The organism is Streptomyces vietnamensis, assembly GCF_000830005.1.
Lineage (GTDB): Bacteria > Actinomycetota > Actinomycetes > Streptomycetales > Streptomycetaceae > Streptomyces > Streptomyces vietnamensis.
In genome coordinates this window covers 1627531-1739573 of sequence record NZ_CP010407.1, presented here as the reverse complement: position 1 = coordinate 1739573, position 112043 = coordinate 1627531, and the positions used below count along the sequence as shown (strand labels likewise).

At 73.3% G+C, this 112043-nt stretch carries 104 protein-coding genes, 8 tRNA genes and 1 pseudogene (2 of these 113 only partly in view); 71 read left to right on the top strand and 42 right to left on the bottom strand.

What is annotated here, in order from left to right; genetic code table 11:
* The 3 genes from SVTN_RS07585 to SVTN_RS07575 form a co-directional block, all read left to right on the top strand.
* Window positions 1-2569, top strand: partial view of a DEAD/DEAH box helicase gene (locus SVTN_RS07585; protein ID WP_041128366.1) — the 3' portion only. The gene continues 263 nt to the left of window position 1, outside the view; 2569 of the gene's 2832 nt are visible here — the last part of the coding sequence; the start codon falls outside the window, past its left edge; the stop codon is at window positions 2567-2569.
* Between the two features lie 168 nt (window positions 2570-2737).
* Window positions 2738-4144 carry a cytochrome P450 gene (locus SVTN_RS07580; RefSeq protein ID WP_041128365.1) on the top strand — a complete coding sequence of 469 codons (1407 nt, stop codon included), beginning with the start codon at window positions 2738-2740 and terminating at the stop codon, window positions 4142-4144.
* A gap of 30 nt (window positions 4145-4174) precedes the next feature.
* A complete protein-coding gene (locus SVTN_RS07575) occupies window positions 4175-4396 on the top strand; it encodes a hypothetical protein (RefSeq protein WP_041128364.1) in 222 nt (73 codons plus the stop codon).
* A gap of 29 nt (window positions 4397-4425) precedes the next feature.
* Here the strand turns inward: SVTN_RS07575 and SVTN_RS45390 are convergent.
* From SVTN_RS45390 to SVTN_RS07560, 3 genes and pseudogenes are all read right to left on the bottom strand, one after another.
* Window positions 4426-5361, bottom strand: a pseudogene (locus SVTN_RS45390) (ADP-ribosylglycohydrolase family protein).
* A 17-nt stretch (window positions 5362-5378) separates the two neighbouring features.
* Window positions 5379-5828 (bottom strand): ABA4-like family protein, encoded by a 450-nt coding sequence (locus SVTN_RS07565; RefSeq protein WP_041128363.1) that lies wholly within the window; start codon window positions 5826-5828, stop codon window positions 5379-5381.
* The gene (locus SVTN_RS07560; protein WP_052499014.1) at window positions 5825-6790 is read right to left on the bottom strand and encodes a hypothetical protein; all 966 of its coding nucleotides are present in this window, start codon (window positions 6788-6790) and stop codon (window positions 5825-5827) included. Before SVTN_RS07560 ends, SVTN_RS07565 begins: the two co-directional genes overlap by 4 nt.
* A 120-nt stretch (window positions 6791-6910) precedes the next feature.
* Between SVTN_RS07560 and SVTN_RS07555 the strand changes: the two genes are divergently transcribed.
* On the top strand, window positions 6911-7561 hold the full coding sequence (locus tag SVTN_RS07555; RefSeq protein ID WP_041128362.1) for a MerR family transcriptional regulator: 651 nt from the start codon (window positions 6911-6913) through the stop codon (window positions 7559-7561).
* A gap of 354 nt (window positions 7562-7915) precedes the next feature.
* Here the strand turns inward: SVTN_RS07555 and SVTN_RS07550 are convergent, their stop codons facing one another.
* The gene (locus SVTN_RS07550) at window positions 7916-8752 is read right to left on the bottom strand and encodes a siderophore-interacting protein (protein WP_041128361.1); all 837 of its coding nucleotides are present in this window, start codon (window positions 8750-8752) and stop codon (window positions 7916-7918) included.
* 90 nt (window positions 8753-8842) lie between these two features.
* Window positions 8843-9748, bottom strand: coding sequence for a 5'-3' exonuclease (locus tag SVTN_RS07545; RefSeq protein ID WP_041128360.1), 906 nt, complete (start codon window positions 9746-9748; stop codon window positions 8843-8845).
* 340 nt (window positions 9749-10088) lie between these two features.
* Between SVTN_RS07545 and SVTN_RS07540 the strand changes: the two genes are divergently transcribed.
* The 4 genes from SVTN_RS07540 to SVTN_RS07525 all read left to right on the top strand — a co-directional run bounded on the left by SVTN_RS07540 (window position 10089) and on the right by SVTN_RS07525 (window position 14390).
* A complete protein-coding gene (locus tag SVTN_RS07540; protein ID WP_041128359.1) occupies window positions 10089-11162 on the top strand; it encodes a quaternary amine ABC transporter ATP-binding protein in 1074 nt (357 codons plus the stop codon).
* Window positions 11155-12966, top strand: coding sequence for an ABC transporter permease/substrate binding protein (locus tag SVTN_RS07535; RefSeq protein ID WP_041128358.1), 1812 nt, complete (start codon window positions 11155-11157; stop codon window positions 12964-12966). The genes SVTN_RS07540 and SVTN_RS07535 overlap by 8 nt, the downstream gene beginning before the upstream one ends.
* A gap of 142 nt (window positions 12967-13108) precedes the next feature.
* On the top strand, window positions 13109-13660 hold the full coding sequence (locus SVTN_RS07530; protein WP_041128357.1) for a helix-turn-helix domain-containing protein: 552 nt from the start codon (window positions 13109-13111) through the stop codon (window positions 13658-13660).
* A gap of 10 nt (window positions 13661-13670) precedes the next feature.
* A complete protein-coding gene (locus SVTN_RS07525; RefSeq protein WP_041133681.1) occupies window positions 13671-14390 on the top strand; it encodes a helical backbone metal receptor in 720 nt (239 codons plus the stop codon).
* Here the strand turns inward: SVTN_RS07525 and SVTN_RS07520 are convergent.
* The gene (locus SVTN_RS07520) at window positions 14317-15495 is read right to left on the bottom strand and encodes a TDT family transporter (RefSeq protein ID WP_041128356.1); all 1179 of its coding nucleotides are present in this window, start codon (window positions 15493-15495) and stop codon (window positions 14317-14319) included. The genes SVTN_RS07525 and SVTN_RS07520 overlap by 74 nt on opposite strands.
* Before the next feature lie 71 nt (window positions 15496-15566).
* On the opposite strand from SVTN_RS07520, the gene SVTN_RS07515 reads away from it, so the two are divergent.
* Window positions 15567-16493, top strand: coding sequence for a LysR family transcriptional regulator (locus tag SVTN_RS07515; RefSeq protein ID WP_041128355.1), 927 nt, complete (start codon window positions 15567-15569; stop codon window positions 16491-16493).
* A 546-nt stretch (window positions 16494-17039) separates the two neighbouring features.
* On the opposite strand, the gene SVTN_RS07510 is transcribed toward SVTN_RS07515, so the two are convergent.
* Window positions 17040-18668 carry an amidohydrolase gene (locus SVTN_RS07510; RefSeq protein WP_041128354.1) on the bottom strand — a complete coding sequence of 543 codons (1629 nt, stop codon included), beginning with the start codon at window positions 18666-18668 and terminating at the stop codon, window positions 17040-17042.
* Window positions 18669-18899: 231 nt separating this feature from the next.
* The gene (locus tag SVTN_RS07505) at window positions 18900-19559 is read right to left on the bottom strand and encodes a TetR/AcrR family transcriptional regulator (RefSeq protein ID WP_041128353.1); all 660 of its coding nucleotides are present in this window, start codon (window positions 19557-19559) and stop codon (window positions 18900-18902) included.
* A 69-nt stretch (window positions 19560-19628) separates the two neighbouring features.
* Here SVTN_RS07505 and SVTN_RS07500 point away from each other — a divergent pair, with 69 nt between their 5' ends.
* Window positions 19629-21065 (top strand): purine-cytosine permease family protein, encoded by a 1437-nt coding sequence (locus SVTN_RS07500; protein WP_041128352.1) that lies wholly within the window; start codon window positions 19629-19631, stop codon window positions 21063-21065.
* A gap of 190 nt (window positions 21066-21255) precedes the next feature.
* On the opposite strand, the gene SVTN_RS07495 is transcribed toward SVTN_RS07500, so the two are convergent.
* The 3 genes from SVTN_RS07495 to SVTN_RS07485 all read right to left on the bottom strand — a co-directional run bounded on the left by SVTN_RS07495 (window position 21256) and on the right by SVTN_RS07485 (window position 24253).
* On the bottom strand, window positions 21256-21936 hold the full coding sequence (locus tag SVTN_RS07495) for a gamma-glutamyl-gamma-aminobutyrate hydrolase family protein (RefSeq protein WP_041128351.1): 681 nt from the start codon (window positions 21934-21936) through the stop codon (window positions 21256-21258).
* A gap of 35 nt (window positions 21937-21971) precedes the next feature.
* Complete coding sequence (gene eat / locus SVTN_RS07490) at window positions 21972-23405, bottom strand: ethanolamine permease (RefSeq protein ID WP_041128350.1); 1434 nt, start codon at window positions 23403-23405, stop codon at window positions 21972-21974.
* Between the two features lie 119 nt (window positions 23406-23524).
* Window positions 23525-24253, bottom strand: coding sequence for a FadR/GntR family transcriptional regulator (locus tag SVTN_RS07485; protein WP_041128349.1), 729 nt, complete (start codon window positions 24251-24253; stop codon window positions 23525-23527).
* 89 nt (window positions 24254-24342) lie between these two features.
* Here SVTN_RS07485 and SVTN_RS07480 point away from each other — a divergent pair, with 89 nt between their 5' ends.
* From SVTN_RS07480 to SVTN_RS07465, 4 genes are all read left to right on the top strand, one after another.
* The gene (locus SVTN_RS07480; RefSeq protein WP_041128348.1) at window positions 24343-25707 is read left to right on the top strand and encodes a glutamine synthetase family protein; all 1365 of its coding nucleotides are present in this window, start codon (window positions 24343-24345) and stop codon (window positions 25705-25707) included.
* A 17-nt stretch (window positions 25708-25724) separates the two neighbouring features.
* Window positions 25725-27080 carry an aldehyde dehydrogenase family protein gene (locus SVTN_RS07475; RefSeq protein ID WP_174518242.1) on the top strand — a complete coding sequence of 452 codons (1356 nt, stop codon included), beginning with the start codon at window positions 25725-25727 and terminating at the stop codon, window positions 27078-27080.
* A gap of 5 nt (window positions 27081-27085) precedes the next feature.
* Complete coding sequence (locus tag SVTN_RS07470) at window positions 27086-27871, top strand: 3-oxoacyl-ACP reductase (RefSeq protein WP_041128346.1); 786 nt, start codon at window positions 27086-27088, stop codon at window positions 27869-27871.
* A gap of 115 nt (window positions 27872-27986) precedes the next feature.
* Window positions 27987-29240 carry a haloacid dehalogenase-like hydrolase gene (locus tag SVTN_RS07465; RefSeq protein WP_041128345.1) on the top strand — a complete coding sequence of 418 codons (1254 nt, stop codon included), beginning with the start codon at window positions 27987-27989 and terminating at the stop codon, window positions 29238-29240.
* Between the two features lie 6 nt (window positions 29241-29246).
* On the opposite strand, the gene SVTN_RS07460 is transcribed toward SVTN_RS07465, so the two are convergent.
* Complete coding sequence (locus tag SVTN_RS07460; protein ID WP_041128344.1) at window positions 29247-30449, bottom strand: amino acid deaminase/aldolase; 1203 nt, start codon at window positions 30447-30449, stop codon at window positions 29247-29249.
* A 109-nt stretch (window positions 30450-30558) separates the two neighbouring features.
* On the opposite strand from SVTN_RS07460, the gene SVTN_RS45385 reads away from it, so the two are divergent.
* From SVTN_RS45385 to SVTN_RS07445, 3 genes are all read left to right on the top strand, one after another.
* On the top strand, window positions 30559-31965 hold the full coding sequence (locus SVTN_RS45385; RefSeq protein WP_245727467.1) for a hypothetical protein: 1407 nt from the start codon (window positions 30559-30561) through the stop codon (window positions 31963-31965).
* On the top strand, window positions 31965-33143 hold the full coding sequence (gene mycP / locus SVTN_RS07450; protein WP_063782327.1) for a type VII secretion-associated serine protease mycosin: 1179 nt from the start codon (window positions 31965-31967) through the stop codon (window positions 33141-33143). Before SVTN_RS45385 ends, mycP begins: the two co-directional genes overlap by 1 nt.
* Before the next feature lie 79 nt (window positions 33144-33222).
* Window positions 33223-33957 carry an SseB family protein gene (locus SVTN_RS07445; RefSeq protein ID WP_041128342.1) on the top strand — a complete coding sequence of 245 codons (735 nt, stop codon included), beginning with the start codon at window positions 33223-33225 and terminating at the stop codon, window positions 33955-33957.
* A gap of 89 nt (window positions 33958-34046) precedes the next feature.
* On the opposite strand, the gene SVTN_RS07440 is transcribed toward SVTN_RS07445, so the two are convergent.
* Window positions 34047-34415, bottom strand: a complete 369-nt coding sequence (locus SVTN_RS07440; protein WP_041128341.1) for a DUF1844 domain-containing protein — start codon at window positions 34413-34415, stop codon at window positions 34047-34049.
* Between the two features lie 270 nt (window positions 34416-34685).
* Here SVTN_RS07440 and infC point away from each other — a divergent pair, with 270 nt between their 5' ends.
* From infC to SVTN_RS07375, 13 genes are all read left to right on the top strand, one after another.
* A complete protein-coding gene (gene infC / locus SVTN_RS07435; RefSeq protein WP_373412947.1) occupies window positions 34686-35417 on the top strand; it encodes a translation initiation factor IF-3 in 732 nt (243 codons plus the stop codon).
* Window positions 35418-35542: 125 nt separating this feature from the next.
* Complete coding sequence (rpmI, locus tag SVTN_RS07430) at window positions 35543-35737, top strand: 50S ribosomal protein L35 (protein WP_041128339.1); 195 nt, start codon at window positions 35543-35545, stop codon at window positions 35735-35737.
* 106 nt (window positions 35738-35843) lie between these two features.
* A complete protein-coding gene (gene rplT, locus SVTN_RS07425) occupies window positions 35844-36230 on the top strand; it encodes a 50S ribosomal protein L20 (RefSeq protein ID WP_030493496.1) in 387 nt (128 codons plus the stop codon).
* A 137-nt stretch (window positions 36231-36367) separates the two neighbouring features.
* Window positions 36368-37207: a TrmH family RNA methyltransferase gene (locus SVTN_RS07420; protein ID WP_041128338.1), complete on the top strand. Its 840-nt coding sequence runs from the start codon at window positions 36368-36370 to the stop codon at window positions 37205-37207.
* A gap of 81 nt (window positions 37208-37288) precedes the next feature.
* Window positions 37289-38452, top strand: coding sequence for a sensor histidine kinase (locus tag SVTN_RS07415; protein WP_041128337.1), 1164 nt, complete (start codon window positions 37289-37291; stop codon window positions 38450-38452).
* Between the two features lie 156 nt (window positions 38453-38608).
* Entirely contained in the window at window positions 38609-39736 is a 1128-nt protein-coding gene (gene pheS / locus SVTN_RS07410; RefSeq protein WP_041128336.1) for a phenylalanine--tRNA ligase subunit alpha, read from the top strand.
* Window positions 39736-42267, top strand: a complete 2532-nt coding sequence (gene pheT, locus SVTN_RS07405) for a phenylalanine--tRNA ligase subunit beta (RefSeq protein WP_041128335.1) — start codon at window positions 39736-39738, stop codon at window positions 42265-42267. The genes pheS and pheT overlap by 1 nt, the downstream gene beginning before the upstream one ends.
* A 157-nt stretch (window positions 42268-42424) precedes the next feature.
* Window positions 42425-44068, top strand: a complete 1644-nt coding sequence (locus SVTN_RS07400; RefSeq protein ID WP_041133679.1) for a helix-turn-helix transcriptional regulator — start codon at window positions 42425-42427, stop codon at window positions 44066-44068.
* Window positions 44069-44190: 122 nt separating this feature from the next.
* Window positions 44191-45357, top strand: a complete 1167-nt coding sequence (locus SVTN_RS07395) for a flavin-containing monooxygenase (protein ID WP_041128334.1) — start codon at window positions 44191-44193, stop codon at window positions 45355-45357.
* An 18-nt stretch (window positions 45358-45375) separates the two neighbouring features.
* The gene (locus SVTN_RS07390) at window positions 45376-45894 is read left to right on the top strand and encodes a tetratricopeptide repeat protein (RefSeq protein WP_041128333.1); all 519 of its coding nucleotides are present in this window, start codon (window positions 45376-45378) and stop codon (window positions 45892-45894) included.
* 118 nt (window positions 45895-46012) lie between these two features.
* Window positions 46013-47080, top strand: a complete 1068-nt coding sequence (locus tag SVTN_RS07385) for a PP2C family protein-serine/threonine phosphatase (protein ID WP_041128332.1) — start codon at window positions 46013-46015, stop codon at window positions 47078-47080.
* 362 nt (window positions 47081-47442) lie between these two features.
* Entirely contained in the window at window positions 47443-48783 is a 1341-nt protein-coding gene (locus SVTN_RS07380) for an NsdA family TPR-like regulatory protein (RefSeq protein WP_041128331.1), read from the top strand.
* Between the two features lie 62 nt (window positions 48784-48845).
* Window positions 48846-49376 (top strand): NUDIX hydrolase, encoded by a 531-nt coding sequence (locus tag SVTN_RS07375; RefSeq protein ID WP_041128330.1) that lies wholly within the window; start codon window positions 48846-48848, stop codon window positions 49374-49376.
* Window positions 49377-49528: 152 nt separating this feature from the next.
* On the opposite strand, the gene SVTN_RS07370 is transcribed toward SVTN_RS07375, so the two are convergent.
* Entirely contained in the window at window positions 49529-50389 is an 861-nt protein-coding gene (locus SVTN_RS07370) for a 3-hydroxybutyryl-CoA dehydrogenase (RefSeq protein ID WP_041133678.1), read from the bottom strand.
* 200 nt (window positions 50390-50589) lie between these two features.
* Here SVTN_RS07370 and SVTN_RS07365 point away from each other — a divergent pair, with 200 nt between their 5' ends.
* On the top strand, window positions 50590-51825 hold the full coding sequence (locus SVTN_RS07365; RefSeq protein ID WP_245727466.1) for a glycoside hydrolase family 10-like protein: 1236 nt from the start codon (window positions 50590-50592) through the stop codon (window positions 51823-51825).
* Window positions 51826-51847: 22 nt separating this feature from the next.
* Here SVTN_RS07365 and SVTN_RS07360 read toward each other — a convergent pair whose 3' ends face one another.
* Together SVTN_RS07360 and SVTN_RS07355 are read right to left on the bottom strand one after the other, a co-directional pair.
* The gene (locus tag SVTN_RS07360) at window positions 51848-52051 is read right to left on the bottom strand and encodes a DUF1918 domain-containing protein (RefSeq protein ID WP_041128328.1); all 204 of its coding nucleotides are present in this window, start codon (window positions 52049-52051) and stop codon (window positions 51848-51850) included.
* Window positions 52052-52144: 93 nt separating this feature from the next.
* On the bottom strand, window positions 52145-53143 hold the full coding sequence (locus tag SVTN_RS07355; RefSeq protein WP_078908244.1) for a DMT family transporter: 999 nt from the start codon (window positions 53141-53143) through the stop codon (window positions 52145-52147).
* Here SVTN_RS07355 and SVTN_RS07350 point away from each other — a divergent pair.
* The 4 genes from SVTN_RS07350 (at window position 53142) to SVTN_RS07335 (ending at window position 56983) form a co-directional block, all read left to right on the top strand.
* Window positions 53142-54578, top strand: coding sequence for an aminotransferase-like domain-containing protein (locus SVTN_RS07350; protein ID WP_041128327.1), 1437 nt, complete (start codon window positions 53142-53144; stop codon window positions 54576-54578). The two genes, SVTN_RS07355 and SVTN_RS07350, sit on opposite strands and share 2 nt — an antisense overlap.
* Before the next feature lie 103 nt (window positions 54579-54681).
* A complete protein-coding gene (locus SVTN_RS07345; RefSeq protein ID WP_041128326.1) occupies window positions 54682-55143 on the top strand; it encodes a GNAT family N-acetyltransferase in 462 nt (153 codons plus the stop codon).
* A gap of 69 nt (window positions 55144-55212) precedes the next feature.
* On the top strand, window positions 55213-55788 hold the full coding sequence (locus tag SVTN_RS07340) for a histidine phosphatase family protein (protein ID WP_041133676.1): 576 nt from the start codon (window positions 55213-55215) through the stop codon (window positions 55786-55788).
* Window positions 55789-55819: 31 nt separating this feature from the next.
* Entirely contained in the window at window positions 55820-56983 is a 1164-nt protein-coding gene (locus SVTN_RS07335; RefSeq protein WP_041128325.1) for a methyltransferase, read from the top strand.
* A 71-nt stretch (window positions 56984-57054) separates the two neighbouring features.
* Here the strand turns inward: SVTN_RS07335 and SVTN_RS07330 are convergent, their stop codons facing one another.
* Window positions 57055-57459 (bottom strand): VOC family protein, encoded by a 405-nt coding sequence (locus SVTN_RS07330; protein ID WP_041128324.1) that lies wholly within the window; start codon window positions 57457-57459, stop codon window positions 57055-57057.
* A gap of 140 nt (window positions 57460-57599) precedes the next feature.
* On the opposite strand from SVTN_RS07330, the gene SVTN_RS07325 reads away from it, so the two are divergent.
* Window positions 57600-58619: an MDR family NADP-dependent oxidoreductase gene (locus SVTN_RS07325; protein WP_041128323.1), complete on the top strand. Its 1020-nt coding sequence runs from the start codon at window positions 57600-57602 to the stop codon at window positions 58617-58619.
* 172 nt (window positions 58620-58791) lie between these two features.
* Entirely contained in the window at window positions 58792-59196 is a 405-nt protein-coding gene (locus SVTN_RS07320; RefSeq protein WP_052499013.1) for a MerR family transcriptional regulator, read from the top strand.
* A 7-nt stretch (window positions 59197-59203) separates the two neighbouring features.
* On the opposite strand, the gene SVTN_RS07315 is transcribed toward SVTN_RS07320, so the two are convergent.
* The 6 genes from SVTN_RS07315 to SVTN_RS07290 all read right to left on the bottom strand — a co-directional run bounded on the left by SVTN_RS07315 (window position 59204) and on the right by SVTN_RS07290 (window position 66468).
* Window positions 59204-60802, bottom strand: a complete 1599-nt coding sequence (locus SVTN_RS07315; RefSeq protein WP_174518241.1) for an ABC-F family ATP-binding cassette domain-containing protein — start codon at window positions 60800-60802, stop codon at window positions 59204-59206.
* A 141-nt stretch (window positions 60803-60943) separates the two neighbouring features.
* A complete protein-coding gene (locus SVTN_RS07310) occupies window positions 60944-61759 on the bottom strand; it encodes a sigma factor-like helix-turn-helix DNA-binding protein (RefSeq protein ID WP_041128322.1) in 816 nt (271 codons plus the stop codon).
* An 87-nt stretch (window positions 61760-61846) separates the two neighbouring features.
* Window positions 61847-63166, bottom strand: coding sequence for a M48 family metalloprotease (locus SVTN_RS07305; protein ID WP_041128321.1), 1320 nt, complete (start codon window positions 63164-63166; stop codon window positions 61847-61849).
* Between the two features lie 161 nt (window positions 63167-63327).
* On the bottom strand, window positions 63328-64782 hold the full coding sequence (gene argG / locus SVTN_RS07300; protein ID WP_041128320.1) for an argininosuccinate synthase: 1455 nt from the start codon (window positions 64780-64782) through the stop codon (window positions 63328-63330).
* A 132-nt stretch (window positions 64783-64914) separates the two neighbouring features.
* Window positions 64915-65487, bottom strand: coding sequence for a hypothetical protein (locus SVTN_RS07295; protein ID WP_052499012.1), 573 nt, complete (start codon window positions 65485-65487; stop codon window positions 64915-64917).
* Window positions 65488-65868: 381 nt separating this feature from the next.
* A complete protein-coding gene (locus SVTN_RS07290) occupies window positions 65869-66468 on the bottom strand; it encodes a hypothetical protein (RefSeq protein ID WP_041128319.1) in 600 nt (199 codons plus the stop codon).
* 167 nt (window positions 66469-66635) lie between these two features.
* On the opposite strand from SVTN_RS07290, the gene argC reads away from it, so the two are divergent.
* The 5 genes from argC to SVTN_RS07265 are packed head-to-tail and all read left to right on the top strand — an operon-like array spanning window position 66636 to window position 71511.
* Window positions 66636-67664: an N-acetyl-gamma-glutamyl-phosphate reductase gene (gene argC / locus SVTN_RS07285; RefSeq protein WP_041128318.1), complete on the top strand. Its 1029-nt coding sequence runs from the start codon at window positions 66636-66638 to the stop codon at window positions 67662-67664.
* Window positions 67661-68812: a bifunctional glutamate N-acetyltransferase/amino-acid acetyltransferase ArgJ gene (gene argJ / locus SVTN_RS07280; RefSeq protein ID WP_041128317.1), complete on the top strand. Its 1152-nt coding sequence runs from the start codon at window positions 67661-67663 to the stop codon at window positions 68810-68812. Before argC ends, argJ begins: the two co-directional genes overlap by 4 nt.
* Entirely contained in the window at window positions 68809-69777 is a 969-nt protein-coding gene (argB, locus tag SVTN_RS07275) for an acetylglutamate kinase (RefSeq protein ID WP_052499011.1), read from the top strand. Before argJ ends, argB begins: the two co-directional genes overlap by 4 nt.
* On the top strand, window positions 69774-70973 hold the full coding sequence (locus tag SVTN_RS07270) for an acetylornithine transaminase (protein ID WP_041128316.1): 1200 nt from the start codon (window positions 69774-69776) through the stop codon (window positions 70971-70973). Before argB ends, SVTN_RS07270 begins: the two co-directional genes overlap by 4 nt.
* Before the next feature lie 7 nt (window positions 70974-70980).
* On the top strand, window positions 70981-71511 hold the full coding sequence (locus SVTN_RS07265) for an arginine repressor (RefSeq protein ID WP_030214728.1): 531 nt from the start codon (window positions 70981-70983) through the stop codon (window positions 71509-71511).
* A 9-nt stretch (window positions 71512-71520) separates the two neighbouring features.
* On the opposite strand, the gene SVTN_RS07260 is transcribed toward SVTN_RS07265, so the two are convergent.
* The 3 genes from SVTN_RS07260 to SVTN_RS07250 are packed head-to-tail and all read right to left on the bottom strand — an operon-like array spanning window position 71521 to window position 74267.
* Window positions 71521-72210 (bottom strand): L,D-transpeptidase family protein, encoded by a 690-nt coding sequence (locus SVTN_RS07260; RefSeq protein ID WP_041128315.1) that lies wholly within the window; start codon window positions 72208-72210, stop codon window positions 71521-71523.
* Between the two features lie 58 nt (window positions 72211-72268).
* Window positions 72269-72868, bottom strand: a complete 600-nt coding sequence (locus tag SVTN_RS07255) for a pyridoxamine 5'-phosphate oxidase family protein (protein WP_041128314.1) — start codon at window positions 72866-72868, stop codon at window positions 72269-72271.
* 58 nt (window positions 72869-72926) lie between these two features.
* Complete coding sequence (locus SVTN_RS07250) at window positions 72927-74267, bottom strand: hypothetical protein (protein WP_041128313.1); 1341 nt, start codon at window positions 74265-74267, stop codon at window positions 72927-72929.
* A gap of 148 nt (window positions 74268-74415) precedes the next feature.
* Here SVTN_RS07250 and argH point away from each other — a divergent pair, with 148 nt between their 5' ends.
* Window positions 74416-75846, top strand: a complete 1431-nt coding sequence (gene argH, locus SVTN_RS07245) for an argininosuccinate lyase (RefSeq protein WP_041128312.1) — start codon at window positions 74416-74418, stop codon at window positions 75844-75846.
* A gap of 11 nt (window positions 75847-75857) precedes the next feature.
* Here argH and SVTN_RS07240 read toward each other — a convergent pair whose 3' ends face one another.
* Window positions 75858-76367, bottom strand: coding sequence for an HAD domain-containing protein (locus SVTN_RS07240; protein WP_041128311.1), 510 nt, complete (start codon window positions 76365-76367; stop codon window positions 75858-75860).
* Between the two features lie 85 nt (window positions 76368-76452).
* Here SVTN_RS07240 and SVTN_RS07235 point away from each other — a divergent pair, with 85 nt between their 5' ends.
* Complete coding sequence (locus tag SVTN_RS07235) at window positions 76453-77004, top strand: TetR/AcrR family transcriptional regulator (protein ID WP_041128310.1); 552 nt, start codon at window positions 76453-76455, stop codon at window positions 77002-77004.
* Window positions 77001-78545, top strand: a complete 1545-nt coding sequence (locus SVTN_RS07230; protein WP_041128309.1) for an MFS transporter — start codon at window positions 77001-77003, stop codon at window positions 78543-78545. The genes SVTN_RS07235 and SVTN_RS07230 overlap by 4 nt, the downstream gene beginning before the upstream one ends.
* 73 nt (window positions 78546-78618) lie before the next feature.
* Here SVTN_RS07230 and SVTN_RS07225 read toward each other — a convergent pair whose 3' ends face one another.
* Window positions 78619-79290, bottom strand: coding sequence for a lysophospholipid acyltransferase family protein (locus SVTN_RS07225; protein WP_041128308.1), 672 nt, complete (start codon window positions 79288-79290; stop codon window positions 78619-78621).
* 241 nt (window positions 79291-79531) lie between these two features.
* On the opposite strand from SVTN_RS07225, the gene SVTN_RS07220 reads away from it, so the two are divergent.
* The 3 genes from SVTN_RS07220 (at window position 79532) to SVTN_RS07210 (ending at window position 81925) form a co-directional block, all read left to right on the top strand.
* The gene (locus tag SVTN_RS07220; RefSeq protein WP_041128307.1) at window positions 79532-80716 is read left to right on the top strand and encodes a glycerophosphodiester phosphodiesterase; all 1185 of its coding nucleotides are present in this window, start codon (window positions 79532-79534) and stop codon (window positions 80714-80716) included.
* 110 nt (window positions 80717-80826) lie between these two features.
* On the top strand, window positions 80827-81399 hold the full coding sequence (locus tag SVTN_RS07215) for a sigma-70 RNA polymerase sigma factor region 4 domain-containing protein (RefSeq protein ID WP_041128306.1): 573 nt from the start codon (window positions 80827-80829) through the stop codon (window positions 81397-81399).
* Window positions 81400-81436: 37 nt separating this feature from the next.
* Window positions 81437-81925: a GNAT family N-acetyltransferase gene (locus tag SVTN_RS07210; RefSeq protein ID WP_041128305.1), complete on the top strand. Its 489-nt coding sequence runs from the start codon at window positions 81437-81439 to the stop codon at window positions 81923-81925.
* A 60-nt stretch (window positions 81926-81985) separates the two neighbouring features.
* Here the strand turns inward: SVTN_RS07210 and SVTN_RS07205 are convergent, their stop codons facing one another.
* Together SVTN_RS07205 and SVTN_RS07200 are read right to left on the bottom strand one after the other, a co-directional pair.
* Entirely contained in the window at window positions 81986-82417 is a 432-nt protein-coding gene (locus tag SVTN_RS07205) for a hypothetical protein (RefSeq protein WP_041128304.1), read from the bottom strand.
* 2 nt (window positions 82418-82419) lie between these two features.
* The gene (locus SVTN_RS07200) at window positions 82420-82782 is read right to left on the bottom strand and encodes a hypothetical protein (protein WP_041128303.1); all 363 of its coding nucleotides are present in this window, start codon (window positions 82780-82782) and stop codon (window positions 82420-82422) included.
* A 736-nt stretch (window positions 82783-83518) separates the two neighbouring features.
* On the opposite strand from SVTN_RS07200, the gene SVTN_RS07195 reads away from it, so the two are divergent.
* The 8 genes from SVTN_RS07195 (at window position 83519) to SVTN_RS07155 (ending at window position 94559) form a co-directional block, all read left to right on the top strand.
* Window positions 83519-84574, top strand: coding sequence for a methionine ABC transporter ATP-binding protein (locus tag SVTN_RS07195; RefSeq protein WP_041128302.1), 1056 nt, complete (start codon window positions 83519-83521; stop codon window positions 84572-84574).
* Window positions 84571-85239: a methionine ABC transporter permease gene (locus SVTN_RS07190; protein WP_041128301.1), complete on the top strand. Its 669-nt coding sequence runs from the start codon at window positions 84571-84573 to the stop codon at window positions 85237-85239. Before SVTN_RS07195 ends, SVTN_RS07190 begins: the two co-directional genes overlap by 4 nt.
* A 92-nt stretch (window positions 85240-85331) precedes the next feature.
* On the top strand, window positions 85332-86186 hold the full coding sequence (locus tag SVTN_RS07185; protein WP_041128300.1) for a MetQ/NlpA family ABC transporter substrate-binding protein: 855 nt from the start codon (window positions 85332-85334) through the stop codon (window positions 86184-86186).
* A gap of 219 nt (window positions 86187-86405) precedes the next feature.
* The gene (locus SVTN_RS07180) at window positions 86406-87041 is read left to right on the top strand and encodes a GNAT family N-acetyltransferase (protein ID WP_041133671.1); all 636 of its coding nucleotides are present in this window, start codon (window positions 86406-86408) and stop codon (window positions 87039-87041) included.
* A gap of 73 nt (window positions 87042-87114) precedes the next feature.
* Window positions 87115-88359, top strand: a complete 1245-nt coding sequence (gene cbiE / locus SVTN_RS07175; protein WP_041128299.1) for a precorrin-6y C5,15-methyltransferase (decarboxylating) subunit CbiE — start codon at window positions 87115-87117, stop codon at window positions 88357-88359.
* A 304-nt stretch (window positions 88360-88663) separates the two neighbouring features.
* Entirely contained in the window at window positions 88664-92086 is a 3423-nt protein-coding gene (gene cobT, locus SVTN_RS07170) for a nicotinate-nucleotide--dimethylbenzimidazole phosphoribosyltransferase (RefSeq protein ID WP_041128298.1), read from the top strand.
* A gap of 335 nt (window positions 92087-92421) precedes the next feature.
* The gene (gene cobA, locus SVTN_RS07160; RefSeq protein WP_041128296.1) at window positions 92422-93678 is read left to right on the top strand and encodes a uroporphyrinogen-III C-methyltransferase; all 1257 of its coding nucleotides are present in this window, start codon (window positions 92422-92424) and stop codon (window positions 93676-93678) included.
* A gap of 62 nt (window positions 93679-93740) precedes the next feature.
* Window positions 93741-94559, top strand: a complete 819-nt coding sequence (locus SVTN_RS07155; RefSeq protein WP_041128295.1) for a TrmH family RNA methyltransferase — start codon at window positions 93741-93743, stop codon at window positions 94557-94559.
* Window positions 94560-94571: 12 nt separating this feature from the next.
* Here the strand turns inward: SVTN_RS07155 and SVTN_RS07150 are convergent, their stop codons facing one another.
* Complete coding sequence (locus SVTN_RS07150; RefSeq protein ID WP_041128294.1) at window positions 94572-95786, bottom strand: serine/threonine-protein kinase; 1215 nt, start codon at window positions 95784-95786, stop codon at window positions 94572-94574.
* A 501-nt stretch (window positions 95787-96287) separates the two neighbouring features.
* Between SVTN_RS07150 and SVTN_RS44735 the strand changes: the two genes are divergently transcribed.
* The 3 genes from SVTN_RS44735 to SVTN_RS07135 all read left to right on the top strand — a co-directional run bounded on the left by SVTN_RS44735 (window position 96288) and on the right by SVTN_RS07135 (window position 97965).
* Window positions 96288-96455, top strand: coding sequence for a hypothetical protein (locus SVTN_RS44735; RefSeq protein WP_041128293.1), 168 nt, complete (start codon window positions 96288-96290; stop codon window positions 96453-96455).
* A 202-nt stretch (window positions 96456-96657) separates the two neighbouring features.
* Window positions 96658-97611, top strand: coding sequence for a phosphotransferase family protein (locus SVTN_RS07140; protein ID WP_174518240.1), 954 nt, complete (start codon window positions 96658-96660; stop codon window positions 97609-97611).
* Window positions 97612-97677: 66 nt separating this feature from the next.
* Window positions 97678-97965 carry a TFIIB-type zinc ribbon-containing protein gene (locus SVTN_RS07135; protein WP_041128292.1) on the top strand — a complete coding sequence of 96 codons (288 nt, stop codon included), beginning with the start codon at window positions 97678-97680 and terminating at the stop codon, window positions 97963-97965.
* A 51-nt stretch (window positions 97966-98016) separates the two neighbouring features.
* Here SVTN_RS07135 and SVTN_RS07130 read toward each other — a convergent pair.
* The 6 genes from SVTN_RS07130 to SVTN_RS07105 form a co-directional block, all read right to left on the bottom strand.
* Window positions 98017-98091, bottom strand: a tRNA-Val gene (locus SVTN_RS07130).
* A 29-nt stretch (window positions 98092-98120) separates the two neighbouring features.
* Window positions 98121-98192, bottom strand: a tRNA-Val gene (locus tag SVTN_RS07125).
* 27 nt (window positions 98193-98219) lie between these two features.
* Window positions 98220-98294, bottom strand: a tRNA-Val gene (locus tag SVTN_RS07120).
* Between the two features lie 34 nt (window positions 98295-98328).
* A tRNA-Val gene (locus SVTN_RS07115) sits at window positions 98329-98400 on the bottom strand.
* 1 nt (window position 98401) lies between these two features.
* Window positions 98402-98475 (bottom strand) — tRNA-Cys (locus tag SVTN_RS07110).
* Window positions 98476-98514: 39 nt separating this feature from the next.
* A tRNA-Gly gene (locus tag SVTN_RS07105) sits at window positions 98515-98587 on the bottom strand.
* 279 nt (window positions 98588-98866) lie between these two features.
* Between SVTN_RS07105 and SVTN_RS07100 the strand changes: the two genes are divergently transcribed.
* From SVTN_RS07100 to SVTN_RS07090, 3 genes are read left to right on the top strand one after another with little or no spacing between them, the layout of a single operon-like run.
* The gene (locus tag SVTN_RS07100) at window positions 98867-99952 is read left to right on the top strand and encodes a chorismate-binding protein (RefSeq protein WP_041128291.1); all 1086 of its coding nucleotides are present in this window, start codon (window positions 98867-98869) and stop codon (window positions 99950-99952) included.
* A complete protein-coding gene (locus tag SVTN_RS07095; protein ID WP_041128290.1) occupies window positions 99949-100779 on the top strand; it encodes an aminotransferase class IV in 831 nt (276 codons plus the stop codon). Before SVTN_RS07100 ends, SVTN_RS07095 begins: the two co-directional genes overlap by 4 nt.
* Before the next feature lie 42 nt (window positions 100780-100821).
* The gene (locus SVTN_RS07090) at window positions 100822-101661 is read left to right on the top strand and encodes a GNAT family N-acetyltransferase (RefSeq protein WP_041128289.1); all 840 of its coding nucleotides are present in this window, start codon (window positions 100822-100824) and stop codon (window positions 101659-101661) included.
* Between the two features lie 3 nt (window positions 101662-101664).
* On the opposite strand, the gene SVTN_RS07085 is transcribed toward SVTN_RS07090, so the two are convergent.
* The gene (locus tag SVTN_RS07085) at window positions 101665-102183 is read right to left on the bottom strand and encodes a DsbA family protein (RefSeq protein ID WP_041128288.1); all 519 of its coding nucleotides are present in this window, start codon (window positions 102181-102183) and stop codon (window positions 101665-101667) included.
* Between the two features lie 160 nt (window positions 102184-102343).
* Here SVTN_RS07085 and SVTN_RS07080 point away from each other — a divergent pair, with 160 nt between their 5' ends.
* Both SVTN_RS07080 and SVTN_RS44730 read left to right on the top strand, forming a co-directional pair.
* On the top strand, window positions 102344-102757 hold the full coding sequence (locus SVTN_RS07080; protein ID WP_041128287.1) for a hypothetical protein: 414 nt from the start codon (window positions 102344-102346) through the stop codon (window positions 102755-102757).
* A gap of 121 nt (window positions 102758-102878) precedes the next feature.
* Window positions 102879-103052 (top strand): hypothetical protein, encoded by a 174-nt coding sequence (locus SVTN_RS44730; protein ID WP_167352196.1) that lies wholly within the window; start codon window positions 102879-102881, stop codon window positions 103050-103052.
* Window positions 103053-103070: 18 nt separating this feature from the next.
* Here the strand turns inward: SVTN_RS44730 and SVTN_RS07075 are convergent, their stop codons facing one another.
* The gene (locus SVTN_RS07075) at window positions 103071-103628 is read right to left on the bottom strand and encodes a CGNR zinc finger domain-containing protein (protein ID WP_041128286.1); all 558 of its coding nucleotides are present in this window, start codon (window positions 103626-103628) and stop codon (window positions 103071-103073) included.
* A gap of 191 nt (window positions 103629-103819) precedes the next feature.
* Window positions 103820-104233 carry an SsgA family sporulation/cell division regulator gene (locus SVTN_RS07070; protein ID WP_015032345.1) on the bottom strand — a complete coding sequence of 138 codons (414 nt, stop codon included), beginning with the start codon at window positions 104231-104233 and terminating at the stop codon, window positions 103820-103822.
* Between the two features lie 190 nt (window positions 104234-104423).
* Here SVTN_RS07070 and SVTN_RS07065 point away from each other — a divergent pair, with 190 nt between their 5' ends.
* Together SVTN_RS07065 and SVTN_RS07060 are read left to right on the top strand one after the other, a co-directional pair.
* Window positions 104424-104846 carry a TIGR02611 family protein gene (locus SVTN_RS07065; RefSeq protein ID WP_041128285.1) on the top strand — a complete coding sequence of 141 codons (423 nt, stop codon included), beginning with the start codon at window positions 104424-104426 and terminating at the stop codon, window positions 104844-104846.
* 54 nt (window positions 104847-104900) lie between these two features.
* A tRNA-Val gene (locus SVTN_RS07060) sits at window positions 104901-104975 on the top strand.
* Between the two features lie 50 nt (window positions 104976-105025).
* On the opposite strand, the gene SVTN_RS07055 is transcribed toward SVTN_RS07060, so the two are convergent.
* The gene (locus SVTN_RS07055) at window positions 105026-107800 is read right to left on the bottom strand and encodes an SCO7613 C-terminal domain-containing membrane protein (protein ID WP_041128284.1); all 2775 of its coding nucleotides are present in this window, start codon (window positions 107798-107800) and stop codon (window positions 105026-105028) included.
* An 83-nt stretch (window positions 107801-107883) separates the two neighbouring features.
* Here SVTN_RS07055 and SVTN_RS07050 point away from each other — a divergent pair, with 83 nt between their 5' ends.
* Both SVTN_RS07050 and SVTN_RS07045 read left to right on the top strand, forming a co-directional pair.
* Window positions 107884-108381 carry an SRPBCC family protein gene (locus tag SVTN_RS07050; protein WP_041128283.1) on the top strand — a complete coding sequence of 166 codons (498 nt, stop codon included), beginning with the start codon at window positions 107884-107886 and terminating at the stop codon, window positions 108379-108381.
* Window positions 108382-108420: 39 nt separating this feature from the next.
* Window positions 108421-108492 (top strand) — tRNA-Val (locus tag SVTN_RS07045).
* Window positions 108493-108548: 56 nt separating this feature from the next.
* On the opposite strand, the gene SVTN_RS07040 is transcribed toward SVTN_RS07045, so the two are convergent.
* Window positions 108549-109277 (bottom strand): 3'-5' exonuclease, encoded by a 729-nt coding sequence (locus SVTN_RS07040; RefSeq protein WP_174518239.1) that lies wholly within the window; start codon window positions 109275-109277, stop codon window positions 108549-108551.
* Window positions 109278-109398: 121 nt separating this feature from the next.
* On the opposite strand from SVTN_RS07040, the gene SVTN_RS07035 reads away from it, so the two are divergent.
* The 3 genes from SVTN_RS07035 to thrS form a co-directional block, all read left to right on the top strand.
* Window positions 109399-109965 carry a DUF4365 domain-containing protein gene (locus SVTN_RS07035; RefSeq protein ID WP_041128282.1) on the top strand — a complete coding sequence of 189 codons (567 nt, stop codon included), beginning with the start codon at window positions 109399-109401 and terminating at the stop codon, window positions 109963-109965.
* Window positions 109965-111287, top strand: a complete 1323-nt coding sequence (locus SVTN_RS07030) for a hypothetical protein (RefSeq protein ID WP_041128281.1) — start codon at window positions 109965-109967, stop codon at window positions 111285-111287. The genes SVTN_RS07035 and SVTN_RS07030 overlap by 1 nt, the downstream gene beginning before the upstream one ends.
* A 139-nt stretch (window positions 111288-111426) precedes the next feature.
* A protein-coding gene (gene thrS / locus SVTN_RS07025; RefSeq protein ID WP_041128280.1) for a threonine--tRNA ligase crosses the window boundary here: on the top strand, window positions 111427-112043 show its 5' end (the start). It continues 1360 nt past the right edge of the window; 617 of the gene's 1977 nt are visible here — the first part of the coding sequence; the start codon lies at window positions 111427-111429; the stop codon falls past the right edge of the window.

The following is a 112043-nucleotide window of genomic DNA, read 5'->3' as shown; positions in this document are numbered from 1 at the left end:
GGCGCTGTCGAACCAGAAGTACGCCGACCTCGTCAAGCGGTACGGCGCCGACAAGGTCGGCCTGCTCACCGGTGACAACAGCGTGAACGGCGACGCCCCGATCGTCGTCATGACCACCGAAGTCCTCCGCAACATGCTCTACGCGGGGTCCCAGGCCCTCTCCGGCCTCGGGTACGTCGTGATGGACGAGGTCCACTACCTCTCCGACCGCTTCCGCGGCGCCGTCTGGGAGGAAGTGATCATCCACCTCCCCGAATCCGTCACCCTCGTCTCACTCTCCGCGACCGTGTCCAACGCCGAGGAGTTCGGCGACTGGCTGGACACCGTCCGCGGCGACACCGAGGTCATCGTCTCGGAGAGCCGCCCCGTCCCCCTCTGGCAGCACGTCCTCGCCGGACGCCGGATGTACGACCTCTTCGAGGAGGAGACCGACCACGGCGGCCGCGGCGCGTCCCGGCGCGAGGTCAACCCCGACCTCCTCCGCCTCGCCCGCACCGAGAACACGCGCACGTACAACCCGCGCGAGCGGCGGCGCGGCAAGATGGTCCGCGAGGCCGACCGCGAGCGCGAGCGCCGCCAGCGCTCCCGGATCTGGACCCCCGGCCGCCCCGAGGTCATCGAGCGCCTCGACGCCGAAGGGCTGCTGCCCGCCATCACCTTCATCTTCAGCCGCGCCGGCTGCGAGGCCGCCGTCCAGCAGTGCCTCTACGCCGGGCTCCGGCTCAACGACGACGAGGCGCGGCTGCGCGTCCGCGAGATCGTCGAGGAGCGCACGGCCGCCATCCCCACCGAGGACCTCCACGTCCTCGGCTACTACGAGTGGCTCGAAGCCCTGGAGCGGGGCATCGCCGCCCACCACGCCGGCATGCTCCCGACCTTCAAGGAGGTCGTCGAGGAGCTCTTCGTCCGCGGCCTCGTCAAGGCCGTCTTCGCCACCGAGACCCTCGCCCTCGGCATCAACATGCCCGCGCGCACCGTCATCCTCGAGAAGCTCGTCAAGTGGAACGGCGAGCAGCACGCGGACATCACCCCCGGCGAGTACACCCAGCTCACCGGCCGTGCGGGCCGCCGCGGCATCGACGTCGAGGGCCACGCCGTGGTGCTCTGGCAGCGCGGACTCGACCCCGGCCACCTCGCCGGACTCGCCGGCACGCGCACGTACCCGCTGCGCTCCAGCTTCAAGCCCTCGTACAACATGGCGGTCAACCTCGTCGACCAGTTCGGCCGGCACCGCTCCCGCGAGCTGCTGGAGACCTCCTTCGCCCAGTTCCAGGCCGACCGCTCCGTCGTGGGCATCTCGCGCCAGGTCCAGCGGAACGAGGAGGGGCTCCAGGGCTACCGCGAGGGCATGACCTGCCACCTCGGGGACTTCGAGGAGTACGCGCGGCTCCGCCGCGACCTCAAGGACCGCGAGACCGAACTGGCCCGGCAGGGCGCCGCGCAGCGCCGCGCCCAGGCCGCGAGCTCCCTGGAGAAGCTCAAGCCCGGCGACGTCATCCACGTCCCCACCGGCAAGTTCGCGGGGCTCGCCCTCGTCCTCGACCCCGGCATTCCGGCCGGCCGCACCAACGGCCACCGCGGCTTCGAGCACCACGACGGGCCGCGCCCTCTCGTCCTCACCGCCGAGCGGCAGGTCAAGAGGCTCGCCTCCATCGACTTCCCGGTGCCGGTCGAGGCACTGGAGCGCATGAGGATCCCCAAGTCCTTCAACCCGCGCTCCCCGCAGTCCCGCCGCGACCTCGCCTCCGCCCTGCGGAGCAAGGCCGGGCACATCAACCCCGAGCGCCACCGGCGGCAGCGCGCCGCCGCGGCCGACGACCGCGAGATCGCCCGGCTGCGTACCGAGATCCGTGCGCACCCCTGCCACGGCTGCGACGAGCGCGAGGACCACGCCCGCTGGGCCGAGCGCTACCACCGCCTCCAGCGCGACACCCAGCAGCTGGAACGGCGCATCGAGGGCCGTACGAACACCATCGCCCGCACCTTCGACCGGATCGTCGCGCTCCTCACCGAACTCGACTACCTGCGCGGCGACGAGGTCACCGACAACGGCAAGCGGCTCGCCCGGCTCTACGGCGAACTCGACCTGCTGGCGAGCGAGTGCCTCCGGGACCGCGTCTGGGAAGGCCTCAACCCGGCCGAACTCGCCGCCTGCGTCTCGGCGTTGGTCTTCGAGGCGCGACAGGCCGACGACGCCGTCGCGCCCAAGCTGCCCACGGGCAACGCCAAGGCGGCGCTCGGCGAGATGGTCCGGATCTGGGGCCGCCTGGACGCCCTCGAAGAGGAGTTCAGGATCAACCAGGCGGAGGGCGGCGTCGGCCAGCGCGAGCCCGACCTCGGCTTCGCCTGGGCCGCCTACCAGTGGGCCTCCGAGAAGAGCCTCGACGAGGTGCTCCGCGAGGCGGAGATGCCCGCGGGCGACTTCGTCCGCTGGTGCAAGCAGGTGATCGACGTCCTCGGACAGATCGCCGCGGCGGCGCCCAAGGAGAACAGCACGGTCGCCAAGAACGCCCGCAAGGCCGTGGACGCGCTGCTGCGCGGCGTCGTCGCCTACAGCTCGGTCGGCTGACGGACCGGTAGTCCGGGAAGGGGCCCGTGGCGGGTGCGCCACGGGCCCCTTGTCATGCCGTTGGGGGCGGTTGTCCACAGGTCGTTGTCCACAGGGGTGGCGCGGGGGCCCGGGCTTCCGCTTGCATGGACTCGCAAGCAGGGGAAGCCGGTTGGGGAGGGGACGCGCATGGCCACGCAGGCAGGTCCGGACGCAGGGACGCGAGACGAGGGGAAGCCGGCGGGCCGGGCGCCCGCTCCGGTCTTCGCCGACGGACCGCGAGGTGTGCCCCTCCTCGGCAACCTCCCCGCCTTCGGCAAGGACCCCCTCGCCTTCTTCGAACTGCTCCGGGGGCGCGGTGACTTCGTGCGCTGGCGCTTCGGAGGCAAACGGTCCCTCTTCATCGCCCACCCCGACACCGTCGGCGAACTCCTCACGGAGATCGAGCGCAGCTTCGACCAGCCGGACCTCGGCATCGCCTTCCGCACCCTCCTCGGCAACGGCGTCATCGTCTCCAAGGGAGCCGACTGGCGACGCAAGCGCTCCCTCGTCCAGCCCTCCGTCCGCCCCAAGCAGGTCCGCTCCTACGCGGCGACGATGACCGAGTGCGCCGTGGACCTCGCCGACCGCTGGGCCGACGGACAGCAGGTCGACATCAAGAAGGAGATGGCCGCCCTCACCCAACTCATCGCCGTCCGCACCATCTTCGGCGTCGACACCGCCGCCGACGCCGAAGCCATCGGGCAGGCGATGGACATCGCGCAGAAGGAGATCGGCGCCGAGTTCAGCGGCATCGGAGCGGTGCTGCCCGACTGGGTGCCCACCCCGGGACGCGCCCGCATCAAGCGCGCGACGGCCGTCATCGACGCGGAGGTCTCCCGCGTCGTCTCCCGCCACCGCGACGGCGACACGGAACGCCCCGACCTCCTCAGCCGACTGCTCGCCGCCCGGGACGAGTCGGGTGCGCCCCTCTCGGACCAGGAGATCCGCGACGAGACCGTCACCCTCTACATCGGCGGCCACGAGACCACCAGCTCCACCCTCGTCTGGGCCTGGTACCTGCTGTCCCGCAACCCCCGGGTCCGCGAAGCCCTCACCGGGGAACTCGACCGGGTCCTCGCCGACCACGAGCCCGGGTACGACGACTACGCCTCGCTCACGTACACCCAGGCCGTCATCAAGGAGACCCTCCGGCTCTACCCGACGATCTGGCTCCTCACCGGCACAGCCAAGGAGGGCGCCACCCTCGGCGGCGCCCCCGTCCCCGCCGGGACCCGCGTCTGGTCCAGCCAGTGGGCCACGCACCGGGACCCCCGCTGGTACGGGGACGCCGAGGCCTTCCGCCCCGAGCGCTGGCTCACGGGAGACGACGGCGAACCGGCCGAGCAGATACCGGAGTACGCCTGGTACCCCTTCGGCGGCGGCCCCCGCGTCTGCCTGGGCACCCGCTTCGCCCTCGTCGAGGCGGTCCTCGTCCTCGCGGTCCTCGCCCGCCGCTACCACCTGGACCTCACGGCCGAGGAGATACGCCCGGTCCCCAGCCTCACGCTCCAGCCGGACCGGGACGTCCTGGCCACGGTCCACGCCCGCAGCTGAGCCTCGGTGGGGTGCGGCTATCGTCGCGGAATGGCTCAAGATCCCGAGAAGTTCGACACCGCGATGGCCACCTGGCAGGAATGGCAGGAAGCCCCCTGGGGCCGCCTCCGCTACACGCTCGCCGAGGCGAACCTGCTGCGCCACCTCGACGAGGGGCCCGGGGGCGGGGAGGGCCCCGGGGACGGGCCGCTGCGGATCCTCGACCTCGCGGGCGGCGACGGCGGCGACGCTCTTCCAGCTCACGGCCCGTAAGCGGGCGGCCGCCTGACGGTTCGGCGGGTTCAGTGCCCCGTGGCCAGAGCCTTGGCCAGGTCCCGCAGGTCCTCGGCGCGTAGGACCCGGCCGGCGAAGCCGGGGAGGGGGACGTGGAGGAGGGACGTCCATCGGGCGGGGATGGCGTCGGGGCCGTACACCGTGCCCGCGAGGGTGCCGGTCACTGCGGCGACGGTGTCGGTGTCGCCGCCCCCGTTGTGGGCAGTCGTTCCGCTGGGGCGGAACGGGTGGGCACAACGGACCCGCGCCCTGCCGGCGCCCGAGGCTTCCGTGCCCGAACCCGCACCCGCAGGTACGGCACGGTCGTGGTGCGGGTCCAGGCTCGGTACGCGGAGGCGCCGCTAGGGGCGCCGTCCCGTGTGCCCACCCGCCCCGCCCTGCGGGACGATTGCCCACACGGCGGGCGGCCGAGGGCGCCGCCCAGCCGGGCGCGGGCGCCGCGCGGGCACCGTCAGGCGCAGGCCCTACACGGGCGCGGGGCGGAGGCCCGCACCGGTCGTGGTCACCGTCTCCGTACGGCCCCGCGTTGCGACGTACACGGACGAGGTCGAGGCGCGCATCAGTGAACCGTTGCCGGCTGCACGTCCGTTGACCTGGAAGTGCAGCGCGGCGGCGACGTCCCAGGCGCCGCCGCCAAGGAGGACCTGCTCGGTCTGGAGCCCGATGTCCTTGGGGTCGGCCGCCGCCCAGCGCCGGAAGCGGTCGAAGACGTCCGGCAGGTCGAGGCCGCCCCGTTCGAGGAGCGACTCCCCGAGCAGGACGGCCATCTGGGTGTCGTCCGTAGCCTCGCCCGGATCCCAGCCGCCACCCCCGCACAACTCCCCGACGCCGTCCGGGAACCGCTGCCGGAACACGCCGGGCAGCCCGAACTCGAAGGGGGCGCCCAGCGCGTCGCCGACGGCGGAACCAAGTACTGCGCCCACGGCGCGGTCGATGTCCGGCATCCGGTCAGGGTAGGCCGTCACGCCGGGGCGGGGACCGGGTGTTGCTTCTTCCCGGTCGCCCAGGTCGCTCGGACCGCCAGGAACAGGGACAGGCCCACGGGGGAGAGGAGGATGGTCAGGAGGAGGAGCGGGGCCATCAGGAGTGGGGGGATCGAGAGGCGGCGGGCCTCGCGGTACATCCACTGGCCGAGGAGGAGGTCCCAGGCGATGACCTGCGCCCAGAGGGCGGCGGCCCCGTTCGCGAGGGTGGTGAGGTCGCGGAAGGTGTCGATGTCGGGGCTGCTGACCGCCGCCCACAGCTCGGGCAGGACGGGGACGGCGAACACCGCCCAGAGGACCAGGATCGGCAGGACGGTCAGTGGTGAGGCCGCGAGCCGTTCCGTACCCCGCCAGCGCGGCGCGAAGATCATGAGCAGCCATACCGGCGCCGCGAGGAAGAACGTCAGCTCGAACAGGATGCCGGTCATGCCGTGAGCTCCTCGGCGCGGGCGGTGGTGGCGGTGGCGGAAGTGCGGAGGGACAGTGCCGCGGCCGCTCCGCCGAGCAGCACGATCGCTCCCGCGGCGGCGAGCGTCGTGCCGTCCGGTGCGAAGAGCGCCTGGCCGCGCAGGGCCTGCCAGGCCAGAAGGAGGAAGGTGGCCGCGTACGCCGCCGAGGCCGTGAGCGTGAGGCGCAGGCGTATTCGGTCGTCGGACAGGCGGGTGAGGGTCGGGAAGCGGGTGGCCAGGGCGGTCAGGGCGATGAGGAGGAGGGGGAGCAACTGGAGCGCGTGCATGCCGAAGAAGTGGGCTATGCGGAGGTCGCCGCCCGTGGTCGCCCAGCCGGTGACCGGCAGCGACGGGCCGCCGTCCGGCACGCCGACGCTGTGCGCGCCGATGACCGGTGGGTTCTCGACGGCCAGCTGCTCCGGCGTCGGACGGACCATCAGGAAGCCCACGGCGGCGCCCGCGAGGGCTATCAGGGAGGACAGCCGGACGGCCCAGGCCATGGCCCGGTCGAGGATCCGGGCGCGGAGCAGGAGCACGGCGATGACCAGGGCGCTCAGCCAGAGCACGACGACGGTGGCGCCCATGATCGCGAAGACGGTGCTGTCGAAGGGCGTCGCCTGGTTGAAGTGGCTCCGGGTGCCGCGGATCACCTGGAGGACGATCAGCGCCATCTCGATGGTGCTGGTGACGGTGAGCACCGTCCCGGCCCACCAGCCGGCCCGTCGGCCGCGGGGGAGCAGCGAGAGCATCCAGGCCATGGTGAGTCCGTAGGCGACGAACGAGACCGAGAACTTGAACGGCTTGGTCCAGATCGGGACGCCGACCAGGATCCGGTCGTCGACGAAGATGCCGACGGCCGAGACGAGGGCGAGGACGCCCATCGAGGCGGAGAACCAGACCAGCGGGCGGTGCAGCCTGGCCGGTGGAGTCGGTGAAGACATACGGATCCCCCCGTTGGGAAAGTATGGATAGTGGCACTCGCCGCTATCTGATAGCGCCACTATCTATGATGGGGGTGCCGGTCGGCAAGACCGGAGAGGGAACTGGAAGGTGAACGCGCTGTGCGCATCGGAGAGTTGAGTCGCAGGACCGGGGTGTCGGTGCCGACGATCAAGTTCTACGTACGGGAAGGGCTGCTGCCCGCCGGGGAGTTGACGAGCCCGAACCAGGCCTCGTACGGAGAGGCCCACGTGCAGCGGCTCCGTCTGATCCGGGCGCTCCTCGACGTGGGCGGCCTGTCGGTGGCGGCGATCCGGGGCGTGGTGGTCGCGGTCGACGATCCCGAGCAGCCGGTGCACGAGGTGCTCGGCGCGGCGACCAAGCCTCTGGTGCCGCGCTACGACCGCGACCTCGGCGACGGCGTCGAGGAGGCGCGGAAGACGGTCGCCGGGCTGATCGCGGCGCGAGGCTGGCACACCGACCCGTCCGGCCCGGCGGCGGAGGCCCTCGCGGCGGCCCTCGTGACGCTCGGCGAACTCGGGCACAGCCGGTTCGTCGAGGTCCTGGACACGTACGCGGACGCGGCGGAGAAGGTCGCGCGGGCCGATCTGGAGTACGTGGCGCAGTACGTGGCGCGGGAGGAGCTCGTCGAGAGCGCGGTCGTCGGCACGGTCCTCGGCGACGCGATCTTCTCCGCGCTGCGCCGCCTCGCCCACATGGACGCCTCGAACCAGGTCTTCGGCCAGGCGCTGCGGGGCGGGGGAGCGGGCTGACGGAGGGGCCGGGCCCGAGGGGTACGGGGGACGGAGCGGCCCGGGGGGCGAAGGGGCCCGTAGGGACGGAGCGGCCCGGGAGCGAAGGGGAACGGGGGGGGAAGCGGCCTGGGGGTGAAGGGACCCGGGGGGGCGGGGCGGCCCGGGGGTGAAGGGACCCGGGGGGCGGAGCGGCCCGGGGGTGAAGGGACCCGGGGGGCGGAGCGGCCCGGGGGTGAAGAGGCCCGGTGGGGCGGAGCGGCCCGGAGGTGAAGGGGCTCGGAGGGGCGAAGGGTCTGGGGCCTTCGCGGTCCCGGGCCCGGGCCGGGCAGGTGGCCGGAGGGGCGGGGCCCTCGCGTGGCCCCGCCCCTCGGCTCAGTTCTCCTGCTCGCGCTCCACCTGGTCGTTCCACTCGCGCTTCATCGCGCGCCAGCCCTCGTCCGACTTGCCCAGGCGCCAGTAGCCCGAGATCGACAGGCGCTCGCGCGCCACGCCCCGGTCGAGCCGCAGGTGCCGGCGCAGCTCCTTCACGAAGCCCGCCTCGCCGTGGACGAAGGCGTGCACGTCGCCCGCCGGGAAGTCCAGGGCCGTGACCGCCTCGACCAGCGCCTCGCCCACCGGGCGGTCGCCCCGGTGCAGCCAGGTGACCTCGATGCCCGTCGCCGTCGCCAGCTTCTGCTCCTCGGCCGTGTCCGCGATCTCGATGAAGGCGTGCGCCTTCGCCCCCTCGGGCAGCTGCTCCAGGGCCACCGCGATCGCCGGAAGGGCGCTCTCGTCGCCCGCGAGCAGGTGCCAGTCCGCCGCCGGGTCCGGCGCGTAGCCGCCGCCGGGGCCGAGGAAGCGCACCGTCTCGCCCGCCTGGGCGCGCGCCGCCCACGGGCCCGCCAGGCCCTCGTCGCCGTGGACCACGAAGTCGATGGTCAGCTCGCGGTGGACCGGGTCCCAGGCCCGCACCGTGTACGTCCGCGTCGTCGGCCACTGGTCCCGGGGGAACTCCGCCCGGATCCGCTCCACGTCGAACGGCTCCGGGTAGGCGACGCCCTCCGGGGCGAAGAGGAGCTTCACGTAGTGGTCGGTGTACGTGTCCGCCGCGAAGCCGTCGAGCCCGGGGCCGCCCAGCACGACCCGCACCATGTGCGGAGTGATCCGCTCGGTGTGCACCACACGCGCTTCGGTGGCCTTCGGTGCCTTGCGGGTCGGCTGCTCTGCCACGAGGGATTCTCCTGACTCTGCGTACTTAGGTATGCCTAAGCTACCATCCCGTGGCAAGAGGGGCCCGGTGCGGCCGGTGTGATCCCGCGCTCAGCGCTCCAGGACCGGCAGCAGGCGTCCCACCGCGCCGCCCAGGTTCCAGCGCTTCACCAGCGCCTCCAGGGCGGCCGGGTCGCGGGGGGCGGTCGGCAGGGCCGGGTCGAACTCCGGGAGCGGCACGTCGGCGGCGACCCGCACCACCGTCGGTGCCACGTCCAGGTACGCCGCCGCCTCCACGATCCCGCGCCGCTTCGCCGGCGTCAGTTTCGACGCCGGGTCCTCCGCCGCCGCCCGGACGCCCGCCAGGTCCCCGTACTCCGTGATCAGCTGCGCCGCCGTCTTCTCGCCGATGCCCTTCACGCCGGGCAGTCCGTCGCTCGTGTCCCCGCGCAGCGCCGCGAAGTCCGCGTACTGGTCGGGCCGCACCCCGTACTTCGTACGGATCAGCTCCGCGTCCACCAGGTCGCAGTCGCCGACGCCCTTGCGCGGGTAGAGGACGCGGACGCCCCGGGCGTCGTCGACGAGCTGGAACAGGTCGCGGTCGCCGGTGACGATGTCCACGGGCCCTCCGGCGCGGCCCGCCAGCGTCCCGATCACGTCGTCCGCCTCGTACCCCGCCGCCCCGACCCGCGCGATGCCGAGCGCCGCCAGGACCTCCTCGATCACCGGCACCTGCGGCGACAGCGTGTCCGGGATCTCCTCCTCGTCCGGGCCCGTCTCCGTCTCCACGGCCACCCGGTGCGCCTTGTACGAGGGGATCAGGTCCACCCGCCACTGCGGCCGCCAGTCCTCGTCCCAGCAGGCCACCAGATCGTCGGGGTGGTGGTCCTGGACGAGCCGGGTGATGAAGTCGAGCAGCCCGCGCACGGCGTTCACCGGGGTGCCGTCCGGCGCCCGGACGGAGTCCGGCACGCCGAAGTATGCGCGGAAGTAGAGGCTGGCGGTGTCGAGGAGCATCAGGCGTCGCGTCACCCCCTGATCATGCCGCACCCCACTGACAGTGCCCCTGGATCAGGCCGCACTCCACCGAGACTGCCCCCCGGCCAGGCCGCACCCCCACCGACAGCGCCCTCCGCTCCGCGTGCCCGGCCCTCCCGGATGCGCTCGCGTGACCCCCGTCACCTTTGCGTTTGCACCTGGTGGAGCAGGGCATGCGCGAGCCCGGAGCGGAACCCGGTACGGGATTCAACGAAAAGGATCCCCGTACGCGACGGGCCCGCGGGCCGATCCCGCCCGCTCCACGGCCGGCCACGCGGGGGTGGTGAGGCCGTTCTTCGTTCCTACCCGTGAGGTGTATGTGTCCAGGCTCCAGGCCGACCATCTGTACAAGGTGTTCGGCAGACGACCCGACGAAGCCGTCCGCAGGCTCGCCGCCGGCGCCGACCGCGACGAACTGCGGGCCGACGGGACGACCGCCGCCGTCGTCGACGCCGGCTTCACCGTCGACCCCGGTCAGATCTTCGTCGTGATGGGTCTGTCCGGCTCCGGGAAGTCCACCCTCCTGCGCATGCTCAACGGCCTGCTCGAACCGACCGCCGGCCGGGTCCTCTACGACGGCCACGACCTCACCGCGCTCTCCCCCCGCGAGCTGCGCGAGGTCCGCTCCAAGAAGATCAGCATGGTCTTCCAGCACTTCGCGCTCTTCCCGCACCGAAACGTCCTGGAGAACGCCGCCTACGGCCTCGAGGTCCAGGGCGTGCCCCGCGCCGAGCGCGAGACCCGCGCCGCCGAGGCCCTCGAACTGTGCGGCCTCGCCGGCTGGGAGAAGTCCTGGCCCGACGAGCTCTCCGGCGGCATGCAGCAGCGCGTCGGCCTGGCCCGCGCCCTCGCCACCGACGCCGAACTGCTCCTGATGGACGAGTCCTTCAGTGCGCTCGACCCGCTGATCCGCCGCGACATGCAGGACCAGCTCCTCGTGCTCCAGCAGCGCCTGAAGAAGACCATCGTCTTCATCACCCACGACCTCAACGAGGCCATGCGCCTCGGCGACAAGATCGCCGTCATGCGCGACGGCAGGATCGTCCAGCTCGGCACCGCCGAGGACATCCTCGTCCGCCCCGCCGACGACTACGTCGCCTCCTTCATCCAGGACGTCGACCGCTCCCGGGTGCTCACCGCCGCCGCCGTCATGACGGACGCCGTTCCGGCCGACTGCCCCGAGGACTGCGCCTGCCGGGCCGTCGGCCCCGACATGCTCGTCGCCGACCTGTGCGCCGTGGCCGCCCTGGCCCCGCACCCCGTGACCGTCGAGGACACCGACGGCTCCGTCCTCGGAGTCGTACCGACCGAACGCCTCCTCGCCGTCATGGGCGGTGTCGCCGCGACGAATGCCCCGCTCGCCGAGGTCCAGGAGGTGACCGCCCGTGCCTAGGCTTCCCCTCGGCCAGTGGGTCGACAGCTCCGTCGACTGGCTCCAGGCCCAGTTCTCCTGGCTCTTCGACGCCGTCAGCACCGGCGTCACCGGCCTCTACGACGGCATCGACGCCGTCCTGTCCGCACCTCAGCCGCTGCTCTTCGCCGGCGTCCTCGCCGTCGTCGCCTGGTGGCTGCGCGGCCTCGCCGCCGGTGTCCTCGCCTTCGCGGGCTTCGCGCTCGTCGACTCGGTCCAGCTGTGGGACGAGGCCATGGCGACGCTCTCCCTCGTCCTCGTCGCCACCCTCGTCACCCTGGTGATCGCCGTCCCGCTCGGCATCTGGGCGGCCCGCTCGAAGACCGTCAGCACCGTCCTGCGGCCCGTCCTCGACTTCATGCAGACCATGCCGGCGATGGTCTACCTCATCCCCGGCATCATCTTCTTCGGCGTCGGCGTCGTCCCCGGCATCATCGCCACCATCGTCTTCGCGCTGCCCCCGGGCGTGCGCATGACCGAACTCGGCATCCGCCAGGTCGACGGCGAACTCGTCGAGGCCGCCGAGGCGTTCGGCACCACCCCGCGCAACACGCTGCTGCGCGTGCAGCTCCCGCTCGCCCTGCCGACGATCATGGCCGGTGTCAACCAGGTCATCATGCTCGGCCTCTCCATGGTCGTCATCGCCGGCATGGTCGGCGGCGGCGGACTCGGCGGCGCTGTCTACCGCGCCATCGGCAACGTCGACATCGGCCTCGGCTTCGAGGCCGGCGTCTCCATCGTCGTCCTCGCCATGTACCTGGACCGGATGACCGGCGCCCTCGGCCGCCAGGTCTCCCCGCTGGGCCGCCGCGCCGCCGCCAAGGCCCGCGCCGCGCTCGGCGCCAAGCGGGCCGGGGCGAAGCTCTGGGCCCACCGGCCGCAGCCCGTCACCGCCCTCGTCGGCGTCGTCGTCCTCGCCCTCGCCGCCGGAGGCATGGGCTTCCTCGGCGGCACCGGCGCGACCTCCGCCGCCGCCTCCGGCCCGAACGGCGGCCACGGCAAGAAGGTCAGCATCGGCTACATCCCCTGGGACGAGGGCATCGCCTCCACGTACCTGTGGAAGGAGCTCCTGGAGCGCCGCGGCTACGAGGTCGAGACCAAGCAGCTGGAGGCCGGCGCCCTCTACACCGGCCTCGCGGGCGGACAGGTCGACTTCCAGACCGACGCCTGGCTCCCCGTCACCCACGCCCAGTACTGGAAGAAGTACCGGAACAAGCTGGAGGACCTCGGCTCCTGGTACGGCCCCACCTCCCTGGAGCTCTCCGTCCCCTCGTACGTGAAGGGCGTCGACTCCCTCGCCGACCTCAAGGGGAAGGCCGGACAGTTCAAGGGCCGGATCGTCGGCATCGAGCCCAGCGCCGGAATGATGGGCATCCTCAAGGACAAGGTCCTCAAGGACTACGGCCTGGAGGGCGAGTACAAGGTCGTCGACGGCTCCACGCCCGGCATGCTCGCCGAGCTGAAGCGCGCGTACGACCGCAAGGAACCCGTCGTCGTCACCCTCTGGTCCCCGCACTGGGCCTACTCCGCCCACGACCTGAAGAAGCTCAAGGACCCCAAGGGCTCCTGGGGCAAGGGCGACGGCGTCCACACCCTCGCCCGCAAGGGCTTCGCCGCCGAGAACCCCGAGGTCGGCGCCTGGCTGAAGAACTTCTCGCTGACCGAGAAGCAGCTCACGGACCTCGAGGCCGTCATCCAGGAGACAGGCAAGGGCAAGGAGCAGCAGGCCGTCCGCACCTGGCTGGACCGGAACCCCGGCCTCGCGGAGAAGCTCGCCCCGCAGTAACCGCCCCTTCTTCACTGGCTGAAAAGGGGTGGTCGCCGAACGTGTTCGGCGGCCACCCCTTTTCGTCACGACGCGAAACCCCGCCCCAAAGCTGCGTAAGGTTCAGGTAACCGACCGGTACGAGCAGAGGGAGGGAGCCGACATGGACGAGAAGGAAGCACCCCGCGTGGGCGCGGCCGTCAAGAGGCGCCGCAGAGCGCTCCAGCTGACCCTGGCCGTCGTCGCCTCCCGCAGCGGCCTCTCCGTGCCCTTCCTCAGCCAGGTCGAGAACGAGCGCGCCCGGCCCAGCCGCCGCTCCCTCGAACTCGTCGCCGAGGCCCTGGAGACCACGGTCGGCGACCTCCTCGCCGCCGCCGAGGCCTCCCGCACCGTCGACGTCGTACGGTCAGGGGAGCGCTCCCCGGGCATGCCCGCCGGAGTACGGGCGCTGGTCCGCGGCCGCCACCAGCTGCACGCCCTGGAGTTCACCGGCGAGCAGGACGCGGGCCGCGAGTTCCAGCACCGGAACGACGAACTCCTCTACGTGGCCGACGGCGCCGCCGAGGTCGAGGCCGAGGGCCGCGCGTACCGCCTCGACCGCGGCGACACGCTCTACCTCTCCGGCGGCGTACGGCACCGCTGGCGCGCCACCGAGCCCGGCACCCGGCTCCTCGTCGTGGCGGTCGGCGACCACGTCGAGGCCGAGGAGCAGTGAGTACGTGGTGATGCCGAGGGTCGTGTCGCTCGTCCCCTCCCTCACCGAGGCCGTCGCCGTCACCGCGCCCGGCGCCCTCGTCGGCGCCACCGACTGGTGTTCCCACCCCGCCGGGCTCGACGTCGTCCGCATCGGCGGCACCAAGAACCCCGACGTCGCCGCGATCGCCGCGCTCCGGCCCGACCTCGTCCTCGCCAACGAGGAGGAGAACCGCGCCCCCGACCTCGCCGCCCTGCGCGCCGCCGGGCTCGACGTCCTCGTCACCGAGATCCGCACCCTCGACCAGGGACTGCGGGAGCTGGAGCGGGTCCTCGCCGCCTGCGGCGCGCCCCGGCGGCCCCGCTGGCTGGTGGAGGCCGAGGCCGCCTGGGAGGCCGTGACCCCGGTGGAGCCGCGCACCGCCGTCGTACCGATCTGGCGGCGGCCCTGGATGGTCCTCGGCCGCGACACCTTCGCCGGCGACCTGCTCGCCCGCCTCGGCGTCCGGAACGTCTACGCGGACCATCCCGACCGCTATCCGAGGATTCCTCCGGACGAACTCCGCGCGGCCGCGCCCGACCTCGTCGTCCTGCCCGACGAGCCCTACCGCTTCACGCGCGACGACGGCCCCGAGGCCTTCCCCGGGACCGCCGCCGCCCTCGTCGACGGGCGCATGCTCACCTGGTACGGACCGTCACTGGCCGAGGCCCCGCGGGCACTCGCCCGGGCCCTGCGAGCAGCGCACCGCTGAACAGCCCCCGCGCGGTGTGGAAACCGGCCACCAGCCAGGCCGCCACGAGGAACACGTACAGGCCGATCGCGAGCCACCGGAAGACGTCCAGCCCGGTGTGCAGGGCCAGGCCCTCGGCGCCGGTCACACAGGTACCGACCGGGAAGGTGAACGCCCAGAAGGTCATCGCGAAGCCCATGCCCCGCCGCCGCGCCCGCAGCACCATCGCCCCGGCGAGCGCCAGCCACAGCAGCGCGAAGCCCGTCACGGGGACCCCGTAGAGGACGGCGAAGGCGGCGAAACCGTGGGCGTACGGGGCGGGCAGCACGCCCGCGGCCGTGTCGGCGAACTTGTTCGCGGCGGTCGTCGACTGGCCGAGCGGGCCGAGGACCAGGAAGAGGGTGGGGGTCAGCGCGAGCGGCAGCGGGCCGCCGGTGACGAGCCGTCCGAAGACCAGCGGCAGCATGACCAGGGTGGCGAGCAGACTGACGCCGAACAGCGCGTAGCAGCCGATCAGGAGCGTCTGTCGGGCCTGCCCGGCGGGCAGATGGGGCACGAGCAGCGGGCCGAGCGCGGCGGAGACCATGGGGGCGACGACCGGGAGCAGCCACACCGGTGACGCGCCCTCGATCCGGTGGTGCACGACCATGAGGTACGGGACGGCCACCGCGGCCACCAGGCCGATCACCGTGCCGGCGGTGAACAGGACGGTGTCGAGGGCGACGGCCGCCGGGAGCCCGATCCAGTCCCGGCCCACGATCATCGCGCCGCCGCCGACCGCGAGCAGCGCCATCGACAGACAGCCGTAGAACGGCGCCATCGCCGGGTCCATGAGATGGGCCCTGGCCTGGTCCCGGTGGCGGGCCCAGTGCGCGGCCCGGGCCGCGACCAGGGCGAGCAGCATCGCGAGCGACAGGACCCAGACGGCGGCGCAGGCGATACGGAGGCCGGGGACGTCCGCCGGCAGGGCGGCGCCCGCGTTGGCGACGATGGCCGTGCCCATGACGGAGGCGTACCAGTTGGGTCCGAGGTGGCGGACGGAACGGGTCGCCCGGGCGCCGGGGGTGGTGGCGCCTGCGCCCGCGCTTGCGCGGAGGGCGGGGAGAGAAGGTGCGTGGCTTGCCATGTGTCGATCGTTTCGCGCAGGAACCCGCCCCCACCAGGGACGTTGCGGCTATGAGGCCATAAGCTGACTTTATGAGCAGTGAGCCGGGCGAGCCCCCGAACCCCCTCTCCCACCGGGTCCCCGACCTCGGCGCGCTCGAACTGCTCCTCGCCGTCGCCCGGCACGGCAGCCTTGGCGCGGCCGCCCGCGAGGTCGGCATCACCCAGCCCGCCGCCAGCAGCCGCATCCGCTCCATGGAACGCCAGCTCGGCGTCGCCCTCCTCGACCGCTCGCCGCGCGGCTCCCGGCTCACCGACGCGGGCGCCCTCGTCACCGACTGGGCGCGGCGGATCGTGGAGGCCGCGGAAGCCTTCGACGCGGGCGCGCAGGCCCTGCGCGGGCGACGGGACTCGCGGCTGCGGGTGGCCGCGTCCATGACGATCGCCGAGTACCTGCTGCCGGGCTGGCTCATCGCGCTGCGCGCCGAGCGGCCCGACACCGCCGTGTCGCTCCAGGCCGGGAACTCGGCGGCCGTCGCGGAACGCCTCTTCGCGGGCGAGGCCGACGTCGGCTTCGTCGAAGGGCTCGCCGTGCCGGACGGCCTCGACGGGGTCGTCGTCGCGCACGACCGGCTCGCGCTCGTCGCCGCGCCCTCGCATCCGTGGGCCCGGCGACGGCGCCCGCTCGACCCGGCGGAGCTGGCCGCGACCCCGCTGGTCCTGCGGGAACGCGGCTCGGGCACCCGGCAGGTCCTGGACGCGGCGCTCTCCGCGCACGGCGGCCTCGCGCAGCCGCTCCTCGAACTCGCCTCCACGACCGCGGTGAAGGCGGCGGCGGTGAGCGGGGCTGGGCCGGCCGTCCTCAGCGAGCTGGCGATCACGGAGGAACTGGCGTCGCGCCGCCTGGTCGCCATCCCGGTGGAGGGGGTCCTCCTCCGGCGCGACCTCCGCGCGGTCTGGCCGGCGGGGCACCGGCCTACGGGCCCGGCGCGTGACCTGCTGTCACTGACCCGAGGCTGACCGGCCCGCACCCGGCAGACCGGCGCCCCCCGCCGTGCGGGCCCGCGGCCGTGCGCCCCGCGCCCTGCTGGGCCTTCGCCCCGCGCCCGCGTGGTGCCCGCACCCGGCTGGGCGTTGCCCACCGCCGTGTGGGCCCGCACCCGCTGCCGTGTGGGGCCCGCGCCCGTGCTGGGCGGTGCCCTTCGACGCCTGCCGTGTGGCCCCGCGCTCGGGCGGGCGTCGCCCACCCGCCGTGTGGGCAATCGTCCCGCTGGGGCGGGACGGGTGGGCACACGGGACGGCGCCCTTCAGCGGCGCCTCCGCGTTCCGAGCCTGGACCCGCACCACCGCCGCGGCGCGCTGCCGGTGCGGGTTCAGGCGCGGAAGCCTCGGGCGCCGGCAGGGCGCGGGTCCGTTGTGCCCACCCGTTCCGCCCCAGCGGAACGATTGCCCACAACGGGGGCGGCACCGTCCGTGCGGGTGGGCACTGCCCCAGCGGAACGATTGCCCACAACGGGGGCGGCGGGGGCACCGCCCCGAGCGGCCGCCCACGACGGGCGGGGCCCGTCAGAGGTCCGTCGCGCGGAACGTCACCCGGCCCGCCACCGTCGTCAGGCGCACCGGAACCTCCGGGAGCTCCGTCGACGGCGTCGTCAGCGGATCCGCCGCCAGCACCGTCAGATCGCCGCGGTGGCCGACGGCCAGGCGACCCGCCACACGCTCCTCGCCCGCCGCGTACGCCGGCACCGTCGTCATGCCCCGCAGCGCCTCCAGCGGCGTGAGTGCCTGCTCCGGGCCGTGCGGCGCCTGGCCGAGGTCACGGGTCGGGCGCCGGTGCCGGGCCCCGGCCATCACGCCGAGCGGCGGGAACGGCGCGATCGGCCAGTCGGAGCCGAGGACCACGGCGGCACCCGAGTCCGACAGGTCCCGGCAGCGCCACGCGCGCGCGGCGCGCTCCTCGCCGAGCCGCCGCGACCAGTTGTCCGTGTGGTCGGCGCGCGTGAAGTCGCAGCAGTGCGTGGGCTGCATGGACGCCAGGACGCCCAGCTCCGCGAAACGGCGCAGCGTGTCGTCCGGCACCGTCTCGATGTGCTCGACCCGGTGCCGCACCTCGGCGTTCCCGTCGGTCCGTGCCTTCTCGACGGAGTCGAGCACGTGCCGTACCGCCGCGTCGCCGATCGCGTGCGTCGCGGTGGCCACGCCCGCCCGGTGCAGCTCCCCGATGATCCGGGTGTACGCCTCGGGGTCCGGCCAGAACGCGTGCGTGGACTCGCCGTGACAGTCCGGGCGTTCCAGCCACGCCGTGCCGTTGTCGATCGTCCCGTCCATGAACAGCTTCACGCCCGCGACCTGCCACAGCTCGCCGCCCGTGCCCTGGAGGTCGATCAGTTCCCGTACCCCGGCCTCGTCGGTCCCCGGCTGGCACCAGGGCGCGACCCGGAGCCGCAGCGGCAGCTCACCGGCCCCGTCGAGCTCCCCGTACAGGGCGAGGCTGTCGCCGTTGGCGTCCATGGCGTGCCCGCCGGTGAGGCCCGCCGCCGCCATCGACCGCAGCGCCGCCGCGAGCCGCTCCCGGCTCTCCTCGCGCGTCGGCCTGGGCGCGACCCGCTCGACCAGCTCGCAGGCGGCGTCCTCCTGGAGCAGCCCTGTCGGGCGCCCGTCGGCGTCGCAGACGACCTCGGCCGAGGCCTGGTCGAAGGTGCGGGGGCCGTCGACCCCGGCGAGCTCGAGGGCCCGGCGGCTGGCCAGCGCCGAGTGGGCGTCGAAGAGCAGCAGGAAGGCCGGCACGCCGTCGAGCACGGCGTCGAACGGCGCGGTGCCGACGGGCCGGTCGCCGAAGACGTTCGGGTCCAGACCCCAGCCGAACAGCCACTGGCCGCGGTCGAGGGTCCGCACCTCGCGTGCCAGGGCCTCCCGTACGTCGTCGAGGTCGGCGCAGTACGACAGGTCGAGTCCGTGCGTGAGTTCGGCGCCGGACACCGGGTGCAGGTGGCCGTCGACGAGGCCGGGGGTGACGACGGCCCCCTTGAGGTCGACGACGGTGGTCGCCGGACCGGCCAGCGTCCGGATCTCGCGGTCGTCGCCCAGGGCGGAGATCCGGCCGTCGTCGGAGACGGCGAGCGCGGTCTCCGACAGGAACGCCCCCGTGCCGGGGTCGAGCAGACGGGCGGAGAGCAGGAGGAGTCGGGTGCGCACGGTGGCTCCAGGAGAAGTGCGAGAGGTGGTCGAGGGGCGGAGGGTGGGGGCGAGGCCGGTGGGCGGGTGACGGGTGACGGGTCGGTGGCGTGAGGCCGGTGGGCGGGTGACCGGTGGCGTGAGGCCGGTGGGCGGCGTGGCCGGCGGCGGCAGACACCGCTCACCGACGGAGGCAGCCCGGCGTCGGCCGACGGCATCGTTCGCCTACGAGACCGCGGTGGTCTCCGTTCGTCAGCGTGGCTCGGTCGGTTCCCCCGGCAGCCGTACGTCGGTCAAGGCTCCGTGCGGTAGGCCGAGTTCCCGTTCCGCCGTCGTCACCGCCATCCGCGTCACCGCCTCCGGGCGGTTGCTCCGGTCGGTGTTGGCGTGGGCGCCGAGGCCGTCGAGGACCACCAGGATCTGGATGGCCGCCGCGCGCGGGTCCTCCGTCCGGAACTCGCCCCGCTCGACGCCCTCGCGGATGAGTCCTTCGAGGCGGTCGTCGGAGGCGAGCTCCTGTTCGGCGACCCGCTCGCGGAGCACGGGCCGGTAGCGGCTGAGGTGCCGGGCGTTGATCCACAGGCGGCTGATGTCGTCGTACGCCTCTCCGGCCGAGAGGGCGAAGTAGCGCGCGAGGTACTGCGTGGGGGTCCCGTCGGGGCGGTCGGCGGGCAGCAGGGCGTCGAGCTCGCCGGTGGCGGCGACGCTGAACGCCTCGGCCACCAGGTCCTCCGCCGACGGGAAGTAGTGGCTGATCAGACCGGGGCGTACGGCGAGTTCGTCGGCGATGCGCCGGAGCGTGACGCACTCCAGGCCCTCGGTCAGGGCGACCCGGGCCGCGGTCTCCACGATCTCCGCCCTACGGGCTTCGGGAGTTTTCCGAATTCTCTTGCGCTGGACGCTTGACGGCATACCGGCGATGCTATTGAGTGTGCGACCAATAAGCAACCAGGTGGGCACGACACGCATCCGGAGGGCCGCATGGCTTCCACGATTCCCGACCACGGCGCCGCCCGCGCCGAGGTCACGCCGCCGGTCTCCGACCGCCCGGGACGCATCGAGGCGCACGGCATCGACCACATTCCCGACACCGAGCGCCACGGGCATCCCCGTGAGCTGTTCTCCGTCTGGGCCGCCGCGAACGTCAACTACCTGAGCCTCGTCATCGGCGGCGCCCTCGTTCTGATGGGCCTGAGCCTCTGGCAGGCCGTCGGCGTGATCGTGGTGGGCAATCTCTTCTGGGTGCTGACCGGGCTCCTCGCCGTCTCGGGGCCGGCCGCGGGCGCGCCGAGCGAGGTGATCACCCGCGCGCTGTACGGCGTCATGGGCAACCGGGTGAACAACGCGATCGGCGGCTGGCTGGTCTCCGTCTGCTACTTCGCGCTCAACCTCGCCGCCGCCGCGACCGCCGCCTTCGCGCTCGTCGAGAAGGCCGGCATCACCGCGAACGTCCCCGTCAAGGTGGCGGTCGTCGTCGTCATCGCCGCGCTCACCCTCGCGATCAGCGTCTACGGCCACGCCCTGATCATCAAGCTGTACCTGCCGATCACCCTGGCCCTGGCGGGTGCCTTCACCGTCGTCGCCCTCGCGGTCTTCCGCCACGCCGACTTCTCGTACGCGCCCGCCGAGCCGGCCAGTGGCGCCGAGCTCTGGGCCCTGCTGATCGCGGGCACCACGATGATCGCTTCGGGCCCGCTCTCGTACACCACGAGCGCCGACTTCTCCCGCTACCTGCCCCGTACGGCCTCGAAGAGGGCGATCGTCGGCTGGACCGCGCTCGGCGCCTTCGTGCCCAGCGTCGTCGTCTGTTCGCTCGGCGCCTTCGCGGCCACGGCCGTCGACATGACCGACCCCCAGAACGCGCTCCAGGGGATCCTGCCGGGTTGGTTCGTGCCGATCTTCCTGCTCGCCCTGGTCCTCGGCACGATCTCCATCAACGCCCTGACCGCGTACAGCGCCGGACTCGCCCTCCAGGCCGTCGGCATGCGCATCCGGCGCACCGTCAGCGTCCTCTTCGACGGCACCGTCGCGGTCGCGCTCACCCTCTACGGCCTGCTCGTGTCCAACTTCCTGGACACCGTCAGCAACGCCCTCCAGGTGATCACCGTCCTGATCGGCCCCCTCATGGCCGTGTACGCCGCCGACATCGTCCTGCGCCGGAACCGGTACGACGGCCGCACGCTCTCGGACGAGACCCCCGGCAGCCCTTTCTGGTTCACCGGCGGCGTCAACTGGGCGGGCGCCCTCTCCCTGCTCGTGGGCGTGGCCGCGGCCGCCCTCTGCGTCAACACCGTCTACACCGGCCCGGTCGCCACGGCGCTCGGCGGCGTCGACCTCTCCCTGCCGGTCGGCATGATCGTCGCCGCGGGCCTGTACGCGATCACCGGCCGCCGCGCGGTGGCGGCGACGAGCAGCTGATCGGCGGGGCGGCGGTCACCGCCCCTGCCCCCTGAGCCGTGAGGGCGGTGCGGTCCCCCCTCACGCCCCGAGCTCGGAGGAGGCGGTGATCAGCGCCTCCTCCGAGCTCAGCCCCCGAACCGCGGGGCGGCCGGATGCCCACCCCGGCCGCCCCGCACCCTTTCCCTTTCCCCTTCCCCTTCGCCCGGGGCTATCGGGCCGCCGCCTCCACCAGGCCCCGCATCACGCGCAGGTCCTCGCCCATCTCCGGGTGCCACTGCACCCCGAGGACCCATCCCGGGCCGTCCGTCTCCACCGCCTCCACCGTGCCGTCCTCCGCGTGGGCCGAGGCCGTGAGCCCCGTGCCCAGGCGGTCCACGGCCTGGTGGTGGTAGGTCGGGACCTCGGTGAGCTCGGGCACGAGCGAGGCGTACCGCGTTCCCGGCACCGGCTTCACCGCGTGCCGGCCGATCACCCCGACCGCCTCGACGTGCCCGTCCAGGTGCTGGATCAGCGTGCCGCCGAGCGCCACGTTCAGGAGCTGCATGCCCCGGCAGATGCCGAGCAGCGGGGTGCCGGAGGCCAGGGCCGCGTCGACCAGGGCCAGCTCCCAGGAGTCCCGGGCGCGGGCCGGCGGGCCGGTACGGGGGTCGGGCTCGGCCCCGTACCGTACGGGCTCGACGTCCGCCCCACCGGCGACGACGAGACCGTCGAGCCGGGCCACGACCGCCGCCGCGGCCTCGGGCCCGTCCGGCGGGAGCATGACGGCGAGGCCTCCGCTCTCCCGGACGAGCCGCGGGTACCGGGCGGGGAGCAGGGCGGCGGTCATGTCCCACACCCCCCAGCGGGCCTGGTCCAGGTAGGTGGTCACGCCGATCAGCGGCTTGGTCACGGAACTTCCTCCAGAGGTGCGGAGAGTCGGGTGGGTCAGTCGCGTGCGAGTTCGGCCTCGGCCGCGGCGAGCGCCGCGAACTCCTCCTCGGGCGCCTTGGCCACCAGATGGTGCCGACTGTAGAACGCGAAGTAGGCGAGGGCGATCACGTACACCCCGAGCGCCATGAACGCCGCCGTCCGGTCCACCAGGAAGGTCGCGACGAGGGCCGAGAGGGCCAGGACGAAGGCCACCGAGGAGGTCGCGATCCCGCCGGGCGTGCGGTACGGCCGGTGCAGGCCCGGCTCGCGGCGGCGAAGGACGATGTGGGAGAGCGCCATCAGGGCGTACGAGATGGTGGCGCCGAAGACCGCGATGTTCAGCATCCGCGCCCCGTTCCCGGTCCCGGCGGCGAGCGCGAAGCCGATGGCGCCCGGGATGAGGAGTCCCAGGTAGGGCGACTTGCGGCGGCTCGTGAGGGAGAGGAAGCGGGGCAGGTAGCCGGCCCGGGAGAGGGCGAACAGCTGGCGCGAGCCGGCGAAGATGAGGGAGAAGAAGGAGGCGACCAGGCCCGCGAGGCCCGCGTAGTTCACGAAGCGGCTGAGCGCGGTCGGCTCCCCGTCGCCCTGGAGCGCCACGACCAGCGGATTGCCGGCCTCCTGGACGGCGGCCGCACCGCGCGCCCCGGTGGTCGCGAAGAAGGTCATGACGGCGAGCAGCACCAGGATCCCCATGGAGATCGAGAGCGCCCTCGGCATCGACCGCACCGGGTCCTTCGCCTCCTCGGCGGCGAGCGGCACGCCCTCGACGCCGAGGAAGAACCACATGCCGAAGGGGAACGCGGCCCAGATCCCGAGGAGGCCGAACGGCAGCCAGGAGTTCGAGCCGAAGGCCTCCCCGTCGACCGGGATGTCGTTCAGGCCGTCCACGTGGAAGTCGGTGAACGCACCGAGCGCGAAGACGATCAGGGCCGCGACCGCGATCGCCGTCACGATCAGGCTGAAACGCAGCGCCTCGCCCACGCCCCACAGGTGGATGCCGATGAAGAGCGCGAAGCAGACCAGGTAGACCGGCCAGCCCGACTCCAGGCCGAAGAGCCCGAGCGACTCCACGTAGTCGCCGATGAAGATCGAGATCGCCGCCGGGGCGAGGATGTACTCGATGAGGATCGCGGTGCCGGTGAGGAAGCCGCCCCAGGTGCCGAGCGCCCGGCGGGCGAAGCCGTAGCCGCCGCCCGCGGTGGGCAGGATGGCGGAGAGCTCGGCCAGCGCGAAGACCAGACAGGCGTACATCGCGCCCATCAGGACGGTGGCGACGGCGAGTCCGCCGAAACCGCCCTTCGACAGGCCGATGTTCCAGCCGGAGAAGTCCCCGGACACGACGTACGCCACGCCGAGGCCGGTCAGCAGCAGCCAGCCGGCGCTGCCGCGGCGCAGGGCCCGGCGTTCCAGGTAATCGTCCTTCGGCGGCGTGATGTCTTCCAGCGTCATGGCAGCGTCAGCTCCCCGCAACGGGCCCAATGGATTGGATCCATACCTTTGCGGTGGCCGGCGGGGGAGCGCAACCCCCCTGCGTTACTTTCGGGTTACGCACCCCTGGTGCGCGGGCCTCACGTCAGGAAGCCCCGCAGCAGCGCCGCCGTGCCCGCGCAGTGCTCCCGCATCACCTCGCGCGCCGCGTCCGCGTCCCCGTCCAGGACCGCCTCCACCAGGGCGGTGTGCTGGTGCTGGGAGTGCTCCAGATTGCGTACGAGCAGGGGGATGCAGTCCAGCAGGTCGTTCACCGTCGCGCGCACCGCGGCGTACTGGGCCGTCAGCGTCGGCGAGCCGGAGAGCTCCGCGAGCGTGAGGTGGAGCAGGGTGTCCTGGCGGCGGTAATCGGCCAGCGGGGCGTCATGGGTCGCCGCCACGGCCGTCCGCAGCCGCTCGGCGCCCGCCGCGTCGAGGCCGTGGGCCGCGCAGAGTCCGGCGGCCCCCACCTCGAGGACCTCACGGAAGCGCAGGGTGTCCTCCATGTCGACCGTGGCGATCCGGCGGCGCAGCTCGTCCTCGTCGGCCGTCTGCGTCCGGGGCAGCACGAACGTGCCGCCGTACCTGCCCCGCCGGCTCTCCACGAGCCCCTGCTCCTGGAGGACCTTGAGGACCTCGCGCAGGGTCACCCGGCTGATCCCCATCCGGTCGGCGAGCTCCCGCTCGGCGGGCAGCCGTTCCCCGCCGGGCACCAGACCGAGCCGTACCACCTGGAGGATCTGCTCCAGGGCCTCCTCGAATCCGTTGCCCGCCCGCACCGGCCGCAGCACGGGCGTCAGCCGGTCCGCCGGTTCACTCGTACTGGCCACGTTCTCGTTTCCCTCTCTCCAGGACTTCCCAAGCAATGGTCTATCGCAATACCTTATGGCTCCCGGCAGGCCGAAGGAGGAGCAATCCCGTGGCAGACCGCACACCCCCGCTCACCGTCGAGGAGCTCCGCGCCCTCGTGGCGAGCGGCGAGATCGACACCGTCGTCCTGGCCTTCCCCGACATGCAGGGACGGCTCCAGGGCAAGAGGTTCGCCGCACCGTTCTTCCTGGACGAAGTCCTCGGTCACGGCACCGAGGGCTGCAACTACCTCCTCGCCGTCGACACCGAGATGAACACCGTCGACGGCTACGAGATGTCCTCCTGGGACCGCGGCTACGGCGACTTCGCCATGCATCCCGACCTCAGCACCCTCCGCCGCCTCCCCTGGAACGACGCCACCGCCATGGTGACGGCCGACCTCGCCTGGGCCGACGGCACCCCGGTCGTCGCCGCGCCCCGCCAGATCCTCCGCCGCCAGCTGGAGCGTCTCGCGGAGCTCGGCCTCACGGCACACGTCGGCACCGAGCTCGAGTTCATCGTCTTCAAGGACAGCTACGAGCAGGCCTGGGACGCCAACTACCGCGGCCTCACCCCCGCCAACCAGTACAACATCGACTACTCCGTCCTCGGTACCGGACGCATCGAACCGCTCCTGCGCCGCATCCGCAACGAGATGACCGGCGCCGGACTCACCGTCGAGTCCGCCAAGGGCGAGTGCAACCCCGGCCAGCACGAGATCGCCTTCAAGTACGACGAGGCCCTCGTCACCTGCGACCAGCACGCCGTCTACAAGACGGGCGCCAAGGAGATCGCCGCCCAGGAGGGCTACTCGCTCACCTTCATGGCGAAGTACAACGAGCGCGAGGGCAACTCCTGTCACATCCACCTCTCCCTCCAGGACGCCGAGGGACACAACGTGATGGCCGGGGACGACCAGCACGGCATGTCCGAGACCATGCGGCACTTCCTCGCCGGACAGCTCGCCGCCCTCCGCGACTTCTCCCTCCTCTACGCCCCCAACATCAACTCCTACAAGCGGTTCCAGCCCGGCTCCTTCGCGCCCACCGCTGTCGCCTGGGGCCACGACAATCGCACCTGCTCGCTCCGGGTCGTCGGCCACGGCCGCTCCACCCGCTTCGAGAACCGCCTCCCCGGCGGCGACGTCAACCCGTACCTCGCCGTCGCGGGCCTGGTCGCCGCAGGCCTGTACGGCATCGAGCAGCGCCTCGAACTGCCCCCGCCCTGCACCGGGAACGCGTACACCGCCGAGTACGCGCACGTCCCCACCACCCTGCGCGAGGCCGCCGAACTCTGGGAGACCAGCGAGATCGCCAAGGCGGCCTTCGGCGCCGAGGTCGTCGCCCACTACCGCAACATGGCCCGCGTCGAACTCGACGCCTTCGACGCGGCGGTGACCGACTGGGAGCTGCGCCGCTCCTTCGAACGCCTGTGACAGAAGAGAGAAGAGAGTTGCTCCAGGTACTGAACCCGGCGACAGAGGAACTCGTCGCCACCGTCCCCGCCGCCACCCCCGCCGACGTCGACGCCGCCGTCGCCCGCGCCGGCGCCGCCCAGCGCGGCTGGGCCGCCGCCGCGCCCGCCGACAGGGCCCGGCTGCTCCGCCGCTTCGCCGCCGTCGTCGACGACCACATCGAGGAACTGGCCCGCCTGGAGGTCACCGAGGCCGGCCACACCATCGGCAACGCCCGCTGGGAGGCCGGCAACGTCCGCGACCTGCTCGACTTCGCCGCCGGGGGAGTGGAGCGCCTCAACGGCCGCCAGATCCCGGTGGCCGGCGGCCTCGACATCACGATCCTCGAACCGCTCGGGGTCGTCGGCGTCATCGCCCCCTGGAACTTCCCCATGCCGATCGCCGCCTGGGCCACCGCACCCGCCCTCGCCGCCGGCAACGCCGTGATCCTCAAGCCCGCCGAGACGACCCCGCTCACCGCGCTCCGCCTCGCCGAACTCGCCCTGGAGGCAGGCCTCCCCGAAGGCCTCTTCCAGGTCCTCCCCGGCACCGGACCCGTCGCCGGGAACGCCCTCGTCGAACACCCCGGCATCGCCAAGATCGTCTTCACCGGCTCCACCCGGGTGGGGAAGAGCATCATGGCGAAGTGCGCCGGCCAGGTGAAGCGGGTCACCCTCGAACTCGGCGGCAAGAGCCCCAACATCGTCTTCGCCGACGCGGACCTGGAGGCCGCGGCGGCAGCGGCTCCCATGTCCTTCCTCGACAACAGCGGCCAGGACTGCTGCGCCCGCACCCGCATCCTCGTCCAGCGGAGCGCGTACGACCGCTTCCTGGAGCTCCTCGCCCCCGCCATCGAGGAGATCGTCGTCGGCGACCCGACCGACGAGCGCACCCAGATGGGCCCGCTCATCTCCCGCGCCCAGCTCGACCGGGTCCGCTCCTACGTCACCGACGACCTCGAAGGTATCCGCGGCAAGGCGCCCGAGGGCCCCGGCTTCTGGTTCCCGCCGACCGTCCTCACCGGCGTCGCCGAGAACGCCCCCTGCGCCGTCGAGGAGATCTTCGGCCCCGTCGCCGTCGTCCTTCCCTTCGAGGACGAGGCCGACGCGATCCGCCTCGCCAACGCCACCGAGTACGGCCTGTCCGGCTCGATCTGGACCCGTGACGTCGGCCGCGCCCTGCGCGCCTCCCGCGCAGTCCGGGCCGGCAACCTCTCCGTCAACTCCCACTCCAGCGTCCGCTACTGGACCCCGTTCGGCGGCTACCAGCAGTCCGGCCTCGGCCGCGAACTCGGCCCCGACGCCCTGACCGCCTTCACCGAAACCAAGAACGTCTTCCTCAGCACGGAGGCCTGAACCGCATGACCAACGAAGAGATCGTCTGCCGCCGCCTCGTCGGCCGTACCGCCGTCATCACCGGAGCCGGCAGCGGCATCGGCCTCGCCACCGCCCGCCGCCTCGCCTCCGAGGGCGCCAACGTCGTCTGCGCCGACATCGACGAGACCGCCGGCAAGGCCGCCGCGGAGGAGGTCGGCGGCACCTTCGTCCAGGTCGACGTCACCGACCCCGAGCAGGTCGAGGCGCTGTTCAAGACCGCCTTCGACACGTACGGCTCCGTCGACATCGCCTTCAACAACGCCGGCATCTCGCCCCCCGACGACGACTCCATCCTGGAGACCGGCCTGGAGGCCTGGAAGCGCGTCCAGGACGTCAACCTCACCTCCGTCTACCTCTGCTGCAAGGCCGCGCTGCCCTACATGCGCCGCCAGGGCAAGGGCTCCATCATCAACACCGCCTCCTTCGTCGCCATCATGGGCGCGGCCACCAGCCAGATCTCGTACACCGCGTCCAAGGGCGGCGTCCTCGCCATGTCCCGCGAGCTGGGCGTCCAGTTCGCCCGCGAGGGCATCCGCGTCAACGCCCTCTGCCCCGGGCCGGTCAACACCCCGCTGCTCCAGGAGCTGTTCGCCAAGGACCCCGAGCGGGCCGCGCGCCGCCTCGTCCACATCCCCGTCGGCCGCTTCGCCGAGGCCGAGGAGATCGCCGCCGCCGTCGCCTTCCTCGCGAGCGACGACTCCTCCTTCGTCAACGCCAGCGACTTCCTCGTCGACGGCGGCATCTCCGGGGCGTACGTGACCCCGCTCTAGGCCCTCGCCGCCGCCACCCCTCCCCACCCCCACCCGACAGCCGGGCGTCGCAAGGCGCCCGGCTGTCGTGCGTACCGACGCGCCGACGTACCGACGTACCGACAGGAGAACGCCCGTGAAGCTCCGCACCTCCGCCGCGGCGGCCGCCCTCGCCCTCGCCGCCACCGGTCTCCTCCCCACGGCTTCCGCCGAGGCCGGGCCCGCCGCATGCCCCACCCTGAAGGTCTCCGAGGGCTGGTACGGCGACAACAAGGCCCGCATCGACGCCCTGATCGCCGACCACTGCACCGACAAGGGGCGGCCTCGTGGGGAGAAGCCCGTCGCGGTCTTCGACTGGGACAACACCGTCATCAAGAACGACGTCGGCGACGCCACCTTCTACTGGCTCCTGCGCAACGACCGCGTCCGGCCCCCGAAGGACGGCGACTGGTCCACCACCAGCCGCTACCTCACCCCCGAGGCCGCGACCGCCCTCGCAGAGGTCTGCCCCACCGGCGTCGGCACCCTCCCCACATCCACCGACACGGCCTGCGCCGACGAACTGCTCGCGGTGTACGGGAACGGCGCCACGACCACGGGCCGCACGGCCTTCACCGGCTACGACCACCGCCGCATGGAGCCCCAGTACGCCTGGCTCGCCCAGCTCCTGCACGGCTGGACCACCCGCCAGGCCGCCTCCTTCGCGGCCGCCGCCCGCGCCGAGAACCTCGCCGCCCCGCAGGGCGCCACCCAGCAGGTCGGCACCGCGAAGGTCACCGGCTGGGTCCGTTACTACGACCAGCAGCGGGACCTGATCCGCACCCTCCAGGACGGCGGCTTCGACGTCTGGATCGTCTCCGCCTCGCCCGAGCCCGTCGTCGACGTCTGGGCAAAGGGCGTCGGCGTCGACCCCTCCCACGCCGTCGGCATCCGCAACACCACCGACCACGGCCGCCTCACCAGCCACCTCAAGGGCTGCGGTGGCGTCCGGGACGGCGAGGACGCGATGATCACCTACATCGACGGCAAGCGCTGCTTCGTCAACCAGGAGATCTTCGGCGTCCGCGGCCCCGCCGCCGAGCGCGTCCAGCCCGCCGCCCGCCGCCAGGTCTTCGCCGCCGGCGACTCCGACACCGACATCTCCTTCCTGCGGGACGCCACCGGGCTGCGCCTCGTCCTCAACCGCAACAAGAACGAGCTCATGTGCCGGGCGTACGAGAACGGCGACGGCCGCTGGCTCGTGAACCCCATGTTCATCGAGCCGAAGAAGCAGAGGACGAGCGCGTACCCCTGCTCGACCACCGGCTACACGGCGAGCGACGGCACGGCCCAGCCGGTCCGGCGCGCCGACGGCAGCATCGTCCCGGACCAGCTGGACACGGTCTTCTGACGGTTCCTAGAGGAAGGTCATGCCCTCGCCCCGATACGTGGGCACGGTGGCGGTGACGCGGTCCCCCTCGACCAGGTGCAGGTTCTCGAACCGCTCGCACAGCTCCCCGGCCTTCGCGTGCCGGAACCAGACCTTGTCGCCGATCCGCAGATCGTCGGCGGGGGAGCCGAGCAGCGGGGTCTGCACCTCGCCGGGACCCTCCTGCGGGTCGTAGCGGAGCCCCTCCGGCAGGTACGGGACGGGCAGCCGGTCCGGGCCCGCGGCACCCGACGCCGGGTAACCGCCGCCGAGCACCGTCACCACGCCCACGCCCGGGCGGCGGACCACCGGCTGCGCGAAGAGCGCGGCGGGGCGGCCGCTGAAGGACGTGTAGTTGTCGAAGAGACGCGGCACGAAGAGGCCCGAACCCGCCGCGATCTCGGTCACCGCGTCCTCGGCGGCCGTGTGCTGCACGCTCCCGGTGCCGCCGCCGTTCACGAACTCCAGATCCGGCGCGACCGCCCGGACGGCCCGCACCACGGCGGCGCGGCGCTCCGCGAGCTCCTTGCGGGCGGCGGACTGCATCAGCCGGATCGCCCGCGACCTGAGCGGCCGACCGGCGACCGAGTCCCCGACGCCGGCGACGTGCCCCTCGTACGCCATGATCCCGACGAGCCGGAAACCGGGGCGCCGCACGACGGAACGGGCCAGCTCGGCCAGCTGGGCGGGCTCCCTCAGCGGGGAGCGCCGCGCCCCGACCCGTACCCGCCCGCCGAACAGATGGAGCGCGGTGTCCAGCTCCAGACAGACCCGCACCTCCTCCGTGCCGCCCGCGCGGGCGGCGTCGATCAGATCGAGCTGCGCCACGTCGTCGACCATCACGGTGACGGCGGCGGCGAGCTTCGGATCGCGCACGAGCTCCCCGAACCCGACACGGTCGGCGGAGGGGTACGCGAGCAGCACGTCCTCGAACCCGGCCCGCGCCAGCCACAGCGACTCGTCGAGCGTGAACGACATGATCCCGGCGAACCCGTCCCGCGCGAGGACCCGTTCGAGCAGCGCCCGGCACCGCACGGACTTGCTCGCCACCCGGATCGGCTTGCCTCCGGCCCGGCGCACGAGGTCCGCCGCGTTGGCGTCGAAGGCCTCCAGGTCGACGATCGCCACGGGCGCGTCGAGGTGAGCGGTGGCCCGGTCGTAGCGGGCCCGGTCGGCGGCACGGGGAGTCATGGCCCGAGCTTGCCAGACAGGTTTACGGGTGGGTAGCCCCTGGGTTCCCGCGGGTGGGGGAACAGCCCGTAGAGTGGCGGGCATTGTCGACACGAGCGGGGAGACGGGGATGACCGGCGAGCATCGCCCCACGGCCTCCCGCATCACGGACGCCCTGCTGCCGGCGGACACCCCCGCAGTGGAGACGACGACCCGCCTCCGCCCGATCACCCCGACGACCCCACCGCCGACGCGGCCCGGCCCGCCGACCACACGCTCCACTCCGGCGGCCACGACGTCCACCCCGGTCCGGCCTGCGGCCGCACCCCCCGTCCCGGCCGCCCTCGTGCCGCCTGGGTCGACGGCCGTGCCGTCCACCCCGGCCCGGCCCACGACGGCCCCCGCCGGGGCGATGGTCGTTCCCGCCCGGCCGACGGCCCCCGCAGGGCCCACGGACGCCCCCACACGACCCGCGGCTGCCCCCGCCTGGCCCGCGGCCGCCCATGACGAGCCGACGGGCGGCTCCCTCAGGCCGGCGGCCGGACCTGCCGGACGACCGGACGCCGGCGGCAGGCCCGAAGCTGCCCCTGCCCGGCCGACGGGTGGCCCTGCCCGGCCCGCAGCTGCCGCCGCAGGGCGTTCCGCCGTACCCGCCCGGCCCGTACCCGCCCCCGCGTCCTCGCAGCCGCCGCACCTCCCCCCGTACGGCCACTCCTCCGGTCCCGGCGCGCTGCCGCCCGAGGCGCCCGTCGAGGTCACCACGCGGCTGCGGCCCGTGCGGGAGCGGCGTACCGGGCGGACCGTCGCCGTCGCCGTCTGTGCCGTGCTCGGGTTCGGGCTCATCGGCGGGGCCCTCGCCGGGGTGTGGCTGGCCGCCGCCGAGCCCGGGAAGCCCGCCGAACCCGTCGGGTACGCGGAGGCGAAGGACCTCTGGCACAACGCTCCCGTCGACGCCCTCTTCCCCCGCACCCTCGCCGGCCCCGGCGCCGGCCCCGGCGGCGCCGACCGCACCTGGACCCGGATCGTCGTCGCCCCGGACGCCGCCTGCACCCCCGCCGTCCTCGCCAAGGGCCTCCTCGCCACCGTCCAGCCGCTCGGCTGCGAACGCGTCCTGCGCGCCACCTACACCGACGCCACCACCAGCAGCGTCCTCACCGTCGGCCTCGTCTTCACCCAGGCCGATGCGGCCACTCAGCGCACCCTCGGTCAGGGCCTCACCACCCGCCTCGGCGCCGACGTCCCCCCGGCCCTCGCCGGACCCGGCACCGTCGCCGCCCGCTTCGGCGCCCCGCAGCGCGCCGCCTGGTGGCTGAACGCCCCCGCCGACCTCCCCGTCGTCGTCACCGCCGTCTCCGGCTTCGCCGACGGCCGGACCGTCGACGGCGGCCCCGTCCCCGCCGACCGGGCCATGGCCGCGAACCGTACCGACGCCACCGCCCAGTCCGGCCTCGGCCACGAGGCCAAGGGCATCACCGAACGCCTCGTACGACTGCTGCGCACGGCCGCCACGACGGCCGCCAAGGAGAACGCCCGGTGATCCGACCCACCCACCGCCGGACCCGCGGCGGCGCGGTCGCGCTGCTCGCCGCCGCCTTCTCCGTCCTCCCCGCCACCACCGCCCCCGCGCACGCCGACACCATCCGGGCCCGCCAGTGGGGCCTCGAAGCCCTCCACACCACGGAGGCCTGGCGTACGACGAAGGGGCACGGCATCACCGTCGCCGTCCTCGACACCGGCGTCGACGCCGACCACCCGGACCTCGCGGGTTCGGTCCTCGCCGGACGCGACCTCGTCGGCTTCGGAGCCTCGAAGGGCGACCGCGCCTGGGCCCGGCACGGCACCGCCATGGCCGGCATCATCGCCGGGCACGGCCACGGCCCCGGCGGCGAGGACGGCGTCCTCGGCGTCGCCCCCGACGTCCGGATCCTCCCCGTACGGGTCATCCTGGAATCCACCGACAAGGCCCGCGACAAGGCCCGCAAGACCCGCGGCACCGCCCTCGCCGAGGGCATCCGCTGGGCCGCCGACCACGGCGCCGACGTCATCAACCTCTCCCTCGGAGACGACTCCAAGTCCGCCCACCCCGACGCGGGCGAGGACGCCGCCGTCCAGTACGCCCTCGCCAAGGGCGTCTCCGTCGTCGCCTCCGCCGGCAACGGCGGCGAGAAGGGCGACCACATCTCGTACCCCGCGGCCTACCCCGGCGTCATCGCCGTCGCCGCCGTCGACCGCTACGGCACCCACGCCGCCTTCTCCACCCGCCGCTGGTACGCCACCGTCAGCGCCCCCGGCGACGACATCGTCATCGCCGACCCCGACCACCGCTACTACGAGGGCTGGGGCACCAGCGCCGCCTCCGCGTTCGTCTCCGGCGCCGTCGCCCTCGTCCGCGCCGCGCACCCCGACCTCACCCCCGCCCAGGTCAAGCGGCTCCTCATCGACACCGCCCGCAACCGGCCGAAGGGCGGACGCAGCGACGCCAAGGGGTACGGGATCGTCGACCCGGCCGCCGCGATCGCCGCCGGGGGCCGGGTGAAGGGCGGCGACCTCAAGAGCGCCGCCACCGGCTACCAGGGCCGGTACTTCGGGCCCGGTCCCGTCCCCGCTGCCGAGGAGAGCCGCCCGCTCGGCCTGCTCGCCCCCGCCGCCGGCGGACTCGGCGCCCTGCTGCTCCTCACCGCCGTGATACTCCGACGCGCCCACCGGACGCACTAGGGCCTGTCCGACCCTGATCCGCCGGACAGGCCCCAGGGCCGTTGTCCGGCGGCTCCGGCCCGGCCGTTAGGCTCGGTGCGTGGCGCTCAAGAACATCCCGGACCCCGGTTTCTCCGAAGACGACGGCACCGCCGACCCGCGGCTCGCCGCGGCCCTCGCGGCCTGGGCGGAGGACCGGACCGCCCACGGACCCGTCCTCGAAGCCCTGAAGGGGGCCCGGCTGCTCGTCCCCGTCGTCGCCGTCCTCGGCGAGGTCGAGATCGACCCCGAGACGGGCCTCAAGCAGGAGAAGACGAGCGACATGGCCGTCCCCACCCTCACGGCCGGCGACCGGCGGGCCCTGCCGGCCTTCACCTCGATCGCCTCGCTCGCCCTCTGGGACCCGCAGGCCCGTCCCGTGGCCGTTCCCCTCCAGCAGGCGCTCGCCGCGCTCGTCCACGAGAAGGCCGACACCCTGGTCCTGGACCTGGCGGGACCCGTGCCGTACCAGGTGGCCGGCTCCGCGCTGCTCGCCCTCGCCGAGGGCCGCTCCAGCGCCGACCCGCTCGACGACCCGGCCGTACGGGACGCCGTGCGCGCCGTCGTCGCCGCCGAGCCCGCGGTGCTCCGCGCCCACCTGGGGCCCGGCACCGCCGACGGCACCGTCGCCCTGGTCCTCGACGCCGACGCCGCTCCGGCGGAGGCCGCCCAGCGCGTGGCCCGCGCCCTGGCCGCCGACGAAACACTGAGGGCCCGCCTGGTGCGGGGCCTCGACCTGGCACTCCTGCCGGCCTCGGCCACGCCTCCGGGCGAGCCCTTCTACGTAAAGCAGTAACCACTTCTAGCCGTACACCGGTCCGGTGGCTGTTCTCTTCCGGGGGGCGACCCCCGTACCCCCGCGGCCCTGGCGGGCCCGATCGGCTCCTAGCCGTACACCGGCCCCGTGTACTTCTCGCCCGGTCCCTGGCCCGGCTCGTCCGGGATCAGGGACGCCTCGCGGAAGGCGAGCTGGAGGGACTTCAGGCCGTCCCGCAGGGGAGCCGCGTGGAAGGAGGAGACCTCCGTCGCGCCGGCGTCCAGGAGGCCCGCGAGCGCGTGGATCAGCTTGCGCGCCTCGTCGAGGTCCTTGTGCTTCTCGCCCTCCTCGGTGAGCCCGAGCTTCACCGCGGCGGCGCTCATCAGGTTGACGGCGACCGTCACGATCACCTCGACCGCCGGGACCTCCGCGATGTCGCGGGTCATGGATTCGAAGTCGGGGGTGTCCGTGGACTCGTTCTGGGGCGTCTCGCTCATGCCCACACGATAAGCGGACGTACGGTTCGCGCCGACCGCCGGGTCCTGCTAACCTTGTGTAACGACCGGCTGGACACCTCTGTGTCCGGCCCACAAGTGGAGGCTCCGTACTCCCACCTGACCACCCTCGCGGGTGGCGGGTCACCGGTCAGGTGGCGCCCATCGTTCCGTACGGACGATGGAGCCGCCCGATGCGCGCCCCGCGGTTCACCGTGGTGGTGCTCCGGTTTTCCGTGGAGCCCCGCCTGTGTACCGTCCGGGGCATTTTTCATGTACCGGCCCGGTTGGTCTCAACTGTTTCACGTGACGTGTCCGTCCGCCAAGGCGGTCGCGTGGTGCTACCGAGGAGGATCCATCAGCGCCGAGCCCCGCATCAACGAGCGGATTCGCGTTCCCGAGGTGCGTCTTGTCGGCCCCAGCGGCGAGCAGGTGGGCATCGTCCCCCTTGCCAAGGCCCTGGAGCTCGCGCAGGAGTACGACCTCGACCTGGTCGAGGTCGCGGCGAACGCCCGCCCGCCCGTGTGCAAGCTCATGGACTACGGGAAGTTCAAGTACGAGTCGGCCATGAAGGCCCGTGAGGCGCGCAAGAACCAGGCGCACACGGTCATCAAGGAGATGAAGCTCCGGCCGAAGATCGACCCGCACGACTATGACACCAAGAAGGGTCACGTCGTCCGGTTCCTCAAGCAGGGCGACAAGGTCAAGATCACGATCATGTTCCGTGGTCGTGAGCAGTCCCGCCCGGAGCTCGGTTACCGACTTCTGCAGCGCCTCGCCGAGGACGTCCAGGAGCTTGGATTCATCGAGTCCAACCCGAAGCAGGACGGCCGGAACATGATCATGGTTCTCGGTCCGCACAAGAAGAAGACCGAGGCCATGGCCGAGGCTCGCGAGGCCCAGGCCGCGCGCAAGGCGGAGCGCCAGGGCGGTTCGTCCGAGGCCCCCGCCGCCGCTGCCGAGGAGACCTCGACCGAGACCCCGGCCGAGAACGCCGAGGCGTGATCCTCGGGGGCTGCCTCCCGGCAGCCCCCGGATTCCGTCCGGTCCCACCCAATCGAAGAATGACGCTCCCGGTCGACCGGTGCCCGCACCGGGGGGAGCGCCACTGACGAGGAGAGAACGGCGCTATGCCGAAGAACAAGACGCACTCCGGTGCCAAGAAGCGCTTCAAGGTCACCGGCTCCGGCAAGATCCTGCGCGAGCGCGCCGGTAAGCGCCACCTGCTCGAGCACAAGTCGTCCAAGCTGACGCGTCGCCTCACCGGCAACGCCGAGATGGCCCCGGGTGACTCCGCCAAGATCAAGAAGATGCTGGGCATCTGATCTGATCTCCCGCCCTCGGCGACGAGGGCATCCGGCACCGTCCGGGACCCATCCGTTTTTCGGGTCGTGTGAGGACCACCACGACCCCGCTACAAGGAGTTAAGAAGTGGCACGCGTCAAGCGGGCAGTCAACGCCCACAAGAAGCGCCGGGCGATCCTCGAGCAGGCCTCCGGCTACCGCGGTCAGCGTTCGCGCCTGTACCGCAAGGCCAAGGAGCAGGTCACCCACTCGCTGGTCTACAACTACAACGACCGCAAGAAGCGCAAGGGCGACTTCCGTCAGCTGTGGATCCAGCGCATCAACGCCGCTGCCCGCCAGAACGGCATGACGTACAACCGCCTCATCCAGGGTCTGAAGGCCGCCAACATCGAGGTGGACCGCAAGATCCTCGCCGAGCTGGCCGTCAACGACATCAACGCGTTCGCCGCGCTGGTCGAGGTTGCGCAGAAGGCCCTCCCGGCCGACGTCAACGCCCCGAAGGCCGCCGCCTGATCTTCCAGGCCCGCAGTACTTCCGCCCGGACCCGCAGCGCGCTCGCGCCTGCGGGTCCGGGTGCGTCGGCCCCCGAAAACCCGTAGCACCCGGCCCCTCCGCGTCCCCCGGCCCCGAAGAGAGAACCGCCGCACCCCATGGTCACCCCCGAGCTGATCTCCCCGCGTTCCCCGCGCGTCGTCGCCGCCCGGCGGCTCGCCAAGCGCAACTTCCGGGGCAAGGACCGCCTCTTCATCGCCGAGGGCCCGCAGGCCGTCCGCGAGGCCGTCGAGCACCGGGGCGCCGGCGGAGAGCCCACCCTCGTCGAGCTGTTCACCACCGTCGAGGCCGCCGAGCGCTACGACGCGATCGTCGACGCCGCCCGCGCCGCCGGCGCCCGCGTCCACTTCGCCTCCGACGCCGTCCTCGCCGAGGTCTCCCAGACCGTCACCCCGCAGGGCCTCGTCGGCGTCTGCCGCTTCCTCGACTCGCCGTTCGAGGACATCATCGCCGCCCGGCCCAAGCTGGTCGCCGTCCTCGCGCACGTCCGCGACCCCGGGAACGCCGGCACCGTGCTGCGCTGCGCCGACGCGGCCGGCGCCGACGCCGTCGTCCTCACCGACGCCTCCGTCGACCTCTACAACCCCAAGTCCGTCCGCGCCTCCGTCGGTTCCCTCTTCCACCTGCCGGTGGCCGTCGGCGTCCCCGTCGAGCAGGCCGTCGCCGGACTCAAGGGCGCGGGCGTACGGATCCTCGCCGCCGACGGGGCCGGCCAGGACGACCTCGACGACGAGCTCGACGCCGGCACCATGGGCGGACCCACCGCCTGGATCTTCGGCAACGAGGCCTGGGGGCTGCCCGAGGAGACCCGGGCGCTCGCCGACGCCGTCGTCCGCGTCCCGATCCACGGCAAGGCCGAGAGCCTCAACCTCGCCACCGCCGCCGCGGTCTGCCTGTACGCCTCCGCCCGCGCCCAGCGCCCCCGAACCTCCGCCTGAGGGGTCCATTCCGCCCGCTCCGCCCAGTAGAGTGACGCACTCGGGGGCCCACTGCACTGCACGGAGGGGTGGGGTACGGGGATGACGGTCGACACGGACAGTCCCGCACAGGCACGGAGCGCCGCGCCGCACGCCCCGAAGCCGTCCGAAAGCGCGCCGGAACCGCCCGGCGCCACGGCGGCCGCCGGTTTCGCCGGCCTCGACCCCGACGACCTGCCCGACGGTCTCGTCATCGCCGACGAGACCGGCCGCGTCGTCTGCTTCAACGCCGCCGCCCGCCGCATCACCGCCGTCCCCGACGACCGGGCCCTCGGCCTCCCCCTCGACGAGGCGCTGCCCCTCGAGGACCTCAAGGGACGCCGCTGGTGGGCGCTGACCGACCCGTACGGCGGGCTCTCCACCCGCCGCGGCCAGCCCGAGCGCAACCTGCTGCTCCCCGGCGGCCGCGAGGTCCTCGTCTCCGCCCGGTACGTCCGCGAGCACCCCACGGGCCCCGTCCGCCGGGTCGTGGTCTCCCTGCGCGGCACCGAGGCGCGCCGCCGCACCGAGCGCAGCCACGCCGAGCTGATCGCCACCGTCGCCCACGAACTGCGCTCCCCGCTCACCTCGGTGAAGGGCTTCACCGCCACCCTCCTCGACAAGTGGGAGCGGTTCAACGACGAGCAGAAGCGGCTCATGCTGGAGACCGTCGACGCCGACGCGGGCCGCATCAAGCGGCTCATCGCCGAACTCCTCGACATCTCCCGGATCGACTCCGGCCGCCTCGAAGTGCGCCGCCAGCCCGTCGACATCGCCGCCGCCGTCGGCCGGCACATCCAGGGGCACACCACCGGCGGCCAGTCCCCGGACCGTTTCTTCGTACGGATCAGGCCGGGGCTGCCCGCGCTCTGGGCCGACCCCGACAAGATCGACCAGATCCTCGGGAACCTCCTCGAAAATGCGGTGCGCCACGGCGAGGGAACCGTCACCATCGAGGTGGCACCCACCACGCTGGGCGACGACGGGGAAGAGGGGACGGAGGTCACCGTGAGCGACGAGGGGCCCGGCATCCCCGAAGCGTCGATGAGCCGCGTCTTCACCCGCTTCTGGCGGGGCAGCAAGCGCGGCGGCACCGGCCTCGGCCTCTACATCGTCAAGGGCGTCGTCGAGGCCCACGGCGGCACCATCACCGTCGGACGTGGCCCCCGTGGCGGGGCCGAGTTCCGATTTATCCTGCCCGTCGGCACCCCGGCCCACCTCCTCTGACGTCTCAGCAGTCGAGACCGTACGAGATCAGTGGCCGCGCGGCCCGCCCACGGGCTCATTCGCGTCCCCGCGCCCCGTTAGACTCGTCCTTTGGCACGTTTGCGCCCTTGACGTCGAGCGGGGCCGCCCAGCCAGCCAACGGAAGCACGGGAAGAGATGTCCGCACCCAATAAGTCGTACGACCCGGTCGAGGTCGAGGCCTTGAAACCGGAAGAGATCGAGCGCATGCGGGACGAGGCGCTCGCCGCCTTCGCCGCCGCGGGCGACCTCGACGCGCTCGCCCACGCGAAGACGGCGCACACCGGTGGCACCTCGCCGCTGGCGCTCGCCAACCGGGAGATCGGCGCCCTGCCCCCGCAGGCCAAGGCCGCCGCCGGCAAGCTCGTGGGCCAGGCCCGCGGCATCGTCTCCAAGGCGCTCGCCGCCCGGCAGACCGAGCTGGAGGCCGAGCGCGACGCGCGCGTCCTCGTCGAGGAGGCCGTCGACGTCACCCTGCCGTACGACCGCGTCCCGGCCGGTGCCCGGCACCCGCTGACCACCCTCATGGAGCGCGTCGCCGACGTCTTCGTGTCGATGGGCTACGAGGTCGCCGAGGGCCCCGAGGTCGAGGCGGAGTGGTTCAACTTCGACGCCCTCAACTTCGTCCCGGACCACCCGGCCCGCCAGATGCAGGACACCTTCTTCGTCCAGGGCCCCGAGGGCACCACGGGCGACGAGTCCGGCGTCGTGCTCCGTACGCACACCTCGCCGGTCCAGGCCCGCACCCTCATCGACCGGGAGCCCCCGGTCTACGTCGTGTGCCCCGGCCGCGTCTACCGCACCGACGAGCTCGACGCCACGCACACCCCGGTCTTCCACCAGATCGAGCTGCTCGCCGTCGACGAGGGCCTCACGATGGCCGACCTCAAGGGCACCCTCGACCACATGGTCCAGGCGCTCTTCGGCCCGGACATGAAGACCCGGCTGCGGCCGAACTTCTTCCCGTTCACCGAGCCGTCCGCCGAGATGGACATGCTCTGCTACGTCTGCCGCGGCGAGTCCGTCGGCAACCCGGACCGTCCCTGCCGCACCTGCGGCAGCGAGGGCTGGATCGAGCTCGGCGGCTGCGGCATGGTCAACCCGAAGGTGCTCGTCGCCTGCGGTGTTGACCCCGAGAAGTACAGCGGATTCGCCTTCGGGTTCGGCATCGAGCGGATGCTGATGTTCCGCCACAACGTCGAAGACATGCGAGACATGGTCGAGGGTGACGTCCGGTTCACCCGGCCGTTCGGGATGGAGATCTGATGCGGGTCCCGCTTTCTTGGCTGCGGGAGTACGTCGACCTGCCGGAGACCACCACCGGCCGCGACGTCCAGGCCAAGCTCATTTCGGCAGGCCTCGAGGTCGAGACCGTCGAGCAGCTCGGCGCCGGCCTGACCGGCCCGCTGGTGGTCGGCAAGGTCCTCACCATCGAGGAGCTGACGGAGTTCAAGAAGCCCATCCGCTTCTGCACCGTCGACGTCGGCCAGGCCAACGGCACCGGCGAGCCCCAGGAGATCATCTGCGGCGCCCGGAACTTCGCCGAGGGCGACAAGGTCGTCGTGGCCCTGCCCGGCGCCGTGCTCCCCGGAGACTTCCGGATCGCCGAGCGCAAGACGTACGGCCGCGTCTCCCGGGGCATGATCTGCTCCGGCGACGAGCTCGGCATGGGCGACGACGGCACGCACGGCATCATCGTGCTGCCGCCGGAGCACGAGGTCGGCACGGACGCCACGGTCCTCCTGGAGCTGTTCGACGAGGTCCTCGACATCGCCGTCACCCCGGACCGCGGCTACTGCCTCTCGATGCGCGGCGTCGCCCGCGAGACGGCCACCGCCTACGGCCTGCCGCTGCGCGACCCGGCGCTCCTCGACGTGCCCGCGCCCAACTCGTACGGCTACCCGGTCCAGATCGCCGACCCGATCGGCTGCGACCGCTTCACCGCCCGTACGGTCGTCGGCCTCGACCCCGAGGCCCGCAGCCCGATCTGGCTGCAGCGCCGCCTGCAGAAGGTCGGCATGCGCCCGATCTCGCTCGCCGTCGACATCACCAACTACGTGATGATCGAACTCGGCCAGCCGCTGCACGCCTACGACCGCAGCCGGATCGACGGCCCCATCGGGGTCCGCCGCGCCGCCGCCGGCGAGAAGTTCACCACCCTCGACGGCACCGCGCGCGTCCTCGACTCCGGGGACCTGGTCATCACCGACAACCGCGGGCCCATCGGCCTCGCCGGTGTCATGGGCGGTGCCAACACGGAGATCGCCGACCCGGTCACCGACCCGGAGACCGGCATCGTCACCGGCACCACCGAGGTCGTCATCGAGGCCGCGCACTTCGACGCGATCTCGATCGCCCGCACGGCCCGCCGCCACAAGCTGGCCTCCGAGGCGTCCAAGCGCTTCGAGCGCGGCGTCGACCCGCAGGCCGCCGCCGCGGCCGCGCAGCGCACGGTCGACCTGCTCGTGCTCCTCGCGGGCGGCACCGCCGAGGCCGGCGTCACCGAGATCGCCGCCCCCTCCGCGCCGCACACCATCACCATGCCGGCGAACCACCCCGACAAGGTCGCGGGCGTCGACTACGGCCGTGAGATCGTCGTCCGCCGCCTCCAGGAGGTCGGCTGCGACGTCTACGGGCAGGACGAGCTCGTCGTCACCGTCCCGTCGTGGCGCCCCGACCTCTACGTGCCGAACGACCTGGCCGAAGAGGTCATCCGCCTGGAGGGCTACGAGAACCTGCCCTCCACGCTGCCGAAGCCCCCGGCCGGCCGCGGGCTCACCGAGCGCCAGCGCACCCACCGCCGGGTGGGCCGCGCCCTGGCCGGCGCCGGCTACGTCGAGGCCCTGAACTACCCGTTCATCGGCGAGCAGGCCCTCGACCACCTCGGCCTCGACGCGGACGACGCCCGTCGTCGCGTCGTGAAGCTGGTCAACCCGCTCTCCGACGAGGAGCCCGCGCTCCGTACGACGCTGCTCCCGGGTCTGCTCGGCGCGCTCCGCCGCAACGACAGCCGCGGCAGCCACGACCTGGCGCTCTTCGAGACCGGTCTGGTCTTCCGTCCCACCGAGGGCCAGCCGGGCGTCGCCGTCCGCCTGGGCGTCGACCGCCGTCCCTCCGACGAGGAGATCGCCCGCGTCAACGCCGTGCTGCCCGCGCAGCCGCGCCGCGCCGCCGTCGTCCTCGCCGGTGCGCGCGAGCAGGCCGGCTGGTGGGGCAAGGGCCGTCCGTCCGACTGGGCGGACGCGATCGAGGCCGGCCGGACCGTGGCCGCCGAGGCCGGGGTCGAGCTGATCATCAGCGCCGACCAGCACGCGCCCTGGCACCCGGGCCGCTGCGCCGCGTTCCACGTCGAGGTGGACGGCGAGAAGGTCCTCGTCGGCCACGCCGGCGAGCTCCACCCGCGCGTGGTGAAGGCGTTCGGCCTCCCGGCCCGCGCCTGCGCGATGGAGATCGACCTGGACCTCCTGGAGAAGGCGAACGAGGGTCCCGTGAAGGCCCCCCGGATCTCCTCCTTCCCGGTCGCCACCCAGGACGTCGCCCTGGTCGTCGCCGCCGGCGTCCCGACCGCCGAGGTCGAGGCCGCCCTCGCCGAGGGCGCGGGTGAACTCCTGGAGTCCATCCGGCTGTTCGACGTCTACACCGGCGACCAGCTCGACGAGGGCAGCAAGTCCCTGGCGTACGCCCTGAAGTTCCGCGCCCCGGACCGCACCCTGACCGTCGACGAGGCCAGCGCGGCCCGCGACGCCGCGGTGGCCCTGGCCGCCGAGCGCACCGGCGCCGTCCTGCGCGGCGCCTGATCACGCACACCCCAGGAGGGGGCCGGCCCGGACGACACCGGGCCGGCCCCCTTCGGCGTAGGCCCGTGCCGGACTCCGGCGTTCGCCCCGGCCGGGCCTCCCGCGGTCCCGCCTGACAAGACTCCGGCCGTGAGGTGCAATGGTCGTGGGAGACGTCATGGACGTGACCGCGGAACTCGAACGCGCCCGGGACGCCTTCGCCCGCCAGGAGTGGTCGCACGCCTACACCGGGTTCGCGGACGCCGACGACGAACAGCCGCTGGAGCCCGACGACCTCGTACGGCTCGCCACCGCCGCCTATCTGGTCGGACGCGACGCGGAGTGCGCCGCGGCGACGGAGCGGGCGCATCAGGCGTACCTGAGCACCGGCCGGACGGCGCCGGCGGTGCGGTGCGCCTTCTGGCTGGCCGTGCCGCTGCTCCTGCGCGGTGAGACGGCCCGCGGCGGCGGCTGGCTCGCCCGGGCGCGACGGCTCCTCGACGACGCCGGGATCGACTGCGTGGAGCGGGGCTATCTGCTGTTCCCGGAAGGAATGCGGCTCGTCCACAAGGACCCCGCGGCGGCGCGTGCCGCCTTCGACGAGGTCGCCGCGACGGGGGAGCGCTTCGCGGACCCGGACCTGGTGGCCCTGGCCCGGCACGGCCGGGGCCGGGCCCTGATCGCCGGCGGCGACACCTCGGCCGGGGTGGCGCTGCTCGACGAGACCATGGTCGCGGTCGTGTCCGGCGAGCTGTCGCCGCTGGTGACCGGAATGGTCTACTGCAGCACGATCGAGGCCTGCCAGGAGACCTTCGACCTGCGCCGCGCGCAGGAGTGGACGGCGGCCCTGTCCGACTGGTGCGCGGCCCAGCCGGATCTCGTGCCCTACCGGGGCCAGTGCCTGGTCCACCGCTCCCAGGTCCTCCAGACGCGCGGGGCGTGGCCGGACGCCGTCGAGGAGGCGCGGCGGGCCTGCGAACGGCTCTCCGAACCGCCGAACCGGCCGGCGCTCGGCATGGCCTTCTACCAGCAGGCCGAGCTGGACCGGGTGCGCGGCGCGTTCGCCGGTGCGGAGGAGGGCTACCGGCGGGCCGGCGAGTGCGGGCACCGGACACAGCCCGGGCTCGCGCAGTTGTGGCTGGCCCAGGGGCGGGTCGACGAGGCCGTCGCGGCGATCCGGGGCACGGCGGACGAGAGGCGGGACCGGCTGGGCCGGGCGAGGGTACTGACCGCGTACGTGGAGATCGTGCTGGCCGCCGGCGACGTTCCCGGGGCACGGACCGCCGCGGAGGAGCTGTCGCGGATCGCCGACGACATGGACGCCCCGCTGCTGCGCGCGGCCTCCGCCCACGCGCGCGGGGAGGTGCTCCTGGCCGAGGACGACGCGGCGGCGGCGGTCGACGCCCTGCTGGACGCCTGCCGCGTCTGGGGCGAGCTTGAGGCCCCGTACGACCGGGCCCGTTCCCTCGTGCTCCTCGCCCTCGCCCGGCAGCGGCTGGGCGACACGGGAACGGCCCGGCTGGAGTGGGACGTCGCGCGTCAGGTGTTCCGGACGCTCGGCGCGGCCCCCGACCTGGCCCGGCTGGACGCCCTCGCCGACGACCGGCCCCGGGCCGGTGCCGGGCTCAGCCCCCGGGAGCTGGAGGTCCTGCGCCTCGTCGCCACCGGCCGCACCAACCACGCGATCGCCGAAGAGCTGGTCCTCAGCGAGAAGACCGTGGCGCGCCATCTGAGCAACATCTTCGCCAAACTCGACCTGAGCTCCCGGTCCGCGGCCACGGCCTACGCCTACGAGCACGACCTGGTGGACCGCGGCAGGTGACGGGCACGGCGTGGGCAGAACGACCCATCGCCGCCGCGCCGGGGATTGGGGTGTTCTCCCGAAGCCGTGACGGCTCCCGCGTTCCTAGTGTCGATGACACGGAACGAACGAGGAGGCCGACGATGAACCCCACCGACAGGACGGAACGCATCGAGACGGTCGTCATCGGAGCCGGGCAGGCGGGCCTCGCCACCGGGTACCACCTCGCCCGCTACGGCCGGCCGTTCGTGATCCTGGACGGCAACGCCCGCGTCGGCGACAACTGGCGGTGCCACTGGGACTCCCTGCGGCTCTTCAGCCCGGCGCGGGTCGCCTCGCTGCCCGGGATGCGTTTCCCCGCGCCGCCGATGTCCTTTCCCACCAAGGACGAGATGGCCGACTTCCTGGAGACGTACGCCGAGACCTTCCAGCTGCCCGTACGCGCCGGCGAGCGCGTCAGCAGGGTGGGCCGTGAGGACGGCGGGTACGTCGTGGCGACGGGCACGAGGACCTACGTGTGCGACCACGTCGTCGTCGCCTCCGGCACGTTCGGCCGGACTCCCTACGTCCCCGGCTTCGCCGGCGGGCTCGACCCGCGCATCACACAGCTGCACTCCAGCGCCTACAAGAACCCGGCACAGCTGCGGCCCGGCGGCGTGCTGGTGGTCGGCGCCTCGCACTCCGGCGGGGACATCGCGTACGAGGCGGGCTCGGCCGGCCATCCGACCGTGCTCAGCGGCACGATCCACGGCGAGATCCCGTTCGACATCGAGGGCGGGCCGGCGCACGCGATCTTCCCGGTGCTGTGGTTCCTGGCGCAGCACGTGCTGACCCTGCGCACACCGCTCGGCCGCAGGATGCGTCCCGACGTCCGCGCCCACGGCGGGCCGCTGATCCGCGTCAAGCGGGCGGACCTCACCCGCGTCGGCGTCGAACTGGCGCCGGAGCGGACCACCGGCGTGAGCGACGGCCTCCCGGTCCTCGACGGAGGGCGCGTCCTCGACGTCGCGAACGTCGTCTGGTGCACCGGCTTCCGGCAGGACTTCTCCTGGATCGACCTCCCGGTCACCGGCGAGGACGGCTGGCCGCTGGAGCGGCGCGGCGTGGTGGCCTCGTCGCCGGGGCTGTACTTCGTCGGCCTGGCCTTCCAGTACGCCTTCGCGTCGATGCTCGTCGGAGGCGCGGGCCGGGACGCGGAACACGTGGTGGACCACCTGGTGAAGAACCTCGCCGGAGACGCCGTCGACCGCGGCCTGTCTCGGTCTCGGTCTCGGGCTCGGTCTCGGTCTCGGTCGAAGGTCCCCGCCTAGCGTCCGGGGGCGGGCATCGTGGACACGACGACACGGCGGCGGCGGGTGCGCCGGTACCTGGCGCGGGCGCGGCGGCACGGGGCCGAGGGCCGGTACGCCGAGGCCGAGGGCGACCTGCGCGCGGCCCTCCGGCTGGCCCGCACCACGGCCGGCCCCGTCTCCGCCGAGGCGGCCGAGGCGGCGTCGGCCCTGGGCATCCTGCTCGAGGCGCTGGGCCGGCCCGGCGAGGCGGAGGAGACCCTGCTCTTCGCGGTGCACCTCTACGAACGGGCCCACGGCCCCGACGACCCCCGCCTCACTCCGCCGCTGAACGCCCTGGGCGCGGTCCGCCGGCGGCGCGGCGACCTCGCCGGAGCGGAACGGTTCTACGCGCGGGTCGTGGGCATCGCGACCGGCACGGCGGCCCACCCCGAAGGACGGACCGCCCCGCACGGCGGCCCGCCTTGCCTGCACACCCGTACGGGATTCCCCTGCCTGTGCGGGTGGCGCGACGGTGGCGCGGTCCGGCGCGCCGGGGGCGCTCACTCCTTCGGGTGAGATCGCCGAGGGGTGTTCCACGGCGGTCCGCGGGCTCGGCAGAATCGACGCGGCCGCAGGGGCGGACCTGTGTGCCGCAGGGCCTTCGGGCGCTGTCGGGGCTCGGGAAGGGCCGTGCATGATCCGTACCAGGTCGTTGCTCGCCGATGCCTCCCGGCTCCGCCGGCTGGCCCCACTCGCCCTTCCCACCACGTGGGGTGCCGTGGCCGTGGCGTGGAAGTTCGGCTGTCCGCTGGCCCGCCAGCCGGGGCTGCCCATGCGGATCGCCACCAGCGTCGTCTTCCTCACCGTCGGCCTCGGCATGGTGCTCGGCCTCCGCCACGGGCTCGTGCGGGAACTGGCCCGGGTCCGGGCCGTCGCGACCGCCACCCAGCGGGTCCTGCTGCGTCCCCTGCCGGCCCGTCTCGACGGACTCGCGCTGGCCGCCGGGCAGCTGTCCGCCTCCCGGGGCGCGTCCGTCGGCGGGGACCTGTACGAGGCGGTGGCGACCCCCTACGGGGTACGGATCGTCATCGGGGACGTCCGGGGCCACGGGCTCGCCGCGCTCGGCGCGGTGGTCGCGGTGCTCGGCAGCTTCCGCGAGGCCGCCCACGACGAGCCCGAACTCGCCGGTGTGCTGCGGCGCCTGGAGCGGGCCCTGGAGCGGCACCTGCGGGAGCGGGCGCGGGACGAGCACCCGGCGCGGGCCGGTGCGGAGCCCGAGCATCCGATGGCGGAGGAGTTCGTCACCCTGCTGCTCGTGGAGGTCCGCTCCGACGGGCGTCTCGCCGTCCTCAACTGCGGTCACCCCGGCCCGTACCGCCTCGGACACCGGGCGGAGCGGCTCCCGGTCGGGGACCCGCTGCCCCCGCTCGGGGTGCTGCCGCTGCCCGCCGCGATCGTGCCGTACGCGGCGGCCCGGCTGCTGCCCGGCGAGACGCTGGTCCTGCACACCGACGGCGCGGAGGAGGCCCGTGACCAGCGGGGCCGGTTCTTCGCGCTCGACGCCGCCCTGGCCGCGGTGCCCGGCGAGGCGCCCGCCGCCCTGGTCCGCCGGGTCCACGCGGCACTCCTTCACCACACGGGCGGCCGGCTCGCCGACGACATCGCGCTGCTCGTCGTGCGCAACGACCGCGTCCGGGTGCCGGCGCAGCCCGCCGAACCCGGGCTGCGCCGCCCCCGGCCCGCCCCCTCCTCGCACTGCTGAGCGAAGGGGTCCTGGGCCGGCGCCGCCCGCCCCGCCACGGAGTGTCGGGCAGATCAGCGGGGCGGGCGGCGCGGACCGGGCGGCCGCACTGTACGAGGGGGAGCCGGCGGCCCGGTCGTCGCCTTGCGGCGAGAAGCACAGTCAACCGGGGCCGGGACGAGCACGGCAGAGCACGTGGACCGGGAGAACGGGTACTTCGTTCACACCCCGTGCGAAAACACCGTTACGGGTGGCTTCCCTTCGGTTCGACCCGTATGAATTCGGCCACCGCTACGCTGAGTTCACCGAGCGGAGCGGCCATGCAAGTGAGCGGAGCGGCCATGCGAGCGACCGGAGCGGCTATGCAGCCCAACACAGCGGCCATGCAGCCCAACACCCTGCTCGACGCCCTGCTCGACGAGGCGGGCGTCTCGAACGCCGGCCTGGCCGCCCATGTGAACCGGGCGGGCCGGGCCAGGGGCCTCGCCCTGCGGTACGAACACACCGCCGTGGCCCGCTGGTTGAAGGGCCAGCGGCCGCGCGGCCAGGTGCCGGACCTGATCTGCGAGGTGCTCGCCGCCCGGCTGCGCCGGCAGGTCACCCTGGACGACATCGGCCTCGGGGTGCCGGGCGGCCCGCCGCCGGCGGCCGGTTCGCCGCTCTCCGTCTTCGTGGAGCGGGCGGCCGCGCTGTGGCGGTCCGACGAGCAGCAGCGGCCGCACATAGTCGCCGCGCCCGCCGTGACCGGCACCCCGGCGGTGATGCCGGTGTGGGAGTGGGAGAACCCGCCGGAGGACGCGGACGTCTCCCGTACGGGCCGGACGACGGTCTCGGCGGCCGACATCGCCGTCCTGGTCGCCGCCCGGTCGCACTACGAGCAGATGTACCGCAAGGCCGGGGGCATCGCGACCCGCGCCAGGATCGTCGGCTTCCTCACCACCGAGACCGCCCCGCTGCTCCGGGGCGCGTACGGCGACGCGCTGGGGCGGCGCCTGCACCGGGCCACCGGCGGGCTCGTCGCGGTGGCCGGAATCTGTGCGTACGACGCCGATGCGCACGGCCTCGCCCAGCGCTACTTCCACCAGGCGCTGCGGCTCGCGAAGGCGAGCGGGGACCGGGGGCTCGGCGCGTATGTGATCGCGCTCCTCGTCAACCAGTCGCTGTTCATGGGGGAGTACCGGCAGGCGGTGGCGTTCGCGGAGGCGGCGCTGCGGGCGGCGGGGCGGCAGATCACCCCGGCGCTCGCCGCCGATCTGACGGCGATGCAGGCGAAGGCGTACGCGCACCTGGGCGACGGGGCGGCCGCGTTGGCCTGCATCCGGCGGGCCGAGGCGGCGGCGGAGCGGATCAGCCCGGGGGAGGAGCCGGTCGAGACCGGCTACGTCCAGCCGGGGTTCGTCAACGTGCAGGTCGCGGAGGCCCTGCTCGATCTGGGTGATCTCGCCGCGGCCCACGAGCACGCGTCGGCGGCGGTCGGGATGCCCTCGCACGACCGGGGCCGGGTGCACCGGCTCGCCATGCTGTGCCAGATCGAGCTGCGGCAGGGGGAGGCCGACGGGGCGGCGCGGACGGCGGTGGAGATGACGGAGCGGGCGCGGGGGATGGAGTCGCGGCGGCTGCGGGACCGTCTCATGCAGGTGCGGGAGCATCTCCTCGCGAGCGGCGGCGGGGACGCCCGGGAGGCCGCCGCTCTCATCGACAGTGCGCTGCGCGTTCCCCTGTGAGCCGTCAACTGCTGCGATATTGCCACCAAACAAGCACCGACCGATCGGAAGGTGGCAAGAACGTGCAGTGGACGAAACTGAGCGAACGCTCTGTCTATGAGAATCGCTGGTTCCGAGTGAACCTCGCGGACGTCGAACTCCCGGACGGCCGCCACCTCGACCACTATCTGATCCGGCTCCGCCCGGTCGCCGTCGCGACGGCCGTCAACGAGGCCGACGAAGTCCTGATGCTCTGGCGCCACCGCTTCATCACCGACAGCTGGGGCTGGGAACTGGCCGCCGGCGTCGTCGAGGACGGCGAGGACGTCGAGGCCGCCGCGGCCCGCGAGATGGAGGAGGAGACCGGCTGGCGGCCGGGGCCGCTGCGCCATCTCCTCACCGTCGAGCCCTCGAACGGCCTCACCGACGCCCGCCACCACCTCTACTGGGCGGAGCGGGCCACCTACACCGGACCGCCCGAGGACGCGTTCGAGTCCTCGCGGCGGGCCTGGATCCCGCTGAAACAGGTCCCCGACATGATCGCCCGGGGCGAGATCCCGGCCGCCAACATGGCCGCCGGACTGCTCATGCTCCACCATCTGCGCCTCGGCTGAGCCGCGGGGCCGCGGGGCCGGGGGGAGCACGGAGACACGGGAGCGGGATGTGCCGGACGGCCCGTACCTGTGCGGGTGTACGGGCCGTCCGGCCGGAGGGGCGGCGTCAGGGGTCGGACGCCGTCGCTCCGGGTCTGGGTGGGGACCTCGGGTCAGTTGTACGGGTAGAAGCCTGAGCCCGTCTTGCGGCCGAGACGGCCCGCGTCCACCATGCGCTGGAGCAGCGGGGGAGCGGCGTACAGCGGCTCCTTGAACTCGGAGTACATCGAGTCGGCGATCGACGCGATCGTGTCCAGGCCGATCAGGTCGGAGAGCTTCAGCGGGCCCATCGGGTGGGCGCAGCCGAACTCCATGCCGTTGTCGATGTCCTCGCGGCTCGCGATGCCCGACTCGAACATCCGGATCGCCGAGAGCAGGTACGGCACGAGCAGCGCGTTGACCACGAAGCCGGAGCGGTCCTGGGCGCGGATCGCGTGCTTGCCGAGCACCTTCTCCGCGAAGGCCTGGGCGCGGCTGATCGTGCCCTCGGAGGTGGTGAGGGCCGGGATCAGCTCGACGAGCTTCTGCACCGGGGCCGGGTTGAAGAAGTGGATGCCGATGACCTGGTCGGGGCGGGAGGTCGCCACGGCCAGCTTCACCAGCGGGATGGAGGAGGTGTTCGAGGCCAGGATGGCGTCCGGCCGGGTCAGCACCTGGTCGAGGACCTGGAAGATCTCGGTCTTGACCTGCTCGTTCTCCACGACCGCCTCGATGACGAGGTCGCGGTCGGCGAACTCGCCCAGGTCGGTGGTGAAGCTGAGACGGGCGAGCGTCGCATCCCGCTCCTCCTCGCTGATCTTGCCGCGTTCGGCGGCCTTGTTCAGCGAGTTGTAGAGCCGCGTGCGGCCGATCTCCAGCGCCTCGCCGGTGGTCTCGGCGACCTTCACCTCGAGCCCGCTCCGGGCACACACCTCTGCGATGCCCGCGCCCATCTGGCCGCAGCCCACCACTCCGACGCGCTCAATGTCGGCCATGGAGTCCGTCACCTCGTGCCTTTCGCTCTTCTCCGGCGGCGGGGGGCCCGTGTGATTCCGGGTGCGTCCGCCTCTACCCCCATGACGTTACCGCTCATTAACCGATGATCGATCGTCCGAGGTGGGCATGCTGTCCGGGTGCGTGTGACGTATCCGACAGAGGAGGGGTACAAGTGCGGCTTATCGGCAGAAGAAGGTTCGTGGCCGGCGCCGCCGGAGCGGCGCTCGCCGTGACGGGAACGACAGGAGCCGCGGTGGCGGGAGCGGCGGCCGGTGCCGCGCAGCCGTTACGGGGGAAGCCGCACCGCGGGCGGGAGTTCCGCGGCATGTGGCTGGCGACGGTCGCCAACCGCGACTGGCCCTCCCGCGCCGGGCTGACCGCCGAGCAGCAGCGCGCCGAGCTCCTCCGCCACCTGGACACGGCCGTCGAGCGCCGGCTCAACACGGTGGTCCTCCAGGTCCGGCCGACCGCCGACGCGCTGTGGCCCTCGCCCTACGAGCCGTGGGCGCAGTACCTGACCGGCACGCAGGGCCGGGACCCCGGCTGGGACCCGCTGGGCACGGCCGTCGACGAGGCCCACGCGCGGGGTCTCGAACTGCACGCCTGGTTCAACCCGTACCGCGTGGCGAACCACACGGACCCGGGCCGGCTCGCCGCCGGTCATCCGGCCCGGCTCCACCCGGAGTGGGTACTGCCCTACGGCGGGAAGCTCTACTACAACCCGGGGCTGCCCGAGGTCCGGAGCTTCGTCCAGGACGCCATGCTGGACGCGCTGCGCCGCTACGAGATCGACGCCGTGCACTGGGACGACTACTTCTATCCGTACCCGGTGGCCGGACAGGTCTTCGCCGACGACGAGGCGTACGCCCGGTACGGCGGGGACTTCCCGGACAGGGCCTCCTGGCGGCGGAACAACACCGATCTGCTGGTCTCCGAGATGTCCGTCCGGATCAAGGAGACCAGGAAGCACACGGCGTTCGGCATCAGCCCCTTCGGGGTCTGGCGGAACATCGCCACCGACCCGGAGGGCTCGGACACCCGCGCCGGTGTCCAGACGTACGACGACCTGTACGCCGACACCCGGAAGTGGATCAGGGAGGGCTGGATCGACCACGTGATCCCGCAGCTGTACTGGAACATCGGGCTGCCCGTCGCCGACTACGCCAAGCTGCTGCCCTGGTGGGACGCGGTGGTCCGGGACACCGGAGTCGGTCTCTACATCGGCGAGGCGCTCTACAAGGCGGGCGATCCCGCACAGCCCGCGGCCTGGCAGGACCCGCGGGAGCTGTCGCGCCACCTGGAGCTGGCCCGCAGGTACCCCTCGGTCGGCGGTCACTGCTTCTTCTCCGCGAAGGAGGTCGCCGCGGACCCGATCGGGGCGATGACCACCGTGGTGGCCGATCACTACCCGACCGGGGTCCGTCCACCGAGGTAGGGACTCAGCCGGTCGCGGGGGCTCAGCCGGCCCCCGCCTCCGGGCGATGGCGTACGACGGAGTCGGGGCCCGGCGACACCAGCGCCTCGTGACCGTCGTCGTCGAACTTCACGCGGTACGGGGGAGCGCCGTTCTCCCCCAGTACCTGAAGGACCTCGGCCGTGCGGTCGTGGTGACCGACGGTCCGGCCGTGTACCAGCAGCTTGTCGCCCTTGCTCGCCTGCATCGGGCTGACCTCCTCGCGACCGGGCTTGTCCTGTTCTGTACTGCGCAGGGCCTTTCCCTGTCATTGTGACCCGCTTCGCCCGGATTCGTCGCGTCAGCTCTTCGCCCGCTGGGTGACCGCGATGCAGACCAGGACGGCCACCGCGGCCGTCGGGGCGGCCAGCGGCAGGTCCTCGCCGAGCAGGAAGACCGACCAGAAGAGGGTGAGCAGCGGCTGGGCGAGCTGGAGCTGACTGGCCTTGGGGATGCCGATCGCGGCCATGCCGCGATACCAGACGTACAGGCCGAAGAAGGTGGAGCCGACGGCGACCCAGACGAGGCCGATGACGCCGTGCGCGTTCAGGTGGACCGGCTCGATCGACAGCGTGACGGCCGAGGCGGCCACCATCAGCGGCAGGCAGAGGACCAGGGCCCAGCCGATGACCTGCCAGCCCGGCATGAGCGCGGCGAGCCTGCCTCCCTCGGTGTAGCCGGCCGCGCACACGAGCAGCGCCCCGAAGAGGTACAGGTCGCCCGTGGAGAACGCGCCGCCGCTCTGCTGCAGCGTGAAGCCCAGCACCACGACGGCGCCGGAGACGGCCGCGATCCAGAAGGCACGGGACGGCCGGCGCCCGGTCCGGACGGCGGCGAGGGTGGCGGTGGTGAGCGGCAGGAGGCCCACGACCACGGCGGCGTGCGAGGTGGTGGAGGTCTGCAGGGCCAGCGTGGTCAGGAGCGGGAAACCGATGACGACACCGCAGGCGACCACCGCGAGGCCCGCCCAGTGGCGGCGCTCGGGCAGCGGCACCCGGCCCGCGAGGAGGAAGGCGCCGGCGATGAGCGCGGCGAGGGTGGAGCGCACGGCCACCAGCGACCAGGGGCCGAAGCTCTCCAGGCCCCAGACGGTGGACGGGAAGGTGAGGGAGAAGGAGACCACGCCGAGCCCGGCGAGCAGGGTGCCGCTGGTCCGAGGGGTGGAGGCGGCGGGAGCGGCGGCAACGGCCGGGGCGGTGGAGACGGCCGGGGCGGTGGTGTCGGCGGACCCGGTCCGGGGGGATCCGGTAGCGGTGACCGCTATCGCCGTCGGGGCAGTAGCGCTATCGTGTGCTCTCATGCATGAGCGTAGCAGTGTCGCGGAACTGGCGAAAACCCTGAAGGCGGAACTCAACCGCTACTCTCCTGGCGGGAAACTGCCATCGAGTCGGGCGCTCGTCGAGCGCCATCGCGTCTCCCCGGTCACCGTCAGCCGAGCCCTCGCCCAGCTCGCCGCCGAAGGACTGGTCGTCACCCGCCCCGGCGCCGGCGCCTTCCGCGCCGAACCGCGCACCCCCACCCCGGTCGCCGGGGACACCTCCTGGCAGGAGGTCGCCCTCAGCGCCGACACCGCCACCGAACTCGTCCCCCGGGCCGTCGACGCCTCCGGCGTCCTCGTCACCCTCTCCGCGCCCCCGCCCGGCGTGATCGAGTTCAACGGCGGCTACCTCCACCCCTCCCTCCAGCCCGAGAGCGCCCTCGCCGCCGCCCTCGCCCGGGCCGGCCGCCGCCCCGGAGCCTGGGGCCGACCGCCCACCGACGGCCTGCCCGAACTGCGCGAATGGTTCGCCCGCGAGATCGGCGGCAGCATCACCGCCGCCGAGGTCCTCATCACCGCGGGCGGCCAGTCCGCGATCAGCACCGCCCTGCGCGCCCTCGCCCCGCCCGGCACCCCCGTCCTCGTCGAGTCGCCCACCTACCCCGGCATGCTCGCCGTCGCCCGCGCGGCCGGACTCCGCCCCGTCCCCGTGCCGACCGACGCCGACGGAGTGCGCCCCGAACTCCTCGAAGCCGCCTTCCGCGCCACCGGCGCCCGCGTCTTCGTCTGCCAGCCGCTCTTCCAGAACCCGACCGGGACCATGCTGCGACCCGAGCGCCGCCGGGAGATCATCCGCATCGCCCGCGCCGCCGGAGCCTTCGTCATCGAGGACGACTTCGCCCGCCGCCTCGTCCACGAGGACGCGGGGCCGCTCCCCGCACCGCTCGCCGCCGACGACCCCGACGGCGTCGTCGTCCACGTCCGCTCCCTCACCAAGATCACCTCGGCGAGCCTCCGCGTCGGCGCCCTCGCCGCCCGCGGCCCCGTCCTGGAGCGCCTGCGCGCCATCCAGGTCGTCGACAGCTTCTTCGTCCCCCGCCCCCTCCAGGAGACCGCGCTCGAACTCGTCGGCTCCCCGGCCTGGCCCCGCCACCTCCGCGCCGTCGCCCAGGAGCTCAGGAGCCGCCGGGAGGTCATGACCGGCGCCCTCGCCCTCCACCTCCCCGAACTCGCCCTGCCGCACATCCCCTCCGGCGGCTATCAGCTCTGGCTGCGCCTCCCCGACGCCCTCCCCGAGGCCTCCCTCCTCGCCGCCGGCCTGCGCGCCGGAGTCGCCGCCGCCCCCGGCCGCCCCTACTTCTGCGCCGAACCCCCCGCCGGCCACATCCGGCTGAGTTTCGCGGGTGTCGCGGGCCCCACGGAGATCGTCGAGGGCGTCCGCCGCCTGCGGACGGCGGTCGACGAACTCGCCGGCTGACCGCGGGGGCGGGCCGCGCCGGGACCCGGCACGGCCCGCCCCAGGTCCCTGGCCCCGGGCAAATTCGCCTGACAAGCCCGCACGCCCCTGGAAGCCTTCGCCCATGAGCGACAGCACCACCACCGACACCCCCGGCGACCCCGTCATGCACGGGGCGTACGAGATCTCAGCCGACCCCGCCCGGATCGACGCGGCCCGCGTCCACCACTGGCTGTCCACCGACGCCTACTGGGCCCTCGGTCGACCTCGGGAGAAGCAGGACAGCGCCATCGCCGGCTCGCTGAACCTCGGCGCCTACCACCGGGAGACCGGCGAGATGAGCGCCTACGCGCGCGTCGTCACCGACTACGCCACCTTCGCCTGGCTCTGCGACGTCTACGTCGACCGCCCGGCCCGCGGCACCGGCCTCGGCACCGCGCTCGTCACCGCCGTCCGCGACCACCTCGCACCGTACGGACTGCGCCGCATCATGCTCGCCACCGCCGACGCACACGGCGTGTACGAGAAGGTGGGTTTCACGCCACTGCAGAATCCGGACAAGTGGATGGCTCTCGGGCAGCAGTGAGCCCCCTCCCCTTTGGCCCCGCCACATGACCCCTTGACCAGCGGGGCCACCGGCCTCACGATCGCGGCCATGAGTCTTCGGGTGACGCTCGTCACAGCGGCACGCAGCTCCTCCCTGCTCGCCGAACGCTTCGACGACGACCGGCCACTGGACGAGGCCGGCTGGTACGAGGTGCAGCAGGCCGCGCCCGCGCTCATCCCGCTCGGCGCGGCCGAACTGCGCTACTGCTCCCCGACCCCGCGCAGCCGCGCCACCGGCACCGCCCTCGGCTACGCGCCCCTCGCCCAGCCCGCGCTGCGCGACTGCGACATGGGCCGCTGGCGGGGCCTGACCCTCGCCGAGGTCGCCGCCCTCGAACCGGCCGCCGTCGACGCCTGGCTCACCGACCCCCGCACGGCCCCGCACGGCGGCGAACCGCTCCTCGCCTTCATCACCCGCATAGGGAACTGGCTGGACACCCGCCCCGCCGAGGACGGCTCCATCGTCGCCGTCGCCGAACCCTCCGTCGTACGCGCCGCCCTCGTGTACGCCCTCAAGGCACACCCCGCCACCTACTGGAACGTCGACGTACGCCCCCTCTCCACGATCACCCTCACCGGCCGCCCCGGCCTCTGGCACCTCCAACTGGACGCGGCCCTGCGCTGACGGCCCCGGGACCGGCTAGCCTGGCTTCACGATGAACCGTTTGAGCACGTCATGGGGCGCCTTCACGCTGACCCGCTTCCCCGAGGACCCGCGCGACCAGCTGCGCGCCTGGGACGCGTCCGACGAGTACCTCCTCGGGCACCTCGCCGAGACCGGGACCGACCTCTCCGGCACCGTCGCCGTCCTCGGCGACCGCTGGGGAGCCCTCGTCACCGCGCTCCAGGCCGCGGGACCCCGCGAACTCGTCCAGATCACCGACTCGTACCTCGGCGGGCAGGCCACCCGGGCCAACCTCGCGCGCGCCGGGGCCGCCCCGGACGCCGTCCGGCTCCTCACCACCCAGGACCCGCCGCCCGAGCGGATCGACGTGCTCCTCGTCCGCGTCCCCAAGAGCCTCGCGCTCCTGGAGGACCAGCTGCACCGGCTCGCGCCGGCCGTGCACGAGGACACCGTGATCGTCGGCACGGGCATGGTCAAGGAGATCCACACCTCCACGCTCAAGCTCTTCGAGCGGATCCTCGGCCCCACCCGCACCTCGCTCGCGGTGAAGAAGGCCCGGCTGATCCACACCACCCCCGATCCGTCCCTCACGCCCGGCCCGAACCCGTGGCCCCTCCGGTACGCCCTCCCTCCGGACACCCCCGCGCCCGGTCTCCCCGGGCTTACCGTCACCAACCACGCCGGCGTCTTCTGCGCCGACCGCCTCGACATCGGCACCCGCTTCTTCCTCGCGAACCTGCCCGGCGGTCTCGGCCGGGCCCGCGTCGCCGACCTCGGCTGCGGCAACGGCGTCGTCGGCCTCGCCATCGCCCTCCACGAACCCGAGGCGGAACTGGTCTTCACCGACGAGTCGTACCAGGCGGTCGCCTCGGCCGAGGAGAACTTCCGCGCCCACGTGGGCCCGGACCGCAAGGCCGAGTTCCTCGTCGGCGACGGGCTCACCGAGCTCGCCCCCGGCTCGGTGGACCTCGTCCTCAACAACCCGCCGTTCCACAGCCACCAGGCCACCACCGACCGCACCGCCCGCCGCATGTTCGCCGACGCGCGGCGCGTGCTGCGGCCCGGCGGCGAGCTGTGGGTCATCGGCAACCGGCACCTCGGCTACCACGTCACGCTCCGCCGGATCTTCGGCAACAGCGAACTCGTCGCGAGCGACGCGAAGTTCGTGGTCCTGCGCGCGGTGCGCACCGCCTAGTCCGTCAGGCCCGGTGCATCAGACCTGGTTCATCGGGCCTGGTTCATCGGGCCTGGTTCATCGGGCCCGGTTCATATGGACCAGCTCCGGGAGCACAGGACGAGCCGGTACCCGTCCGGGTCGGCGACGGTGACCCCGTACTCGTCCCAGTACGGGTTGTGGGCGGGCACCCGGGTCCCGCCCGCGGCGATCAGCCGCTCCACCTGCTCCTCCTCGACGGGCGCGCCGAGGTAGACGACGAACAGGTCCTCGACGGTCGGCGTCGGCTCCAGCGGGTGCTCGGGATCGAAGGTCAGCTCGAAGTGCCAGCCCCCGCCCGGGGGTCCGACCATGAGCAGATCGTGCTTCCCGGGCACCCGTTCCGTGCTCCGCCACTGCACCTCGAGGCCGAGCCCGTCGACGTAGAACCGCTCGGCGGCGGCGAGATCCCGCGAAGGGCGGGCGACTCGTACATGGGTCTTCGCATCGATGATCATGCCTCCAGGCTAGAGCGGGCCGACGGCGGTGGCACTCGGGGATTCCCCTCTCCCGTCACGGACTTGACCCTGACGCGCGGGTCAGGGTTTACGGTCCCGCTGACCCGACCGACCCTCCTCCTGGCCTCCTGGAGCGCCCCATGCCCACCCACCGCGAGATCCGGCTGCGCACCCGACCCGAGCGCGGCCTCCCGGCCCCCGAGCACCTCGCACTCGTCCAGACCGACCTGCCCGTCCCGGCCCCCGGCGAAGTCCTCGTCAGAAACCGCTGGTTCGCGGTCTCCGCCGCGGTGCGGACCCTCATCGGCGGCGGACTGAAGGGGGCTCCCTTCCCGCCCCTCGAACCCGGCGACCCCCTCGTCGGCGCGGCCGTCGGCGAGGTCGTCTCCGCCCCGGACGACAGCGGCCTGCGCCCCGGAGACCTCGTCTCCCACTGGCACGGCTGGCGCGAGTACGCCGCCGTGCCCGCGGCCGGCCGCACGCCCCTCGGCGACTCGCTGCCCGACCCGGTCGCCCACCTCTCCCAGGGCCGGACCGCGTACGCCGCCCTCACCCGTGGCACCGAGGTGCGCGCCGGGGACACGGTCCTGGTCACCGGCGGTGCCGGCGCCGTCGGCACCATGGCCGGGCAGATCGCCCGGCTCCTCGGCGCGGGCCGGGTGATCGGCAGCACCGGCTCACCGGCCAAGGCGGAGCGGCTCGTCACCGAACTCGGCTACGACGCGGTCGTCGTCCGCGGCGCCCCCGCATCCTTCCCCGCCCAGCTCGCGGAAGCCGCGCCCGAGGGCGTCGACGTCCTCCTCGACACGGTCGGCGGCGAACAGCTGAGCGCGGCGGTCGCCGCCGCCCGGCCCGGCGCGCGGGCCGTCCTCGTCGGCGCCCTGTCCGGCCAGCTCGATCCGGAGGGGACCGGCGCCACCGCGCGCGTGGAGCTCGATTCGTACCCGCTCGTGCTCAAAAGGGTTTCCCTGCGAGGCTTCAGCCCGCTCGATCACCCGGAGACGGAAGCCGAGTGGCGGGGCAGGTTCGGCGACTGGCTGCGCGCCGGGGAGATCACCTTCCCGCACGTCAGGGTGGCGGGCATGGATCGGGCCGCCGAGGCGTTGCGGGAGGTGATGGAGGGCCGGCATCTCGGCACGGTCGTGGTCGAGTTGCCGTGACGGCGACGGCGACGGCGACGGTGACGGCGGCGGCTAGGACAGGGACGGCGGCAGGGACAGGGGCAGGGACGGCGGTGGGGACGCGGACGGCGACGGCAACCGGCGTGGCCGCACCGGCAACCATGGCCACGCCCCGCGGCCGCGATCGTCCCCGGGACGAAGGGCGGACGGCATGCGGATCGGTGACGCGGCGGCAGCGGCGGGGACCACGCCCCGGGCCCTGCGCCTCTACGAGCAGCGCGGCCTCCTCCCGCCACCCGACCGCACCCCCGCCGGCCAGCGACGCTACGGCCCGGACGACGTGGCACGCGTCCGGATCGTGCGGGAACTCCTCGCCCTCGGCCTGACGATCGAGGACGTACGCGCGTGCGTGGACCGCCTGTCCCTCCTCGACGTGGACGCGATCCGCTCCCGCCGGGTCCCCGAGGGCGTCTGCGTGCGGGCGTCCCCGGTCGTGAGCCGCCGGCTCGCGGCCCTCGACGCGGAGATCGCCCGTCTCACACGTCAACGCGACGAACTGGCGGCCCGCACAGCCCCGCCGCCGCACCCGGAGACCCCCACCACCCCGACCGGCTGACGGGCATTCACGCCAGGGTGACCAGCCCCCGGTACTCCGCGCTCCACAGGTCCTCGTCCGCGTCCGGGAGCAGCAGGACCCGCTCCGGGCGCAGCGCGTCGATCGCGCCCTCGTCGTGCGTGACCATCACGATCGCGCCCGGGTACGTGCCCACGGCCGCCAGGACCTCGTCGCGCGAGGCGGGATCCAGGTTGTTGGTGGGCTCGTCGAGGAGCAGCACGTTCGCACCGGAGTGGACCAGGGCGGCCAGTGCGAGCCGTGTCTTCTCGCCGCCGGAGAGCACCCCGGCCGGCTTGTCGGCGTCGTCGCCCCGGAACAGGAACGCGCCGAGCACCGCCCGTACCTCACCGTCCGTCAGGTGCGGAGCGGCCGCCGCGAGGTTCTCCCGGACCGTGCGCTCCGGGTCGAGCGTCTCGTGCTCCTGGGCGAAGTAGCCGAGCCGCAGTCCGTGCCCGCGCACCACCCGCCCCGCGTCGGGGGCCTCCTGTCCGGCGAGGAGCCTCAGCAGGGTGGTCTTGCCGGCGCCGTTGAGCCCGAGGACGACGAGCCGGCCGCCCCGGTCCACGGCGAGGTCCACCCCGTCGAGCACCGGCCGCTCCCCGTACGCCTTGGTGAGCGACACCGCGCCCAGCGGCGTCCGGCCGCAGGGCGCGGGCTCCGGCAGCCGGATGCGGGCGACCCGCTCGGCCTGCCGTACCGGGTCGAGGCCTGCGAGCATCCGGTCGGCCCGGCGGGCCATGCTGCGGGCCGTCGTCGCCGTCGCCACGCGGGACTTCATGCGGTCCGCCTGCGCGTGCAGGGCGGCCGCCTTCCGCTCGGCGTTGGCGCGCTCGCGCACCCGGCGCCGCTCGTCGGCGTCCCGCTGGGCGAGGTACGCCTCCCAGCCGGTGTTGTGGACGTCCAGCGCGGCCCGCTGCGGGTCGAGGTGGAAGACCCGGTTCACGGTGTCGGCGAGGAGCCGCACGTCGTGGCTGATCAGCACGAGTCCGCCCCGGTGGGCGGCGAGGTGGCCGCGCAGCCAGCCGATCGAGTCGGCGTCGAGGTGGTTGGTCGGCTCGTCGAGCAGCAGTGTGCCGTCCCGCCCGTGACCGGCGAAGAGGATCCGGGCCAGTTCGACCCGGCGCTTCTGCCCGCCGGACAGCCGGCCGACGGGCCGGTCCATGAGTTCGACGGGCAGGCCGAGGCCGGCGGCGACCCGGGCGGCCTCCGCCTCCGCCGCGTACCCGCCGCCCGCCTCGAAGGCGGTCTCGGCGGCGTCGTACGCGGCGAGCGCCCGCGCGTCGGGCGCCTCGCCGAGCCTTCGGGCGGCCTCCGCGAGCCGCCGGACCGCCCGGTCCAGGCCGCGCGCGGACAGGATCCGGTCGGTGACGGTCACGGCGGGGTCGGCGGCCCGGGAGTCCTGGGCGAGATGGCCGACGGAGCCGGTACGGGTGACGGTCCCGGCGGCCGGGGCGCGCAGCCCGGCCAGGGTGTCGAGGAGGGTGGTCTTGCCGGCGCCGTTGCGGCCGACCAGACCGATCCGGTCGCCGGGGGCGACGTGGAAGGAGACGCCGGACAGCAGGAGCCGGGCGCCGACGCGCACGTCGGCACCACGAACGGTGATCATGGGATAACGCTCCGAACAAGCTTGAGGACACACGGGTGGCGTGGGTGCGGGTCCTCAGCTAGGAGATTCGGGGCGTAGACATGCCGTCGAGGCTAACGAAGCCGGCCCCCGGACGCACCGGAATTTCGCCCTGTCTGCGCCTCAGGAGTCGGGAAACGCCAGGTCGAGCGCGCGCACCCGGTCCTCCCCGGTGGTGAGCGAGAGGGTGACGATCCGGTCCCGCCGGAGGGTGGCCGCGAACGCCGAGACCGGCCGCCCGGCGGCGAAGCCGACCGCCCCGACGGCCCCGTCGACCAGCGCCGGCCGGGACACGTCCGCGCATCGCGTGAAGGCGGCGGCCGTCTCGGCGACCGCGGCGACCCCGTGCACCGGGCCGTACTCGGAGTACGCGACGACGTCCGGGTCGAGGACGGCCACCAGCGCGCGGGCGTCACGCGCGCGTGCGGCCGCCAGGAACAGGTCCACCACGGCGCGCCGCCGTTCCTGCTCGCCCTCGGTACGGGCCGCCCCGCCGCCCCGGATCCGCTCCCGCGCCCGCCGGGCCAGCCGAGCCGCCGCCCCGGGGGAGCAGCCGAGGATCCGCGCGGTCTCGTCCGCGGACAGCCCGAACACGTCGTGCAGGACATAGGCGAGCCGCTCCTCGCCCTCGAGCCTCTCCAGCATCACGAGCAACGCCAGCCACAGGGAGCCGAGCTCGGGACCCCCCGGGCCCCCCGCCCCCTCACGCCGCCCGGGCCCTCGCTCCTGGAGCCTTCGTACGGAGGCCTGCCCCACGGCCGCCGTCAGCCACGCGCGCACCGTCGCACCGTCGTCGTGCCGGAGCCCCGCCCGGGCAGCCGCGAGCGCCTCCTCGGCCTCCGCCGGCGACCCCGTGATCCGCAGGGCGACGGCCCGCAACTGCTCCTCGTGGGCGTCGAACCGCCCGGTCAGGGCGGTCAGAAACGTGTCGTCGTGCATGGCGCCTCACTCCTCGTCGGTTCCGTCACCGCGTTGACGCGAGGACCCGCCGGGATGTGACAGCGACCGCCCCGGAAGCGCCCGGAATCAGCCCCGTACGAGCTCCCGCGCCACACTCCGCTTCGCCTCGGCCAGCTCTGCGTCGACCTCCGCCGCCCTCGCCGCGTCCAGGACGATCAGGGCGCCGCCCGGGACGCCCCGGGTCAGCCGCCGGTGCCGCAGATGGGTGGGCGGGTGCGTCGAGTCCACCTGGTGACCGCGCCGCTCCGCGACCCGGCGCAGCCGCTCGTACTCACGCTCCGGAACCGACGCGGCGTGCGCGGCCAGACGCTCCCACAGGCCCTCGGACGGATCCTCGCGGCGGTCCGTGCCACCGATCCGGGTCCGTGCCGCCACGGACTCGCGGCGAAGCTCGCCGACGACGCTCCTGCCGATGAGGAGCCGGTCCATCAGCCCGGCCGCCGCCTCCGTGCCCCCGGCGCGCGCGGCGGTCGAGTCGGCGAGGTACTCGGCGCGCTGCGACTGGCGCAGGGTCAGGTGCTCCAGGAAGGCGAGGACGCCGTCGACGAGCAGCCGGGGCAGGGCGGTCGCCAGGTTCACGAGGTCGTCGGCCAGGCCCTGGGCGGGCACCGGGGCCAGCGTGTAGCGCCAGGTGCCGAGCGACTGGAACGCGCCGCCGACGAGCAGGGAGCGGCGGGTGTCCCCGTGGGCGTAGTGCCCGAACTCGTGGCCCAGGAGCGCGATCCGCTCCTGCGGGGACAGGACCTCCCAGAGGCCGAGGCCGATGTGGAGCACGCGCTGCTGCCGGATGCCGTACGTGGTGACCGACGCGTTCACGTCGGCGTCGACCACCACGGTCCGTACGCCCGTGGTGCCGACGGTTCCGGCGACCTCGTCGAGCAGGGCGAAGAGCCGGGGCGCGCCCGTCCGGCGCAAGAGCACCCGGTGGCTCTCGTCCTTCGGGAGGCGGCCGAACCGGGGCCGGAGCACGACGGCGAGACCGAGCAGGAGGGCCCCGACCAGGGGCAGGGCGCCCCTGCCCGCGACGACCAGCCAGAGGCCGCCGGCGAGCAGGGCCAGGGTCACGCCGTGGATCGTCACCGCGAGGGCCGTGGCGAGCACGCCGGCCGTCCCGGGCCGGGCCTCCGAGCGGTCCGCAGCCGTGCCGGGCGCGGCTCCGTCGTCCGGCTCCGAGAGCTCGGCGAGGAGCTGCTCTCCGTACTGCTGTGCGAGGCGCTGCCGAAGGCGCTCGATCCGCCCCGGAGCCTCCTCGTCCCGCACCTCGGGGTCCACGTTCCAGTCGCATGCGGCGCACCAGGTGACGTACTGTCCGCCCTCGGCCACGGGCTCCCCGCACTCGGGGCAGTCTCTTTCCGCCGTCCGGACCGCGTCCGCCGTCTCCGTCATTCCGCACTCCCACCCCGGCCTGCCCTGTGCGGCAGGCCCCATTCTGTTTCGCGCAGACACTAGCGGCCCCCGGGCGCCCCGTGACAAGTGCCTTGACCAGCGGAAAGGCCGGTCCGACACAAAGGTGTCGAACCGGCCTTCCGGAAGGGTGGTGCCGTACGTCAGTCCGTGCCGAACTCCATCGCGGCCCGGTCCAGCATCTCCTCGTCCTCGGAGACCTCGCCGCGGGAGGCGATGGCCTCGGCGCCGCCCTCGGGCATCTGCGGCATGGTGCCGATGAGCCCGGTCGCGGCCGCCTGGGCGGCACCGATGGCGGGGCTGCCGGTGCCGATCAGGCCCAGGCCGGCGTACTGCTCCAGCTTGGCCCGGGAGTCGGCGATGTCGAGGTTGCGCATGGTGAGCTGGCCGATCCGGTCCACCGGGCCGAAGGCCGAGTCCTCGGTGCGCTCCATGGACAGCTTGTCCGGGTGGTAGCTGAACGCCGGGCCCGTGGTGTCGAGGATCGAGTAGTCCTCGCCGCGCCGCAGCCGCAGCGTGACCTCGCCGGTGACGGCCGCGCCGACCCAGCGCTGGAGCGACTCGCGGACCATGAGGGCCTGCGGGTCCAGCCACCGGCCCTCGTACATGAGCCGGCCGAGACGGCGGCCCTCGTTGTGGTACTGGGCGAGGGTGTCCTCGTTGTGGATCGCGTTGACCAGGCGCTCGTACGCGGCGTGCAGCAGCGCCATGCCCGGGGCCTCGTAGATGCCGCGGCTCTTGGCCTCGATGATCCGGTTCTCGATCTGGTCGGACATGCCCATGCCGTGGCGGCCGCCGATGGCGTTGGCCTCCATGACCAGGTCGACGGCGGAGTGGAACTCCTTGCCGTTGATCGTCACCGGGCGGCCCTGCTCGAAGCCGATCGTGACGTCCTCGGTGGCGATCTCGACCGACGGGTCCCAGAACTTCACGCCCATGATCGGGTCGACGGTCTCGACGCCCGTGTCCAGGTGCTCCAGGGTCTTGGCCTCGTGGGTGGCGCCCCAGATGTTGGCGTCGGTGGAGTACGCCTTCTCGGTGCTGTCCCGGTAGGGGAGGTCGTGGGCGAGCAGCCACTCCGACATCTCCTTGCGGCCGCCGAGCTCGGTCACGAAGTCCGCGTCCAGCCAGGGCTTGTAGATCCGCAGGTGCGGGTTGGCGAGCAGGCCGTAGCGGTAGAACCGCTCGATGTCGTTGCCCTTGAAGGTCGAGCCGTCGCCCCAGATCTGGACGTCGTCCTCGAGCATCGCCCGGACCAGCAGGGTGCCGGTGACGGCGCGGCCGAGCGGGGTGGTGTTGAAGTAGGCGCGGCCGCCCGAGCGGATGTGGAACGCGCCGCAGGTGAGCGCGGCAAGTCCTTCCTCGACCAGCGCCGCGCGGCAGTCGACCAGGCGCGCGATCTCGGCACCGTAGGTCTTCGCGCGGCCGGGCACCGAGGCGATGTCGGGCTCGTCGTACTGGCCGATGTCGGCGGTGTAGGTGCACGGGATGGCGCCCTTGTCGCGCATCCATGCGACGGCGACGGACGTGTCGAGGCCGCCGGAGAAGGCGATGCCGACGCGCTCGCCGGCGGGCAGGGAGGTGAGGACCTTGGACATGGGAAGAGTATGCATCATCTCGCATGGTCATGCAAAGGGTGGGTTCCCGGCGAAGGCTCGCGGCGGCTCGCGGCGGCTCGCAGGCCCACCCGGACGCCCGGCGGCTCCGCACCTCCGGCGGCTCAGCGGCCCTCAGAGGCCGGGAACACCCGCCCTGTCCAGCAGCGCCCGCATCTCCGTGACCGGCAGCTCGGGGTTGCAGGCCGCAGCCGCGCCCACATGCGGATCCTCCAACAGTTCCACCAGCCGGGCCACCGGAAGCCGCCGATCGAGAGCGGCCGCCTCCCGCACCCTCGCCGCCGGGTCCCGGCTCAGCCGCTCGACCAGCGCGGGCGTCGCGCCCGGATCGCGCAGGGCCAGCACCCGGGCCCCCGGCTCCGGCGCGTCCGCGAACCGCGCCGCGAGACCCGCCGCCGGGAACTGCGGCCGGGAGACCAGGGAGGCGACGGCCCGGTGGGTGCCGTTCAGATACAGGTCGAGCAGCAGCTCCGGCGGCGCCAGCGGGTGACGCTCGGCGAGCGGCAGCCGTACGCCGAAGTCCGCGTCGCCCGCCAACAGCTCCACGCAGTCCTCGGGCAGCCCCGGGTACACCGCGGCGCTGCGCCGCAGCCAGGTGTGCGCCGACCTCGCGCACCGCCGCAGGACGTCCGGATCCTCGCGCGCGTCCCACACCCGCCACCGGGTGTCGACCCGGTCCTCACCCACCGCAGGGTGTCGAGCCGGTCCTCGGGGCCGACGGCGACCGCCAGGGCGTCCGACGCCGGGTCGTCCAGAAGGTGGGCGCGCGGCTCGGGGGCGGCCGCCGCGCTCTCCGCGAGCAGCTTCCGCACCCGGCGTTCGGGGTGGTGGAGCATGGCCTCGGCCACGCTGTCGGGCAGAGAGGCGCGCCAGGACAGCCGCCGCGCGATCCAGTCGTCGCCGTCGTACAGTGCGAGGAGTCGCAGCAGTGCGTCGGCCGGGGCCGCCGGATTGCTCGCGAGCCCGTCCACCGCGTGGTGTGCCGCCATGAGTTCCCCCGTTCGCCGCTCCCCGCACGTGCCGCAGGGGCGTACGTCTGTACGGAGTGGTCTGGTCGTACGGAGTGGTCTAGTACGGCCCGCCCCGGAACAGCACGCTGCCGTGGTGGCGCGGCCGGTCGCCCCGTTCGTGGGCCGCGTCCGAGCGATCGGCGGGGGCCGAGAGCCCGGCGAGGGTCCGGAGGGTCGCCAGGCCGGCCAGGACCTCGTCGCGGCGGTCCGCGGACTTCATCCAGACCGGCAGTCGGGCGAACATCGCCATCGTCGGGGAAGCGTGGCGCACGCGCAGCCGGGCGCCCACGTACGCGGCGAGCGCGTCGACGTGCTCCTCGTCGTAGGCCCACAGGATCCGTCCCGCGCAGCGGGTCTGGAGCCAGAGCGGCCGCCGGAAGAAGGGGTCCTCGGTTCCGCCGGGCACCACGCCGACCAGGCCTGCGCCCCGCTGCTCGGCGGTCCATTCGGCGACCGCGCCGCAGCCGCCGCAGGTGAGGCGGCGGGGCTCGAAGAGCAGATGCCGGTGTCTCGACTCCGGGAGGCCGGGCCGGGGGGTGACGAGCGCGCGACCGCCGCACCTCGGGCAGACGACGAGTATCTGCCCGGTGAAGGCGGCGAGCCAGGTGCCGCGGTCGTGGTGACGGACCGGTCCGGGGCGTGTGGGCTCGGCACTCATGGGGGACACCTTGTCAGTCCGTGCCGCAGCGGGCGACCGGATATGCGGGGCTCAGGGTCCGGAACCCGCTGGACTCGGTCCGGAACCCGCCGGACTCGCCCCTTCGATGATCGTTGCATAAAAGTTCGGCGACACGTATAGTCATGCCATCCATGAGGAGGGTTTCGATGACGGTACGAGTAGCAGTGGCGGGTGCGAGCGGATACGCGGGCGGAGAGCTCCTGCGTCTCCTCGTCGCCCACCCCCACGTGGAGATCGGGACACTGACCGGCCACTCCAACGCCGGCCAGCGACTCGGGGCCCTCCAGCCCCACCTGCTCCCGCTCGCCGACCGCGTCCTCGCGCCCACCACCGCCGAGGAGCTCGCCGGACACGACGTGGTCTTCCTCGCGCTGCCGCACGGCCAGTCCGCCGCCGTCGCCGAGCAGCTCGGGCCCGACGTCCTCGTCGTCGACATGGGCGCCGACTTCCGCCTCAAGGACCCGACCGACTGGGAGACGTACTACGGCTCCCCGCACGCCGGGACCTGGCCCTACGGCCTCCCCGAACTGCCGGGTGCCCGCGCCGCGCTCGAGGGGTCCAAGCGCGTCGCGGTCCCCGGCTGCTACCCGACCGCCGTCTCGCTCGCGCTCTTCCCGGCGTACGCGGAGGGGCTCGCCGAGCCCGAGGCCGTGATCGTCGCCGCCTCCGGCACCTCCGGCGCCGGCAAGGCCGCCAAGCCGCACCTCCTCGGCAGCGAGGTCATGGGCAACATGTCCCCCTACGGCGTCGGCGGCGGCCACCGCCACACGCCCGAGATGATCCAGAACCTCAGCGGACCGGCGGGGGAGCGGGTCACCGTCTCCTTCACGCCCACCCTGGCGCCGATGCCCCGCGGCATCCTCGCCACCTGCACGGCCACCGCGAAGCCCGGCGTCACCGCCGAGACCGTGCGGGCCGCGTACGAGAAGGCCTACGCGGACGAGCCCTTCGTCCACCTGCTCCCCGAGGGGCAGTGGCCGGCCACTGCGTCCGTCTACGGTTCCAACGCCGTTCAGGTGCAGGTCGCGTACGACGCCAACGCGAACCGGATCATCGCCATCAGCGCCATCGACAACCTCACCAAGGGCACCGCCGGCGGCGCGGTACAGAGCATGAACATCGCCCTCGGTCTCCCCGAGACCACCGGACTTTCCACGATTGGAGTCGCTCCGTGAGCGTCACCGCAGCGCAGGGATTCACGGCGGCGGGCATCGCCGCCGGGATCAAGTCGAACGGCAACCCGGACCTGGCCCTCGTGGTCAACACCGGGCCCCGCCGCGCCGCCGCGGGAGTCTTCACCTCCAACCGCGTCAAGGCCGCGCCGGTCCTCTGGTCCCAGCAGGTCCTCGCCGACGGCGAGCTGACCGCCGTCGTCCTCAACTCCGGCGGCGCCAACGCCTGCACCGGCCCGCAGGGCTTCCAGGACACCCACGCCACCGCCGAGAAGGTCGCCGAGGTCCTGAACATCGGCGCCGGCGAGGTCGCCGTCGCCTCCACCGGCCTCATCGGCGTCCTGCTCCCCATGGACAAGCTGCTCCCCGGCGTCGAGACGGCCGCCGCCGAACTCTCCGAGCACGGCGGCGAGAAGGCCGCCATCGCCATCAAGACCACCGACACCGTCCACAAGACCGCCGTGGTCACCAAGGACGGCTGGACGGTCGGCGGCATGGCCAAGGGCGCGGGCATGCTCGCCCCCGGCCTCGCCACCATGCTCGTCGTCCTCACCACTGACGCCGACGTCGACGCCAAGGGCCTCGACGCCGCCCTGCGGACCGCCACCCGGCTCACCTTCGACCGGGTCGACTCCGACGGCTGCATGTCCACCAACGACACCGTCCTCCTCCTCGCCTCCGGCGCCTCCGGCGTCACCCCCGCGCAGGACGAGTTCGCCGAGGCCGTCCGGACCGTCTGCGACGACCTCGCCCGCCAGCTCATCGGCGACGCCGAGGGCGCCAGCAAGGACATCCGCATCGAGGTGGTCAACGCCGCGACCGAGGACGACGCCGTCGAGGTGGGCCGCTCCATCGCCCGCAACAACCTCCTCAAGTGCGCCATCCACGGCGAGGACCCCAACTGGGGCCGGGTGCTCTCCGCCATCGGCACCACCTCCGCCGCCTTCGAGCCCGACCGGCTGAACGTCGCCATCAACGGCGTCTGGGTCTGCAAGAACGGCTCCGTCGGCGAGGACCGCGACCTGGTCGACATGCGGTACCGGGAGGTCACCATCACCGCCGACCTCGCCGCCGGCACGGAGTCCGCCGTCATCTGGGCGAACGACCTCACCGCCGATTACGTCCACGAGAACAGCGCGTACTCGTCATGAGCAACACAGCGCGGAAACACACCGCCCTCCCGAAGGCCCAGATCTTGATCGAGGCCCTGCCCTGGCTCACCCGCCACCACGGCAAGACCGTCGTCATCAAGTTCGGCGGCAACGCCATGATCGACGACGACCTCAAGGCCGCCTTCGCCCAGGACGTCGTCTTCCTGCGCCACGCCGGCATCAAGCCGGTCGTGGTGCACGGCGGCGGCCCCCAGATCAACCGCGCCCTCGACCAGGCGGGCCTGGTCAGCGAGTTCAAGGCCGGCCTCCGGGTCACCACCCCCGAGGCCATGGACGTCGTACGGATGGTCCTCGCCGGCCAGGTCCAGCGGGAGCTCGTCGGGCTGCTCAACCAGCACGGCCCCTTCGCCGTCGGAATGACCGGCGAGGACGCCCACACCATCACCGCCACCAAGCACCAGCCGGTCATCGAGGGCGAGCGGGTCGACATCGGCCGCGTCGGCGAGATCACCGCCATAGAGACCGGAGCCATCGAGGCGCTCCTGGAGGACGGCCGGATCCCCGTCATCTCCTCCATCGCCCGCTCCCAGGACGACGGACATGTCTACAACGTCAATGCTGATACGGCGGCTGCGGCACTCGCTGCGGCGCTGGGTGCCGAGACCCTGATGGTCCTGACCGACGTCGAGGGCCTCTACGAGGACTGGCCGAACAGCGACGAGGTCATCAGCAGGCTCACCGCGAGCCAGCTGGAGAAGCTGCTGCCCGACCTCTCCAGCGGCATGGTCCCCAAGATGGAGGGCTGCCTGCACGCCGTACGGAACGGGGTCACCACGGCCCGCGTCATCGACGGCCGGGTCCAGCACTCGATCCTGCTGGAGATCTTCACCGACGAGGGCATCGGCACGATGGTCGTGCCGGACGCCCAGGGCGCTCAGAACGACGCCCGGGGAGCCGCTCAGAGCGACGCCCGGGGAGCTCAGAACGATCAGGGGGAGAAATGACCGGCAACACCGAGCTGACCCAGCGGTGGCAGGGCTCGCTCATGAACAACTACGGCACCCCCCGGCTGCCGCTCGTCCGCGGTGAGGGCGCCAAGGTCTGGGACGCCGACGGCAAGGAGTACCTGGACTTCGTCGGCGGCATCGCCGTCAACGCCCTCGGCCACGCCCACCCGGCGGTCGTCGAGGCCGTGTCGCAGCAGATCGCGTCCCTCGGCCACGTCTCCAACCTCTTCGTCGCCGAACCGCCCGTCGCGCTCGCCGAGCGGCTCCTGGGCCTCTTCGGCCGCCCCGGCAAGGTCTTCTTCTGCAACTCGGGCGCCGAGGCCAACGAAGCCGCGTTCAAGATCGGCCGGCTCACCGGCCGCTCCCACATGGTCGCCGCCGACGGCGGCTTCCACGGCCGGACCATGGGCTCCCTCGCCCTCACCGGCCAGCCCGGCAAGCAGACCCCCTTCCTGCCGCTCCCCGGCGACGTCACCCATGTCCCGTACGGGGACGTGGAGGCGCTGCGGGCCGCGGTCACCGAGGACACCGCCTTCGTCATCATCGAGCCCGTCCAGGGCGAGAACGGCGTCGTCGTCCCGCCCGCCGGCTACCTGAAGGCCGCCCGGGAGATCACCCGCGCCACCGGCACCCTCCTCGTCCTCGACGAGGTGCAGACCGGCATCGGCCGGTGCGGCCACTGGTTCGAGCACCAGGCCCACGAGGGCGTCGAACCGGACGTCGTGACCCTCGCCAAGGGCCTCGGCGGCGGCCTCCCGCTCGGCGCGACCGTCGCCTTCGGCGAGGCCGCGGAGCTCTTCGCCCCCGGCCACCACGGCACCACCTTCGGCGGCAACCCGGTCGCCTGTGCCGCCGGACTCGCCGTCCTGGACACCCTCGCCGCCGACGCGGCCCTCGACCACGTGAAGGCGGTCGGGGAGCGGCTGCGCCAGGGAATCGAGGGTCTGGGGCACCCGCTGGTCTCCCACGTCCGTGGTGCGGGCCTTCTGCTGGGTATCGTGCTCACCGGGCCCCTCGCACCCCAGGTGCAGCAGGCGGCCCAGGACGCCGGCCTCCTGGTGAACGCGCCCGCCCCCGATGTCGTACGGATCATGCCTCCGCTGGTCCTCACCGACGCCGATGCGGACGCCTTCCTCCGGGCGCTGCCCGGGGTCCTGGACGAGGCGAACGGGCAAGGACGAACCGGAGAATGAGACGACGATGACCGACGCGCAGGAGAACGAGCACGGCGGGCCGTCCGTTCCGCAGACCCGCACCGCACGCCACCGCAGGATCGTCGACATCCTCAACCGGCAGCCGGTGCGCTCGCAGAGCCAGCTCGCCAAGCTCCTCGCGGACGACGGACTGAGCGTCACCCAGGCGACGCTCAGCCGCGACCTCGACGAGCTCGGCGCGGTGAAGATCCGCAACACCGGCGGCGAGCTGATCTACGCGGTGCCCAGCGAGGGCGGCTTCCGCACCCCGCAGGCGCCGCTCGGCGAGTCCGCCAAGGAGGAGCGCATGCGGCGCCTCTCCGGCGAGCTGCTGATCTCCGCCGAGGCCTCCGCCAACCTGGTGGTGCTGCGGACCCCGCCGGGCGCCGCCCAGTTCCTCGCGTCGGCCATCGACCAGGCCGAACTCCACGCCATCCTCGGCACGATCGCGGGTGACGACACCCTGCTGCTCATCAGCCGCGACCCGGTGGGCGGCCAGGCACTCGCCGACCACCTGCTGAAACTGGCCCAGAAGTAGCCCCTGGGCTCAATACCGCGTGATCGCCGTCGGACCGCCCCGCGTTCCGACGGCGATGTGCGGTCGGCGCGCGGGATCCGCCCAGGCGAGGACCGAGCGCATCGCGTCGGCCGGCACGGAGACGCAACCGGCGGTCGCCCCGCGCCCGTTGACGTGCAGGAAGATCCCGGCCCCGCGCCCGCGTACCGGACGCTCGTAGTTGAAGCCGATGACGAGCGCGTACGCGTACTGCGTGGGGTACGAGACGAGGTGCTCGGCCTCGCCGGCCCGGCAGTCCCGGGGCAGCCCCTCGACCCAGCGGTTGTACGCGCGGGAGGCGTTGTCCTGGCACCACCAGGAACGTCCGGTGACCCGGGCGTACGGGAAGCGGGTCCCGGCCGGCCTGTCCCGCACCCCGAAGGCGTACGGCAGCCGGTAGAGCCCGGTGGGCGTGGTGTCCGTGCCCTGCCGGCGCGAGGACCCCTCGGCGAGCCCGTTCGCCCCGAACCGGGCGGGCGCGGAGCCCGCCACGACCCACCGCCCGCCGCGCCGGTCCCACCAGGTCAGCGTCCCCGTGGTGGCGCCCGTGTCCGAAGCCTCGGCCGTGATCAGCTGGGAGCCCCCGCCGGTGTCGGCCATCCGCTCGGGCAGCGGTACGGGCGCGGGGGCGGTCCCCAGGGAGGAGAGCAGCGCGGCGCCGAGGAGAAGCAGAGTACGCATGGCCGCGACGCTAGGGCCGTACGGTCGTCCCCGCCCGTCGTACAGGGCTGTACGGGGGCTATTCGGCGGGCAGCGGCGGCAGCGGGAGCGGCAGCGCGGGCAGCCCGTCGAGGCTGCTGCCGATGTGCTCCTTCCGCTCGCAGTACGCGTTGAACTCCTCGTCCGTCTGCCGGTTGAAGTACTCGGCGTGCAGCGACCGGTCCTCCCGGTACTCCATCACCGGTACGGCGAAGCCGCACGCGTCGCTGACCCGCCGCGCGTGCACGAGGACGATCGCCCGCGCACTGCCCTGCCCCTCGACGGCCTCGGCCGGGAACCGTGCGAACAGCTCGCCCCACCGCGGATCGTCCCGCAGCACGGCCTCGCCGGTCCCGTGCACCCGCACGACGGTCGGCGGCCCGGAGAACGCGGTCCACATCAGCGTGATCCGCCCGTTCCCCGGCTCCCGCAGATGCGCGATCGTCTCGGCGCCGCTGCCGCCGAAGTCGACGTAGGCGAGGGTCAGTTCGTCGAGCACGACGAGCGTGCCCTTGCGCCCCTTGGGGGAGAGGTTGACGTGCCCGTCGCCGGAGAGGGGAGCGGTAGCGGTGAAGAACACCGGCTGCTCCTCGATGAAGGCCCGAAGGCGCCCGTCGATGTGCTCATACGTTTTTCCCATGGCTTGATTCTCCCCTTCCTCGGCGTCCTCCACGGAGGCGTCTCGCCGATCGGGAACGTCAGCTCCCGAGCATCGCCCGGGAGTTGGCGCGCAGCTTCGGCTCGGCATCGTCGATCAGCGACCAGGCGATCTCCCGCAGCTCCGGGCAGCCGTGCGCCACCAGCAGCCGGAACGCCCCCACGCGCACGTGCCGGGGGTGTTCCGTACCGAGCCGTGCCCGCAGCTCCGGCACCGACAGCCGCTGAGCCCACGGTACGAGGGAGGTCACCGTCTCCCGTACGACCCCGGGCGCGGGGTCGTCGAGGAGCGGCGTCAGGCGCGCCACGTCCGTGACCTCCAGCACGCGCAGCCCGGCCACGGCGTGGGCGCGCACGCCGGGGTGCGGGTGGCTCGTGAGGTCCCACAGCAGGGCGGCGTCCTCGCGCGCGCCGCACTCGGCGAGCCCGAGGGGCGCGGCCGACGGCATCGACCCGCCCGCGCACAGGGCTCGGTAGAGCGGGGCGGCCTCGATGCCGTACTGCCGCAGCACGTACCGCGCACACGCCCGCACCAGGGCCGACCGGTCCGAGAGGTACGCCTCGGCCTCCGCGGGCCGCCCGGCCCGGCGCAGCGCCGTCACACCCGCCGCGCGCACCCGGGAGTACGGGGAGCGCAGCAGCGGGGCAAGCACCTCGTGCCCGGTCTCCGGGCCGACCCCGGCGACGGCGCCGTCCGCACAGATGTCCTGGATCACCACGTCCGGGTCGGTGGCGGCGGCCGTCGCGGACCGCTCGGGGGAGAGGTGCCGTCGCTCGACCGCGATCCGGTGCGCGAGGCGCCGGGTCGCCCGGTCCCGGCTGACGAGGACGGCTTCGAGGGTGGGGACCGGGCCCTCCCGGAGGGCGGCTTCGAGGACGGTCCGGGCGGCCTCCCCGCGCCGGCGCGCCGCCGTCCGCAGGACGACGGCGGCCAGCACGGCGATCGCGTCGGGTCCGACACCGGGAAGCGCGGCCCGCAGCAGGTCGCGGGCCGGCTCGCGTACGGGCTCCGCCCAGTCCGCGCAGCGGATCGCCACGAGGGGCAGCAGCGGCCGCAGGTCCGGCCCGGGAAGGCGGGCCGCGTGCCGGAGGGCCGCCTCGCGTATGCGGCCGTCGGGGTGGCAGAGCGCGACGGCGAGTTCGGGCCCGTCGGGTTCGCGGCGCTTGAGGTTCAGGGTGGGCAGCGGCGCGTCCCACGACCAGTGGAAGCGGCGGCCGGTCGCCCAGGCGTGGTCCGGCAGCGTTGACGGGCGGGCGCGGGCGAGCTCCCGTACGGCGAGATCGAGACCCGTCCAGGCGGCGGCGTCCGACGTGTCGATGGCCGAGGTGAGCGGGGTCCCCCCGGCCAGTCGGGTGGCTGCCGCGGTGTGGGTGTCGTCCATGGGCGGAGCGTAGGGACAGGGTGGAGGGGGGCGCCCCTGATTTTCACCGCCCACCGACCACGATTGACAAAACATACGGCCATCCGCATAGTTATGCCTATCAACGTCGACCTTGCGTCATCCGCCCACGTTCGATCGAGGAGCAGCAGTGAGCAGCAACAACGGTGACGTCCGGCTCTGGGGCGGACGGTTCGCCGACGGCCCCGCCGAGGCCCTGGCGAAGCTCTCCGCTTCGGTCCACTTCGACTGGCGGCTCGCGCCGTACGACATCGCCGGCTCCCGTGCCCACGCGCGCGTGCTGCACAAGGCCGGCCTGCTCACCGAGGACGAGCTGACCCGCATGCTCGCCGGGCTCGACCAGCTGGAGGCGGACGTCGCCGACGGCTCCTTCGTCGGCACCATCGCCGACGAGGACGTCCACACCGCCCTGGAGCGGGGCCTCCTGGAGCGCCTCGGCGCCGAGCTCGGCGGCAAGCTGCGCGCCGGCCGGTCCCGGAACGACCAGGTCGCCACCCTCTTCCGGATGTACCTGCGCGACCACGCGCGGATCATCGGCGGCCTGATCGCCGACCTCCAGGACGCCCTCGTCGGCCTCGCCGAGGCCCACCCGGACGTCGCCATGCCCGGTCGTACGCACCTCCAGCACGCCCAGCCGGTGCTCTTCGCCCACCACGTCCTCGCCCACGCCCAGTCCCTCTCCCGGGACGCCGAGCGGCTGCGGCAGTGGGACACCCGGACGGCGGTCTCCCCGTACGGCTCCGGCGCCCTCGCGGGCTCGTCCCTCGGGCTCGACCCGGAGGCGGTCGCGAAGGACCTCGGCTTCGAGCGGGGCTCGGTCGGCAACTCGATCGACGGCACGGCCTCGCGCGACTTCGTCGCCGAGTTCGCCTTCATCACGGCGATGATCGGCGTCAACCTCTCGCGGATCGCCGAGGAGATCATCATCTGGAACACGAAGGAGTTCTCCTTCGTGACCCTGCACGACGCCTTCTCGACCGGCTCGTCGATCATGCCGCAGAAGAAGAACCCCGACATCGCCGAGCTGGCCCGCGGCAAGTCCGGCCGCCTCATCGGCAACCTCTCCGGCCTGATGGCGACCCTGAAGGCCCTTCCGCTCGCCTACAACCGGGACCTCCAGGAGGACAAGGAGCCGGTCTTCGACTCCTGCGACCAGCTGGAGGTCCTGCTCCCGGCCTTCACCGGCATGATGGCCACCCTCACCGTCAACCGCGACCGCATGGAGGAACTGGCCCCGGCCGGCTTCTCCCTCGCCACCGACATCGCCGAGTGGCTGGTCAAGCAGGGCGTCCCGTTCCGGGTGGCGCACGAGGTCGCCGGCGAGTGCGTGAAGGTCGCCGAGGCGGAGGGCAAGGAGCTCGACGAGCTCACGGACGAGCAGTTCGTCAAGATCTCCGAGCACCTCACCCCCGAGGTCCGCACCGTCCTCAACGTCCCCGGCGCCCTCGCCTCCCGCAACGGCCGCGGCGGCACCGCCCCCTCGGCGGTCGCCACCCAGCTCATCGAGGTCAAGGCGGACCTGGTCATCCAGCACGCCTGGGCCGCCGCCAAGCAGAAGTAACCCTCAGCACGTCACAGCGCCGCCGCCCAGTCCGCGAGCGCGTCGAAGTCCGGCCGGAGCAGTCCGAGCCGGGGGTCGACGTGCAGCAACAGGGCGGCGGCGAGGTGGTTCTGCTCCACGTACTCGTGGTCGTACGCGGTGATGTCGTCGTCGATCCAGGCGAACGGCCGTCCCGCCGCGTACTCCAGGATGTACTGCGTCTTCCAGAAGGTCCCGCGAGGGGCCTTTCCGTGCATCTGGGGCCAATCGATGAACGGCAGTTCCGGCAGCCCGATCCGGGGCCCGATCCAGTCGTTCGCCTCGCCCTTCCACGTCGTCGCCCACACCAGCTCGTACGCCTCCGCCAGCGCGAGCAGCTCGCCCCCGTGGTCCGGATTGAGCCACACCCGCAGCGGCTTCGCCCCGGTCCAGGCCGTGGGGCTCATCCGATGGGTCTCGTACCCCTCCGGACGCCGCTCGCGCTGCGCCGCGTACGGATTCAGCGGTCCGTCGACATCGATCAGCAGCAGTGGCTTCGTCATGATCGCAGCATTCCGTCCCCGCCCACGATGAGGCGTTGAATTATCGAATGAGACGCTGATGTCTCAATCGGTGTATGGTTGTCTCATGTCAGTCGATCGCACCCAGGTGCTCCGTGCCGCCGCCGCCCTGCTCACCCGCAAGGCGACCGCCACCATGGACGAGGTCGCGCGGGCCGCCGGGATCGGGCGGGCCACGCTGCACCGGCACTTCGCCGGGCGGGACGCCCTGGTGCGGGCGCTCGAAGAGCTCGGGCTGCAGGAGCTGGAGGCGGCCCACGACCGGGCCCGCACCGACGAAGGGCCCGCCGACGAGGCCGTACGCCGGCTCGTCGCCGAGGTCGAGCCCGTCGCGCCCCTGCTCTCGTTCCTCGTCACCGAGAACCAGCTCTTCGAGGGCGACCAGCAGAACGAGGGCTGGGAACGCCTCGACGCCCGGGTCTCCGCCCTCTTCCGGCGCGGCCAGGAACAGGGCGTCTTCCGCATCGACCTGACCCCCGCCTGGCTCACCGAGGCCTTCTACGGGCTCATCGGTTCCGGCGCCTGGGCCGTGCAGGACGGCCGGGTCGCCGCCAAGGACTTCCAGTACATGATCGTCGAGCTGCTGCTCGGCGGAGCGCGCAGGAGCGTGGAGAAGTGACCACCGACAGCATCAAGACCGAGAGCCATATCGAGGGCGTGCACCGGCCCGGCCGGTGGCTCGCCCTCTCCGTGCTCGTCCTGGCCGTCCTCCTCGTGGCGGTCGACGCCACGGTGCTCGGCCTCGCCACCCCCTTCCTCTCCGAGGACCTCAAGCCCACCGGCACCCAGCTGCTCTGGATCGGTGACGTCTACTCCTTCGTCATCGCCGGACTCCTGGTCTCCATGGGCAGCCTCGGCGACCGCATCGGCCGCAAGAAGCTCCTGCTGATCGGCGCCGCCGCCTTCGGCGCCCTCTCGGTCCTGAACGCCTACGCGACCAGCCCCGAGATGATGATCGTCGCCCGCGCCCTCCTCGGCGTCGCCGGCGCGACCCTGATGCCCTCGACCCTGGCGCTCATCCGCAACCTCTTCCACGACCCCCGCGAGCGCAGCCTCGCCATCGGCATCTGGGGTGCCATGGCCTCGGCCGGCGCCGCCGTCGGACCGGTCGTCGGCGGGTTCCTCCTGGAGCACTTCTGGTGGGGCTCGGTCTTCCTCATCAACCTGCCCGTCATGGCCGTCCTCGTCCTCGTCGGCATCAAGCTGATCCCCGAGTCGAAGAACCCGAACCCCGGCCCCTGGGACCTCCCCAGCGTCGCCCTCTCCCTCGTCGGCGTCATCGGAATCGTGTACGCGGTCAAGGAACTGGCCTCCCACGGCCTCTCCCTCGACGCCGGCGTCGCCGCCCTCCTCGGCGCCGCCGCCCTGACCTGGTTCGTCCGCAGGCAGCTGACCCTGCCCGCGCCGCTCCTGGACATGCGGCTCTTCCGCCACCGGGGCTTCTCCGGTGCCGTCCTCGCCGACCTGCTGACCATCCTCGGCCTCTCCGGCCTGGTGTTCTTCCTGTCCCAGTTCTTCCAGCTGGTCCAGGGCCGCCAGCCCCTGGAGGCCGGACTCGCCGAACTGCCGGCCGCGATCGGCGCGGTGACGGCCGGTCTGGTCGCCGGTGTCGTGGCCCGCCGCTTCTCCGTACGGTCCGTGGTGGCCGGCGGGCTCGCGGCGGTCGGCCTCTCCCTCGCCGTCCTGACGACGCTCGACCAGCACACCGGCTACCCGCTCCTCGGCGCCGCCCTGCTCGTCGTGGGCGTGGGCGCGGGCTTCTCCTTCACGGTGACCGCGGACGTGATCCTCTCCAGCGTCCCGAAGGAACAGGCCGGTTCCGCCTCCGCCGTCTCCGAGACCGCGTACGAACTCGGCGCCGCGCTCGGCATCGCCATCCTCGGCTCCATCGTGACCGGCGTCTACCAGGGCTTCGCCACCCCGGCCGGCGTCCCCTCGGACATCGCGTCGGCCGCCCACGAGTCGCTCGGCGGCGCGGTCGAGGCCTCCGCGGGCCTGATCCCCGAGACGGCGACCGCCCTGGTCGCCTCCGCCCAGGAGGCCTTCGTCGACGGCCTGCGGATCGCGGCGGGCGTCGGCGCGGCCGTCCTCCTCGCGACGGCGGTCGCGGCCTGGTTCCTCCTCAGGGGCCAGAAGCTGGAGGAGGGCGTCGAGCACTGACGCACCCCGTGGACGCGAAAGTGCCCCGTACGGCCACGAGCCGTACGGGGCACTTCGACGTACAGAGCCAGAGTTACGCGGCCTTCGCCTTCGTGGCGTACATGTCCACGTACTCCTGCCCGGACAGCCGCATCACCTCGGCCATCACCGAGTCCGTCACCGCCCGCAGGACGTACCGGTCGCGGTCCATCCCGTCGTACCGCGAGAACTCCATCGCCTCGCCGAAGCGGACCGTCACCCGGCCCGGGCGCGGGAAGCCCGCCCCGCCCGGCTGGATCTTGTCGGTGCCGATCATCGCGAACGGCACCACCGGCGCGCCCGTCATCAGGGTCAGCCGCGCGATGCCCGTACGGCCCCGGTAGAGACGGCCGTCGGGGGAGCGGGTGCCCTCCGGGTAGATCGAGAAGATCTTGCCCTCCTCAAGGACACGGCGGCCGGTCATCAGCGCCGCCACACCACCGCGGCCGCCGTCCCGGTCCACCGGGATCATGCCGACGCTGGTGAAGAACCAGGCCATCGCCCGGCCCTTGATGCCCTTGCCCGTCACGTACTCGTCCTTGCCGATGAAGTAGACCGGACGGTCCAGGCAGATCGGCATGATCATCGAGTCGATGAAGGTCAGGTGGTTGCCGGCGAGGATCACGGGCCCCGTCCCGGGGATGTTCTCGACGCCCTCCACGCGGGGGCGGAACATCAGGCGCATGACCGGCCCGAGCACTGCCTTGATGATCGCATGACGGGACAACGGTTCCTCCGGTGGGAAGCGGGTCGGTCGAGTTGTCGAGACGACGGTTGCAGCTGGCGACGATACTCGCGGGTCACCCTCACGCGCACATCGGGTTCACCGAACGGATACGCAGTGTTGACGTGTGTTTCCGCCATGTTCGGCCGAGGTCTGCCGCCCGTAGGGCCCCGCTGCCTAGCGTCGGGGACAACAGTTGACAGGTGCGGGACATCACACCGCGGCTCACACAGGAGGATCCCCCATGACCCAGGGCGAACGCCGGACCCCGGCACGGCGCACGGTTCTCGGAGCGGCGGGCGCCACCGTCCTCGGCGCCTCCACGGCCCTCGCGGCCGGCACCGGCACCGCGCAGGCCGCCGACGCGGACCTGGCCGAGGACCGCACGCCCGGCCGCGGCCACGGCTACCGCTCCCTCCCCGTCCCCACCGTCATCGGCCACCGCGGCTCCGCCGGCTACCGCCCCGAGCACACCCTCGGCTCCTACCGCCACGCCCTCGACATCGGCGCCCACGTCGTCGAGCAGGACCTCGTCCCCACCCGCGACGGGCACCTGGTCTGCCGCCACGAGAACGACATCACCGGCACCACCGACGTCGCCGACCACCCCGAGTTCGCCTCCCGGAAGACCACCAAGACCGTCGACGGCGTCGCCCTCACCGGCTGGTTCACCGAGGACTTCACGCTCGCCGAGCTCAAGACCCTGCGGGCCAAGGAGCGCATCCCCGGCACTCGCCAGGAGAACACCCTCTACGACGGCCGCTGGACGGTCCCCACCTTCGAGGAGGTCCTCGAGTGGGCGGAGGAGGAGGGCCGCCGCCGGGGCCGCGAGATCTGGCTCCACGTCGAGACCAAGCACCCCAGCTACTTCCGCTCCCTCGGCCTCGGCCTGGAGGAGCGCCTCGCGAAGCTCCTGCGCCGGTACGGACGCCACCGCGCGAACTCCCCGGTCTTCCTCCAGTCCTTCGAGCCCAGCAGCATCCAGCGCCTGAAGAAGCTGGTGGACGCCCCGGGCGTCGTCCTGCTCTCCGGCCCGAGCAGCCGCCCCTGGGACTTCGTCGAGGCCGGGGACCCGCGCACGGTCGCCGACCTGGTCACGCCCGAGGGCCTCGCCTGGATCGCCTCGTACGCGCAGGGCATCGGCCCCACGCTCGACCTGGTCATCCCGAAGGACGCGAGCGGCCGGCTCGGCACCCCGACCACCCTGGTCCGCGACGCGCACGCCGAGGGGCTGATCCTCCACCCGTACACGCACCGCAACGAGAACACCTTCCTGCCCGCGGACTTCCGCAAGGGCACGGACCCGACGGCGTACGGCGACGCCTTCGGAGCGCTGAAGCGGTACCTGGAGACGGGGATCGACGGCATCTTCTCCGACAACCCGGACACCGCCCGGCTCGCCGCCGCGGACCTCACCGCCCGCGACTGACCCGACGAGGGGGTCGTACGGGCCGGGCCGCCGCACCCGTACGACCCCCTCCCGGGTGGTTTACGCCCCGCACCGCAACCACGGCCGCGCACCCCGGCATCGTGCCGGTCATGACCTCCCCCGAGACCACCCCCGCCCCGGAAGCGCAGGCCCCCGGAGCGCAGGCCCCCGGCCTCCTCGCCGCCCTCGCCCCGCTGCTCTCCGCCGAGTCCGACGCCGAGGCGCCGGCCGCCGGCGTCGACCCGGGCGACCTCGAACAGGCCGTCTGGCTCCGCCTCCTGGAGCAGCTCCAGGAGACCGGCACCGCCCCCGAACGGCCCGCCGAATGGCTGCGCCGCGCCGTCCGCGCGGAGGCGCGCCGCGCCCGCAGGACCCACGACCGCGAACGCCCGTACCGGGACGAACCCGTCCACGAGCCGGGCGGCGCCGAGCCGGAACACTCCCTCCTCGCCGCCGAGGGCCGCCGCACCCTGCGCGCGGCCGTCACCAGGACACCCGGCCGCTGCCCGAAGGTGCTCACCGCGATGCTCGACCCGGAGGACCCCACTTACCGGGAAATCGCAGGAGAGTTGGGTATCTCACAGGGCAGTCTGGGGCCGATGCGTTCCCGTTGCCTGGGATGTTTGCGCAGAATGCTGGCGGCAGAGGTTCCCGCCCCGGGTCGACGGGGAAGGGTGCGGTAAACCGATGATCGACCAGATGAGCGGGAGGCGTGCACACATGGGCCTGAGTGTGACCATCTCAGCAGCGGAACCGCAGGACGCGGAGCACATCCTGAAGCTGCAGTACCTCTGCTACCAGAGCGAGGCGGAGCTGTACGGGGACTGGTCCATCGAACCGCTCACCCAGTCGCTCGACGCCCTGCGCGCCGAACTGGACGAGGGGTACGGGCTCGTGGCCCGGCTCGGCGACGAGGTCGTCGCCTCCGTACGGGCCCGCCTCGACGAGGAGGGCACGGTGCGGATCGCCAAGCTGATCGTCCACCCGCGCATGCAGCGGCACGGCCTCGGCGGCCGCCTCCTCGACGGCATCGAGCGCCACTTCGCCTCGGAGGCGGAGGAGACGGCGTCCGCCAAGCGCTTCCAGCTCTTCACCGGCCACCGCAGCGAGGGCAATCTCCGCCTCTACCGCAGCAAGGGGTACGCGCAGGTCGGCACCCGCGAACTCGGCCCCAAGCTCACCCTGGTGACCCTGGAGAAGGCCGCCTAGGCGGCCTCCCTCAGCCCCTCCGGAGAGGCCCTGTGCGGCCTCGGCTCCTCCGGGCGGGCGCTATGCGGCCTTGGCCGACTTCCGCAGCCACCAGATGCCGGTCAGCGGCAGCAGTACCGGGATGAAGACGTAGCCGTAGCCGAAGTCGGACCAGACGGTCGCGTCGGGGAAGGCGGACGGCTCCACCAGCGTCCAGGTCCCCACGATCAGTACGCCCGCGAGCTCGGCGGCGCAGCACACCAGCGCCGCCCTGCGGGCCTTCTCCCCGCCGCGTACCAGCGTGTACGTGATGAACACGTAGACGACGGCCGCCACCGCCGACAGGCCGTACGCGAGCGGCGCACGGTCGAACTCGGTGGCGATCTGGTAGATCGAGCGGGAGACCGCGCCGACCGACATCACGCCGTACAGCCAGACGAGCAGCATGCCCGGGCCCGTGACGAGACGGGTCCTTCCCTGGGTCTCGGTCCCCTGGGTCTCGGTCGCGGTCATGGTCAGCCCACCGTCCAGATGTCGTAGAGACGCACTTCGAGCACGGCCAGGACGACCGCGCCGGCCGCCACCGTCGCCGAACCCCACCGGCTGCGCTCCGCGAGCGACATGAAACCGGCGATGGGCACCGCGCACAGCGCGCCGAGCAGATAGGCGACGAAGATCGTCGTGCCCTCCTCGGCCTTCTCGCCGCGTGCCAGCTGCACGATGCCGACGATCAGCTGGACCAGGACCAGGAACGTCACCACGGCCATGCCGATGAAGTGCCAGTCCTTGGTCGACTGGTCCCGGAAGGCGGCGAAGCCGCACCAGGCGGCGAGGGCGAGCGCGGCCACGGAGACCGCGACCGTCAGGGCGTCAAGCATGCGCCCGAGGGTATTACGGTCCGAATGGCCCGATGCGCTCGCCCCCCGGCTCATCGAGGAGGGAACGGGGGAGCGAACCGGGCCCCGCCGGGGAGCGAACCGGGCCCCGCGGGAGAGCGAACCGGGCCCTGCGAGGGAGCGAACCGGGGCCTGCGGGAGAGCGAACCGGGGCCTGCGGGAGAGCGCACTAGGGCCTGCGGGGAAGCGAACCGGGGCCTGCGGGAGAGCGCGCGCGGCCCCGCCGACCGCGTGGCCTTGGCCACATCCCGCCCCCGATCACCCTCCCCGCCGCGGCCGGGCCCGGGACCGCTTCCCTCCAGGCCACGCACGGAAAGGCGCGCCACGGGCCGGCTCCGGCGCGTCCGCATGGCGTCTCAACGACGTCCGCTATTCGGACAACCCCCTTCCCTTCGCAGCTGCGCATGTTTTACTTGCAGCCATGACCACGACGAGCAACCGCACCCTTGCGACCGAGGCGAACACGACGCCCGGTGCTCGTTGTATGTGTCGAATGTGCGCCATCTGAGGGCCCCCGCCTGAGCCTCGCGCCCCGAAGCGAGACCCCGACGGCCGAGCCGATCCGACCGCCATCCGGCGCCGGACCGTGCCTGCCCCGCGCACCGCTGCCCCCGGCCACCAGCCGGCCGACAGCCCCCCGTGCGCCTGACTGTCCGAATGACGAATGCCCGTGCACGACGGACCCCGCGTCGCGCACTCGACAGTGACGGAAACCCCTGTGATCACCACTTCGGGCCTGACCAAGGTCTACGAGTCGCGCGGCCGACAGGTCACCGCTCTGGACGGCGTCGACCTCCACGTCCGCGAGGGCGAGGTGTTCGGCGTGATCGGCCAGAGCGGCGCCGGCAAGTCCTCGCTCATCCGCTGCGTCAACCTCCTGGAGCGCCCCACCTCCGGCACCGTGACCGTCGACGGCGTCGACCTCACCGCCCTCGCTGGGAAGAGCCGCCGCGCCGGCAAGGACCTGCGCCGCGCGCGCAGCAGCATCGGCATGGTCTTCCAGCACTTCAACCTGCTGTCCTCCCGCACGGTCAAGGACAACATCGAGCTCCCCCTGGAGATCCTCGGCGTCTCCGGCGCCGAGCGCTCCCGCCGCGCCCTGGAACTCCTCGACCTGGTCGGCCTCGCCGACAAGGCGAAGTCCTACCCCGGCCAGCTCTCCGGCGGCCAGAAGCAGCGCGTCGGCATCGCCCGCGCCCTCGCAGGCAACCCCAAGGTCCTGCTCTCCGACGAGGCCACCAGCGCCCTCGACCCGGAGACCACCCGCTCCATCCTCCAGCTCCTGCGCGACCTCAACCAGCAGCTCGGCCTCACCGTCCTGCTCATCACGCACGAGATGGACGTCGTCAAGACGATCTGCGACTCCGCCGCCCTGATGCAGTACGGCCGCGTCGTCGAGTCCGGCACCGTCGGCGAACTGCTCGCCACCCCCGGCTCCCAGCTGGCGGCCGAGCTGTTCCCGGTCAGCGGCGCCCCCACCGGTCCCGACCGCACCGTCGTGGACGTCACGTTCCACGGCGAGGCCGCGACCCAGCCGGTGATCTCCCAGCTCTCCCGCACGTACAACATCGACATCTCGATCCTCGGGGCGGCGATGGACACCGTCGGCGGGAAGCAGATCGGCCGGATGCGGATCGAACTGCCCGGACGGTACGAGGAGAACGTCGTCCCGGTCGGCTTCCTGCGCGAGCAGGGCCTCCAGGTCGAACTCGTGGAAGACGACGTACAGCAGCCGGCCGCCGCGCCCGTGCTGGTGAAGGAAGGTGCCAAGTGACCTGGTCGGAGATGCAGCCCCTTCTGGAGCAGGGCACCGTCGACACCCTCTACATGGTCCTGTGGGCCACCGTCGTCACCATCGTCGGCGGCCTGCCGCTCGGCATCCTCCTCGTCCTCACGGACAAGGGCGGACTGCTGCAGAACCGGCCGGTGAACAAGGTCGTCGGTGCGATCGTGAACGTCGGGCGTTCGCTGCCGTTCATCATCCTGCTGATCGCCCTGATCCCCTTCACGACCTTCGTCGTCGGCACCTTCATCGGTCCCACCGCGATGATCGTGCCGCTCGCCATCGGCGCCATCCCCTTCTTCGCGCGCCTCGTCGAGACGGCGATCCGCGAGGTCGACCACGGACTCGTCGAAGCCGTCCAGGCCATGGGCGGCGGCATCCCCACCATCGTCCGCAAGGTCCTGCTCCCGCAGGCCCTGCCGTCCCTCGTCTCCGCCGTCACCACCACCGTGATCGTGCTCATCGGGTACTCCGCGATGGCCGGCGCGGTCGGCGGCGAAGGCCTCGGCTCCAAGGCCGTCACCTACGGATACCAGCGCTTCGACACCACGTTCATGCTCGTCACCGTCGTCGTCCTGGTCGCCATCGTGACCGTCGTCCAGCTCATCGGCGACGGAGTCGTCCGACTCCTCGCCCGCCGGGGCCGTACCGCGTAACGGCCCCCGGCCACCCCAAGACTTCGTTTTCGAAGAACAGCCCGGACTTGTTGTCCAGGCGTCCACCGCTCCACCGGAAAGAGGCACTCTTCGTGCGCAAGAACATCAAGCTCACCGCCGGTATCGCCGCCACCGCAGCCCTGGCCCTCGGCCTCACCGCCTGCGGCACCTCCTCGGACCCGTCCTCCGCCAAGGACTCGGCCGGCGCCGCCGACAAGCCCCTCGTCGTCGCCGCGTCCCCGACGCCGCACGCCGACATCCTCAACTTCGTCAAGGACAACCTGGCCGAGAAGGCCGGCCTGAAGCTGGAGGTGAAGGAGTTCACGGACTACGTCCTGCCGAACACCGCCACCCAGTCCGGCCAGGTCGACGCCAACTTCTTCCAGCACAAGCCGTACCTCGACGACTTCAACAAGAAGAACAAGACCACCATCGTCCCGGTGGTCAACGTCCACCTGGAGCCGCTGGGCCTCTACTCCAAGAGCCTCAAGTCGGTGAAGGACATCAAGGCCGGCCAGACGATCGCCGTCCCGAACGACACCACCAACGAGGGCCGCTCGCTCCACCTCCTCGCCGAGAACGGCCTCATCACCCTCAAGGACGGTGTCGGCACCGACGCCAAGCTCTCCGACATCACCGACAAGAAGGGCCTGGAGTTCAAGGAGCTGGAGGCCGCCACCGTGCCCCGCGCCCTGAACGACGTGGACGCCGCCGTCATCAACGGCAACTACGCCATCGAGGCCAAGCTGTCCCCGGCGAAGGACGCCCTCGTCCTGGAGAAGGCGGAGGGCAACCCGTACGCCAACTTCCTCGCCGTCAAGGCCGGCAACGAGAAGGACGCCCGCGTGCAGAAGCTCGCCAAGCTCCTCAACTCGCCCGAGGTGAAGAAGTACATCGAGGACACCTACAAGGGCTCGGTCATCCCGGCCTTCGGCGCCGCCAAGTAAGGCAGCACCGCCGAAAGACGTCCGAGGGACCGTCAGACCGGCTCCCCCGTACAGTCCTTGAGCAGAAGGCCCCCGCATCCCGTCCGATGCGCGGGGCCTTCGCCACACCCGCCCCACACATCACCCGGCACACCCGACCCGGCCATGCGCACCGGCGCCCGCATGCTGCATGCTGTGCGTTCACGGTCGATTCGGACGGTCCACGGCATGGAGCTGCGCATGACTACCACCTTTCCGGACATCTCCATCAACACGGACCGGTTGGTGCTGCGCGCGCTCGAGGAGGCGGACGCCCCCGCCCTCGCCGAGATGATGAACGACGAGATGGTCGCCGCCTGGACGGCCGTGCCACAGCCGTACACCGAGGACGCCGCACGCGGCTGGATCACCGAGTACGCCCCCACCGAACGCACCGCGGGACGGGGCCTCGACCTCGCCGTCACCGAGTTCCTGACCCAGCGTCTGGTGGGCATCGTCCAGCTGAGCAACACCGACTGGCGGGTCCGCTCCACCGAGATGTCCTACATCATCGCCCCCTGGGCCCGCGGCGAGGGCTACGCCTCCGAAGCCGCGCTCGCCACCGCCCAGTGGCTCTTCGGCGACCAGAAGTTCGAACGCCTCGAACTGCGGACCGCCGCCGACAACACCGCCTCCCAGCAGGTCGCCCAGAAGATCGGCTGCATCAGCGAAGGCGTCCTGCGCAACGCCTGCATAGCCCGCACCCGCACCGAGGACGGCGCCTGGACCGAACTGCGCACCGACTTCATCGTCTGGGGCCTCCTCCCCGAGGACCTCGACGGCGTCGCCGACCAGATGGCCGAGGCCGGCTACTCCTCGTACACCGACTGGAGCTGAGCCCCCGCAGCGATCCCGGGGTACGCTCGGCAAGCCCCCGACCTGCGACAACACCCCAGGGAGACAGACGACGATGGCCGACCGCGTCACGGTGATCGGCTGGGACGGCTCGCCCCTCACCGCGGCGGCCCGGTCCGCGCTCTCCGCCGCCACCCTCGTGGCCGGCGCCGCCCACCACCTGGCGCTGCCCGAGGTGCCGCCCGGCGCCGAACGCATCCGCCTCGGCAGCGTCGACCTCGCGGCCCGCCGCATCGCGACACACCGCGGCACCGCCGTCGTCCTCGCCGACGGCGACCCCGGCTTCTTCGGCGTCGTCCGCACCCTGCGCGCCCCCGAGCACGGTCTCGAGGTCGAGGTCGTCCCCGCCGTCTCCTCCGTCGCCGCCGCCTTCGCACGGGCCGGCATGCCCTGGGAGGACGCCCGGATCGTCGTCGCCCACCAGCGCACCCTGCGCCGCGCAGTCAACGTCTGCCGCGCCCACCCCAAGGTCGCCGTCCTCACCTCGCCGGGCGCAGGACCCGCCGAACTCGCCCTCCTCCTCGAAGGCGTCCACCGCACCTTCGTCGTCTGCGAGGAGCTCGGCACCGACCGCGAACAGGTCTCCGTCCTCACCTCCGACAAGGCCGCCGACCACGCCTGGCGCGACCCGAACGTCGTCCTCGTCATCGGCGGCGCGGTCGGCGGCACCCCCGCCGCCCCCTGGCTGATGGGCCAGGACCCGGCCGCCCGTGCGGTCCGTGGCTGGGGACTTCCCACCGAGGAGTACGACTCCGAGGACGAGAGCCCGGGAACCGGCCGGGTCCGCCCCGGCGCGGGCGCGGACCCCGCCCTCCGAGCCGCCCAACTGGCCCGCCTCGGGCCCCGCACCGGCGACCTCGTCTGGGACATCGGCTGCGCGGGCGGCGCGTTCTCCGTCGAGGCCGCCCGCTTCGGTGCCGCCGTCATCGCCGTGGACATCGACCCGGCCGCCTGCGCCCGCACCGAACGGGCGGCCCGCCGCCACGGAGTGCCCCTCCAGACCGTCCCGGGCCGCGCCCCGCACGTCCTGGAGAGCCTGCCCGAACCCGATGTCGTACGGATCGCGGCCGGCGGCGTCCCCGTCGTCACCGCCTGCACCGACCGCCGCCCGGAACGCATCGTCGCCCACGCCTCCACCCGTGACGAGGCCGAGGCGATCGGCGCCGCCCTCGCCGACGGCGGCTACGCCGTCGAGAGCCTCCTCCTCCAGACCGTCGGACTCGACCCCGACGACTGGTCGGAACGCGAGCGTTCGGTCGTGTTCCTGCTGTCCGGACGCAGGATCGACCGGGCCCCGTGACCCGGCCGCCCCACCGGGGCAGGGTAGGCTGGCCGATTGTTGTACCGCACCGGGACGTTCGGCACTCTGTTCGCCAATGTCCCGAATGGGGGGCCGTTTTGTGCCCCCGATGTGGTACGCGACCAGGGGGGACCGCGCGACGTGGCGCAGTCCACAGCGCACCGTGGCGGATCTCCCTGCCACGATGGCCGAGGGCCGCGACAATGTGTGGGTGTCCGCGTGCTTCGTGCCGTGCGGCGCGCGCGCTCGTTCTTGTCGACGGGCGCAGGTCTGAAGGAGCACAAGCGATGGGCGAGGGGTACGCATGACGGACACCGGCCAGGTCCCGGGCGAGGGGCTGCCGGAGAACGCAGGCATGGTCGAGCAGCCGGGCATCCCCGCTCCGGGCGCGTACACCTTCCTGGACCCCTCCGAGCACACCACCGAGGACGACGACCTGCTCCTGATGCCGGGCGCCCAGGGCGCCTGGAGCGAGCACCCGCCGGGCGTCGTGCCCGCGCCGCCGGTCGCCGTACCGCCGCCGGTCGTCCCGAACCAGGGCGTGCCGCACGCGTCCGCCCCGGAGGCTCCGGCCCCGATGGGCGACCCGCTCACCGACCCCCTGCCGGACCCGCTCACGGCCCCGCTCCCCGACGGGGTCGCGCTCGCCGACGTGCTGACCGCCCCGCAGGGCCAGACCCCGCCGCAGGGCGTGCCGCTCGGCACCCCGGCGCACGGCGTCCCGGTCGTCACCGACCACGGCTACGAACCCGGCATCCTCGACACCGGCGCCCACGAGGCGGCCGGCCGCGACACCGGCTCCGTCGACCTCGGCGGCGTCCGCGTGCCCCCGCCCGCCACGGCCCCGACCCCGCCGCCGGCCCGGCGCCCGCTGCACATGGGCCCGCCGGTGCCCGACGCCACCGGTGGCGTCGTGCTCTCCCTGGCCGACCGCGGCCCGGCCGCCGCGCCCGCCCCGGCCCCGCAGCCCGCCCCGGCCCCCGAGCCGGTCGTGGCGACGGCCCCCGCCCCGATGCCGGTGCGGAACCCGGGCCCGCCGACCACCGGCCCCGAGTACTTCGAGATCGCGCAGGACCAGCAGCTGGCCCCGCAGGGCGCCGAGCCGTGGGTCGCGCAGCCGCAGGAGCCGGTGGCGCCCGCAGAAACGGTCGTCCCGCCGGCGGCCCAGTTCGTCCAGGTCGAGGGCTCCGTCCCGACGACCCCGCACCTGGCCCCGATCCCGGCACCGGAGGCGCCCCAGGCCGCCGAGCCGACGCCGGTCGCCGAGGCGGCGGAGCCCGTGGAGCCGCAGGAGGCCCCCGAGGCCGCCGTGGAGCCGACCCCGGAGCCCGCTCCGGCCCCCGAGGAAACGACCCCCGAGGCAGCTGTCCCCGCCCCGCGCGAGGCCGAGGCGGCCGAGCCGCAGGTGGCTGAGGCCCCGGCCGAGCCGGCGCAGCCGGTCGAAGAAACGCCGCAGGCCGAGGCCGTCGAGGCGGCGCCGGTCGAGGCAGTGGCGGTCGAAGTCCCGGCCGAGGCGACCCCCGAGGCCGCACAGCCGGTCGTCGAGGAGCCGGTCCCGGCCCAGGCGGCCGAGGTCGAGCCCGTGGAGGTCCCGGCCGAGCAGGTCGTGGAGCCGGTGGCGCAGGCCGTACCGGAGGCAGCGGCCCCGGAAGAGCCGGTGACCGCGGAGATCCCCGCCGAAGCCCCCGCGCAGCCCCAGGCCGAAGAGCCGACCGAGGCGCCGACGGAGGCCGTGGCCGAAGAGATCCGGGCAGTGGCCGAGGACCTTCCCGAGCAGCAGGTGGCGGCACAGCCCGAGACGGAGCCGCAGGCCCAGCCGAGCGCCGAGGCCGAGGTCCAGGAGCAGCCGGAGACCGAGACGGAGCCCCAGGCGCAGCCGGAGGCCGAGGCGGAGACCCAGCCGCAGCCGGAGGCCGAGGCGGAGACCCAGGCACAGCCGGAGGCCGAGACGGAGCTTCAGGAACCGTCGGAGACCGACGCGGAGGCGCGCCCGGACGCCCCGGCCCCGGGCTACGACGACGCCGAGCGCGAAGCAGTGCTCCGCGTGATGCGCGAGCGCCGCGACATCCGCAACGGCTTCCGCAGCGACCCGATCCCGCACGAGGTGCTCCTCCGCGTCCTGGAAGCGGCCCACACGGCACCCAGCGTGGGCCACTCGCAGCCCTGGGACTTCGTCGTCATCCGCTCGGCCGAGACGCGGCAGACGATGCACGAGCTGGCCCAGCGTCAGCGCGAGGCCTACGCCAAGTCGCTGCCGAAGGCCCGGGCGAAGCAGTTCAAGGAACTGAAGATCGAGGCCATCCTCGACACCCCGGTGAACATCGTGGTGACCGCCGACCCCACCCGGGGCGGCCGCCACACGCTCGGCCGCTACACGCAGCCGCAGATGGCCCCGTACTCCTCGGCGCTCGCCGTCGAGAACCTCTGGCTGGCGGCCCGCGCCGAGGGCCTGGGCGTCGGCTGGGTCAGCTTCTTCGACGAGCGCGAGATGGTCCGCGCCCTCGGCCTCCCCGAGCACCTCGAAGTGGTCGCGTACCTCTGCGTGGGCTACGTCGACGAGTTCCCGGAGGAGCCCGAGCTGATGCAGGCGGGCTGGTCCAAGCGCCGCCCGCTGGCCTGGGTCGTCCACGAGGAGACGTACGGCCGCCGCGCGCTGCCTGGCGAGGAGCCGCACGACCTCCTACAGGAGACCGTCGCGAACATCCGCCCGCTGGACGCCAAGGCGCTCGGCGAGGCGTGGGAGCGGCAGAAGCGCATGACCAAGCCCGCCGGGGCCCTGGGCATGCTGGAGATCATCTCCGCGCAGCTCTCGGGTCTGTCCCGGGTCTGCCCGCCCCCGATCCCGGAGCCGGCCGCCGTGGCGATCTTCGCCGGCGACCACGGTGTCCACGCCCAGGGCGTCACCCCGTGGCCGCAGGAGGTCACGGGCCAGATGGTGGCCAACTTCCTGGGCGGGGGAGCGGTCTGCAACGCGTTCGCGAACCAGGTCGGGGCGGAGGTCTGCGTCGTCGACGTGGGCGTGAAGTCGGAGCTCCCGGCCACCCCGGGCCTCCTGCCCCGCAAGGTCCGCGCGGGCACGGGCGACTTCACCACGGGCCTGGCGATGACCCGCGAGGAAGTCCTGGCGGCGATCGAGGTCGGCATCGAAACGGCCCGTGACCTCGTAGCGGCCGGCAACAAGGCCTTGCTCACGGGCGAGATGGGCATCGCGAACACCACGGCCTCCGCCGCACTGATCTCGGTCTACACGGGCGTGGACGCCGCCGAGGTCACGGGCCGGGGCACGGGCATCAACGACGAGACGCACGCCCGCAAGGTGGACGTGGTCCGACGCGCCCTGGACCTGCACAAGCCGGACCCGGCGGACCCGATCGGCGTCCTGTCGGCGATCGGCGGCCTGGAGCACGCGGCCCTCGTGGGCCTGATCCTGGGCGCGGCGTCGCTCCGCACCCCGGTCATCCTGGACGGCGTGTCCACGGGCGCGGCGGCCCTGGTCGCCCGCGCCATCGCCCCCGAGTCCCTGGCGGCGTGCATCGCGGGCCACCGCAGCGCGGAGCCGGGCCACGTGGCGGCCCTGAACAAGCTGGGCCTGCGCCCCCTGGTCGACCTCGACCTGCGCCTCGGCGAGGGCACGGGCGCGCTCCTGGCCCTCCCGCTGGTCCAGAGCGCGGCACGCGCGATGCACGAGGTGGCCACGTTCGACTCGGCGGGAGTCACCGAGAAGTAGGACCACGGCGCGTCCCCCACCCACGAACGGGAGTGGGGGACGCGCCGGAACCGGGTTCGGGACGTAAAGCGTGATTTGTGGCGCGTAAGAAACGCCCAGGCATCCGATGTCCCCCGCAGGCGCCGTAAATCATGCAGTCCCGAACCCGGTTCCGGAGCGGCCCCCACGCACCTGCCCACCGGCCGGGGCATCCGCCGCACTGCCCACCGGCCGGGGGACATCCGTCACACCCAGCAACCCCCAGGTCACCGCTATCGTGACCATGAACGAGCCGCTCCACCGCAGCAGCGGCACCCTCGCCCGCACCGCCACGCTCTCCGAGGAGCCGCTCACCCATGGCAGAGAACGCCGAGCACCCCGCCTACCCCGTCGGACTGCGCCTCGCCGGCCGCCGCGTCGTCGTCCTCGGCGGCGGCCAGGTGGCCCAGCGCCGCCTCCCGGCCCTGATCGCCGCGGGCGCGGAGATCACCCTGATCTCGCCCTCCGCGACCCCGTCCGTGGACGCGATGGCGGAGACGGGCGAGATCACCTGGATCAAGCGGCGGTACGAGGAGGGCGACCTGGCGGACGCCTGGTACGCCCTGGTGGCGACGACGGACCCGGCGGCGAACGCCGCGGCCTCGGCCGAGGCGGAGCGCACCAGGACCTGGTGCGTACGAGCGGACGACGCCGAAGCGGCGACGGCCTGGACCCCGGCGACGGGCCGCGACGCGGGCGTGACCGTCGCGGTGCTCACGGGCCACGACCCCCGCCGCTCCGCAGCCGTACGGGACGCGATCGTCGAGGGCCTCCGCGACGGTTCGATCGCCGCGCCCGCGCACCGCTCCCGCACCCCCTTCGTCGCCCTGGTGGGCGGCGGCCCGGGCGACCCGGACCTGATCACGGTCCGGGGCCGCCGGCTGCTCACGGAGGCGGACGTGGTCATCGCGGACCGGCTCGGCCCCCGCGACCTCCTGGACGAGCTGCCGCCGCACGTCGAGGTGATCGACGCGGCGAAGATCCCGTACGGCCGCTTCATGGCCCAGGAGGCCATCAACAACGCCCTGATCGAGCACGCGAAGCAGGGCAAGTCGGTGGTCCGCCTCAAGGGTGGAGACCCCTTCGTCTTCGGCCGGGGCATGGAGGAAGCGCAGGCCCTGGCCGCCGAGGGCATCGCCTGCACGGTGGTCCCGGGCATCTCCAGCTCGATCTCGGTCCCGGGAGCGGCCGGCATCCCGGTGACGCACCGCGGGGTGGCCCACGAGTTCACGGTGGTCAGCGGCCACGTGGCCCCCGACGACCCGCGCTCCCTCGTGGACTGGGCGTCGCTGGCGAAGCTCACGGGCACGCTCGTGATCCTCATGGGCGTGGACAAGATCGGCAAGATCGCCGAGGCGCTCATCGCCCACGGCAAGAGCCCGGACACCCCTCTGGCCCTGGTCCAGGAGGGCACGACGGCGACGCAGCGCCGGGTGGACGCGACGCTGGCGACGGTCGCGGAGACGGTCAAGGCGGAGGAGGTCCGCCCGCCGGCGGTCATCGTCATCGGCGACGTGGTGACCGAGGGCCCCGACAAGCTGACGAAGAACCACGGAAGCGACACCCCGGAGTAACCAGGGGTAACCAAACCTTCCCGCACATTGGCACCACACCCCGGACAAGGCAGTATCACCTCGTGGCCGAACTCATCACGATCGACGACCCCGACGACCCGCGCCTGCGCGACTACACCGGCCTGACCGACGTCGAGCTCCGCCGCAGGCGCGAGCCGGCCGAGGGCCTGTTCATCGCGGAGGGCGAGAAGGTCATCCGCCGGGCCAGGCAGGCCGGGTACGAGATGCGGTCGATGCTGCTCTCCGCCAAGTGGGTGGACGTCATGCGGGACGTCATCGACGAGGTCCCGGCGCCGGTGTACGCGATCCAGCCGGACCTCGCGGAACGCGTCACCGGCTACCACGTGCACCGCGGCGCGCTCGCCTCGATGCAGCGCAAGCCGCTGCCGGACGCGGCCGGACTCCTCGCCGACGCCCGCCGGGTGGTGGTGATGGAGTCGGTGAACGACCACACGAACATCGGGGCCATCTTCCGCAGCGCCGCCGCGCTCGGCATGGACGCGGTCCTGCTGTCCCCGGACTGCGCGGACCCGCTGTACCGGCGCTCGGTGAAGGTGTCGATGGGCGCGGTCTTCTCCGTCCCGTACGCCCGCCTGGACGCCTGGCCCCGAGGCCTGGAGGCGGTACGGGAGGCGGGCTTCAAGCTCCTCGCCCTCACCCCGGCGGAGAAGGCGACCTCGATCGACGAGGCCGCCCCGCACCGCCTGGACCGGGTGGCGCTGATGCTGGGAGCGGAGGGCGACGGCCTGTCCACGCAGGCGCTGCGCGCCGCCGACGAGTGGGTCCGCATCCCGATGGCCCACGGAGTCGACTCGCTCAACGTGGGCGCTGCGGCGGCGGTCGCGTTCTACGCGGTGGCGACGGGCCGCCCGGAAGCCTGACCTCCTGGGGTGCTACCCCTGAAGGGCCTGAGCGGCGGCGATGCCGAGGGCCACGACGAGCGTCACGACCACGAACACGAAGAGCCGCTGCCGCAGCAGCCGAGGATTGGCGGGGCGGCGGCCGGTCGACGTGGACCGGGCACCGGGCCGGGTCCCGGGCCGGGACTGAGGCCCGCGCGACCCTCCGGTCCGAGGCCCGGGTCCCGTCGACGAAGGACGGGACGAGGGCGCACGCCCCGCCCCCCGCTCAGGTCCACGCTCCCCGCCCCGCTCGGAACCGCGCTCGCCACCCCGCTCGGCACCACGACCAGGCACGTCCCGCTCGGTGTACCGCTCGGTCGGCCGGACGGTGTTCCGCTCCTCGGTCCGCTCCCGCTGCACGGGCGGTCGGGAGACGGGAAGCCCCTGGGCCTCGCGCGCCGCGATCTCCTTGAGCCGCATGGACAGCTGCAGGGTGCTGGGACGGTCTTCCGGGTCCTTCGCGAGGCAGGCCCGGATCAGCGGCGCGAGCGCGTCCGGCACGCCGTGGAGCTGCGGCTCCTCGTGCACGACGCGGTAGAGCATGACCTCGGAACTGCCGTGCCCGAAGGGGGAGTCGGCCATCGCCGCGTACGCCAGGGTGGCGCCGAGCGAGAACACGTCGGTGGCCGGGGTGACGGCCGCGCCGCGCACCTGCTCGGGGGCGAGGAAGCCGGGCGATCCGACGGCGGTGCCGACATGGGTGAGGGTGCTCGCGCCCGTCGCCCAGGCGATCCCGAAGTCGATGATCCGAGGGCCCTTCGGGGAGAGCAGGATGTTCGAGGGCTTGAGGTCCCGGTGGACGACCCCGGCCTCGTGGACGGCGACGAGGCCCTCGGAGAGCGCGGCCCCGATCGAGGCCACGTCGGCGGCGCGCAGCGGGCCCTCCTCGGCGACCCGGTCGTGCAGCGAGGGGCCGGGCACGTACTGGGTGGCGAACCAGGGGCGGTCGGCCTCCAGATCGGCCGCGACGAGCCGCGCGGTGCAGCCGCCCCGGATCCGCCGTGCGGCCGACACCTCGCGCGCGAACCGCGACCGGAACTCCTGGTCCTCGGCCAGGTCGGGCCGGATCACCTTCAGCGCCACGCGCTGGCCGCGCCGGTCGGACCCCAGGTACACGACGCCCATCCCGCCGGCCCCCAGCCTGCGGTGGAGCCGGAACGACCCGACGATCCGCGGATCCTCGCGCCGGAGCCGCATCATCGCCATGTCCGTCCCCTCGTCCGTTCGACGTGGCACAGCTTACGTAGTGGCGCCCGTACGCGCTCATAGGCCGCGCCCTCGCACCGGGATCGATTGTCAGTGCTGAGGGGGACGCCGGGGGCGGACGGCATAGAAGGCGGGTCCCAACCTCCGCCCCCGGAAACCCACTTGACGAGCGGTCTCGGATCCGACGGGTGGTCCCGGAGGACGGCTTCCGGGCCCGCTCGCCCCACCCGGGCACACGGCAGCCGGGGAAGTGAGCGAAGTCACGCCGCCACGCCGTCTCCGTGCGACCCCTCCGGGAAGACCCGGGGTTCCGAGGCCGCGTCTCCACCCAGGGGAGTACGCCGCACGGGCGGACGTCATCCTCATGGAGGCCCGGAAGTCGATACGCGGGCATGACGTCCCGGCGCTTCCCGCTCCCTAGTGTTGAGGTCAAGCGGCGGGTGCAGCACTCGTCCCCCGAGGTCACGCACCCGCCGCGTCAGACACGACAGGAGAGGAACCATGGCCTACACGGCGCACCGGACGACCCCCCGGCCTTCGGGCCGCCGTCACCCCCTGGTGGCCACCGCCATGGTCCTCCCTCTCGCGGCCCTGCTCGTGGTCGTCTTCGGCGGCTGGGAAGCGGTGGTCACACAGGCGTCGTCCGTGGGCGTGATGCTGGGGCGCTGAGCGGCGCCCCGGACCCGGGAGAGCGGCCCGGGTCGGGACATCCGGCCATCAACCCCGTGGGGACGGGGGTGCGGCGGACGGCAGCGTGGGGCCGGTCAGCTGGGGAGCTGACCGGCCCTCGCGCATTCCCGAGCGGCAGCCCCGAGCGGCATTCCCGAGCGCGTTCCCGACAGGCCCGTCCGGCACCCCGTACGCTCCGGGAGTGGACTCAGCACCTCGGATACCCGCCCCGCCCCCGCTGCACGGCCTGGCCGCCCTCGCCCGTGCGGCGGCTCACCCGGCAGACGGTCCCTGCCGCTGCGCGAGCGGCCTGGTCGGGGTGCTGGCCGACCGGGACGACGGCACCGTCGTACGGCACGGGGAGCTGGTCGCCAAGGCGCACGCGCCCGGCACGGACCCGGAGGCCCATCGCGTACGGCTCGCGCTGGCCGGGCACCAGGACGTCGGCGGCGTCTTCCTGCCGCCCCTCCCGCTGCCGCGGTCCGGCTCCGACGCGCTCGACGGCCGCCCGGTCACCGTCTGGCCGTACGGTCCGCCCGTCGCCCCGGATGACCCCGACGCCGCACCGTGGGAGGAGGCGGCGCGGCTCCTCGCGCTGCTGCACGGGACCCCGCCCCCGCCCGGCTGGGCCGACCGCCTCCCGGACATGCGGGCCCCGGCGAAGGCGGCCCTCGCGGTGGACCGGATGCGCCGCGCGGCTCCGGACCACCCGGCGACGGCCACCGTCCTGGAGGCCTGGCGGACGGTCCCGGAAGCCCCCGCGGCGTACCGGCTCCTCTGCCACGGCGACTTCCACCTGGGCCAGCTGGTCCGCGACACCCGCTCGGGGGCCGACGCGCCCTGGCGGCTCATCGACATAGACGACCTGGGCCTGGGCGACCCCGCCTGGGATCTGGCCCGGCCCGCCGCCTGGTTCGCCGCCGGCCTCCTGCCGCCCGAGGTCTGGTCCCGCTTCCTCGGCGCGTACCAGGAGGCGGGCGGCCCCGCCGTGGGCCCCGACCCGTGGGACCGGCTCGACGTGCCCGCGCGGGCCCTGACGGTCCAGACCGCCGCCCTGGCCCTCGCCAAGTCCACGGCCGAGCGCCGGCCGCTCGACGAGGTGGAGGAAGTGATGATCGACACCTGTGCCCGCATCGCCGGACATCGAACCGGGTAGGCACTTCCGGCGTCCACGTAAGGTGAAGCATCATTCGAACGGCGATGTCAGGGAGTTGAGCCGAGCATGCAGTGTCCCAAGTGCCATGCGGCCATGCACACGTACAACCGCAACGGTGTCCAGATCGAGCAGTGCAGCGGTTGCCGGGGCATATTCCTGGACTACGGAGAGCTGGAGGCCCTGACCCGCCTGGAGTCCCAGTGGGTCCAGCAGGCGCCGCCCGCCCCGCCGGCCTACCCGGCGCAGCCTGCCGCGCCCGCCTGGGGTGCCCCGCACCACGGCGGCCACCACGGTGGTCACCACGGCGGTCACCACCACAAGGGCGGCTTCGGACGGCTGCTCTTCTCCTCCTGACGGGGGTACGAAGAAGCCCCCGGCCGCGAGCTGCGACCGGGGGCTTCCTGGTGGTGCGCGATACTGGGATTGAACCAGTGACCTCTTCCGTGTCAGGGAAGCGCTCTCCCGCTGAGCTAATCGCGCGGGTACACCCGAGGGGTGCCTGTACTGCGTGCGCGATACTGGGATTGAACCAGTGACCTCTTCCGTGTCAGGGAAGCGCTCTCCCGCTGAGCTAATCGCGCGGGCGCACCCGAGGGGTGCGTGAAGTGTGGTGCGCGATACTGGGATTGAACCAGTGACCTCTTCCGTGTCAGGGAAGCGCTCTCCCGCTGAGCTAATCGCGCGGGGGATCCGGAGATCCGGGATCCGAAGATCCAGTGGACGATACTGGGATTGAACCAGTGACCTCTTCCGTGTCAGGGAAGCGCTCTCCCGCTGAGCTAATCGTCCTTGGAGGTGGAGACGGGATTTGAACCCGTGTAGACGGCTTTGCAGGCCGTTGCCTCGCCTCTCGGCCACTCCACCAGGAGTGATAACGGGGGTTCGGGAAGATCCCCCACATCGAGCGGACGACGAGATTCGAACTCGCGACCCTCACCTTGGCAAGGTGATGCTCTACCAACTGAGCCACGTCCGCTTGTCGTTTCCGTTTCGCTTGCGCGTCCCGGCGACGTGTTGAACTCTAGCGGATTCCTGGGCCAGTACAAAAACGCGTTTCCGCAGCGTGCTGACCTGCACGGCCTTCACGGCGCCCGGCCGGGCCTCCCGGAGGGTTCGCGCGGCGTTCACTCGCCGTGTCCCCGAGGTGGCGGGGAGCCTCCACCTCACGCGCCCCTCACACCCCACCCCGCGCGTCCCTGACGCCCTCCTCCGCGTACGACCCGTGCCCCCGCCCCGCCGGACCTAGACTCGATGCGTGCACGACCTTGCTCCTCTGGCCCGCTTCGGCGGCCTCGTCGCGACCGACCTCCGGGACGTCACCCACGACCCCGAGGCACTGGACTCCGCAGGCTTCTGGGCCGTCTGCGCGGACTTCGAAGGGCGCCTCACCTGCGCGCGCTTCGGGGACGTCCGGCCCGACCCGGTCCCCGCGCCCGTCCCGGGCGCCTGGCGCGGTCCCGCCGCCGGTGACTGGACGTCCTCGCTCGACCGCGCCGCGTACACCGCGGGCGTACGGCGCGTGCGCGAGCACATCGCGCGCGGCGAGGTCTACCAGGCGAACCTCTGCCGGGTGCTGACCGCGCCGCTGCCGGACCCGGCCGCCGCCGACGTCGACGCCCTCACCGCGCTCCTGGCCCGCGGCAACCCCGCCCCCTATGCCGGAACGATCCGTCTGCCCGCCCACGGCGTGGAGATCGCCACCGCGTCCCCCGAGCTCTATCTGCGCAGGGAAGGGGCCCTGATCTCCTCCGGCCCCATCAAGGGGACCGGCCGCACCGCCGCCGACCTCCTCCCCAAGGACCACGCGGAGAACGTGATGATCGTCGACCTGGTCCGCAACGACCTGGGCCGCGTCAGCGAGACCGGCACCGTCGCCGTCCCCGAGCTCTGCGCCGTCGAGGAGCACCCCGGCCTCGTCCACCTCGTCTCCACGGTCACCGGTCTCCTCCGCGAGGACGCCGGCTGGCCCGAGCTGCTCGCCGCCACCTTCCCGCCCGGCTCCGTCACCGGCGCGCCCAAGTCCAGCGCGCTGCGGATCATCGAGGCCCTGGAGACCGCGCCCCGCGGCCCGTACTGCGGAGGCATCGGCTGGGTCGACGCCGACGCGGGCACCGGCGAGCTGGCCGTCGGCATACGCACCTTCTGGATCGACCGCCCCGAGGGCGTGCTCCGCTTCGGCACGGGTGCCGGGATCACCTGGGGCTCCGACCCGGAGCGCGAGTGGGAGGAGACCGAGCTGAAGGCGGACCGGCTCGTCGCGATAGCGTCGGGCGCCTATGAGTCATCCGGCGCCTACGAGTCGGGCGCCCGTGAGGCGAGCGGAAGGGCCACTTCTCGATGAAACTCTGGGTCAACGGCGGGCTGCACGACGCGGAGACCGCCCGGGTCTCCGTACTGGACCACGGACTGACCGTCGGCGACGGCATCTTCGAGACGGTCAAGGCGGAGCGCGGCGAAACGTTTGCTCTCACCCTCCACCTGGAGCGCCTCACCCGCTCCGCCCGCGGTCTCGGACTGCCCGACCCGGACCTCGACGAGGTCCGCCGTGCCTGCGCCGCCGTCCTGGAGGCCAACCCGATGGAGCTCGGCCGGCTCCGCATCACGTACACCGGTGGTCTCTCCCCGCTCGGCTCCGAGCGCGGCGACGCCGGGACGAGCCTGGTCGTCGCCCTCGGCGAGACCGGTCGCCGCCCCGACTCCACCGCCGTGATCACCGTCCCCTGGACGCGGAACGAGCGCGGCGCCCTCACCGGCCTCAAGACCACCTCGTACGCCGAGAACGTCGTCGCCCTCGCCAGGGCGCGCGAGCAGGGGGCCTCCGAGGCGCTCTTCGCCAACACCGTGGGGCAGCTCTGCGAGGGCACCGGCTCCAACGTCTTCGTCGTGGTCGACGGCCGGATCCTCACCCCGCCCGTCTCCTCCGGCTGCCTCGCGGGCATCACGCGCGCGCTCGCCGTGGAGTGGACCGGCGCGGAGGAGACCGACCTGCCGCTCGAGGTGCTCGAGAGCGCCGACGAGATCTTCCTGACCTCGACCCTTCGCGACGTCCAGGCCGTGCACCGGGTCGACGGCCGTGAGCTCGCGGGCGCGCCCGGGCCCGTCACGGCCAAGGCGATGCGGGTCTTCGACGAGCGGGCGGCCGCGGACCGGGATCCGGAGCTCGCGTAAATCCGGATGACGGGCGGCGGCGGGGTGGGTAGAACACCTCTGATGACCACCACCCTGCGGCCGTCCGAGCCGCTTCAGCAGTCCGCCGACGGCGGCCGTTCCCGCACCTTCGACATCTGTGTGAACAGCCGCCGGGTCGGATCCGTCCACCTCGCCACCGATCAGGCCTTCGGCGCCGCCTCCGGCCTGATCGAACGCCTCCTGGTCGACGAGCCCGACCGGCGCCGGGGCCGGGGCACGGTGGCGGCGCTCGCCGCGGAGGAGGTCCTCCGCGGCTGGGGCTGCGGCGAGGTGCAGATCTCGGTGCCCGCGGAGGCGGAGGCCGCGGTGCGGATGGCCCGCTCGCTCGGGTACACCGAGCGCAGCCGGAACATGGTCAAGGAACTGCCGGCCGAGCCGCCGCGGCTGCCGGAGGGCTTCGCGCACCGGCCGGTGACCGAGGCGGAGTTCGAGGAGTGGTCGGCGAAGTCCCGGGCCGCCTTCGCGCAGAGCTGGATCGACCGGGGCGTCCCGGAGGAGCAGGCGCTCGCCAAGGCCGAGGACGGCCGCCGCCGCTTCCTCCCGCAGGGCCTCGCGACCCCGGGCGTCACCGTGTCCGCCGGCGTGCGCGACGGGCAGGTCGTCGGCTACCTGTGGGTGGGCCGTCTCGAGCGCGAGCCCGGGAAGGGGACCGGCTTCGTCTTCGAGGTCGAGGTCGTCGAGGGGGAGCGCGGCAAGGGGTACGGCAGGGCCCTCATGCTGCTCGCCGAGCACATCGCCCTGGAGGCCGGGGAGCACCTGCTCGAACTGCACGTGTTCGCGGGCAACACCCCGGCGATCCGGCTCTACGAGTCGCTCGGCTACCGCACGACGCTCGTCAACAGCGCGAAGCCGCTGGTCTGACGGCTACCGGTCCGCCAGGAGCCGGTCGGTGATCTCCTCGATCCGCTCCCGCAGGCCCTCCTGGCTCTGGCCGCCGTCCAGGCGCTCGCCGCCGATGACGTAGGTCGGGGTGCCGGTGACCTTGATCGCCTTGCCCTCGGCCTCGTCGGCGTCCACGGTCAGCAGGTGCCGGCCGTCGATCAGGGCGGTGTCGAACTCCTCGGCGTCCAGGCCGAGTTCGGCAGCCACCTCCAGGAGGACCGGCTCGCCCCGGTCGCCGAGCTCGGCGGTCCTGGCGAGCAGCGCCTCCGCGTACGGCCAGCCCTTGCCCTGCTCGAAGGCCTCCTCGGCGGCCTGGGCGGCGGCGTACGCGTGCTTGTGCTTGGCCAGCGGGAAGTGGCGCAGCTGTACGTCGAGCCGGTCGCCGTACTTCTCGCGGAGCGCGCGGACGTCGTCGAGGGCCTGGAAGCAGTCGGGGCACTGGAGGTCGAACCACGCCTCCAGGACGACGGGGGAGGCGGGCGCGGTGGTGGAGTCGTTCATGGCAGCAGTCTCCCACTGGGACCGGCGAGGCCTCCCTGGGGAGGAGATCCCGGCCGGGGCGACCCGGAGATCTCCCTGAGACGGGCCTCGGGGCATGGCCCCGGGCGGCTCCGGCGGTGCAGGATGGAAGGGACGTATCGCCCGGCACCTGGAGGATCGCATGCTCGCCGAGACCATCTGTTCCGCGGTGTCCGCGGCGGGCCTGGGCATCGCCGCGATTTCGGCGTACCGGAAGAAGTTCCTGTCCGCCGCCCGGATCGCGGCCTACGCCCTGGTGCCGCTCGGCCTGGTGATGACGGGTGCGGTCGCCTGGCTCGCCGACACGGCCTTCAGCCCGGTGGCCTGGGCCGGTTTCGGTGTGCTCGGTTTCGCCTGGCTGCTCTTCCTGTCCACCCGGGCCGTGGAGCGGCGCCGGGCCGGCCGTGAGGTGCCCGCCGGGGAGGCCGAGCCGAGAGCCGTGGCCCCGGCCGCGTCGGCGCCCTCGCGTGCCGTGACGGCGAAGCCGAAGGCCGGGCAGTCCGTCGGTGAGGACTTCAGCGACATCGAGGCGATTCTGAAGAAGCACGGAATCTGATCACTTCTGGCGATTCCGGTGTCCGTCCCGTTCCGTGATCCACGGGAAGGGGTGAACGGCCCCCGCGGTGGGGCGTGTTGCGGGATTCGCGGGGTGCGGGGTGCGCGATCATCCCCCCGAGATGCTGGATACCTCGCGGGAGCCCGTCCCCGCCGCCACCGACGCCCCCGTCACCCCCGCCGAAGAGTCGCGCGGCTGTCTGTTCGCGCTCTCCCAGCCACCTCTGATGATCTTCCTCGGGGTGATCGGCTGTCTGCTGCTCATGGCGGCCGTGCACGATCTCTTCGTGCTGTGAGGTCCCGGCCCGGGGCGGTCAGCCCGCGGCTTCCTTGCGGCGCGCCCGGTACGCGGCCACGTGCAGACGGTTGCCGCAGGTGCGGCTGTCGCAGTAGCGGCGCGAGCGGTTGCGCGAGAGGTCCACGAAGGCCCGGCCGCAGTCCGGCGCCTCGCAGCGCCGCAGCCGCTCCTGTTCGCCCGCCACGACGATGAACGCCAGGGCCATGCCGCAGTCGGCCGCGAGATGGTCGGCCACCGAGGCGCCCGGCGCGAAGTAGTGCACGTGCCAGTCGTAGCCGTCGTGGTCCGTGAGCTGTGGGGTGGTGCCCGCACCCGCCACCAGCTGGTTGATCAGGGGGGCCGCGATCCGGGCCTCGGGGGCGGAGAAGACCGCCGCGAACTTCTCGCGCACCTCGCGCACGGCGCGCAGGTCCTCGGGACCGAGCTCGCCCACGCCGCTGACCTTGTGCGCGGAGAGGAAGGCGTGGAGCTCATGGACGTCCGCGAGCTCGTCGGCGCGTTCGCCCTGGGGCGCGGTGTTCATCAGATCGACGACGGTGTCGAGGGCGATCCGGGTGTCGTGGGGGATCAGCACGATTCGCTCCCTGGCCGGCCGCGGGCGGGTCCCCGCGGATTGGCGCTGACTTTAGCGCGCCCCGGAAAACGACACCGGCGCCCGCCACCGCGCCGGCTGCGCGGTGGGAGCGCCGGATCTCGTGCCTATGTGGCTCTCCGCGCGGCGTCGTCTCCCCGAGTCGGACGGCGCCGTGCGGCTGTCGGCCTGGCTCAGCTGTCGGCCAGGATGTGGGAGAGCTCCGTATCGAGGTCGAAGTGCCGGTGCTCGGTGCCCGGTGGCACCGCGGCGTCGGTCCTCTTCAGGAACGACTCCAGGGCCCTCGCCGGGGCCTCGAGCAGGGCTTCTCCCTCGGGGGAGCTCAACGCGATGCAGACGACTCCCTGACCGTGGCTGCGGGACGGCCAGACGCGGACGTCGCCCGTGCCGGTGGGCCGGTGCAGCCCCTCGGCGAGAAGGTCGCGGGCGAAGACCCACTCGACCGTCTCTTCGGCTCCGGTGTGGAAGGTGGCGTGCACGGCATACGGATCGGCCGTGTCATACCGCAGGCCCGCGGGTACAGGCAGTGAGGACTCGCTCGACACAACGAGGCGCAGGTGCAGCTCGCAGCTGACCGTGGTGTTCATAAGCGCCAGGGCCTTTCGCTCAGTGTGCGCTCGGGGATTCGCACGTCGGCGAAATCGACATGCCACCTCCGGTGCCGTTGTAAACCCCTCTGTCGGTTTTGTGATCGTTCAGGTCGCTCGTACGGGTGCGTGTGACCTGCGGTAATACCGCCATTCCGGTGGGGGCTCCCCATCCGGTAGGTTGGGGGGCATGAATGCGGAGAGTGACGAGCGCACCGGGGAGTCCGCAGACGGCCAGGAAGCCGAACTGGGATCCCGCGCACCGGAGTTCATCAAGTCCCGCCGGGGCCTGCATCTGAGCTGGCAGGTCGGCGTCTTCATCGTGGGACTCGCCGTGGTCGGCGGCGGAGTGGTGTTGCTGCCGCTCCCGGGGCCCGGCTGGCTGGTCATCTTCGCCGGCATGGCGATCTGGGCGACCGAGTTCGTGTGGGCCCAGCTCGTGCTCCGCTGGACCAAGCGCAAGGTCACGGAGGCCGCCCAGCGCGCCCTCGACCCCAAGGTCCGCCGTCGGAACATCATCCTCACCACCATCGGTCTGGTGATCGTCGCCGCACTGCTCGCCGTCTACTTCTGGAAGTTCGGCTTCGTCATGCCGTGGAAGATCGACGAGTGACCTTCCGATGGTTCGGGAGCCCCGCTGACATGGGGTAATGTTTGCGGTGCGCCCGGGCGATTAGCTCAGTGGGAGAGCACTTCGTTCACACCGAAGGGGTCACTGGTTCGAACCCAGTATCGCCCACCACCCGGATCGAAGGCCCGGAGACGGAACACCGTCTCCGGGCCTTCGGCGTCTCACCGCATCCGTGCGAGCCGCTCCCGCAGCCGCCGCGCGTCCCGCAGCCGCTGCTCGTACGTGGCGCCCACCGCGAGCAGCAGCAGTCCCGCCAGGGCCGGCGGCAGCCAGCGCGGCAGCGCGCCCACCACCTGCACCACGTACGGCGCCAGCTCGTGCAGCCCGTCCAGGGCGAGCACCGCGCCGCCGAGCACCAGGAGGGCCTGGAGCCGGAACCGCGCGCCGAGCAGCGTCACCGCGAGCGCCGCGACCCCCAGGGCCAGCGGGCGCGCCCACTCCTGGTCCGTCCAGGCCGCGAACAGGCTCGGCAGCAGCGTCACCGCGAGACCGGGGCCGTACGCCGTCCAGGACGAGGCCTCCGGGTCCCGGCGCCGCCGCAGGAACCCGACGACCAGCGCGGGCAGCGTCACCGGGAGCGTGTACGCCTCCGGGGTCGTCACGTCCCAGACCGCGAGCCGCACCCACGTGGCGAGCAGGAACAGCACCGCCGCCGTCCACGAGGCGAACCGCCGCCGCTCCGGCCGCACGGCCGTCGCCGCCGCGATCACCCCGCCCAGGGCCAGCGCGAGCGCGAGGAACGCGGGCCGGTCCACGGCGAGGCCGAGGGCGAGCAGCCCCACGGCGCCGCCCGTGACCTCGACCGCCAGGGCCACCGGGCGCGGCGCCCTGGAGCCGACGGCGGCGGTCGCCGCCGGGACGAGCAGCAGCGCGAGCGCCGTCCAGTGGTCCTCGAAGCGGTTCGCGGCGGCCACCGCGAGGACGAGCCCCGTCGCCGCGAGCACCGCGCCGGTGGCGGAGACCACCCGGCGCGCGTCCGCACCGAGCACCGCGACCCCGGTCAGGAGCGCGAGGACCGCGCCGAGCACGGCGAAGGTGGCGCCCCGCACGTCCAGGGCGAGAGCGACCGCGCTCCCGGCGGACGCGAGCCCGGCGACGTACGCGACCCACCCGAGCACGACCCCGGGCGCCGGGGCGACGGCCTGCGCCGGGGGCCGGGGCGCCCACGCGGGCCAGGAGGCCGCCGGGCCGCCGGCGGTGGGAGAGCCCGGGGCGGTCGGCCCGGAGGCCTGAGGCGCGGCCGGGGGCTCCGGCGCGGTCGAGCCGCTCTTCGGCGGCGTGGTCGGGCCGCCGGCCGCAGGCGTGACGGAGGGAGCGGCGGCCGGGGCCGCCGGTATGGCCGACCCGGTCTCCGGGGGCGCACCCGGGCCGTCGGTCGAGGGTGCGGAGGACGCCGGGGCCGTCGGCGTGGTCGTTCCGGGAGCTTCCGGGTGTCCGGTCGGGGCGGTGGGCGTGCGCAGGCCGCGGGTCAGCGGGCCCGGGCGGACCGCGATCCACAGGGCCGCCGCCGTCGTGAGCAGCTGGAGGACGAGCGTCGCCGCGTACGGCAGGTCGAGGGAGACCGGCAGGGCCGTGAGCAGCGCCCAGGCCAGGGCGAGGGCCCCGCACCGGGCCCAGAGCCGGGGGAGGGTCGCCAGAGCGGCGACGGCCACCGCCAGGACCAGGACCGCCGTCGCCGGGTAGGAGGTCAGGGCGCGGGCGGTGTGCTCGCCCGACCAGACCTCCGTCGTCCGGGCCACCGGCCCGAGGAGCCCCGCCGGCGCCGGCGGCAGCGCCCACGCGACCCCGAGGGCCGCGACGCCGGCACCCGCACCGGCGAGCCCGAGCCGGATCCCCTGCGGCAGGCGTATGCCGCCGCCGGCCGGGCCCGACCCCGTACCGTGCGGCAGGTCACTGCCGGGTGCCGCTGCGCCGCCCTGGCCGGACACGCCCTCCCGGGGTGCCGTCGCGTCGGGCGTGCCGCCCAGGAGCCACACCGACGCCAGGGCCAGTGCGACGAGTACGTACCCCGGTACCGCCCAGTCGGCGGGGAGCGCCGTGCGCAGGAGGCCGCCGACAGCCGTCAGGAGCGACAGGCCCGCGATCGCCGAGGCCGCCGTCGCGACGGCCGGGACGCGCCACGCCCCGTACAGCGTCACCGCCGCGCCCGCCAGGAGGAGCGCCGCGCCGCTCCACGGAGACGTCAGGGACAGCCAGCCGCCCGTCAGCAGGGCCCAGCCGCCCAGGGCGGCCCCGGCGGTGCCCGCCGTGATCCGGACCGCCGCCGGCCGGGTCCACAGCACGAGCGCCGCGTCCGCCGTCGCCGTCAGGAGCGCCGCCCACGCGAAGGCCGTCGACCCGCCGCCGGCCGCGAGTACACCGAGCGGCAGCGGCAGCTGCGCCGCGAGCACGGCGACCGGCAGCGGGATCCGCAGCCGGGACAGTGCCGAGCCGTACGCCGTCCACGCGCCCGCGAGGACCGCCGACGCCACCGCCGTGTACCCCGGGCCGTCCGTCTCCGGCAGCGCCACCCGGTGCAGCGCGTACGCGTCGAGGACCGTCAGGACCAGGCCGAGCGCCGCCACCGACTCGGCCGTCGACCGCAGGCCCTTGCGCAGCAGCGCCACCGGCGCCGCGAGCGCCGCACCGGTCACCACGGCCAGCACCGTCGTGCGGGCGCCGATCCCCATCGAGCCCCAGCTCACCAGGGTGAAGGCGACCGCCGCGATCGTCAGCAGCGTGCCGCCGAGCGTCAGGAGCACGTTCTGCGCGCTCCGCGGCGTCGAGTCCGCGACCGGCGGACGAGGGTGCAGCGGGGCCGCCGCCGCGACCGGCGGGTACAGCACCTGGATCAGCCAGGCGCGGCGGGCCAGCAACTGGGACCGGCGCGCGTCGAGTTGCGCCAGCTCGCGGTCGACGAGCACCAGCTCGTCCGCGGGCGGCAGGGAGTTGTCCATACCCGGAGTGTGGCTCCGGCCACAGCCGCCGGGAATGCGTCCCGGTACTCAGATTCCCGCCTGAGTACGTCCACACTGGGGGCATGGACTGGTGCCGGTACCGCTTCCGCTGCGTCTGGCGGCTCGCCGCCCCGCCCGAGGCCGTCTACGCGGTCCTCGAACGCGCCGAGGAGTACCCGCGCTGGTGGCCCCAGGTCCGCGAGGTCGTCCCCCTCGACGAGACCACCGGCACCGCCCGCTTCCGCTCCCTGCTCCCGTACGACCTCGTCGTCACCGCCCGGGCCCTGCGCCGCGACCCGGCCTCCGGCGTCCTGGAGATCGGCCTCGGCGGGGACCTGGAGGGATGGGCCCGCTGGACCCTCACCCCCGAAGGGCCCGGCACCCGTGCCCTGTACGAGCAGGAGGTCGAGGTCCACGCCCGGCTCCTGCGGCTGCTCGCCGTGCCCGGACGGCCCGTCTTCCGCGCCAACCACGCCCTGATGATGCGCGGGGGGAGGCGGGGACTCGCGGCCGAGATGAAGGAAGTCGCTCGAAGAGCGTCGATGAGGGGTGGTGGTCGGGCGACGGGCGGGCCAGTTTGAACCCGGGGCCGAAAGGCCTGTATGGTTCAACCCGTTCCCGGGCGATTAGCTCAGCGGGAGAGCACTTCGTTCACACCGAAGGGGTCACTGGTTCGATCCCAGTATCGCCCACCGGGAGAGGCCGGTCCGTCGAAAGACGGACCGGCCTCAGCCGTTTCCGGAGCCGGTCACGCCGCCGTGCGCAGCTCCGGCCGCAGCGGCCACGCCGGGTCCACCGTCTCCGGCGTCCCCTGCCGGGTGAACCAGGCCTGGAGCCCCCGCGCCTGCGCCGCGTGCCACACGGCCTGGAGCGTGTGGAGCTCCGCCGGCGTCAGCCGCTCCAGACGGGACGAGAAGCGCCGCGCCACCGCCCGTACGACATCCATCGCCGCCGTCGCGTCCGCCGCGGCGTCGTGCGCGCCCGACAGCTCCACCTCGTAGTGCGCGCACAGGTCCGTCAGCGTCCTGCGGCCCTTCCGGTAGCGGTCCAGGTGCTTGTCCAGGACCCGCGGGTCGAGCACGGTCAGGGGGTTGCCCGCCGTGTAGTTCCCCAGCGACGAGGCCCGGTGCCGGCGCAGCTCCCGGTCCAGGATCGTCAGGTCGAACGGCGCGTTCATCACCACCAGCGGCCGCCCCGCCGCCGACTGCTCGGCCAGCGCGCGCGCCAGCTCCTCCATCACCGGGGCCGGCCACCGGCCGTTCCGCTGGAGGTGGTCGTCCGTCAGGCCGTGGACCGCCGTGGCCCCCTCCGGCACCGGTATGCCGGGGTTGACCAGCCAGCGCGTCACCCGCGGACGCGCCCCCTCCGTGTCCTGGACGACGAGGGCGGCCGAGACGATCCGGTCCTCCTCGACGTCAACTCCCGTGGTCTCCGTGTCGAAAGCGGCCAGGGGCCCTTCGTACCAGTGCATCGACATCCCCGAACTCCCTGCACACGTGCGGCAGATGGCCAACCCCCTGCCCCGAAACGGTGATACCCGGACTGTTTGCGTCGTACGCGGACCGGTCACAACACAAGGGACGGGGAAGGAAGACGACATGGCGCTCGCCCAGCCCGAGTCGGGAGGGCTGCCGCCCCAGCGGACGGCACCGACGCGCGGCTCACTCGCCACCACCGCCTGCATGGAGACCCTTCAGGTGGGATACCTGCACGCCGTCGCCGCTGCGGCCGGCTGCTCGCTGTCCCAGCCCTTTCCGGACAACGGCATCGACTGGCACGTGAGCCACAGCGCTCCCGGGCACACCGTCGACGACGAAGTGACCATCAAGGTGCAGCTCAAGTGCACCTACCAGATACCGCCGCGCCCGCCGGGCAGCGCGTTCTCGTTCACCCTCGACAACGACCACCTGGTGAAACTCGCCCGGACGCCGGTGTCCGTGCACAAGATCCTGGTCGTGATGCTCGTCCCGAGGGCACAGGAGGACTGGCTGAGAGCGAGCCACGACCGGCTCGACCTGCGGCACTGCTGCTACTGGATCAACCTGGCCGGACACCCGGTCACGGGACGGCGCCGGACCACCGTGCGCATCCCGACGGCGCGGATCTTCGACGACCGGGCGCTCTGCGAGATCATGACCCGGGTCGGCGTGGGAGGGAGACCTTGATGCACCGACCGATCGACGACCCCGGATTCGGGGACGCGAGGGGCGAGGGGGACGGAGCCGGGCGCGGCTCCGTCCCCCCGCCCTACCGGCCCCATCCGGCGCCCGGCGAGACCCCCGGACCCTGGACCGGCATTCCCGCCCCGCCCGTCGGGCCCTGGGCCGACACCCAGGGCACGCCCGACCCGGGCAGGGTCGACCCGCGGGTCCTCGGCGCCCTGCTCGCCCGCCACGGCTGGCGTCGCCGCGGCGGTGCCGTCGGCCGCTACAGCCGCTGGACCCCGCCCGGCAGCGGCACCGGCACCAGCCTCCTCGTGCCGGAGAGCCGCGCCTTCCCGGACTGCGAGGACCTGCTCGGCGAGGCGCTCACCGCCCTCGCCCACAGCGCCACGCCCTCCGCCCGCGAGGTCCTCACCGGCCTCTCCGTGCCCAGCGACGAGATCCGCTGGTGGCGCGACGTGCCCCCGGGCCCGGCCGGCACCGTCCCCTGGACCGTGCAGGAGCAGCTCAGGTCCGCCGCCCGCCAGCTCCTCCTGGCCGGCGCCCTCGCGGTACGCGCCCGGGCCGGCTACCACGGCGCCCGGCACCGGCGCGCCGCCCAGGCCTCCCTGGAGACCGTCGTCGTCGGCGCGGCGCCCGGCGGGCGCGGCCTCACCGCCTTCCTGCCGGTCGAACCGGGCCGCCCGATCGCCGTCCGGCTCTACCACGCGCTGTACGCGGCCCGTGAGGCCGTCGACTACCAGCGGGCCACCGGCGGCATGGAGGCCTTCGACACCGCCGTCGAGGCGGGCGTCAGCCGCGAGCTCACCGAGGCGCTCGTCGCCCTGGTCCGGGGCACCGAGGGTGCCCGTATCGCCCTGGAGTGGGCCCCGGCCGCCGGCGCGCCCGAGGGGTGCGCGGCCCGGCCCGAACCGGTCGAGTTCTCGCCCGGCGACCTGCCCGCGCTGCGGGAGGCGAGCGCCCGCTACCTGACCGACGAGCCCTCCGTCCCGGTCCGGCTCACCGGCGCCGTCGTCCGCATGCGCCGCTCCGGGCCGCGCGGGGAGGGGATCGTACGGCTCCGGGTGCTCGGCGGCGCGGAGGTCCCGCACGTCCGGGTCGCCCTCGACGAGGAGGCGTACCGCACGGCCGGCCACGCCCACCTCGTCGGTCTCCCGATCCGGGTCGTGGGGCGCCTGGAGAGCCGGGGCGGCTTCCGTCGCCTCACCGACGCCACCGGGGTCGTCCCCGTCCAGGTCGACGAGACGGAACGGGACCGGCTGCTCAAGGCCCTGCACGAGAACCTCGACTTCTTCGAGGAGGCGTGCGGACCGGAGGAGGAGTGAGCACTCCGCGGGGCGAAACCGTTTCGCGGGCGGCGCGAACCGCTCGGTAAGATCGGTGACGACGCGGCACCTCGTCTCTGCCGCGCGTCGCCGGCGCCGGCACCTCGTGTCTGCCTGCGCCCCTATGTATGGAGTACCCGTGTCTGATGTCCGTGTGACCGTCCAGTCCGCCTCGGAGGCAGAGGAGAGGGCGGTGAGCGCGGGCACCACCGCCGGCGCCCTGTTCGCCGACGACCGCACCGTCATCGCCGCCCGCGTGGGCGGCGAGCTGAAGGACCTGTCGTACGAGCTCCGCGACGGCGATGTCGTCGAGGGCGTCGAGATCTCCTCCCCGGACGGTCTCGACATCCTGCGCCACTCGACCGCGCACGTCATGGCCCAGGCCGTGCAGGAGCTCTTCCCCGAGGCCAAGCTGGGCATCGGCCCGCCGGTCCGGGACGGCTTCTACTACGACTTCGACGTCGAGAAGCCCTTCACTCCCGAGGACCTCAAGGTCATCGAGAAGAAGATGCAGGAGATCCAGAAGCGCGGCCAGCGCTTCGCCCGCCGCGTGGTGACCGACGAGGCCGCCCGCGAGGAGCTGGCGGACGAGCCGTACAAGCTGGAGCTCATCGGCATCAAGGGCTCCGCGTCGACCGACGACGGCGCGAACGTCGAGGTGGGCGGCGGCGAGCTGACCATCTACGACAACCTCGACGCCAAGACCGGCGAGCTGTGCTGGAAGGACCTCTGCCGCGGTCCGCACCTGCCGACCAC

Coding starts and splice junctions, on each gene's coding strand:
- SVTN_RS07580 (WP_041128365.1), top strand. CDS start 2,738: ATGGCCACGCAGGCAGGTCCGGACGCAGGGACGCGAGACGAGGGGAAG.
- SVTN_RS07575 (WP_041128364.1), top strand. CDS start 4,175: ATGGCTCAAGATCCCGAGAAGTTCGACACCGCGATGGCCACCTGGCAG.
- SVTN_RS07565 (WP_041128363.1), bottom strand. CDS start 5,828: ATGACCGGCATCCTGTTCGAGCTGACGTTCTTCCTCGCGGCGCCGGTA.
- SVTN_RS07560 (WP_052499014.1), bottom strand. CDS start 6,790: ATGTCTTCACCGACTCCACCGGCCAGGCTGCACCGCCCGCTGGTCTGG.
- SVTN_RS07545 (WP_041128360.1), bottom strand. CDS start 9,748: ATGCTCCTCGACACCGCCAGCCTCTACTTCCGCGCATACTTCGGCGTG.
- SVTN_RS07530 (WP_041128357.1), top strand. CDS start 13,109: ATGGACGAGAAGGAAGCACCCCGCGTGGGCGCGGCCGTCAAGAGGCGC.
- SVTN_RS07525 (WP_041133681.1), top strand. CDS start 13,671: ATGCCGAGGGTCGTGTCGCTCGTCCCCTCCCTCACCGAGGCCGTCGCC.
- SVTN_RS07520 (WP_041128356.1), bottom strand. CDS start 15,495: ATGGCAAGCCACGCACCTTCTCTCCCCGCCCTCCGCGCAAGCGCGGGC.
- SVTN_RS07515 (WP_041128355.1), top strand. CDS start 15,567: ATGAGCAGTGAGCCGGGCGAGCCCCCGAACCCCCTCTCCCACCGGGTC.
- SVTN_RS07505 (WP_041128353.1), bottom strand. CDS start 19,559: ATGCCGTCAAGCGTCCAGCGCAAGAGAATTCGGAAAACTCCCGAAGCC.
- SVTN_RS07500 (WP_041128352.1), top strand. CDS start 19,629: ATGGCTTCCACGATTCCCGACCACGGCGCCGCCCGCGCCGAGGTCACG.
- eat (WP_041128350.1), bottom strand. CDS start 23,405: ATGACGCTGGAAGACATCACGCCGCCGAAGGACGATTACCTGGAACGC.
- SVTN_RS07470 (WP_041128346.1), top strand. CDS start 27,086: ATGACCAACGAAGAGATCGTCTGCCGCCGCCTCGTCGGCCGTACCGCC.
- SVTN_RS07460 (WP_041128344.1), bottom strand. CDS start 30,449: ATGACTCCCCGTGCCGCCGACCGGGCCCGCTACGACCGGGCCACCGCT.
- SVTN_RS45385 (WP_245727467.1), top strand. CDS start 30,559: ATGACCGGCGAGCATCGCCCCACGGCCTCCCGCATCACGGACGCCCTG.
- SVTN_RS07440 (WP_041128341.1), bottom strand. CDS start 34,415: ATGAGCGAGACGCCCCAGAACGAGTCCACGGACACCCCCGACTTCGAA.
- infC (WP_373412947.1), top strand. CDS start 34,686: ATGTACCGGCCCGGTTGGTCTCAACTGTTTCACGTGACGTGTCCGTCC.
- rpmI (WP_041128339.1), top strand. CDS start 35,543: ATGCCGAAGAACAAGACGCACTCCGGTGCCAAGAAGCGCTTCAAGGTC.
- SVTN_RS07420 (WP_041128338.1), top strand. CDS start 36,368: ATGGTCACCCCCGAGCTGATCTCCCCGCGTTCCCCGCGCGTCGTCGCC.
- SVTN_RS07415 (WP_041128337.1), top strand. CDS start 37,289: ATGACGGTCGACACGGACAGTCCCGCACAGGCACGGAGCGCCGCGCCG.
- pheS (WP_041128336.1), top strand. CDS start 38,609: ATGTCCGCACCCAATAAGTCGTACGACCCGGTCGAGGTCGAGGCCTTG.
- pheT (WP_041128335.1), top strand. CDS start 39,736: ATGCGGGTCCCGCTTTCTTGGCTGCGGGAGTACGTCGACCTGCCGGAG.
- SVTN_RS07400 (WP_041133679.1), top strand. CDS start 42,425: ATGGACGTGACCGCGGAACTCGAACGCGCCCGGGACGCCTTCGCCCGC.
- SVTN_RS07395 (WP_041128334.1), top strand. CDS start 44,191: ATGAACCCCACCGACAGGACGGAACGCATCGAGACGGTCGTCATCGGA.
- SVTN_RS07385 (WP_041128332.1), top strand. CDS start 46,013: ATGATCCGTACCAGGTCGTTGCTCGCCGATGCCTCCCGGCTCCGCCGG.
- SVTN_RS07380 (WP_041128331.1), top strand. CDS start 47,443: ATGCAGCCCAACACCCTGCTCGACGCCCTGCTCGACGAGGCGGGCGTC.
- SVTN_RS07370 (WP_041133678.1), bottom strand. CDS start 50,389: ATGGCCGACATTGAGCGCGTCGGAGTGGTGGGCTGCGGCCAGATGGGC.
- SVTN_RS07360 (WP_041128328.1), bottom strand. CDS start 52,051: ATGCAGGCGAGCAAGGGCGACAAGCTGCTGGTACACGGCCGGACCGTC.
- SVTN_RS07350 (WP_041128327.1), top strand. CDS start 53,142: ATGCATGAGCGTAGCAGTGTCGCGGAACTGGCGAAAACCCTGAAGGCG.
- SVTN_RS07355 (WP_078908244.1), bottom strand. CDS start 53,143: ATGAGAGCACACGATAGCGCTACTGCCCCGACGGCGATAGCGGTCACC.
- SVTN_RS07345 (WP_041128326.1), top strand. CDS start 54,682: ATGAGCGACAGCACCACCACCGACACCCCCGGCGACCCCGTCATGCAC.
- SVTN_RS07340 (WP_041133676.1), top strand. CDS start 55,213: ATGAGTCTTCGGGTGACGCTCGTCACAGCGGCACGCAGCTCCTCCCTG.
- SVTN_RS07335 (WP_041128325.1), top strand. CDS start 55,820: ATGAACCGTTTGAGCACGTCATGGGGCGCCTTCACGCTGACCCGCTTC.
- SVTN_RS07330 (WP_041128324.1), bottom strand. CDS start 57,459: ATGATCATCGATGCGAAGACCCATGTACGAGTCGCCCGCCCTTCGCGG.
- SVTN_RS07325 (WP_041128323.1), top strand. CDS start 57,600: ATGCCCACCCACCGCGAGATCCGGCTGCGCACCCGACCCGAGCGCGGC.
- SVTN_RS07320 (WP_052499013.1), top strand. CDS start 58,792: ATGCGGATCGGTGACGCGGCGGCAGCGGCGGGGACCACGCCCCGGGCC.
- SVTN_RS07315 (WP_174518241.1), bottom strand. CDS start 60,802: ATGATCACCGTTCGTGGTGCCGACGTGCGCGTCGGCGCCCGGCTCCTG.
- SVTN_RS07310 (WP_041128322.1), bottom strand. CDS start 61,759: ATGCACGACGACACGTTTCTGACCGCCCTGACCGGGCGGTTCGACGCC.
- SVTN_RS07305 (WP_041128321.1), bottom strand. CDS start 63,166: ATGACGGAGACGGCGGACGCGGTCCGGACGGCGGAAAGAGACTGCCCC.
- argG (WP_041128320.1), bottom strand. CDS start 64,782: ATGTCCAAGGTCCTCACCTCCCTGCCCGCCGGCGAGCGCGTCGGCATC.
- SVTN_RS07290 (WP_041128319.1), bottom strand. CDS start 66,468: ATGAGTGCCGAGCCCACACGCCCCGGACCGGTCCGTCACCACGACCGC.
- argC (WP_041128318.1), top strand. CDS start 66,636: ATGACGGTACGAGTAGCAGTGGCGGGTGCGAGCGGATACGCGGGCGGA.
- argB (WP_052499011.1), top strand. CDS start 68,809: ATGAGCAACACAGCGCGGAAACACACCGCCCTCCCGAAGGCCCAGATC.
- SVTN_RS07270 (WP_041128316.1), top strand. CDS start 69,774: ATGACCGGCAACACCGAGCTGACCCAGCGGTGGCAGGGCTCGCTCATG.
- SVTN_RS07265 (WP_030214728.1), top strand. CDS start 70,981: ATGACCGACGCGCAGGAGAACGAGCACGGCGGGCCGTCCGTTCCGCAG.
- SVTN_RS07260 (WP_041128315.1), bottom strand. CDS start 72,210: ATGCGTACTCTGCTTCTCCTCGGCGCCGCGCTGCTCTCCTCCCTGGGG.
- SVTN_RS07255 (WP_041128314.1), bottom strand. CDS start 72,868: ATGGGAAAAACGTATGAGCACATCGACGGGCGCCTTCGGGCCTTCATC.
- SVTN_RS07250 (WP_041128313.1), bottom strand. CDS start 74,267: ATGGACGACACCCACACCGCGGCAGCCACCCGACTGGCCGGGGGGACC.
- SVTN_RS07240 (WP_041128311.1), bottom strand. CDS start 76,367: ATGACGAAGCCACTGCTGCTGATCGATGTCGACGGACCGCTGAATCCG.
- SVTN_RS07235 (WP_041128310.1), top strand. CDS start 76,453: ATGTCAGTCGATCGCACCCAGGTGCTCCGTGCCGCCGCCGCCCTGCTC.
- SVTN_RS07220 (WP_041128307.1), top strand. CDS start 79,532: ATGACCCAGGGCGAACGCCGGACCCCGGCACGGCGCACGGTTCTCGGA.
- SVTN_RS07215 (WP_041128306.1), top strand. CDS start 80,827: ATGACCTCCCCCGAGACCACCCCCGCCCCGGAAGCGCAGGCCCCCGGA.
- SVTN_RS07210 (WP_041128305.1), top strand. CDS start 81,437: ATGGGCCTGAGTGTGACCATCTCAGCAGCGGAACCGCAGGACGCGGAG.
- SVTN_RS07205 (WP_041128304.1), bottom strand. CDS start 82,417: ATGACCGCGACCGAGACCCAGGGGACCGAGACCCAGGGAAGGACCCGT.
- SVTN_RS07200 (WP_041128303.1), bottom strand. CDS start 82,782: ATGCTTGACGCCCTGACGGTCGCGGTCTCCGTGGCCGCGCTCGCCCTC.
- SVTN_RS07180 (WP_041133671.1), top strand. CDS start 86,406: ATGACTACCACCTTTCCGGACATCTCCATCAACACGGACCGGTTGGTG.
- cbiE (WP_041128299.1), top strand. CDS start 87,115: ATGGCCGACCGCGTCACGGTGATCGGCTGGGACGGCTCGCCCCTCACC.
- cobT (WP_041128298.1), top strand. CDS start 88,664: ATGACGGACACCGGCCAGGTCCCGGGCGAGGGGCTGCCGGAGAACGCA.
- cobA (WP_041128296.1), top strand. CDS start 92,422: ATGGCAGAGAACGCCGAGCACCCCGCCTACCCCGTCGGACTGCGCCTC.
- SVTN_RS07150 (WP_041128294.1), bottom strand. CDS start 95,786: ATGGCGATGATGCGGCTCCGGCGCGAGGATCCGCGGATCGTCGGGTCG.
- SVTN_RS44735 (WP_041128293.1), top strand. CDS start 96,288: ATGGCCTACACGGCGCACCGGACGACCCCCCGGCCTTCGGGCCGCCGT.
- SVTN_RS07135 (WP_041128292.1), top strand. CDS start 97,678: ATGCAGTGTCCCAAGTGCCATGCGGCCATGCACACGTACAACCGCAAC.
- SVTN_RS07095 (WP_041128290.1), top strand. CDS start 99,949: ATGAAACTCTGGGTCAACGGCGGGCTGCACGACGCGGAGACCGCCCGG.
- SVTN_RS07090 (WP_041128289.1), top strand. CDS start 100,822: ATGACCACCACCCTGCGGCCGTCCGAGCCGCTTCAGCAGTCCGCCGAC.
- SVTN_RS07085 (WP_041128288.1), bottom strand. CDS start 102,183: ATGAACGACTCCACCACCGCGCCCGCCTCCCCCGTCGTCCTGGAGGCG.
- SVTN_RS07080 (WP_041128287.1), top strand. CDS start 102,344: ATGCTCGCCGAGACCATCTGTTCCGCGGTGTCCGCGGCGGGCCTGGGC.
- SVTN_RS44730 (WP_167352196.1), top strand. CDS start 102,879: ATGCTGGATACCTCGCGGGAGCCCGTCCCCGCCGCCACCGACGCCCCC.
- SVTN_RS07070 (WP_015032345.1), bottom strand. CDS start 104,233: ATGAACACCACGGTCAGCTGCGAGCTGCACCTGCGCCTCGTTGTGTCG.
- SVTN_RS07065 (WP_041128285.1), top strand. CDS start 104,424: ATGAATGCGGAGAGTGACGAGCGCACCGGGGAGTCCGCAGACGGCCAG.
- SVTN_RS07055 (WP_041128284.1), bottom strand. CDS start 107,800: ATGGACAACTCCCTGCCGCCCGCGGACGAGCTGGTGCTCGTCGACCGC.
- SVTN_RS07050 (WP_041128283.1), top strand. CDS start 107,884: ATGGACTGGTGCCGGTACCGCTTCCGCTGCGTCTGGCGGCTCGCCGCC.
- SVTN_RS07040 (WP_174518239.1), bottom strand. CDS start 109,277: ATGTCGATGCACTGGTACGAAGGGCCCCTGGCCGCTTTCGACACGGAG.
- SVTN_RS07035 (WP_041128282.1), top strand. CDS start 109,399: ATGGCGCTCGCCCAGCCCGAGTCGGGAGGGCTGCCGCCCCAGCGGACG.
- SVTN_RS07030 (WP_041128281.1), top strand. CDS start 109,965: ATGCACCGACCGATCGACGACCCCGGATTCGGGGACGCGAGGGGCGAG.